We start from the raw sequence: 91,616 nt of genomic DNA, 5'->3' as shown, positions 1-91,616 counted from the left end.
GGGCGTGTCAACTTGGGGTGGGCCAATGACACCGCCGACGCGATCAACAACGGGCAGGGGCTGGATGTGACCTGCGAGGAAAGCGAGGGGTGCCGTCGCCGGTAATCACGGAGATCGGCGACGCCTCAGCAGGCGAGACGACCGGCGGGGTTTCCCGCCGGTTGTTTTTTTCCCGCGTTTCAGGCTTTCGTACCGCCGGCCCAGACGAGCGGCCAATTCGTTTCCTGCCCATCACGCAGCTCCGACAAACCCGAATCCGCGATCCACGCCGCGAGTTCCGATCTGCTCGATCCCTGACCTCCGATGAACTTTCGAAAATACGCCCGAACGAACGCGAGCGATCCCGGCGGCCGCAGAAAGAGCCGGACGAAATTCGTGATCGCCGCGTCGCTCGCGTCCCGATCCACTTCGAGCACCATCACGTGAGCGCCGGGCTTCGCCACCCGCGCCATCTCGCGAACGCCCCTCGCCGGATCAGGCCAGTGCTTGATCGAAGCTGTGCTGACAACCTCGTCGAACGACGCATCGGCAAACGGCAGTTTCATCGCGTCGCCGATTTGAAAAGTCAGGTTGGGCATGCCCACGCCGTCACGCCTGGCCCGTGCGATCATGTGTTCCGACAAGTCCACGCCCGTCACGCGCACATCGGGTTTCGCGAGCGCGATACGCCGCGTGGCGTGACCGGGGCCGCAGCCCACGTCGAGAATCGAGGTGCCGGGACGCGCCTCCGGAAGAAAACGGCCGAGCATGTCGTCGTAGACGACGCCGATGCGGTCGGCCACGGTTCGGTTGTAGAGCCACGCGAAGAGCGTCGAGTACGCGCCCCGCATCTGAAAGAAGTTCATGTGCTTGGCCACGGCGTACCCCTCCGATATGTCAGTACCAATACACCACGAGTTGCAGATGGCCGTAGGAGTGGCCCGCGCTGTCGGAAACACCGTTGCGCGTCTCCTGCGTCCGATGCGTTGACGCGAAGATGAACGCGACCGCGTTGACGGGCTGAAAATACAGACCGAATTCGCCCTCGTGCACGATCGGGTTGATCGCCAGCGTGTGCTCGCTTTCGACCCACGGCAGACCCTGGATGCGCCCGTTACGCAGCACGTATTGGCTCTGAAGTCGCGAAAAAAAGTAGAGTTGGAATAATTCGATGCCGTCCGCCTCGAAGCGATGCGGGATCTTGCGGTCCGGCACGTATTGCCCGGGTTCCAATCGACGCACCCAGTTCTCCTTGATCCAACCCATCCGGATCGAAACGCCGACGGACTGCGCGGTGAAGAGCGTGCCGACCGCCGTTTCGGCATAAAGCTGCGCATCGCCGAGTTGCACGGGCATACCGATCTCGCGCGGATGCTGGAGATTGAAGATCAAACGGCTGGGACGCAGGTACGCATTGATCCCGACCCCGTCGGAGATCTGGTGATCCCATCCGCGCGGATTGGGCGCGTCGGTATTTTCGTGGATCAGCTTCTGGCACTGCTCCGCACCCGAATACCGCCCCGTGCCGCCGATCTGAAGTTCTGTGTCGACGCGCCCCAGCGGACCACGGATCTGGAACAGCGCACCCAGATACGCCCAGCCCGCGTAGGGCCGGTCGTCGGGATCGACGGTATCGCGATCCAGATCGCGGGGCGTGTACATCTCCTGCCCGAGCGACACGCCGAAAAACGGCCGACCGGGCCCCTCCGGGGTGTCGAGCAGCGTGAGCAGCCACGAGCGTAGGGTGGTGTCCTCTCCGGCGCGCCAGCGTCCCATCAAGGACTCGCGGCCGAAATCGAGCGGCCACACCGCGGAGGTCCGAATTCCGCTGGTGTAGCCCCAGTCGCCGCCCGCCGCGTTGAGAATGAACCAGTCGTTGTCGAAATTGATGCGCACCTCGGCGTCGGGGTCCGGCGGGCGATTTTTCCGGAGGTTTTCCAGCGATTCGGCGGCGATCCGATCGCGTTCGAGCTCCCGGCGATGCAGTTCGCGCAGCACGTCGAGTTCATTGCGGAAGTATTGGTCGAGGTTGCCCGCACGTTCCACGGGGCCACCGGACGAGCCGTCTGAGGGTGTTTGCTCGTCCGAGAGTGTTTGCCCGGCGTACGCGAGCACAAGCGTCATCGCCAGTGCGAACGCGGACGCGAGGCGCATGTTGCTTGCGCGGATCGCTCCTGTCCCGTGCAGAACCCACTCCCGGCATGAAAGATGTGGCGCGGAAATGATGCGCGGTCCCCGCACGCGCGTCAAACGGATCGGTTCATCCGGGGCCGATTCGGCGATTGTGGCGCTCGATCGCGCAGGGAACGCCCGGGACGGCTTGACGGACGATATATGCGCTGATATGTATATACACGATCATGCTACTCAACCCGTTCGAAACCCTGGCCGATCCCACCCGCCGCCTCATCCTCGAGGCGTTGCTCGGTGGCGAAAAGCCGGTCGGAGAGATCGTCCTGCGGGCCGGAATCCACCAGTCCGGCGTGTCGCGGCACCTGCGCATCCTGCACGAAGCCGGGTTCGTCACGGTTCGGCCGGACGGCCAGCGACGCCACTACGCGCTGCGGCCCGAGCCTTTCCGTGAACTCGACGCGTGGCTCGCGGAATACCGGCGGTTGTGGGAAGAGCGTCTGGACCGCTTCGGCGTAGCGCTCGGAAATCGACAAAAGACCGGATCAACGAAGAAGGAGAGGTCGAAATGACGGACAACGACACGGCCGCGACCATGGGAACGCCCCAGGAGAAGATCGTCGTCGAGCGGACTTATCGCGCGCGGGTCGAGGATCTGTGGGAGCTTTGGGCAACGAAGGACGGATTCGAATCTTGGTGGGGTCCTGTCGGCTTCCGCGTCGAGGTCCACGCCCTCGAGGCGCGGGTGGGCGGGGCGCTCGAATACGACATGATCGCCGACGCGCCCGACATGATCGAGGCGATGAAACGCATGGGCCAGCCGGTGTCCCATGCCACGCACGGGCGATACGCGGAGTTCCGGCCATTCGAACGGCTGACGCTTGTACACGCCATCGACTTCATCCCGGGCATTGAACCCTACGACAGCACCATCGAAGTGGACTTTCAGGCGATAGGCGACCGCGCGCGAATGGTGGTCACGCTGCATCCTCACCGCGACCCGCACTGGACGCGGATGTCGGCCGAAGGTTTCCGCAGCCAGCTCACGAAGCTCGACACGAGGTTTGGTTGGACGTAGCGATAGTCGCGTTCCATCGTCCTTTTCCACTGTAACGGTCGCCTGGACGAACTCATCCCGCTTGGCCGGGAATTCCCCTGTGCTATAGTGTCGCGGCTCGCGTGGGCTTTTGACATTGACGATTCGGGAATCGGAGGGCGCCATGGCGTTACGATCGGCCGGGGCTTGGGCCGTCGTCTCCTCGATGTTCGTCGTGCTGCTGTTCGCCGTGTCGTGCGGCGATGACGAATACGATTTGGATGACCAGTTCGATGATTCGCTCGCGAAGGTGCGCACCGACATGTCGTTCTTCCGCGATGCGCACGGCCGCTACGTCTACCTCAACGGCGTGAACCTGTCGGGCAGCAACAAGGTGCCCACCGAGTTCGATCCCGTCTCATACATCGGCAAGCCGTTTCGCCTCGACGAGGCCGACCATCACCTGCGCATGCTGCAAAAACTCGGGTTCAACTCGGTGCGTCTGCTGGTCATGTGGGAAGGCATCGAACACGAGGGCCGCGGGATCTACGACGAGGAATACCTCGACTACATGGAGAAGGTCGTCGCCAAGGCAAACGAGTACGGCATCTACGTGATGCTCGACATGCACCAGGACATGTTCTCGCGCCACCTGTTCACGTTTTTCGACGACGGCACCGAGGCGAGTGGTCTTTTCGATCCCGTCGAGGCCGAACGCGCCGCACCCTACGGTTACAACAACCGCGTGGGCGGCGACGGAGCGCCGAAGTGGGTCGTCGAGACCTGCCTGCCGGAGAAGTTCGTCGGCGGACCTGAGTGGGGCTTGCCGGTGAACGTCGCCTCGCACCCGCGCAACACGTCGGACGTGCTGCCGTGGACGTCGTGGTTCCTCAACATGGGGCTGTCGCTCGACATCAACCGCTGCTTCGCCGCGTTCTTCGCGGGCGACGCGGTGTGGCCGACGTATTCGATCGACGGCATCAACGTGAAGGATTACCTGCAGGAAGCGTACGCCGATGCCTACGCGCAGGTGGCGATGCGCGTGAAGGATTACCCGAACGTGCTCGGCTACGAGACGATGAACGAACCCGGCGGCGTGTATATTCTTCTCACGCTCTATGCCCTGATCTATCAGGACGCGGGCAAGCTCGGCGTGGACACCTTCGACCCGGATCGCTCCGAGGAAATCCTCGACGACTATCTCGACCAGCTCGTCGAAAAGGGGATCTCGCGCGAGGCGCTGGAACTGTGGCGCGAGGAGATTCTGGTCAACGACCTGCTGCCGACGAGCGTGGACGAGATGAACGAGCGAGGGTTCGGACCGAAGGTCGCCGGTTCCGCGCCGTCGCCGGATTTCGCCGCCGCGCTCGCGCTCAACAGCAACTTCAACCGCAACTACCTTCAGCCATTCCACGAGCGCGTCGGGCATCGTCTGCTCGAAGAGGACGCAGACGCGATCATCTTCTTCGAAGAGGTGCTGGGGCTGCCCGACAAGGGCATCGCCGGCCAATGGGCTGAACCGATGACCGCGCCGGAGGGCATCGAACAGTACGCCTTCGTGCCGCACAAATACGTGGACATCTACCCGAACATCGGCTTCGGCCAGCCGCCGCGCGACTTCACGGTGGAAGAGCGCCGCCACCGCGACTACCTGCCGGACATGGAGGCGGCGTTCGACACGGCGACCTTCAGCCTCGGCAACCCGCCCGCGTTCATGGGCGAGTTCGGCGTGTACTACAACTTCGGCGGTATCGAGAAATCCATGGCGAACGACTACATCGTGTCGTCGTACATCCTCGACCCGTATTACGAGGCGTTCGAGAAGATGCTCGTGGGCCGGATGCTGTGGTGCTACTCGCCGGAGAACACCGCCGAGAACGGCGAGGGCTGGAACAAGGAAGACTTCTCGATTCTCGGTCCCGACGGGCAGCCCCGTTCGTGGCAGGCGTATTCGCGCACGGTGCCGCGCGCGACGAGCGGGCGAATCCAATCGATGCACTTTTATTCGCCGATGCACTACTTCGAGCCGCGAGAAGGCGAGCAGACGCCGTGGCTCGAATTCGAGATGGAGATGAGCAGCAAGGAGACCGATGCGCCGACGGAGATCTTCGTGCCGCCGATGCAATACGCGGACGGGTTTTACGTCTGGCTTTCGGACGGGCACGCGGCTTACGACCCGCACCGGTTCATCCTCTACTGGTATCCCGCGAAGGACGATCCCGCATGGACGCACACCATCCGCATCCGCCCACCCTATCCGAATTCGACGGCGGAAGGCTGGGATTATCTGTTCCGCGGCGATGAAGTGATCGAAGGGGGCGAGCGATGACGCGCGGCATTGGGATTCTGGCGGCACTGGCGATGGTGATTTGCGCATCCGGCGCGGCGGCCGAGGACGGCGGCGGCATTGTCACCGCCGAGATCGTGCCGATGTTCGACGTGCAGTTTCAAACGTACCTTTACCTCGCCAACGACCGCGACTTCGACCGCACCGAACCGGTTTATTCCGACAACGCCCAGACGTCGGGATACGTGCTGACGACGCTGCGCCCGGGGCTGACGTGGGCGCCGGTGGATCAGATCACGGTGCGCTATCAGCTCGAGGTCGGCGACAACATCTGGAGCCGCAACAATCTGGATGGGCAGGACCCGCTTGCGCCCGAAACCGCCGTGGTGCGCCACAAGGAAGTGTGGGCCGAGGTGCGTACGCGAAACGAGTTCTTCGGGGTGCGTTCCGGTTTCCAGTACTTCTACGACCCCACGCACCTCGTTCTCGATCGGCACATGGGCGTCGCCTCCGCGTTTCTCGCGTGGTCGCCGAGCGGACGCGTGACGCTCGCCGCGGGGCAGGTTCCCGACACGGTGTACGAAGGGCTCGACGCGACCGGCGAAGACCGGCGGATGTCCGACAACAACTTCGAGCAGGACGACTATGTGGTGGCGCTTTGGTCGCGGCACGGAGCCGACGAGTGGAGTTTTTCGCCGGGCGTGTTCGCGCGGTGGGACAAGACGGAGATCAATCGTCCGCGCGTCGTCGTGAGCCCCGTGTTTCACGTCGAAGGCTGCGCGGGCTCGCCGCAGGTCTGCCTCGACTTCGACGCGGTCGGTCAGTGGGGACAGCATGAACACGCCGGGCTCGACAACCGCGACGTGAACATCCTCGCGGCCGCCGCGCAGGCCGGGGTCGCCGTGAACCTCTGGCCGCTGGGGCTCGACACGAGCGTGCTCGCGTTCACCGCCGACGACGGCGACAAGTACGACCAGTACGACACGGGCTTCGTGTATTCTGGCTGGTCGAAGAGCGCCACGATGATCCTGACGCTTAACTCGCTTCACGATCAGTACAACAACGTCGACGAAACGGTCGCGGCGCAGGGCGCGGGGCTTGTCGTGGCGGACGAGGAGATTTCCGTCAACGTCACCGATTATGTTCGCCTGTTTGCGATCGTCGGTGCGGGATCGACGCTCGACGGCACGAACACCGATGGCGAAAAATTCCTCGGCACCGAGGGGCACCTGGGCGTCGAGTGCTCCGTGTACGAAGACCTCGCGACGTTTCACCTGTCGGGAGGCGGGCTGCTGCCCGGGCGCGCCGCCGCGATGCTTCGCAACGAGATCGACCGCGAGGCGACGGACCCGCTGGGCGTGATCCAGTCGTCGGTGACCGTGCAGTTCTGAGGACATGTGCGGTTTGGTGGCGGGTTTGATAGACTGAAACGCCCCCCGTTGGGAGCCGCCCTATGGAAGTCCGTCATCCGGTTTTCACGCGAATCACGATGGACCCCGAGAAGTGCCTCGGCAAACCCTGCATTCGAGGATTGCGAATCCCCGTTGCGTCCGTCATGCGATACCTGTCTTCGGGTATGACACCCGAGGAGGTCTTGACGGAGTGGCCGGAACTCGAGGCCGAGGACATCCGCGACGCGCTGGCGTTCGCGGCATCGACGCTGGATGATCGGTTTTTCCCGTTGGAGCCCGCCAGCGGAGAATGAAGTTTCTCTTGAACATGAACATGCCGACTCGGATAGCGCCCGCGCTGGAGGCGCGCGGATATCCGGTGCGCCATGTACGGGATATCGGACTTGCCAGAGCCACCGATCGAACGATTCTCGAAACGGCGAGGAGTGCGGGTGAGACGATCGTGACGATGGATTTGGACTATGGACAATTGCTCGCATTTTCGGGCGACGCGAAACCATCCGTCCTAATTCTCCGGATTCCACGCGTTTCACCCGACCGACTGTTATCGCGCCTCATGGAAGCGATCCCAAAGGTTGCCGAATCATTGGACGGCGGCGCGATCGTCATTGTCGAGGAAAACACTTGTCGCGTGCGCACACTGCCGTTCGCAAGAGAATCGGGCTGATTGAGATATGGCCCAAGTCGTTCTCCAGGATGTCGTCAAGAGATTCGGCGCGACGCGCGTCATCGAGCGGACGTCGCTGGACATCGCCGACCGCGAGTTCCTGGTGCTGGTCGGGCCGTCTGGGTGCGGCAAGAGCACGCTGCTGCGCATGATCGCCGGGCTCGAGGACGTGACCGAGGGGACGGTCGCGATCGGCGGGCGCGTGGTGAACGACCTGCCCGCCAAGGACCGCGACATCGCGATGGTCTTTCAGAACTACGCGCTCTATCCGCACATGAACGTGTATCAGAATATGTCTTTCGGTCTGCGGATGATGCACCGGCCCAAGGACGAGATCGACGCGCGCGTGCGCGAGGCGGCGCGGATTCTGGAACTCGAAACCCTGCTCGAACGCAAGCCCGCGCAGCTTTCCGGCGGCCAGCGCCAGCGCGTGGCGATGGGTCGCGCGATCGTGCGCAAGCCCAAGGTTTTTTTGTTCGACGAACCGCTCTCGAATCTCGACGCCAAGCTGCGCGTGCAGATGCGTCAGGAGATCAAGAAACTGCACGAGCGGTTGCAGGCGACGATCATCTACGTCACGCACGACCAGGTCGAGGCGATGACGCTCGCGACGCGCATCGCGATCGTCAATCAGGGCGTGATTCAGCAGGTCGCCGCGCCGGAACACATGTACGCGCACCCCGCCAACAAGTTCGTCGCGGGATTCATCGGCAGCCCGGGGATGAACTTTGTGGATGTGACGCTGCGCATCGCCGATGGCGCGTGCGTCGCCGGTGCGGGGAGTTTTTCGCTGACGATTCCGGCCCCTCACGAGGAATCGTGGAACGGGCGGCGCGCGACGCTCGGGATCCGGCCGGAACACATCGCGATGGCGGCGGCCAACGGAATGCAAGCGCCGGTGCGAGTACGCGTGGAGCTGGTCGAACCGCTCGGGGCGACGCACCTCGTCACCGCCCGCGCGGGCGAGCACGCGCTCGCGTTTCTCACGCCGTCAGGCGGTCAGGTCGCGCCGCATACCGAGATCGACATCCACCTGAACACGTCCGAGATCAAACTGTTCGACGCCGAAACCGGCGCCGGATTCCGGATTTGAGGAGAATGCCATGAAACGCCTGATGGTCGCCCTTTCGATCGCATGTTTCGCGATCGCCGCGCTCGCCTGCCAAACCACGACGACGCCCGTCGCCACGCCGACACCGACGGCGGATTCCGCACCGGGTGCGGACGCCAAGCCCGCGGGCGGCGGAGAACTCGTGATCTTCTCGTGGTGGACGGCCGGCGGCGAGGCGGACGGCCTCAACGAGCTCATCAAATTCTTCGAGGTGAAGAATCCGGGCGTGAAGGTCGTGAACGCGGCGGTGGCCGGCGGCGCGGGCACGAACGCCAAGGCGGTGCTCAAGACGCGCATGCTCGGCGGCGACGCCCCCGGGACGTTTCAGGTGCACGGCGGTTCGGAACTGCTCGAAGGCTGGGTGAAGCCGGGTCACATGGCGCCGATCACGAAGATCTTCGACGACAACGGCTGGCGACCGCATTTCCCGGCGCAGCTTCTCGACATGGTCAGCGCGAACGGCGAGATCTACGCCGTGCCATCGAACGTGCACCGCGGAAACGCGCTTTGGTACAACAAGGCGATTTTCGACGCGAACGGCCTGAAGCCGCCGACGACCATCGACGAGTGGATGGCCGTGTGCAAGACGCTCAAGGAAAAGGGCGTCACGCCGCTCTCGCTCGCGTCGCGCAACAAGTGGGAGGTGCTGCACCTGTTCGAAAACCTGCTCGTCGCGGCGGGCGGCGCGGATTTCTACAAGGACCTCTTCGCGGGCAAGGTCGCGTGGACCGATGAACGCGTGAAAAAGGCGCTCACGATTCTCAAGGATCTGTTGCCCTACGCGAACGACAACCACGCCACCATGACCTGGGATCAGGCGAGCGGGATGGTGCAGGAGGGCAAGGCGGCGATGAACGTGATGGGCGACTGGGCGAAGGGCTACTTTGAGGCACACCAGTGGGTCGCCGACAAGGACTACGGCGCGGTGGCGACTCCCGGCACCGTCGGCACGTTCTTCGTCGTCACCGACACCTTCGGCATGCCCGCCAAGGCGCCCAATCCGGCCGCGACGCTCGCGCTGCTGCAGGTCATCGGCTCCGTCGAGGGGCAGGCCGCCTTCAACCCCAAGAAGGGGTCGATTCCGGCGCGTACCGACGTCCCGATGGACGCCTTCGATCCGATTGCCCGGGCGATCGCATCCGATTTCGGCAAGGACGTGCTCGTCCCCAGCGCCGCGCACGGGTCCGCCGTGGCCGAGTCGTTCGTCATCAGCCTGAACGACCAGCTCTCGGTGTTCATCCAGGACAAGGACGTGGAAAAATCGGCCGCGGCGCTCGAAGCCGAGGCGAAGGATCTCGGTGTTCGAGCCCCGTGATTTGCGGTGCACGCGAGGTGCGTTCACGCATGGTTCGGCAATTGACGATCGCGGGAGAATCCGACTACTCTTCCGCGATTTCGTCGTTCGCACTCCCAACCCATTGACATAGACCGGCTGTTTTCATGGCTCGATTCTCCGATCGGATCGTCGGCGCCCGCCGCGTGGTGTACGTCCTCGTCGCACTCGTCACGATCGCCTGCGCGTTCTTCGCCGGCAGCCTCGAAACCGACATGAACGTCACGTCGATCCTGCCCGCGGACGACCCCGAGGTCGCGTATTTCCGCGAGACATCCGACCGGTTCGGTTCGAGCTTCATCAACATGGTCGCGCTCGAATCGGACGACATCTTCACCGCCGAATCGCTGACGACGCTTCGTGCGATCACCGACGCGCTCGGCCAGGTCGAGGGCGTGCGTTTCGCGATGAGCGTCGCGAACCTGCTCGACATGCAACCCGACGGCGAGGGTTCGATCAGCGTGCGTCCGTATCTGCCCAAGGGACCGGTTCCCACCGATCCGGCTGATCTGACGCGAATCCGCGATACGGTGCTCGGCAACCCGATGATCGCGGGCAATCTGGTGTCTCCCGACGCCAAAGCCGCGCTCATCACGGTGAAGCTCGCGCCCGATGCCGACCGCAAGACCATCGGCGGACGACTCAAGACCGCCGCGCGCGCCGCCGCGCCCGACGCGACGCTGTACTTCGGCGGCGTCGAGATGATCGTCGATTACCTGGCCGGGCTCATCGCTTCGCCGCGCATGATCGTCTGCATGATCGCGACGTTCGGCGTCTTCATCGCTTTGCTGTTTTGGGTGCTGGGCTCGGCCCGCGCGCTCGCGTCGGCCCTCGCGGTCGTCGGCCTTTCCGTCGTCTGGACACTCGGCGTTCTTTCGGCCATGGAACGCACGCTCTCGCTGTTCACCTCGATGCTGCCGCTTCTCGTCATCGTCGCCGCGACGCCCTACCCCATCATCTACCTGGTGACGTTCGGGCGCGCAAAGGGCGCGGGGGCGGATCGCGCGGCCGACGCGCTCGCACGGTGCGCCAAGCCGATTTTCGTCGGATGCGCCTCGGTGGCCGCGGCAGCGCTTGCGTCTCTGCTCACGCCGTGGGCGATCTTCCGAGACCTCGGCCTCGGCGTGGCGATCGGAGCGTTCGCGTCGGGTATCCTGGCTCTGACGCTGCTCCCCGCGCTCGCGGCGGGCGCGAAGACCGCCGGTCGGTCGATCTTCGATCGACGAGGCGTCGGCGGCGGGCCCGCGCGCGCGGCGAAGACGAACCCGTCGGCGGCGGTGGTCGCGGTCCTCGTCGCCCTGTTCGCGCTCTCGGCCCTCGCCTCGTTCATGCCGCGCGACGTGAATCCCATGGCGACGTTTCCGGCGGACGGAGAGCCCCGCGTCACCGAGGACCTGATGCAGCGCGGCTTCGGCGGATCGCAATTGTTCATGATCGACTTTCGCTCGACCGATGTGCGCCACCCCGCCGTGCTGGAGCAGTTGACGCTCGCGACCAAACGCCTGCGCGCGATCGCGAACGTGAATTATCCGCAGTCGATCGCCGACGTGTTGCGCATGATCAACACGAATTTGAACAACGAACCCGGGACGCCCGATTCGATGGGCAAGATCAACAATCTCTGGTTCATGCTCGAAGGCCAACCGCAGGTCGATCTGCTGATCGATCCGAAGTTCACCGACGCCATCGTGCAGGCCCGCATCGGCGACATTCGCTCCTCGGTGGTCGCCCCGGCGGTGGACGCGATCGAGGGCGTTGCGCGCAATGTCGAAACACGGCTCGTCTCGGTGACGATCGCCGACCAGCCCCAAACGCAACGTGCCGCCTGGGCGCGCGTGCTGGGCGAGAGGGCAGCCGTGCTCGCCGCGCTCGATCTTCGGCACTATCTCCAGCTGGAAGTCGACGAAGAGGGTCTCGCCACCGAACTCGCCGCACTGCGTGCGGCGGCGCCCGCGCTCGCGGCAAAAGAACTCGCGGACCTGCGCGACCGCTATCGGAGGTTCCTGACCAGTGCGGAAGCCGACGTGACGCTGCCGACGGATTTCGATCCGGCCTCGCTCGTCGAAGCTCTGGCGTCGCTCGAAACGCCGACCGAGGTGTCGATCGCCGCGACCATGGCGAAGAATCTTCCCCCGGCGGTTCTCGCGGCCGACCCCGAGGGACCGAAGTACGCCGCGTCGACGCTGCTCGGCATCCGCGAATTGTCCGTGAAGCGCGCGCGGCACGCCGCCGCCATGCTCGCGATCGCCGGTCGCCTCGAGCGAACGCACCAGATGGCGATTCTGAACAACACGGCGCTGCGTGCCGATTTGCAATCGAGCCTGTGGACGATCAACTCCGACGTGGCGAACACCACACCGGAGCGATTCGAGAAAATCTCGGGCGGACCCACCGAACCCGGCGCGGTCACCGCCGTCGAAGCCCGTGCGACCGGCTGGCCGTTCGTGAACACGATGATGAACCGGGCGTTGCCGGGGATGTTCGCCCGGGCGGGCCTGGCGGCGCTCGTGATCGCGCTCGTCGGCGCGGCGCTCGCCGCGGGCTCGTGGCGAGGCGCGCTCGCCGCGGCAGGGGGAATCGGTGCGGCGTGCGCGGCGATGACCGCCTTCGGCATCGCGCTCGACACCATCACCTGGGCGGCGCTGCTGGTCGCCATCGGCGTGTCGGTTCCCATCGCCGCCTGGCGGCAGGGCGGGACCGGCGCATCCGCCATCGCGCTGCCCGTCGCGGCCGGGTTTGCATTTTTACTGGCCGCGCCTCTCGCCATGCAGGCGTATCTTGGGGTATTCATGGCGGCGTCCGCCATCGGCGCGGCGATTGTTTCGATCGTTCTTCATGCCGGCGCGAATGAAACTTCCGACCGGGTGTGATGTGGAATTCACGGGAATTTTTACGGGGGATGTGATGCGTAAAGTGGTTCTGCTGGCAATCGCGGCGCTGCTGGTGCTGCCGACGTTCGCGCGGGCGGAGGATGCGGCCGAAATCCTCGCGAAGACCGACGCGAATCTGAACAACTTCAGCAATCTGCACATGACCTCGACGATGACGGTCAAGGCCTCCGACGGCACGGCCAAGGTCCGCGAGATCAAGGTCTGGCTGCAGGGCGACAGCCGCATGGTGAAATTCGCCAAACCGGCGAGCGACGTGGGCATCGCGCTGCTCTCGACCGACTCCAAGACGAACTTCGTTTACCTGCCGGAATACAAAAAAGTCCGTCGCGTCGCCTCGCACGTGCGCAATCAGACCTTCATGGGCACCGACTTTTCGCAGGAAGACATGGCGATCCTGCGTTATGCGGATGAGTTCACGCCGAAGGTCGAGAGCGAAACGGCCACGCACTGGATTCTCGAGCTGACGCGCAAACCCGGGGCGGACATCAGCTACGCCAAGCTCCAGCTCACGGTGAAGAAAGAGAATCACACGATCGACAAGATCGTGTACCACGACAACAGCGGCGTGGCGCAGAAGACCGAGGAGCGCGCGAACTACTCGAAGCACCAAAGCAAGAAGGGCGAGTACTGGACGATGTCGAAGATCACGATGACCGACATCAAGACCGGCCATCAGACGGTGCTCGAAAACAGCGGGCTCCAGATCGATTTGACCCTCGAACCCGACTTCTTCTCCGAACGCAATCTGAAACGCCCGGTCCAGTGACATGACGCGCATCGCGATTCTGTTGGCCGTGCTGGCGATGCTCGGCGCGGCGTCCGTCCACGCGGACGAGACCTACACGCTGCGCGGCTACGCCGAGTTCGACCAGCGCGCCACGCTCGAGGGCGAGAGCCGATGGCTCTACAACGAAATGACGTTCGGCATGACCGTGCAGGGCATGCCCTCGCCCAAGGTGCGCCTGCTGGGCAGTTTTCAGATCGACGCGATCGGCTTTGACGAGCGGCTCGAGGATGACCGTACCTTTTACATCGGCGATCAGCAGGACCGCGTCATCACCGACCCCGTGCGGTTGGAACTCGACGAAGCGTACCTGATGGTGACGGGGCTCGGCCTGCGCAACCTCGACATCAAGCTCGGCAAGCAGCGCATCGCGTGGGGTACGGGCGACCAGTTCAACCCCACCGACAACCTCAATCCCGACGACTTCCACGACCCGCTGCAGTTCGGCAAGAAAACGCCGACGCCCTCGGTGCTCGCGCAGTACTACGCGGGGCCGGTGACGATCTCCGCGGTGTTCCTGCCCCTGTTCTACCCCGCTCTGCTGCCGCAAACCGACATCCGCCCGATTTTCGAAAAGCAGTTCGACACGATGGCCTCGGAGTTTGAAATCGACACCGGCGACGCGCGGCTCGACGCCGTTTTCGATGAGCTGATGCTCAGCGCCATTCAGGATGCGAGCCTCGGCGAGATCACCGTGTCATCGAAAATCCCGAACCGTACAACGGCGCACTCCAGCGCGGCGGCGAAGATCTCGGGCACGGCGGGGTTCGTGGACATGTCGGCGAGCTATGCCTACGTGTACGACGACTTCGGCGTGCCGCGGTACATCACGATGGAGGTCTCGCCGCTCACGACGGGCCTGAAGCTCATCGACGAGGTCGATCTTCACGTCGAGCAGGAGTTTCCCCGCGAGCACGTCGTCGGCGCGGATTTCGCCATGAGCGTGCCCGGCATCGACATCGGCTTCTGGGGCGAGGGCGCGTATTTCATCCCGGTGGACCGATTCGACACTGAGTACTTTCTCGACGCGCACGCCGACATCAACGCGGTGCTCTCGTCGATCGCGGGCGAGGATTTTCGCGACGGCATGGTGATCGCGCGGGACGAGCCGCTCGCCGAGAACTTCGTCAAGGCGGTCAGCGGTGTCGACTACACGTTTCCCGGCGCGTGGTACATCAACGCGCAATACATCCGCGGGCTGCCGACCGACAACACGGCGGATCTCGTCTCCGATTACGCCTTCGCCGGCGTCGACAAACCGTTGTTCAACGACACGGTGAAGACGCGCGTGTTCGGCGGGGTGTGCCTCGAGGACGAGAGCTGGGTGCTATATCCGCAGGTGTTCTTCTACCCCGCGGATTCGGTGGAGTTTCAGCTCGGGACGTTTTTCGTCTTCGGCGACGTGGACACCAAATTCGGCGCGTTCGGCGACCACATCGCCTTTGCGCGCGCCAAAGCCTACTTCTGAATCGACTCCTCGATCGCCGCGAGAATGTCGACGAGCGTCTGAACGAGACCGCGCAGTCCCGCCGGGTGCGGATCGCTGAAAACCTGCCCGATATCGAATCCGATCCAGTCGGGCAGAATGGGTGCGTCCAGCACACCCAACGCCACCAGCAGGTCGTTGAGCATCGCCGGCGAGAGCCGCTCGGTGGTGAGCGGGCTCGGATCGGCGCTCGATCCTTCCCACAACGCGAGACTCAGGTTGTGGAACAGTCCCGCCAGCGCGTCGGCGGTTTCGGCGCGGATTTCGAGTTCGCCGAGAAATACTCGATCGCTCCCGCGCGTGTAGCGCCCGTCGTCGTTGTCGTCGGCAAACCAGATCGCGTCATTCGACTGATCGTCGGTCTCGGTCGTGAGTTCATTGAACATGCGGTAGAGGCGATCGAACGCGGTACCGAGTTCCACGCCCGCCTGCCGCATGCGCGCCGCGCCGTCCTCTTCCATCATCAGAAAATCGTCGAAGTACGGATCGTCGAGCAGCGATCCGAGCAGGCCGCGCAGGCCCGCAACCGTGCCCGCGGGATCCTCGGCGAAGTCGAATGACGGCAGCGTGAGCGTGCCGAGGTTGAGGTCGAGGTTGTGCGTCGCAACGATGTCGAGCACGCCGAGCACCAGCGACGTGAGCGCGCCGAAGAAGTCGAGATCGGCGCGGTCGAACTCGCCCCCGAGCACGAGCAGATCGCTACCGCCGAGCGTCCACGGATAACGACCGAGGTCGAAACGCAGCGGGCGGACGGGCTCCAATCGTTCGAACGCCTCGTCGCTCGCGCGAAAATCCGCGACGGCCGAGGTTTCCAGGATGCTCTGCAGGTGATCGCCCACGGCGACCGACGGGCCCTCGTTCACCTGCTGCCCGTCTTCGAAGAGCGGGGCGAGCGGGACGATGCTGTCCACGAGGTTTACCATCGCCGTCAGGTTGGCCATGACGAGGCCGTAATCGGCATCGCGGTTGTACAGGTCGCTTGCCTGCGCGTAGCGGAAATACTTCGCCGCGCCCACGCCGTCGCCGATCTCGAGCGCCGCCTTACCCTTGGCGATCGCCTCGTCGGCCGTGGTCTCGTCCTCGTCCTCTTCCGGATTGCAGGCCGTGACGAGCCCGGCGAGCACGAACATCGCCGCCACACACCAAACCCAACGTCGCTTCACCGCGATTCCCTCCGCGTCCAAACCGTCAGACGCCCAGCAGCTTGTTCACCGACTTGAAGATGTTGCGGAATTTCAGCCCGTGCTTGAGTGAACCCTGAAACGACATGTCGCGGTTCAGATACGCGGTCGTTGCGTTCACGCGATTGCCGAACACGCCCGCGCAGGTCCGCTCGTCCATGCCGATCACCATCTCCGGCGCGTCGAGCTTGCCGTCGCCGCAAGTGAATTTCCCCGAATCCACCTTCAGCCAGAAATCCTTGCCGCCCTCGATGAGGAACTGGAACGTGACACGGTCGTCCGCCGTCTGCTTGCGGATCTTCTCGTCTCCGTTGCACAGCTCGCACACCAGCGTCATGTATGCCGGAATGTCCACGAACGAGAGCGCCTCGTCCACGATCCGGCTCACGATTCGCGCTTTCTCCATCGGGTCCGCCATTGTCGCCCCCTCCCCTGTTCAGATGCCAATGGCCGTTCGATACGCGTCGTGCACCGCCTCGCGGATGTTCCTCGCGCGTTTCTTGCCGCAGTCGCCGATCTTGTGGACCTCGCCCACGCGAGCGCGCAACACCGCCACGTCCACATCGCAGCGCGGCACAACCCCGGTGGCGACGACGATGTCGTCATAGGGAATGTCCAACACCGTGCCGTCATCCGCGAGCGTTGTCACCACGCCGGTCGACACGCGCGTGACCTTCGTGCGCTTGTGAACCGTGACGAGCGGGTGATTCTCGATCAGCGGCACGACCTCCTTGCGCACGAGCGCCTCGATGTCCGCCGCGAGATTCTTGAGCATCTCGACGATCGTCACGCGCTTGCCCATGTGCGCCAGCGCCTCCGCGACCTCGATGCCCACCGCGCCGCCGCCGATCAGCACCACGCGCTCGCCGACGGGATACGCCCGGCCGAGCAGCACGTCGTCGTAGATGTAGTGGTCGTGATCGTAGAGTCCCGCGATGGGCGGCAGCACGGGCACGGAACCCGTCGCGAGCAGCACGACATCGGGCCGCCATTCGTCGATCGTTTCGAGCGAAAACGGCGCGCCGGTGCGCACCTCAATCCCCAGTTCACGCACCATCTGCTCGTGGAAGCGGATCAGGTTTCGGATTTCGGCCTTCATCGGCGCGGCGGCGGCCTCGTGGAGTTGCCCGCCGATCTCGGCGCGCTTTTCGACCACCAGAGCGTCGTGTCCGCGCAGGCGACACACGCGCGCGGCCTCAAGGCCCGCCGGTCCCGCGCCGACGACCAGCACGCGCTTTTTCGTCGCGGCCCGTTCGAGATCCTCGTCGTCCCGAACGATGTCGGGGTTGATCGCGCAATCAACGCGCTGCTCGATCAGAATCCGGTCCACGCAGTTGTTGCACGAGATGCAGACGCGAATCGACTCGGGTTTCCCCGACTCGAGCTTGCGCGCGATGGACGGATCGGCGATCAGGGCGCGGCCCATGGCCACCAGATCCGCCTTGCCCGAACGCAGCACCTCTTCCGCGTATTCCACGGTGTTGATGCGCCCGACGACGATGACCGGCGTCTTTTTCAACGCCTGCTTCACCGTCCACGCCGCGTCGACGAAGCACCCCTTGGGGTAGTTCATGTACGGCACGGTGGGAAAGCCGGGGGAATCGAAGGTGCCGCCCGTGATGTGGATGAAGTCCACACCCTCGGCTTCGAGCATCGCGGCGACGGCCGCTGCGTCGTCGGGCGCCACACCGCCCTCGCGGTAATCGTTGCCGTTCATGCGGAAACACACGAGGAAATCGTCGCCGCAGCGAGCGCGGATCGCCCGCATCACCTCGACGTGCATGCGGCCGCGATTTTCGATCGACTGCGCGCCGTACTCGTCCTCGCGCAGGTTGGTGAGCTTCGACAGGAACTGGTTGAGCAGGTATCCGTGCCCGGCGTGGATCTCGCACCCGGCGAATCCCGCCTTTTGCGCGCGCTCGGCGGCGGCGGCGTAGCCGGTCACGAGTTCATGGATCTCGTCGTTCGTCAGTTCCTCGGGCACCTCCCCCGACAGCTCAAACATGACCGGCGAAGGCGCCTGCGGGGTTTCGCCCGTCATGAATGACGACGACTGCAACCCCGCGTGGTAGATCTGCAGCAGCGGCAGCGCGCCGTGTTTGACGATGCGCTCGACGATCGGCACGAACTCGGGGATGCGCTCATCGGAGTCGATACTCAGCATCGTCTCCGTGCCCGCGCCGCGTTTCACGAAATACGCGGCCTCGACGATGATCATCCCCGTGCCGCCACGGGCGCGCAGCTCGTAGTAGTCGTAGGATTCCGGATTGATGTTTCCTTCGTCGTCGCCGAAATTCGTGTCCATCGCGGGCATCACGATGCGGTTGCGCAAGATGTGGCCCTTGACGGTCAGGGGCCGCAGTAGCATCGAAGTGGAATCCGTGGTCACGCGCCGCCTCAGATCCGGCCCGATTCCTTGAGCCACGTAAACGTGTCGCGCACGGTTTCGATGACCGGACGGGGGTTGAATCCCAGCTCGTTTTTCGCCTTGTCGTGACGCACGTTTCTGTTCGCGCGCAGCGCGCCGAGCGACTCGGGGGTGAAAAGCGGCGTCTTCTTCGCGATCTGCGCGTACCAGAGCGCAAATGGCGCGACGCCGCGCGCGAGCCACATCGGCGTCACCATTGTCGGCATCTTCCGGCCCGTCACCTGGCCGATCATCTGCGAGAGTTCGAGCACCGAGTGATAGAAGCCCGAGAGCAGGTACGCCTCGCCGGGCCGACCGCGCGTCTCGGCCGCGAGCGCACCCGCCACCACGTCGCGCACGTCCACCCAGGTGAATCCGCCGTCCACCGCGGCGGGCATGCGTCCGTGATAGAAGTCGAGAAACACTTCGCCCATGCGCGAGGGCCGGTAGTCGTGCGGCCCGATTACCCCGGCGGGGTTGACGATCGTCGCGTCCAGCCCCTTCTGCACGCCCTTGCGGATCTCCGCGATCCCCAGCGCCTTGGTGAGGTCGTAGGCGTAACCGCCCTCCTTCACCAGCGAGCGCGTCTCGTCGAGCGGCTGGTCGAAGGGAAACTGCTCGAAGGCGTGAATCGAGCTGAAATGCACGAGCTTGCGGACCTTGTTGGCGAGGCACGCCTCGACGATGTTGCGCACGCCGTCGACATTCACCGCGTGAACGAGCCCGCCCTCGGGTCCGACAATTGAGATGCGCGCCGCGAGGTGATAGACGACCTCCGCGTCGGCCGCGGCCTTCGAAAGGCTCGCCGGTTCGCGGATATCGCCACGCACCTTCTCGACCGCGAGGCCGTCGAGCCCCTCGTCCACGTCGTGAATGAGCACACGAACCGACCGCCCCTGCTCGAGCAGACTGCGTACCAGATTCGCGCCGATATGACCGCTCGCCCCCGTGACCAGTACCGTCATCACCCACCCATATGTATTCGGAATGAACGAGAAGTGACGCGCGACGGGCGGAAACGGCTCCCGCACGCGGTCGAATGGCGCACTTTATCGTTCGGCCACGGGTCGGGCAAGAGCGAAACCGGCAACATTGCGGGCCGGATTCGGACGCGGCAAACTGGGCGCATGACGAAACGGTTTGGGTTCAAGCTCGCGGTTTTCGCGGCGCTCGCGGCGATTTATGCCGTGGCCGCCCTAGTGCCGGGCGTGCGCGAGTTTTTTTCCATCGAGTCGGTCCGCGCGCAATACGACACGCTTTACGCGTGGGCGCACGAGCCGTGGGGGCCGGTTGCGTTCGTCGCCGTCTCGCTCGCCATCATCTTCCTGCAACTTCCCGGCCTGATCATGGTGATCGTCGGCGCGTTGGTGTATTCGCCCCTTGCGGCTTTCACTTTGGCCACGCTGACGTCCATCGCCGGAACCACCGGGACGTTTTTTCTCTTTCGATATCTGCTCAACGAGTGGGCGCAGCCGCGGCTTGCGAGCAGTTTTCTCGCGCCTCATGTCAATCGATTCGAGCGCCACGGCGTGTGGTGGATGATCGGCCTGCGCATCGCGTTCGCCCTGTCGTCGCCGCTCAACTGGATCATCGGCGCGACGAAAATCCGAACCGGTGCCTATTTCGTGGGCAACGCGGTGGGGCTCGCGATCGTCATCGGCGCTGTTCAGGCCATCGTCGTGATGATGAAGTCGTGGACCGGCGACTCGCCGATCGTCTCGCGCGGCGCGATCGCGGCCCTCGTCGCGGGGCTCGCCCTCTTCGTCGCGGCGGCCGTGTGGTTCAGGCGCCGGTTCGCGGCGCGCTCGACCCAACTGACCATCACCCCCCCGCGCAATCCTCGCCCACCTGCGCGTCCGAGTAGTAGTGCGTGAGGATTTCGCTGTAGAGGTAGCCGCAGGTCGCCATGGCCTGCGCGCCGCGCTGACTCATCCCCACGCCGTGGCCGGCGCGCCCGTAGCAGCACGACCCGTCGCCGGGCGTGCAAGGCGCTTGATTGACGGGATACCAGTCGTCGCAGTTGCCGGTGCAGTTCGCGTTTTCCAGGCAGGATACGGAGACGAGATAATCCAGCGTGCTGCCCCACACGTCCTGCACGTTCTCGGTGCGTCCGCCGCTCGACGCGTGAAACACGGCGAGCACGATGTCGTCGTCGTAGGCGAGCACCTGTCCGGCGGTGTCGTCCGCGGCCGCGTCGGTGACGTCGTAGCGCTCGTCGCCGTACACTTGGCAAAGGGTCGTGTCGCAGATCGGCCCTTTGCCGTCGAGCACCCAGCGTAGGGCGTAGGTGCGCGCGGCGATGGCTTGCGCCTTGATGGCTTCATAGGGAAACGACGTGCCGATCTCCTGCGGCAGCACGCCCTTCACGTAGTCCTCGAAGTCGAGTTCCTGCACGATGCCCTGCGCGACGCGCTCCACCAGAATCGTCTCGGGTACGGTCAGTTCCTCCGGCAGACAGCCGACATTTTCGCCGCCCAAGTCGTCGTCGTCATCGCCGCCGCCGTCGGACACGCACGCGATCGTCATCGCCGCGAAGGACATTAACGCCGCCAGCCCCAGCCACAACCCGGTTTTCATCCCCATCACTCCTTCTCATAGACCACATAAATCGCTGGCAAAAGGCCCGTGGGCGACACGCCCAAAATCCGCGCCAGAGCCGCGCACGCGGAAAAAACCCCGATCTTGAGAGCGCCGATCGCGCCCTGTTTTTTCCACTCGTCCAGATACCGGCGCGGCCCGTAGCCGAAGTCGTTCGTCACCTCGCGAACGCGCGCGCCGTGCGGTCGGAGTTCCGCGAGCGTCGTCCCCCACCAGCCCGTATTCGGGTTGGCAAATTCCTCGAAGCTCCAGTTCCGGTCATAGCGGCCCATCGCCCGGCACAGCCGCCAGATCCACCGCGCGGGCAGATAGTGCGCCCAGGGAATCGGCAGCCGAATCACGTGATACTCGACCGGCCAGTGCCGGTTCTGGCTTTCGAGCACCACGAAACGCCCGCCGACCTTCAGCCGATCGTAGCACTCGCGCACGAGAGCGCCGCGCAGCGCCGGATCCACATGCTCCATCATGGCCGACATGAGCACGACGTCAAAGGTCTCGGTCGTGAACGCCGGCGAGGTCGCGCACGCGACATCCCACCGGTCGAAACCGAAGTGCCGCTTTTTTTCGCGGCAAACCTCGATCATGCCTTCGTCGGGATCGAAACTGACGAGGCGCGCCACGCACCCGTGCGCGAGGATCGCCTCGGACAAATGTCCCGCGCTGCATCCCGGTTCGAGCACCGACACGGGCCGCCCGAGTTTTTCCAGATGCGCGAAAAGCGGTTCGAGTTTTCCCGCGCGCTCGGACCGATACCGCAGATAGCGCGGCATGCGCGCGACGCCTTTGCGCGCGACGAGCAATTCCACGATGCGCTCGGAATAATCGGTGAGAAATTCGCGGCCGTTCACCGTCACGACGCCGCCGGCAGGGGAAGTCCTGTAGGTCCACTCCGGTTCGTTCGGCGCGGTCATCACGGCCTTAAAAGACGCTTTTTACGCCGATGAGGTGATAGGTGAAGTTGGCGACGATGGTGATCTCTTCGTCGGGCCAGTCATCGGGGAAGGGTCCGAAACCGGCGGCGTCGCGCACGGCCTGAACGGCCGCGTTGTCGAGCAACGGGAAGCCGCTCCCGCGCACGCGTTTGACCTCTTTGAGTTGCCCGGAACGCAAAATCGTGAATGTCAGTGTGAGGGTGCCCTGCTGCCCCGTCATCTGCGCTTCCTGGGGATACACCCACGCCCACTCGATTTTTTCCTTGATGCCCGAAAAGTAGCCGACGTATTTGAAGTTCTTGGTGTTGAGGTTGATGGCCTTGCCGGCCTCGCCGACGTTCGGATTGTAAGGCGACAGGTTGCCCCCGCCGCCGCCCTCGCCGCTTTTCGCGACGCCCTCGTAGCCGACCGAGTGAACGAGATCCGCGACGGATTTCGGCTTGGCCGCGCCGTCCTCACCCGCCGTCCCCGCGCGGGCGCCCTCCCCCGTTTCGGCCTTCTTGGTCATGCTCTCACCGACATCGGGGACGGCGTATTTTTTCGCGGCTCCGCGGGGAGCGCGCTGCCCCGACGCTCCGGGGCGCTTCGCGCCCACGTCGGACTGGTTGTCGTTGATGGGAATGTCGGCCCGGTGCGTCTCCTTTTCCGCCGTGTTCGATTCGCGGGCGAGCCGTTTCGCGGCGGATGGGGGCGACTGATTCGACGGCACCGGCGCGGTCATCACCTCGCCCTGCGTCGGCGGCAGATCGATCTGCGCGAGATCCATCCAGACCGTCTTGTCGGGAGCCGCGGGCGGCGGCGTTGCCGGCACGAAAAACACCGCGACGACGATCGCCAGATGAACGAGCACCGACAGCAGCACGGCCCAGAAAACGAGCTTGCGCTGCTTGAGCGTTCGGATGTCGTCCTGCCAGCGATCGCTCATCGGTCCATTCCCATCGCGCCCCGAGACGTATCGCGGTTGGACCGTCGCAAGGGCCGCGATGTTTCAAACAATCAGTTTACCACGAAAAAAGCCCCGGATTCACCGGGGCTTTTTGCGGTCGATCGGACGCGCGTCACTTCGAACAGTTGCAGCCGCCCAGTTCGTTGGAGTTGTCCTCCGCGGACTTGAGGTCGTCGCCCGGCCGGTCGCTGTCATCGCCATCGTCGTCGTCCGCGTCGTCGTCGGTGGCGTCGTCGTCGGTATCGTCATCGGTGGCGTCGTCATCCGCGTCATCGTCGGCATCGTCGTCCGTGGCGTCGTCGTCCGCGTCGTCATCGGTCGCGTCGTCATCGGTATCATCGTCGGTGGCGTCGTCGTCCGTCGCGTCGTCATCGGCGGTGTCATCATCCGCCGTGTCGTCATCGGCGGTGTCGTCATCGGCGGTGTCGTCATCGGCGGTGTCGTCGTCCTGCGCGAACGCGGGAGCGCTCCAAATCACGCCAAGCAGCAGCGCGAGCGCGAACGACCCCAACAAGACGTGCGTTTTCATCATCGAAAGCTCCCTCACAAAAAAATGGCCGCGAGCCTCCCCGCGCAGATGCGTCTATTAGCGGATTTCCCGAAAAAAAGCAAAGACCGGCCGATCGATTGTCGCCGACCATCCCTTCGGGTCCCGCGCGCCGGTCGAACCCCTCGTCCTCGAACTCGAAACGTGCCACATTCCATCCGTTCCGACGAAGTGCATTCATTCGATCCGAGGCGAATAACGCGGGGCGGCGCGTGGACCTGTACGTTCGTAACTCCTTGATCGCTTTACTGTTTTTGTGGACCGGAGCGTGCGTCACGCAGGGCGACGCCAATCCGGAGGCGTTCGACTCCGCCCCCGGCACGAGCCCGGGTGTCGCCGTGGTCAACGGAGTCGCCATCCCCGACGCGGCGTTCGACGAAGCCGCGCGTCGACTCGCCGAAGACCGGCGCGAACCGATCTCGGAGGCCGACCGCGCCCAAGTGGTCGACCGGCTGATCGACGAGGAATTGCTCGTCCAATACGGACTTGACCAAGGCTTCGCCCGCGACGACCGGCGCGTGCGTTCGGCGATCGTGGCATCGGTGATGGAGCGGGAAAAATCGTTTCCCTGTTTCGGGGACTGCACCGGGGACGAATTGCGAGAGTTCTACGAAGACCGTCCGGAACTTTTTCGCGCGACCGCGAGAGTTGCAATTCGCACGATGTGGTTTTCCGATCATCGCCCGGAGACGCAGACGCGCGCCCGCGAAGCCCTCGCCGAATTGCGCGCGGGCTCGAAACCGGAGGAGATCGCCGCGCGTCTGGCCGACGACGATGCCGCTCCCCCGCCGAACGCGCCGATGCCGCCGGACAAGCTTGCCGACTACATTGGGATCACGGCCGCGCGTGTTGCCGAATCGATGCCGGAAGGGAGCTGGAGCGACCCCATCGCCGTCGCGGGCGGTGTGCGATTGATCTTTGTTGCCTCCCGCGAGGCGGGAAAGGTCAATCCCTTCGAGCAGGTTGAGGACCAGATTCGGTTCGAGGCGCAGCGATTCGCTCACGAGCGCGCGGTGCAAAAACTGATCGCCGACTTGCGGGCGAAGGCGAACATCGAGGTGGCCCGAGACACTTCGAAAGGCGACGCCAAATGAAATCTCACGCCGGTCTCGGTTTCTTCCTCGCGCTCTTGGTCGCGGCCTGCGGCGGATATCAGGAATTCGGCGATGCCGCGAATCGGCCCGTCGGCGCCCAGACGCTCGCCGCCCGCTCGCGCACGCAGGACGCCGCGCGGCTGGCGCTCTCAGCGGGCGCGCCGGACGCCGAACCTTTCGCGGGAGATGGCAAAACGATACTTTTCGGCGACCTGCATGTGCACACGACGTTTTCGATGGACGCCTTCGCGCTGGCGCTCCCCGCCATGCAGGGCGACGGCGTTCACCCCCCGTCCGACGCGTGCGACTTCGCGCGCTACTGCTCCGATCTGGATTTTTTTTCGATCAACGATCACGCCGAGAGCCTGACGAAGCCGCTGTGGGACGAAACGGTGCGCTCGATTCGCCAGTGCAACGCCATCGCGCAGGACCCGGCGAATCCCGATCTCGTCGCGTTTCTGGGATGGGAGTGGTCGCAAATCGGCCTGACGCCCGCCACGCATTACGGCCACCGCAACGTCGTGCTGCGCGATCTGGACGACGCGCACATTCCCACGCGTCCGATCAACGCACGCAACGTGGTGACCGCCGCCTCGATGGCGACCAAGACGCCGCTGCGCGAGCAACTCCGCCTACTCGTCGCCGATCTCGAATCGATCCCCTATCTGGTCGATATCGCGTACCTTCAGGCGCAGGTCAGCGAGGCGCCGATCTGCGCCGAGGGCGTGCCCGTGCGCGACCTGCCCGCCGACTGCATGGAAACCGCAACGACCCCCAAGGTGCTGTTCGAAAAGCTCGATGACTGGGGCTTCGAGTCGATCGTCATTCCGCACGGCCTCACGTGGGGCATCCACACGCCGTACGGCCCGGCGTGGGACAAGCAGCTCACGTCCGCGATGCACGATCCCGACCGCCAGATCCTGCTCGAGATCTTTTCGGGACATGGAAACGCCGAGGAATATCGCGACTGGACGGGGGTGAATTACCCTCCCGATGGAACGCCCGAGTGCCCGCCCTCGACGCCCGGCTATACGCCGTGCTGCCGCCGCGCGGGCGAGATCATCCGGTCGCGGTGCGATGATCCCGCGTCGGCGGACTGCGATGCCCGCGTGGCCGAGGCGATCCGCATCTACCTCGACGCCGGCGTTTACGGCGCGGCGACGGTGCCGGGCGCGACGGCGAAGGACTGGGGGGATTGCGGTCAGTGCCGCGACTGTTTCGCGCCGCCGTTCCTGCACGTGCCGGACAACTCTGCGCAGCGGCTCCTCGCACTCGGCGCGTTCGCACCCGGGGCCGACGCTCAGCGTTTTCGTTTCGGCTTCATCGGGTCGAGCGACAATCACTCAGCGCGGCCGGGCACGGGCTACAAGGAAACCGATCGTCTGTCGATGAGCGATTCGCGCGGCCCACGCACGGATCTGATCCGCGACCGTGCATTCCCCTCCATCGCGCCCGAGGCGCGTTCGTATTCGCTGGAAGACATGAAGAAAAAGAACCCCGGCATCTCGACGCTCCCGAGTTGGGATCTCGAGCGGCAGGCGAGTTTTTTCATGACGGGCGGACTCGTCGCGGTGCATTCCGAGGGCCGTGACCGCGAGTCGATCTGGAACGCCCTTCGCCGTCGCGAGGTCTACGGCACGAGCGGCGATCGCATCTTGCTGTGGTTCGATCTGGTGAACGGCGAATCGGCCGCGCCCATGGGCTCGGAGGTCCAACTTGCGGCGACCCCGCGTTTTCGCGTGCGCGCCGCGGGCGCGTTCGAGCAAAAACCGGGCTGCCCGGAGGACTCGCTGCGCGGCATCGGGGCAGAGCGACTCGACGAACTGTGCCGGGGCGAGTGTTATAACCCCGGTGACCGACGGCGCGCCATCACGCGCATCGAGGTCGTCCGCATTCGGCCGCAAATGAGCGCGGGTGAGCCCGTAACGGAATTGATCGAGGACCCCTGGAAGACGCTGCGCTGTCCAGGCGAGATCGACGGGTGCGCGGTCGAATTCGACGATCCCGAATTTGTCGCCGCGAGCCGCGAAACCGCCTACTACGTGCGCGCGATTCAGGAACCCACTCCCGCCGTCAACGCGGGTGGCATGCGGTGCACGTTCAACGAGGCCGGCGAATGCGTGTCGGTGGATCCGTGCTACGGCGATTCGCGGACCGACGCGAACGACGATTGCCTGACGAGCATCGAGGAGCGCGCGTGGTCGTCGCCGATCTGGGTATCACCCGCGCCGTGACGCGCATTCACGATTGCGGCAGGCTCGCCACGCTCTCGCCGCGCTCGAACACGACTTGCGCGCGGCCCACGAGCAGCGGATCGACCGGGCCGATCTGATCGGGGTCTTTTTTCGCGTACGGCAGGCTGTGCAGCAGATAACGCATGGCGTTCAGTCGCGCGCGCTTTTTGCAATCGGACTTGATGACGATCCACGGCGCGTCGGCGGTGTCGGTGTGGAAGAACATCGCCTCCTTGGCGCGGGTGTATTCGTCCCACTTGTCGAGCGACGCCTTGTCGATCTCCGAGAGCTTCCACTGTTTGAGCGGGTGGACCTTGCGTTCGTTGAACCGGCGGCGCTGCTCGCGTCGGCTCACCGAAAACCAGAATTTGAACAGGTGGATGCCCTGACGCACGAGCATGCGCTCAAACTCGGGCGCCTGGCGCATGAACTCCTGATACTCGGCGTCGGTGCAAAATCCCATGACGCGCTCGACACCCGCGCGGTTGTACCAGGAGCGGTCGAACAGCACGATCTCGCCCGCCGTGGGCAGGTGCTCGACATAGCGCTGAAAATACCACTGGCCGCGTTCGGCGTCGGTGGGTTTTTCGAGCGCGACGACCCGCGCGCCGCGCGGGTTCACGTGTTCCATGAATCGCCGGATCGTGCCGCCCTTGCCCGCCGCGTCGCGACCCTCGAAGAGCACAACGACCCGCTGGCCCGTTTCCTTGACCCATGCCTGCAACTTCAGCAGTTCCACCTGCAATCGGTATTTCTGCCGTTCGTAATTGGTGCGCGAAAGCAAATATTTGTAGGGATAGCCGCCGGTCCGCCGATCCTCCGCGAGTTCGGTGTCGATCGCCCGACGCTCGAGCTTGGCGAGCCCGCGTTGCTGGTCGAGCGCCGAACGCAGCACACGCACCGCGTCCACCGGTCCCACCCCCACGAGAAGGTCGCGGATCGCACCCGCGGTCACCTCGTCGGCGCCCGCACCGTCTTCTTCGGCGGTGAACTGGGCAATGGCCGCGGGAGTCAACGACGGAGGCACATCTCCCTTCTCGACGGGCCGCGCGATCGCTCGAGAACGGACCGAACGGGAACGGGGAGTGGCGGGTTTCTTCGCGGAATCGGATCGGGAGGTCATTCGTAGCTCCGTAGCGCGGTGCGCTTCGGTGGTATTAAACCCCGAAAAGCGCCGGTCGCAAGGGATCTTTTTGCGTTTTTTCCTCGCTTCCCGCGACCGGATCTGATACGCTTTCCCCATTCCGACAAGTTGGAGGACCCGACATGCAGGGCGATCTCGCGCGACGCGTGGTCGATGCCTATGGCGGTTCATCGCGGTGGGAGACCGCCGTGCGCCTGAGGGCGGTGGTCAGCGCGAGCGGACTCGCGTTCCGACTCAAGCGCCGCGCACTGTTTGTGCAGACGGTTTTCGAGATGGACGTGCACCGTCCGCGGGTCCGCATCGCGCCGATCAATCGGCTCGGCCAAATCGGCGTGCTGGACGGCCAGGACGTGCGGGTCGAGGACGCCGACGGTCGGGTCGTCGCGTCGCGCCCGAATGCGCGACGGCACTTTCCGGGAGGACGGCGCATCTTCTGGTGGGACGACCTCGACATGACGTATTTCGCGGGCTATGCAACCTGGAACTATTGCACGTTGCCGTCGCTAATTCTCGATCACCCGACCCGGTTCGAACAGTTCGGCGACGATCTGCTGCAGGCGCGGTTTCCCGCGACGATTCCCACGCACTGCCCCGAACAGGTGTTCCGGTTCGACCGCTTCGGCCAATTGATCCAGCACGACTACACGGCGCTCGTCATCGGCAAGTGGGCGCGCGCCGCGAACGTGGTGGTGGAGCATGGCAAAAACGAACAGGGCATCGCCTACACGCGGCGGCGACGGGTCACACCACGCCGCGGCGACGGCACGCCGCGCAAGAGCCCGATTCTGATCGACCTGACCATCCAGGACTTCGAACTCATCTCGTGAGTGCCGCGTTGGGCGGGCGTTTCCGCACGCGTCGCCCTGTGGTATCTCTGCCGCAACCCTTCGCGCTGCGCGGTGCGCCGCGGGAGACGTGTCGATGAAATTCGCGGTGTACTCGCTGGGCTCGATCTTGTTGGTCTTCCTGATGACCGCATGCGGCAGCGACGATTCGGCGGATTCGGGCGGATCGAACGACGACGCCGACGATGACACCGATGACGGCCTTGCGGACGATGACGCGGACGACGACGCGGACGACGACGCGGACGACGACGCGGACGACGACACCTGGGCGCCGTTGCCCGACGATGACGCGGTGGACGACGATTCGTTCGCCGACGACTACGTCGGGGCCTGGCCCCAATCGAATGTCGAGCCGCGCGACTACGACGAATCCATCGACGCCGGGCCGCTGCGCGAAAAAGCCGCGGACTACGACGACTGGCACGTGGCCTGGCACCAGCCCGATCACGGCGGCACCGTGGGCGTCACGTTCACCGACGAAACCCGCACCTCGCTCGCCGGGTACCGCGACTGGGGCGACAGCAGCGAGTGGACCGGGCTCTACCTCGGCAGCCAGGCGACGCGCTGGTACGTGACGGGAGACGACGACGCCAAGGCCAACGCTCTGCGCACCGTGGCCGCGCTCGACGGCTATCTGCGCGTCACGCAGACCCCCGGCTTTCTCGCGCGCTACTGGGGCAGCCAGTCGTCGGCGCTCTATCAGGGCGACGATTGGTGCGATGCGAATAGCGGATGCCGCCGCGTCGAGAGTGGGCCGTTCGCCGGGGATTTCTGGTGGGGCGAAACCAGCCGCGACATGTACAGCGGTTGGTTTTTCGGCATGTCGCTCGCCTACGATCTGCTCGACGATGACGACGCGCGCGCGACGATCCGCGAGGACGTGATCGACATCCTCGACACGCTGATCGCCCAGCGCTGGACGATCCTCGACGAGGAAGGCGAGCCGACGGACTACGCTCCCGACGTGCTGCCGCCGTTCCGCATCTCGTGGCTCACGGTCGGGTATCACATCACCGGCGAGGAACGGTTCAAGGTCGAGTTGCAAAAGTGGCTTCGCAACCGCAGCCGCGGCGCGCTGCGCGCGAGCACCATCAGCTTTTTCAACCGCTACATGGACTATTTCGGCAACTGCCTGTCGCACGAGACCTGGTACAACCTGCTTCGTCTCGGCAAGGTCTATTTCAGCCCCGACGACTACGCATTTCTCCTCGACGTCTTCAACACGCAGGTCCACTCGTTCACGCGGCTTTCGCACAATCCGTGGTTCAACGCGGTGTTCATGGGGCAAGGCGGTTACGATCCCGCGCGCGACGATCCCTATCGGACGCAGCTCGTCGAAGATCTCACGGACTTTTGGGACGCGCCCCACGCGCGATACTTTTTGGAGCCGCGCGATCCCTCCACGTATGATCTCGATCCCGTGTCGGTGTTGCTGCACGACCTGGTCACGACGATCCCGTTGCTCGGCGAGTTGCTCGGCAACGTGTCGCCACAGGCGAAGGACCCCTTCCCCGTTCGCGAACAGTGCCCGGCGGATTTCATGTTTCAGTGGAGCCCGTTCACGATCGACGCGTGCGGCGAGGACGCTCCCGAAAAGGTCGATCCCGGCGTGGACTACCTGATTCCCTACTGGCTCGCGAGCTACCACAAGTTTCTCGCGAAGGACGAGTAATGACCCGCGAAGCGAAACCGACGCCCCCGCGTATGGTCGAGGCCGGCCGCGTCGTCGAGTTCGGCCACTTCCGCGAAGAGTTTCGCGATCTCAACATCAGCGACGCGGATATCTTCGGCATCGGCGCGCTCGGGCGGCTCGTCAATCCGTTTCGGCTCAAGGAGTGGCAGCACTTCGCGATCTTCAATGACGAGGTGCTGCTCACCTTCGTCATCGTGAACACGCACTACCTTTCGAATTCGTTCTGCTACGTCGTGGATCGGCGCACCGGCGAAATGACCGAGCACCACCGCGAGGCGCCGCCGTGGACGGCGCGCGTGGCGAAGGGCATCCACGACGACCACTGCGAGTTTCGCGTGCGCGGATACGACATCGACGTGAAAAATCGCCTCGATGAAAAACGACACGACGCGCGCATCGCTATCGCACCGGGAAAGAAGACGCCGGGGATCGACGCGGCGATCACGATGCACGCCGATCCCGATCAACATCCGCCGCTCGTGGTGGTACTGCGTCTCGCGGACAACCGTCCCGCGTATTCGCACAAAATGGCGTGCCCCGTGTCGGGCCGCGTGTGCGTCGGCGAGCGCGAATACGCATTCGATCCGCGAAATTCCCTCGCGCTGATCGACGTGCACAAGGCGTACTATCCCTACCGCATGACATGGTCGTGGGCTTCCGGGGCGGGATTCGCGCCGGACGGCCGGGTCATCGGCTTCAACCTCACGCACAACTGCGTGAAGGACGACGGGGAAAACAACGAGAACGCGATCTGGATCGGCGATCGTCTCACCGTGCTGCCCGCCGCGCGGTTTACGTTTAATGAGCACGATCTGCGCAAACCGTGGCGAGTCGCCACCACGGACGGTCGGTGCGACGTGGAGTTCTTCCCCTCGGGCGAGCGGCGCGGGCGCATCAACCTCGGCGTCGTCGCGTCCGACTACCACCAGCCCTTCGGCGTCTTTCGCGGCCACGCGATTGACGACGACGGCAAGACTCATCATTTTCACGACGTGTTTGGCGTGACGGAACGTCATCACGCTCGGTTCTGACCTTCCCGATTCACCATCGCGGAGCAACATGGCGCTGACCGGAGAAATCGCGGCGCTCGCGACGGCCTCGTGCTGGGTCGTCACCGCCATGTCATTCGAGACCGCGGGCCGACGCATCGGCTCGCTCGCGGTCAATATCCTTCGCCTGATGATCGCGTTCGTCCTGCTCGCGGCGGTCGGTCTCGCGACGCGCGGACATATGGTCCCGACCGATTTCGGCGCGCACGAATGGGCGTGGCTCGGGCTTTCCGGCCTCGTCGGTTTCACCTTCGGCGACCTCACGCTCTTTCGCGCGCTGGTGTTGATCGGCTCGCGGCTCTCGACGCTCCTGATGGCGCTGGTGCCGCCAATGGCGGCGCTGATCGGGCTCGCCGCGCTCGGCGAAACGCTCAGTGTCTTCGACATGACCGGCATGGCGCTCACGCTGGCCGGGGTCGCCATCGCGGTGCTCGAGCGCCCCGACGAAACGGCAAAACGCTCGCGTCGCGACACGGTGGTCGGCGTTGCGCTCGGCGTGTGCGGCGCGGTAGGTCAGGCCGTCGGGCTGATCCTGAGTAAATACGGCATGGGCGATCGCGATCCCTTCGCGTCGACCCAAATCCGAGTCATCGCGGGCATCGCGGGATTCTCGCTGCTCTATCTCATCATCGGTTGGTGGCCGAAGGTCATCGCCGGCGTGCGCGACGTGGCCGCGATGAAGGCGCTCGGCGTGGGGTCATTCTTCGGCCCGTTTCTCGGCGTGTCGCTTTCGCTCGTGGCCGTGCAGCACACGCAGACCGGCGTCGCCGCGACCATCATGGCCATGACGCCGATCCTGATTCTCGTGCCCACGGTGGCGCTGGGACGTGAGCGCGTGACGTGGCGCGCGTTCGCCGGGGCGTTCCTCGCGATCGCGGGCGTGGCGATTTTGCTGCTCTTCTGACGTCAGGGAATCAGCGCTTCGATATCCTCGGCGACGCACTCGCTCGGCGCGGTGATCGGGTTGCACCTCGACGGCGTGCCGCCCGGAATGTCGATCACGTAGTTGTACTCGTCGCCGAGAATCGGAAAGTCCGTGCTGATGTAGTGCGCTCCGCTGCCCAGCGCCAGATCGAACTGCGTGTAGTCCTCGTTGATCGCTTCGTCGCAACAAGAATCGGCGCGGGTGCGAATCAGGAATCCGTCCTCGGCCGCTTCCGTAATGGCGGCGGAGTCCGACTCGGGATCGTTCTTCACGAGCACGGCGGCGTGGCCGTCCGCCGGTTCGGAATCGATGAACATCAGCGCGCCTTCGAGACCGGGATGGTCCGCGAGGTACTCGTCGCGGAAACTCCCGCCGGCGTTCAGGTGAAACAGGACGCGGTTTCGCGTTTCGCCGAGCGTCGGCCAGCCGTCCGTCAGGATCGCGTCGCGAAGCGTCGCCGCATCGCCGCGCACCTCGTCGGGCGTGAGGATCCGCTCCTCGGGCCACACCGACCGAACCTCGTCTTCGATTTCGCCGTGGCGGCCCGGCCATTTCACGTAGTCGATGTCGTCCTTGGGCTCGACGAAGATCATGAGCAGGTGGTGGCCCGGGTGCGCGTCGGACCAGTTCTTGATGATCGTCAGGCACTCCGTGAACAGCTCGCAAGTCGTCTGGCGGTCGATGATCGGCACGTGGAAGACGCGGAGGCCGTCTTCCTTGTAATGCACGTCGAGTTCCACTTGACGCACCCCCGCATCCAGTTGCTGGTCCAGCGGAAAGTGCGTGTAGCGGTATTCCGGAATCGTGATCGGCCCCTGCTGGATGTGGTAGCTGTTGTGCGAGCCTTTCGCCTGGATCATGTTCACGCGCAGCACGTCGTCGTTGGGATAGTCCGGCGACACCGGCTCATCGTCGTCGGGCAGCGGCGGCCAGGTGTCGTCGTCGCCCGTATCGTCATCCACATCGTCGTCGCCCGCGTCGTCGTCGTCGGAATCGTCGTCAGAATCGTCGTCAGACCCTGAGCTCGTCGAAGGGTCGTCGTCCCCGGCGCATCCGCAGATTCCGACGAGAAGGATCAAAACGAGAATCGAAACAAATCGACCGAATAGGGGGCGGAATCCCATGAGCGCCTCGCGTGACGGTTGGGTGTCGTGCGTGTGACGCGAGAATGGCGAAGCCGGAAAACGAAGTCAACGCGCGGTGGGTGAAAAAACGACCCGGCACGCTGTCATCCTGAACACCCGGCACGCTGTCATCCTGAACACCCGGCACGCTGTCATCCTGAACACCCGGCACGCTGTCATCCTGAACACCCGGCGCGCTGTCATCCTGAACGAAGTGAAGGATCTAGTCCCGCCGATGCGGTCCCGGCGACGATTCGATGTCCGTGCCGCAAGCGACAGCGCGCGGGCTTTGCGCGTGGCGCGGCTGCAACTTCCCGAAGGCTGCGACTGACGCATCGACTGGGGACAATTCGGTATGATGTCCCCGGAACTCCCCGGAACTCCCCGGAACTCCCGATGTCCCCGGAACTCCCGGAACTCCTCCGGAACTCCTGGAACTCCCCGGAACTCCCGACTGACGCATCGACTGGGGACAATTCGGTATGATGTCCCCGGAACTCCATATGATGTCCCCGGAACTCCAATTCGGTATGATGTCCCCGGAACTCCCCCGGAACTCCCAATTCGGTATGATGTCCCCGGAACTCCCCCGGAACTCCCCCAATTCGGTATGATGTCCCCGGAACTCCCCCGGAACTCCCCGGAACTCCCGGCCAGGCAGTGGTCACGATCGCGTACCTCGTCGCGTGGTCGCTCGAGCGCTACCCGCTGATTGACGGGCTCGGGTATCTGGGAGCCGTTCACATTCCCACTCTATATTGCTTCATTAATTCGACGTCTTGGGCCCTTAAAGACTTGGATTATAACGAGAATTGGGGTCCCGCGCTTTTTCGGTTTCGGTTCGAAGAGCGGATGAAGAGAGCGGCGGAAAATTCCCAACGCAATCCCGCTTCACATCTATTTTTCGACGAATTTGGAATCGTCCGATATCATCCGACGCTGTGGACACTCACAGCCATTTCCCTCGGGTCGCTGTTCATGGCGCAGGCTTATGAGGACCTGGAGATTTCATATCTTATCTGGGCGTGCGCAACTTCTCTGCTTTTTGCGATGGGTTTTCGGGAGCACTTCCTCTATCGGGTCTCCACCATCCGCGAACTATCTCCCGTTCACGTGGAGATCCAGAACTTACGACGCAGAGGTCGCGTTCGCTTGAACAAGATCCTCTTGCCGATCGGCATTTCGCTTTTGCTAACGATCATGATGGCTCGGCAGTGGTGGAAAAGCTCTCTATTGCTGCTCGTTTTTGGATTTTATGGCCTGGTCGCCATCGGACATCACTGGGTCACAAACGAAAGCCGGGAGGACAAGCACCGACGGCTTGTCGCCCGAGCACGTCAGCGGGGCGGATCGAAGTGTCAGCGGTTCCGGCGTTGGTGGGCCACTGATTGGGGCGTCGCAAGACCTTGGATCTGGCTTCCGTGCGTGGTCGTGTTTGGAGCGGTACCGATCATCGCGGACATTGCCCGGTCGAGGCCGGGGATCGACGTATTCGATGTTTTCTTTCTACTTGAAGCGGTATTGTTCGCATTTCTCGGTCTGAACTTCTTCCCTGCCGCGCGGTGGAAGATGATCACCGCGCGTGAGGCGCGGGGCGAATGACCGTGGATGTCGAAAAGGCCGCTGCCAAGAAGGTGACCGTTGAGGACCTGCGGGAGTTTCGTCGGATCCTGTTGCCGAGGGTTTTCGTCGGTCAGATTCTCATCGATGCCGTGCTGGTCGTTCTTTTTGCGACGACAATTCATACTAATTATACCTGGATTGTCACAGCTTTCTTTAGCAACTCCCCGATCCTCGCTCTATTTTTGATAAAGCGTTTGAGTTGGCTGGAGAACGTGATTGCGACCACCGCTGCGCAGCAGAAGGATGCCGAAAGGCGTCGTCTCGAATTGTTTCGAGTGAGAATCGCTGATGCGGCGCTACGCGGATTCATCTGGCGGACTTTCTGCGACGACGTGGGGGTCGTGCGCAAGTCGGTCGCAGCACGGGCCATTTTCATTTTTTCGACGAGTTCGCTTCTCCTGTTATGGTCCATGGGTGCGAGGACATCCACATTGTGCTTCGTGCCTTTTTTTGCCGCAACGACTTGGGCGATGGTCGCATGGGGGCGGGAACAGTCGTTGATGACGCTGGCCAAAACAGTCGAGCTTTTCCCTTCTCACCTTGAGATCCAGCTTCTTCGCAGTCGGAGACGTGACCGGATCGGTGAGTACGCGCCGTCGATCGTACTCGCGATTTTGGCTTACGCGATCATTGCAATTGTCTGTCGTGAATACCTGGTGATAACGATCATGATGTGCGTTCCGTTAATCTTGTCTCTCCTCGCTCACTGGGAGAGCGGAGAAACCGAAATGGAGCGGCGGGCTAGACGGATCAGACTTGCGCGAGGCGTCGCAACGTCGCCGATTCGCCGCGCATGGCGATGGTGGACAACGGACTGGGGAATCGTCAGGCCAGTCGTGATCTTCGCAGCCTGCATCGCTTACATCCTGATGGCCATTTTAACGTGGTTCGTTTTTCAACAAGGGTTCCGATTTGAGCAGCATTGCGGCACTATTTGCGTTTTATGGATGTCCTTCGCACTTCTCTGTATGTTCCCTGCCGCGCGGTGGAAGATGATCGCCGCTCGCGAGGCACGGGGCGGTCCGGCGCAGCCTGCGATGACAGAGCCGCGACCGTAAGGGAGCGGGCGGACTGACAATACGCCAGCGCTCGGAAGCAAAAAACAACGGGTTTGAAGCCGATCGCATCGGGTTCGAGGATGCTCGCCAATTCTGCGACTAACCGCTCCCTGACGGTCGCGGCTCTGACGGATCGGCGCCCGCTAATTCTCCCCCCGCCTGACGACGCGTCCGCTGCGCGGTTCGGGGTGATAGCCTGCGGGCGAAACCGCCGCGTGCCCGTTGACGAACACGTATTCCACGCCGGTCGGAAACACGTCGGGCTCGGCCGCCGTGCTGTTCGTGTCGACCGTCTCCGCGTCAAAGAGCACCAGATCGGCCCACCAGCCGCGCCGGATCTCGCCGCGTCGACCGATGCCGAGTTGCTTCGCGGGAAGCGACGTCGATTTACGGACCGCCTCTTCGAGCGTCAGGCGTTTTTCCTCGCGCACGTATTTGCCGAACAGTTTCGGATAGCAGTCGTAGAACAGGTGGCTGGGTTTGCCCTGCCCGATCAGGATCGAGTCGGTCACGATCGACACGTTGGGGTCGGCGATGCTGGCGTAGACGCTGCGTTCCGTGAACTCGTCGCCCGGCCACGTGGGCGTCTCGAAAACCAGCACCTTGCCGTCTTCTTCGAGCAGCATGTCGCACACGGCGTCGAAGGGATGTTGCCCGCGCAGTTTGCCGATCTCGACGAAATGCTTGCCGATGTATTTCGAGTTTTTTCCCGCCGGCACCGACATCAGGTGCACCGACTGGAAACCCATCACCTGGAAAAAGTTCATCGACCACGTGTCGCCGTCGCGGTGCGGCCACACCGATTTTCCGTTCACGATCGACGCGTGGATCTTCTGGCGCTGCGCGGGATCGCGCAAACGATTCGTGATCTCCTCGCGCGTGCCTTCGAGCGCCCATGGCGGGAAAAACGCGAGTGCGTGCGTGAACCCCGCGCCGGTCGGCATGGCGTCCATGCCCATCGGCAAGCTGCGGCGGATTTCGTCGCCCATGTATTGGAGTTTTTCGCGCATCGCGAGATCCAGCGGCACGGGAATCTTGACGTGCTTGTAGATCGCCGCTCCCACGCGCGCGATGGAGTTCACGACACGATCCACGTACAGGTTGACGTGGGGAACCCAGAACAGGTGCGAGAGCTGCACCTTCACGCCCGAGCGGCGGCTGATCGCCATGAGCTCGTCGATGGCCTGCGGCAGTGTGTTGGAATAGCTGCGGATGTGGCTGGTGAACACGCCGTCCGCGGCCGAAACCTGCTTACCCAGCGCGACCAGTTCGTCCTCGTCGGCCGAGAGCCCCGGGAAATACTGGAGCCCGGTACTCATGCCCACGCACCCCGCGTCGAGGCACTCCCTGAGCAGATCACCCATCTCCTTCATCTGGTCGGGGTTCGCGAGCGAGCGATCCAGACCCATCGCCGCCAGACGGATGATGCCGTGCGGCGCGAGCATGGCGTAGTTCATCACCATACCCTTGCGCTCGATGTGATCCAGGTACTCGCCCATGGTCGACCAGTGAATCTGGCCTTCCTGCGAGCGCCCCAGAAACATCTCGACGTAGGCCATGAACTGCTCGCGGAATCGGGGCCGGATGGGCGCGAGGCCCATGCCGCAGTTGCCGCCCACGAACGTGGTGATGCCCTGGCGCAGCAGGGGTTCGAGCGTTTCGGCGTGCGTGTCGAAGTGAACGACGGTGTCGGCGTGGCTGTGCACGTCAATGAAGCCGGGGCACAGCACCTTGCCGCGCGCGTCGATGCGGCGGCCCGCCGTCGCGTCGTCGAGCTGGCCTATGTCGGCGATGCGCCCGCCGGCGAGGGCGATGTCGGCGCGGTAGGGCATGCGACCGGTGCCGTCGTAAACGGTCGCGCCTTCGAGGAGGGTGTCGAAATTCATGTCCATCTCCCGTGGGCGAAATTCCGTCGGGATTTGCGGGAGCGGACGAGCGTTCGCGCGGGAACGAAGACTTCGGTCAAGGCGACTGCGCGACGCATGGGATGGGCTCGTTTCGCGCCGGAAAGGCCGAGCGGCAGGCGGAGATTAAGGCGAATCGCGGGAGAAGGACAAGGCGTGCGAATGGCAAAACCGGCGGTTACGCCAAGTTATCACACGTCGTCGAAATCGATTCCCAGCGCCTTGATGCGTCGGTGCAGGTGCGTGCGTTCGACGCCGATCGCCTCGGCGGTCTTGCTGATGTTGCCGTCGAACTCCTGAAGTTTTTTGAGCAGGAACGCGCGCTCGAAGTCGGCCTTCGCCTCCTTCCACGAGTCGCGCATCAGGATGTCCTCGGCGTCGGGTTCGTCCGCGTTCCGGTCGAGCTTGAGCGTCAAGCGCACGTTCTCGGGACGCACCACGTTGCCCGCGGTCATGATCATCAGGCGCTCGACGATGTTCTTGAGTTCGCGCACATTGCCCGGCCACGGGTAGCGGCACATGAGCGCGACGGCGTCGGGGTCGATCGATTTGCGCGCCATGCCCGACGTGACGGCGTACTGGTCGAGGAAAAACTCGATGAGCGGCGGGATGTCGCCCTGGCGTTCGCGCAGCGGCGGCACGTGCAGCGGCAGCACGTTGAGTCGGAAATAGAGGTCCTCGCGGAAGCGCCCGTCGCGGATCATCGCCTCGAGATCCTTGTTGGTCGCGGCGATCACGCGCACGTCCACCGACACCGACTCGGTGCCGCCCACGCGCTCGAATTTTTGCTCCTGCAAAATGCGCAGTACCTTGGCCTGCGTGCGCAGGCTCATGTCGGCGATCTCGTCGAGAAAGATCGTTCCGCCGTCGGCAACGTCGAACTTGCCCTTCTTGCGCCCCGCCGCGCCGGTGAACGCGCCCTTTTCGTGGCCGAAGAGTTCGGACTCGATCAGGTCCTCGGGGATCGCCGCGCAGTTGACCTCGATGAAGGGCTTGTCGCGCCGGGGCGAGAGCATGTGGATCTGGCGCGCGACGAGTTCCTTGCCGGTGCCGTTTTCGCCGGTGATGAGCACGCGGCTCTCGGTGGGCGCGGCAAGGCGGACCTGTTCCTTGAGAAGCTGCATCGGCGCGCTCTCGCCGACGATCTCGTAACGTCGCTCGATGGCATTGCGCAAAAGCTCGTTCTCGACGCGCAGGCGCTGAAGGTCGAGCACATGCTGAGCGGTGATGAGCACCTGATCGAGGGAGAGCGGCTTCTCGATGAAGTCGTAAGCTCCCATGCGGATCGCCTTGACCGCCGTCTCCACCGTGCCGTGGCCGCTGATCATGATGACGGGAAGGTCGGGGCGAAGCTCCTTGATTCGCGGCAGGGCTTCGAGGCCGTCCATGCCGGGCATCCAGATGTCGAGCAGCACGAGATCGGGGTGAACGTCCTCGACGATGCGCAGCGCCGCGCGGGCGCTGTCGGCCAGGCTGACGCGGTAACCCTCGTCCTCGAAAATGCCCGCAAGCGTTTCGCGGATGCCCGGTTCGTCGTCCACCACGAGGATGTGTCCGCGCACGCGTCAGGCTCCCTGCGCCGAGACGGCGAGCGACAGGGGAAACGCCAGCACCACGCGGGTGCCGCGCCCGTCGCGGTCGCGCAGTTCGATGCGCGCGTCGTGGTCGGTCATGATGCGGTGCACGATGGCGAGCCCCAGTCCGGTTCCCATCTTTTTCGTCGAAAAGTACGGCTCGAACAAGCGTTGCCGGTACGCGGCGGGCAGCCCGGCGCCGTTGTCGTCCACGAAGACGAACACCTCCTCGGTCTCGGTGTCCAGGCGCGTGGTGATCTCGACGCACCCCGCGCCGACCGACGGGTCGATGGCGTTGTCGAAGAGGTTGATGAAGACGCGCTGGATCTGCGAGCGATCGACCAGCAGCATCGGCACGTCGGGCGCGGGCGCGAACTCGAACCGAATCTCGGGGTGCGCCTCGGAATACATCACGAGCGTCTCAGCGATGATGTCATTGAGCTGATGTGGTTGCGGGAGCACCTCGGCGAGCCGCGCGAAGTCGGAAAACTCACGGACGAGGCGCTTCATCTCGGCGACCTGGCGGATGATCATCGCCGTCGAATCGAAAAACGCCTTGTCGGTTTCCTCGTCGAAGCGCGACGCGTAGCGTTTTCGCAGGCGCTGGGCGGCGAGTTGGATGGGTGTGAGCGGGTTCTTGATCTCGTGGGCGATGCGCCGCGCGATTTCGCGCCACTCAGCCACGCGCTTGGCGCGGATCAGTTCGGACAAATCGTCGAGCACCATCACCACCGACAGCGCCTCGCCGGTGTGCGTGGAACGCACTACCGACAGACGCACGATGAGCGTGCGCTGTTCGTCGCCGATCTGGATTTCGACCTCGCGCTCGACGTGGCTTCCGGCCCGGCCCGCGATCTGTTCGCGTACGCTGCCGCGCAGGTCCTCGATCTGCACGCGGCCGAGCAACTCGCCGAAGGCGTCGTCGTAGAACCGGCCCACGGCATTGCCGGCGAGGCCCAGGATCTCGCGGGCGCGGGTGTTGATCGTGGCGATGCGGCCATCCACGCCGAAGCTCAGGACGCCGGCGGAGATGTTCGAGAGCACGGTCTCGATGTACTGGCGGCGGCGATCGGCCTCGAGGTTCGCGGCGCGCAGCTCTTCGTTGGCGGCGGCGGCGATCTCGCGCGACTGTTTCAGGTCGCCGATCATGCGGTTGAACGACGCGATGAGCCGGTTCATCTCGTCGTTGCCCGCGGGCTCGATGCGCACGTCCAGGTCGCCGGCGGCGACGTGCTCGGTAGCCTCGGCGAGCCGCGAGATCGGCACCGCGATACCCCGCGCCAGAAAAAATCCGAACCACGTCGCCGCGAAAAAAATGAATAGGGTGATAAGGGCGAAAAACACGAAGTAGCTGCTCATGACCGGGCCTTTGAGCAGCACGAGGCGGCGGTAGTCCTCGTAGGTCTTGCGGATCGCGGTCATCTTTTTCAGGACGCGGGTGGGTACCTTGTAGGTGACGACGACCGCGCCCACGGAGCGCCCGTCGCCGAAAATCGGGGTCACGCCGCGCACCGTCTCTCCCTGCTCGGTCTGGAAGATGTCGGCGTTCGTCTCGCCCGCGAGCGCCTTGAGCATGAACTCCTCGACGCCCGACGGCGGGCGGCGCAGTTCGTTCCACGGCTCGTCGGGGGCGGTGGTGGCGATCGGGCGATCGTCGCCCGCCCGGTACACCTCGATGCCGTCCACGTTGTATTCGGTCTTTTTCGCGGCCAGCCAGCTCGCGAGTTCCTCCGCGACGAAGATGTCGCGCGGCGGCGCGGCGGCGGCGGACTCGGCAGGCTTCGTCCCTTCCGACGGAGCGGAGGCGACGAGGTGCTCGCCCTCCCGGATCTCGCGGGCGACATGTTTGGCGAAGAACTTCGATGAGGTCTTGTAGGTGGAGTAATAAGTCTGCGCGACCTCGAGGGTCTCGCGCAGGCTCATTTCGATCTGCACCGAAAACCAGTTGTTGATGGAGCGGGTGACGAAACTCGCCGCGACGAAAAACATCATCACCGTCGGCAGCAGCGCGAAGCCCGTGAACGCGACGATCAGCTTGGTGCGCAGCCGCGAGCCGAGGATGCCCGCGCGGCGCTCGAACAGCAGCTTCGCCACGTTGCGCAGCACGAGAAAAAGCATCACGCAGATGAGGATGACGTTGAGGTTGATGAGAGCGAAGAAGACGACGTTGTTCGAGAAGTTGTAGACCGACGGCAACGGCAGCGCCCATTTTTCGAGCGCGAAGAGTCCCGCGATCAGCACCGCGAGCGCGCCCACCCACCACATCTCCGCCTTCACGCGGCGCGCGCTCTCGCGGGGATCGGGCGACGCGTTGGGATCGCGCGGCCCGTTAGGGTCGGACGAGACGTTGGAGTCGGACGAGACGTTGGGGTCACGAGGCGTCTTCACTTCGCCTCCGGGACCGGCGTCGTCGCCGGCGGCGCGGCGGGCGCGGGCGCAACAGGCAGATCCACGCGCGTCCACGCGGTCTTGAACTCGAAGATCGGCGCGAAGAAGAAGACGTACGAGAGATCAAAGGGGAAATCGGGCAGCGAAATTCGCTCCATCTCGGCGCGAACGTTCGCGTAAAGCGGGCCCGACGCGGGCAGCGCGCCGACCGTTGCGATCGGCAGCGCATCGAACACGAGCATGCGCTCGCGAGCTTCGTGCGCGGCCTTGAAGGTCAACGTCGTCCCCGATTCGCCAAGAAGCACCGTGTAAATCTGACGCAGGCTGTCGTAATGCAGCGTGCGGCGCACGGCGAACTCGGCGACGCGCTCATCCGTCCAGCCCGGCACGTCCCGCAGGATGCGGACCGCGAACGTGAACGTGGTCGGCACTCCAGCGTCAATCGCCTGCGTCATTTCGGGCGTGAAAACGTCGGAAAGCCGAAAGCTCAGGCGATACGCGCCGTCCTCCACCACGCACGCCGCGACCTCGATCCGCGCCCGTTCCGTCGCGAGGACCGGGGTCGCCGCGCACAGCGCGATCACCAGGGCGGCGCCAAGCCGGCGCGCCGCGCGCGTATGGCGGGGCTCGGGATTCATCGGGCGGGATTGTGCATCGCGCCCCCGCGGGATTCAAGGAGCGACGACGAGCGACGAGTGGATCGCGGGCGGGGGGATCGGCCGATATTTCGGGTCGCGGACGGCGTATCGATCACTTGCAAATTTGCATTTCAAATGCATAATTACACATCGGAGGTTGCGCCATGACCCGACGATACCGCCCGCGCGCGATCGAAGGTCTCGTGAAAAAAGCCGCCCGGGAATTTCCCGCCGTGGTTCTCACGGGGCCGCGGCAGTCGGGCAAAACCACGCTTTTGCGGCATCTGTTCGCGCAAAGCCACGAGTACGTCTCGCTCGAACCGCCGGACGTGAGGGCTTCGGCCTCGGTCGATCCGCGCGGCTTTCTGGAGATGCATCCGGCGCCGGTGATTTTCGACGAGGTGCAGTACGCGCCGGGACTGCTCCCCTACATCAAGGAGAGAATCGACGCGAAGCGCGACCGGCGGGGGCAATATCTTCTGACCGGTTCGCAAAACCTTCTGCTGATGGAACGGGTGACCGAATCGCTGGCCGGCCGCGCCGCGATCCTTCGTCTGTTGCCCTTTTCCCGCAAAGAGGCCGTGGGGTTTTCCGATGCGCCGCCGCCGTGGGAAACGCGCCGACCGGCGACGGAGCGCCCCGCCGTTTCCAGTCGGACTCTCTGGAACGGATTTTTACGCGGCGGCTACCCGGAACTCGTCACCGACCCGAAACGGGATGCCGCCCTGTGGCACGCGGGTTATGTGCAGACCTATCTCGAGCGCGACGTGCGTGGGCTGCGACAGGTCGGCGACCTCGGCCTGTTTCAGAATTTTCTGCGCTCGCTGGCCGCGCGAAGCGGAAGCCTTCTGAACATCGCGGACATCGCGCGCGACATTGGCGTGGCCGTCAACACGGCCAAGGCATGGCTGTCGGTTTTGGAAACGTCGTCCCAGGTGTTCGTCGTGCGTCCCTGGTTCGCCAACATCAACAAGCGGCTGGTGAAAACGCCGAAGGTCTATTTCGCCGACGTCGGAACATTGTGCTGGCTGGTCGGGCTTCGCGACATCCGGCACGCGGCCGAAGGACCGATGGGCGGCGCGATATTCGAGACGGCGGTTTTTCTGGAGATCATGAAAAGTCTCGTGCATCGCGGAATGGACGGACGGATCCACTTTTGGCGAACATCCGCGGGCGCGGAGGTGGATTTTCTGGTCGAGTCGGCGGGGCGGCTCGTCCCCATCGAGGTCAAGCTCTCGTCCACGCCGCGACCCGAAATGGCGGCGGGAATCCGTTCGTTTCACTCCGACCTGAAAGACCGCGCCGCGCCGGGGTTCGTCGTGTACCCGGGTTCCGTACGCCTGCCGCTCGCGCCGGACATCACGGCCGTTCCATTCGTCGAATTGTGACGCCTCGAGGAGTTGATTTGATTTCCGCGCGGGACAGGCGTACAGGTTTTTTATCGGTGGAGATCAGGGTCATGACACGTCGAGCGTTATTCGCGGCCTTTGTCGTTTTCGCGCTTCTGCTCGTGGGCTGTCCCGAGCCGAAGAAGATGAGCTACATCGACAACGGCGTCATCAAGATCGGCGTCGACCTGAACATGGGCGGCGCGATCACCTACCTTGCCGATTACCGAAATCATGACATCAATCTCGTCAACTCCGCGGACCAGGGCCGGGAAATTCAGCCGTCTTACTACTCCGGGCCGCAGCCATACGGCGATCCGCACCCGGGTTGGCCCGACTGGCCGTGGAACCCGATCGGCGCGGGCGACTGCTACGGCAACAGGTCGGAAGTCCTCGAAAAGTTCAACGACGGCACGACGATCTACGTGAAGTCCATCCCGCTGCAATGGGCGCTCGACAACGTGCCCTGCGAATGCGTATTCGAGCAATGGATCGAACTCGACGGCAATGCGGCCCGGGTGCACTACAAGCTGACCAACAACCGCGCCGATCACACCGACTACGGCGCGCGCCATCAGGAACTGCCGGCCGTTTACACCACGGATCGCTTCCATCGGCTCTTCTCGTACAACGGGAACGCGCCGTTTAGCGGCGGGCCGGTCGAGGAGATCGCGAATTCCGGACCACCGTGGGCCTACTTCGGCGCGACCGAAAAGTGGGCCGCGTTGGTGCAGGACAACGGCTGGGGCCTCGGCGTATACAACCCCGACGCCGAGCAGTTCGTCGGTGGGTTCCACGGCACGCCCGGCAGCGGCGACCCGACGGCGTCATCCACAGGATACCTCTCGCCTCTTCGCACGGAAAACATCCGCTGGAATACCGTGTACGAGTACGACGCCTTCCTCATCCTCGGCTACGTCGAGGACATCCGCGCGTGGGTGTACGAAAATCGACCGTGAGGATGCGTAAATCGCTCACCGTGAGGTCTGTTGGCGGTTGGATTTGACAGGGTTTCTTCCGATCCCTATATTTGGATCGCGATGGGAGGCAAGTTGGCGACAAAATCGACGCGAAAAAGGAAGAAAGTCCGGGCTGCCACATCGAATTCAGAGTATTCGCTGTGGACGATGCCGCTGTCGCAGTGTCGCTTCGAGCCGGCTCCCGAGATTCGCGATTCCGATCCTAGGGTTCAGCGGTTTCTCGCGGACTTACGGCCCGTCAAGGAAGACGCGGTTTCGCGATCATTCCTGACTCCGGTCACATCGGACATTCTGAAACTGCCAACCCAGAGCCCAGATGCGGGCAAGCGGCGTTGGGGCCGTTAGGCTTTCATCGATTCAACTCCACGAACGATCCGCTAGTCGCATTGGGCAGCGGAAAGCAGCCCGTCTATCTACGCCACTATCTGGCCGATCTCAACGTCCAATCCGTTCTGGAGGAGCCGAATTACTTTGACCGGGATTATCTTTCGGAATTTTCCTCGTTTTATGGTGTGAGCTCGCATGGATACATCAATCGCTGCCGACGGTGCCGTTTTTTCAGCTACATTGTCGACCGAAAGGAAATGGAAGCGGCGCTCGGTGGAGATGCGGACGCGCTCGGACGAATGCGGGAGCATTATCGCGGGTTCGTCGTCCTCAGACCCATTCCCACTGCGCCGCTGGGCCGGACCGTGCTGTCCTGGTATCCCGATCCCGCCGCGCTCACGACTCCGCGAGTCACCAAGCCGTCGAGAGTCTACGAATGTCTCGTCGCGGGATTGACTCTCGGTGTGAAGGGGATCGCGTGGCAGCAACAGGACACCGGCGTCAGTGCATGCGCCACGGTCGCGCTTTGGTCGATGCTCCATTCCTCAGCGTTCGACGCGCATCACGCGATTCCGACCACGGCAGACATCACACGTTACGCGCATCGCACGGCGTCGCTCGGGTCGCGCGTGTTTCCGTCGGACGGGCTGACGGTCGAACAGGCTGGAGAGGCGATCAAGGAGTCCGGGCTGGAGCCCGAGATTGTGGCGGGGGACTATCAACGTGGCAATCTTCGCGGATTCACCCGCGACAAATTCTCCGCCTGTGTGGCGACACTGATTCGCTCCGGTTATCCTGTCCTGATCGGCGGTCGCGTGGGGAATTCCTCCGATAAATATCACGCGGTTTGCGCCGTGGGATTCCGGGAGTGTTCGCCGCCGGTGCCGACCGCCGGTTCCGTGAATCTGCAGGACAGCGGCATTCGCCATCTCTATCTCCACGACGACAATCTGGGGCCAAGTGTGCGGTTCGAGATTCGCACGGACCCATCGGGAAGGTTCGTGCGCCTCAAGGCGTCGGCACCGTCGCCGCTTCATCGGATGTCGCTTCCCGCGGATCCAACATCCAGGTATCCGGAACTCATTCCGTCGTATCTGATTGCCGCGGTCCACGAAAATCTTCGAACGAGATTGAGTTACTTTCTCAAGAACTCCCGAGACCTCGCAAGAGACCTGCTCAAAGCGTACGCGGGGGCGGTTCGTCGTGGCTTGTTGACCGACCCCAAAGGCGGTTTGACCGTATGCACCCGGTTCGCGAAGGTCGGCGACTACGTCGGTGCCGACCTGGAAATCCCATTCGGTCCCACGTCGCCGACGTTGGGGCGGGTCCGTTTGGAACTGGCCGAACGCGTGCCGCCCATGAGCCTATATGTCGGGGTGGTGCGCATTGGCCGTGGAGCGAAACCGCTGATGGAAGTCCTTTTCGATACGACCGACGCCAATGCGAATCATCGACCTTTCTGCAATTTACAGTTCGATCCGACCATGGGTGCTCTGATCGATCTTCTGCAGCGGAACGGCACCATCAATCTGGGCATTACGGTCAAAGCTTACTGAATCTTCAGCTGCTTACGGACGCAAAGGCGAACCCGCGCCCGTCGTCCTCTGGCGACGGGGCGGGGGCGGGATGCGTTGGTGAGATGGTGGGGCGGGAGGGCGCCGAGGATTGTGGGCGGGGTTGCTGCGTCGGCCGCGCGGCACCCGGGTCCTCGCGAAGAGGAGCGCGGCCGGTTCGTCTTCTTCGCCCGTCGTGACGCGTTTTCCGGCGGGCTTGTCAAAACATAAGTCCGCCCCATTGATCGGTCAAATAGATTAAATAAGATAAATCCATCGATCAAAACGAACGTTCAGGGTTCCTCGGCGGGACGTGCCCCCATCGACTAGATATCGGATATCAACATCGTTTTTTCTTGACCGACGAGCGCCGGTGACCGAATATGGCCGGGGAGGCCGTTCGCCGATGACGCCAGGAATCCGGGCAGTTTTCGCCGCCGCCATCGCGGTGTCCCTGTTTGGCGTCGCGTGCGATTCGGGCGAAACCAAGACCGTGTACGTCGACCGTGACGGCGACGACACGGATGACGACACCGACGACGACCTCGCGGACGACGAAGCGCATCGGCCCTTGCCTGACGGGTTCTCGGGCGCGACCCCCGGGCTCACGATCGTCCAGTTGACGAAGGATCATGACGGCTGGGGCCGGGCTGACTGCACCGATTGCCACGGCGACTTCCACGAGGCGGGATACCGCTCGCCGATCTGCGCGACCTGCCACGGGCGCAACGGCGCCGCGGGCCGGTGGATGGATCACGACACCGACGGCTGCGCGGACTGTCATTACGCCCGGCACGCCGGTTCGGGTTTTCGCAGCCCGGACGACTGTGTGGTCTGCCACAAGTTCCTGACCTTTCCCGAGTGCATGAAGACCGAGGCGGTGGACGCCGTGGTGATCGGCGCGGGAGGCGGCGGGCTCGCGGCGGCGGTGACGCTCGCGCAGTCCGGCGTTCAGACCGTGCTCATCGAGAAGCACTACAAGGTCGGCGGGTACATGGGCCGGTTCGAACGGAGCAGTTACCGCTTCGAGCAGTCGCTGCACGGCTTCGACGGGCTCGACGAGAACCGGCAGGGGATGAACATCGAGCTGCTGCGCCGGCTCGGCGTGTGGAACCGCGTCTTGCCCGTGCGCGGAGAATCGATCATCCGCCTCCAATACCCCAAGTTCACGTTTGACGTGCCCGCCAATGTCGAAACCTTCCGGGCCGACCTGAAAGAGATGTATCCCGACGAGGCAGAAGGCATCGATCAGCTCTTCATGGAGATGTACGAACTCGACATCGTCTTCAAGGCGATGATCCGCATGGAGTACGAAGGCGAGACGCCGGAGCTGCTGGCGATCCTCGCCGCGCACGCCGGCGCGGTCGCCCGCATGGCGGGGTACATGTCGATGACGCTCGGCGAATTCCTCGACGGTTTCATCCACGACGCGCGGCTTCGGACCGTGTGGACGTCGCTTGCGATGCTCGCCGGCGCGCCGCCGGACGAGGAGTCGGCGATGTTCTTCAACGTCATGTGGATGGGTTACCACATCGGCGGGTGGTGGAACTTCGAGGGAGGCTCGGGCGCGCTCGCCGACGCCCTCGCCGATGTTTTCGTCGAAAACGGCGGCATCCTGCGTCTCGACACGCTCGCCACGCAGATCGAGACCGAAGCGAATCGCGTGGTGCAGGTTCGCACGAAGGATGACGTTTGCTACCGGCCTCAGATCGTCATTGCGAATGCAAACGTCCTGTCGCTGGTGGACGAACTCGCGCCGGAGGCCCCTTGGCCGGACGACTACGTGGACGACATCCACGGCATGACGGTGGGGCTGTCCGCGGTGCAGGTGTGGCTGGGGGTCGATACCGACTTGTCACCGCTGTTCGACGGCGTCGCCGAAATTTCGGTTTCGAAGACGTGGGATGCCGTCGAGGGGTTTTCGTATGCGACGGACGGTGTGCCGGAAAAGGTGAACATGGCGATCGTCAACTATTCGATGCTCGACCGCACGGCCGCCCCGGCCGGCAAGAACGTCATCGCCATCACGACGCGGCTTCCGTGGGACTGGCGAAACCGATGGGGCCTGCCGACGAGTTACGCCGAGTACCTCAAAATCCGTCGCGAGATCGCCGAGATTCTGGTGGATCGCGCCGACGAGATCGTGCCGGGACTTCGCGACCACATCGAGGTGGTGGACGTCGGCACGCCGCACACGATGCGGGGTTTCACGCTCAATCCCCGAGGATCGATCTTCGGTTGGCACACGACGCCCGACCAGAGCCTCTTCGAACGCCTGCCGGCCGAAACGCCGCTCGAGAACCTGTACCTCGCGAGCGCGTGGACCTTTCCCGGCGGTGGCCAGTCCGCCGTGCTGCATTCCGGGTATACCGCCGCGCAGACCGCGCTGGGGCTGCTTCCGTAGTTTTTGCTCGTTCTCGAATCCGACCGTTCCGATACGCGAAGAAGATCCCGAGCGTACCGACGCCTTGACCGGACGGTCGGACGTGGAGGTGGCCGATGACGGCGAGCAACGACGGCGATTTCTGTAAGACCGCCACAGGGAACGGCCCGTTTCGCCGAACTTCTTCGAGATCGACCTCGAAGAAGTTCGAGAGGTTATTACAACATTTTCCGCCGCCTCTGTCGGAAATAGGGCGATTCGATCATAATGCTTTCACTCGTCTCCGTCGCCGAATTCGCCACGGGGCGATCGGAGCACCGGCGCGAGACCGGGAACTTTGCAGATGAGGTTGAGGACCAGGGCCGTTGGAGGATGTGATGGGTGACGCGCAGATCGGGCCGACGCTCGACTTGATCAATCTCGACGATATGATGGAGCGCTTCGGCGACGACCGCGCGTTCATCGACGAATTGCTCGAGAGCTACTTCCAGGAAGCCGCGCCGAACATGGATTCGCTCGCGGAGGCGGTCGCCTCCGGCGACGCGGAACGGGTCTGTTACGTCGCGCACGCCCTCAAGGGCATGAGCGGCAACATGGGGTTCGGTCAGGTCCAGGATGCGTTCTACCGCATGGAGACCAAGGGCAAGAGCGGGAAACTCGATGGCGCCGAGGCGCTGCTCGGGGAGCTCCAGGAGCTTCATCGCCGACTCGAAGCCGACTACCAAAAGATCCTCGGTCGATAGTCCCGCGCGCCGGACGACGCCATGACCGAGGTCGCCCGGGTGCGCGTCGTCATTCCCTACCACAACGCCTCGGCGACCATCGGCGCGACGCTCGCGACGATCCTCGCGCACTCCCCGCCGGGCACGCAGATCGTCGCCGTGGACGACGGCTCGACGGACGATTCGGCGTCCATCGTCGCCCGCCACGAAGGCGTGATCGCCCTGTCCAACGAACGCCGCAGCGGGGCCGCCGTTTCGCGCAACCGGGGCGCCGGGGATACCGAGGCACCGGTGCTGATGTTCCTCGATGCCGACGTCGAGGTGTTGCCGGACACGATCGAACGTGCGGTCGCCACTCTGGAGCGCCCCGACGGTCCCGACGCGTGCTTCGGCGCTTACACGCCGTTACCGGGGGATGGTCACTTCGCGAGCGTTTACAAAAACCTCGTTCACCATCACACGCACGTCACGTCGAGCCGACACGCGCACAGTTTCTGGTGCGGCTGCGGCGCAATCCGCACCCAGGTTTTTCGCGAGTCCGGAGGATTCGACGAGAGCTACCGGGCGAGTTCCGTGGAAGACATTGAACTAGGATACCGGCTGACGTCGGCGGGACGACGCATCGAGCTGGACCCCGACATGCAGGTGCGCCACCTCAAGGCGTACACGTTCGCCAGCCTCGTCCGTTCCGATTTTTGGGATCGCGCCGTGCCTTGGACGCTGCTCATGGCCCGGCGAAACGTGTTCTATTCGGACCTCAACCTGCGCGCGACGAACATCGCCGCCGCGATCCTGCTCGTGCTCGTGTTCCCGCTCTCGCTTGCCGCCTTGTGGGTGCTGTTGCCGCAAAACGCGTGGTTTGGCCCGGCAGTCGCCGCCGTCGCCTATCTTTCGCTCAACGCGTCGCTTTGGCGATGTGCGCTGCGTCACCTGGGGTTCGTCCGACTCGTCGGCTTCGTCTTCATGCATTCGTTCGCGTACGTCTACTCTGTGATCGGCTTCGGCGTCGGAGTCGCGCTCTACCTTTACGAGCGCATTCTGGGCCGCCCCGTACGATGACGTACGAAACGGAAAAATCCTTGCCTTGACCCGGCGAACGCGGCATGATCCGGCGGCTTGTCGGGCGGGGGCATGCCGACGCGTCGGTTTGCGCGCCTCATGACGCCCGGATTTCGGCCACGAAGGAGAGACATCGTGAATCGCGGTCTATGGTCATGGGTGGTGATCTTTGCGCTCGCGCTCGCGAGCTACGGCATCTGGCAGGCGGCAACGGACGATTCGGCCGAGGGCGCGGTGCGCGCCGAATCGTATGTGATGAATGATGGACCCGTGCCCGCGGAGCGTCCTGCGCCCGAGCTGGGCGACCTTCCCGCCCGCGAGATCGAGCGTGAACGTCTCGAGCGCGCCCGCGCGGGCGCGGCGGAATCGAGCGACGAGCGTCGCTACGAGATCGGCGTGATCGTCGATGTGGACGCGTCGAAACCGCTCGATTGGACGGAAGTGCCGAGCGCGACCCGGGCATCACGCTGGGTCGCGTCGATCCGCAGCGAAGGCGCGGTGTTTGTGCGTCCTCACTTCGCGGTGTCGCCGCGCACTCTCGGCTACGCGGTGCGCGCGTGGGGCAACGACGACCGGCAGATGCAGGACGTCGTTGACCGCCGCCAGAGCCCATCGGAACCCGGCGCGTGGGGTGCGTTGACCTTCGGCGACACGACCACCATCGAGGTCGTTTCCGCGCACATGCCCGCCGACCTTCGCGTCGATCGCATGGTGCATGGCGATGTCGACTTCCGCATCGAACCCAAAGAGCAGGACTGCCACCTCGACCCGACCTGCTACGACGAATACGCCGACGTCCAGAGCGCCCTCGCCCTCATCACGGTGGGGTCGGGCTTCGGTCAGTGGTTGTGCACGGGCAACCTGCTCGCGGACACGGCGCAAACCGGCCAACCGTGGCTGCTCACCGCGAATCACTGCATGGGCGATCAGGGCGAGGCCGAGAGTCTGGTGGCGTACTTCCGCTATGAAACCTCCGTCTGCAACGGCGCGGTGCCGGCGCTGCAAACGACGCCCGCGACCAGCGGCTCCGACTTCAAGGCGTCGAACGCGCAGTCCGATTACGCGCTGGTGCTGCTGCACGAACAGCCGCCCGCCGGCTCCGTGGCGCTGGGATGGACGACCGAGCCTCTCGCGACGGACGAACTCATCAGCGTCGTGCATCATCCGGCCGGATCGTGGAAACGCATCGCGTTCGGATTCGAGGACGGCGACTGGGGCAACAAGTGGAACGTGGGCTACACCGAGGCCAACACCGAACAGGGTTCGTCGGGCTCGGCGCTGCTCAATTCCGACAAGTTCGTCGTGGGGCAGCTTTCGACCGGCACGTCGTACTGCTGGTGGCGGCAGGGCACCGACCAGTTCGGCAAATTCAGCCGCGATTACGACCTCGGCGCGAGTGAATTCCTGAACAACGGCGAACCCTCGACCACGACCACCACGACCATCCCGCCCGACGACGATACCGATGACGACGCGGATGACGACGACGACTGGTTCCCCGACGACGATCAGTCGGACGACGATGACACCGCGCCGACCGATGACGACGCATCCGGCGATGACGATGACGACGACGACGACGATGGCGGGTGCGGCTGTTGAAGCGCCGAGGGATCATCGCGATCACGCTCGCCGCGGTGATTTGCGCCGCAACGTGGACTTTCGGGCATGGCTTGAATGCGACGCTGCGGATAGATCCCGAACGCATCGAAGACGCCCGCGCGCGCTTCGAAATCGAACGCGCGGCGCGTGCCGACAAGATGTACGTGACCGGCGCGCACATCGACATCGACGAACGCACGCCCTGGACGCGCGAGGGCGGCGAGTGGACGGCCGTCGTCGTGTCCGACGGCGCGCGGTTTCTGCGCGTGCTGGTGCGGGCGACGGGAGCGGTCGATGGCGAACTGACGATCGAAGGCGAGGACGGCGAGTCGCACGCGATCGAGGCCGGGCGTTTCGCCGAGACGACCGAAGCTTGGTCGCCCGCGACACCAGGCGAAGCCGCTTTGCTGCGCTGGCGCGGTGCGGATTCGCCGCCGCTGCGCGTGGTGCGCGTCGCGCACGGATTCGAGGATCTGTTCGCCTACGTGCGCGGCCCCGCGAAGGAAGCGAGCTGTTATATCGACGCCGTGTGCGAGGACGACTGGGCAAGTGTTCGTCGCGGCGTGGCTTATTACGAGTTCGAGGCGCAGGGTTTCTCGGCCGTGTGCACGGGTTCGCTCATCGGCGACGCGAAGAACACCGGCATTCCGTGGTTTCTGACCGCGCATCACTGCGTCGGCAATCAGGCGACGGCTTCGACTGTGCAGGCGTACTGGAACTACGAGACGCAGTCCTGCAACGGCCCGCTCATCCCGAGTTCGCAGCTCAAAGACAATGTCGGCGCCGATTACATGACCGGCACCGGCGAGTACAAGTCCGACTTCGCGCTGCTGCGTTTCGACCACGACCCGCCGTCCGTGGCCGAGTACCTCGACTGGTCGACCGACACGTTGGCCGGCGATGAACAACTCACCGTGATCCACCACCCCGGCGGGGCGTTCAAGCGCATCTCGCACGGCGTGCTCGAAGGCGACGATTCGAGCTGGTGGTTCGTGCGCTATACGGAGAGTTCGACGGAAGGCGGCTCGTCGGGCGCGCCGTTGTTCAACGCGAACAAGCAGGTCGTCGGACAACTGTTCGGCGGCTACGCGTCGTGTTCCGACATGAACGAGATCGATGAATACGGCAAGCTCAGCCGCTCGTATGCGGACGGGTTGGCGAACTACATCGGGCCCGACGCCGACGACAACCCGCAACCCGAGGACCCCGCCGATCCGCCCGCCATTCTCGATGACGACGATGACGACGACGGCGGCGACACGCTGAAGGCTGAGAACGACGACGACGGCGGCTGTTGCGGGTGTTGAGCGGGCGAGGGGGTTGGTGCTTGAGGTCTGACGTGACGGGCGTGGCGACAAAGACCACCGGCGAACTGTGTGGGAACGCGAATGACGCCGGTTTGTCATCCTGAGCGAAGCGAAGGATCTTGCGGCGCGCTCCGACCAGATCCTTCGCTGCGCTCAGGATGACTCGCGTGTTTTGACCAACGACCAACGACCAACGACCTGACATGAGGTCCCAGATGCTTTCCCGATTCCTACTTCTGGCGATGTCCCTCTTCATGGCGTTTCCCGCGATGGCGGACGAATTCGTCTCGGCGCCGATGCGCGTCGCTCCCGCGAAAGTGATCGCCACCCCCACCTCGGATTACGCCCCCCTCGCGGAAGCGCGGCGACCCGTGCTTCGGGAGCATCGCGTCAGTGACGCGGCGCTCGCGCGCGGCGTCGCGAAGCTCGGCGAAGGCGTCTGGGCGCGCGGCGGCAAACGCACCCCCGCGGGCATTCACGCCGATGCGCCGACTCTCCATGCCGGCGACTGGACACGGATCGCGCGCGCCGACGGGCTCGTTTCGTGGATGGCGCAAATCTCGTCGCCGGGTGCGGAGTACCTGCGCACGCACTTCACGCGATCGGTCCGGCGCGGAGAAATTTGGGTGATCGGCGCGGATGGCGTGGCCCGCATGGTGCGGACGACGCGCACGGCCACGACAGCCGACTTCTGGGGGCCGATCGTCCCCGGCGACCGGATGACGATCGAGGTCGTGACGCCCGGCGACGCGCCCCCGGCAAACCTGATCGATAAGATTTCGCACATCCTGCCGCTTCAGGACCTCGCGACCGAGGAGGATTGCTACTCGGACCCCACCTGCTTCACCGACGGCAACGCGGTAAAAAAGGGCGTGGGCTGGATTTGGCTCGCCGATCCGTGGGGCACTTTTATCTGCACGGGCAGCCTGCTCTCCGATGTCTCGGGGTCGCTGGCCCCGTACTTCCTCACGGCGAACCACTGCATGAACACGCAGCAGGAAGCCGACGCCATCATCGTCGTGTGGAATTACCATACGAGTTCGTGCGACGGGTCGGTTCCCAATCCGGTGACCCTGCCGAACTCGGCGGGCTCCGAGATGCTCGCGCACAGCTCGCAGTCCGATTTCGCCCTCTTTCTGCTCGACGAGGACCCACCTGCGGGACCGACCTATCTGGGCTGGACCACCGACGCGCTCGCGTCGGGCGAGGACATCACCGTCGTCCATCATCCGGACGGCGCGTGGAAGCGCATCACCTTCGGCGATCAGGTCGGAGGCGACACGAACTTCTGGGAAGTCCGCTACACGGACGGATCGACCGAGGGCGGTTCATCGGGCTCGCCGCTCTTCAACGACGACATGCTGGTCGTGGGCCAGCTTTACGGCGGCAGCGCGTGGTGCACCAACATGAACGGCACGGACGAGTTCGGAAAGTTCAGCCGCTCTTGGGATCTCGGCATCGAACCCTGGTTGAACTCCTCAACGACCACCACGACGACTCCCACGACCACGACCACCACGACCGCGCCGACGACAACAACTACGTCACCAACGACGACGACCACGATCCCCGGCGATGACGACACCGACGACGACGCCGACGACGACTGGTATCCGGATGACGACGCATCGCATGACGACGCCACCGACGATGACGTCGCGGACGATGACGCCGAGGACGACGACGCGGATGGCGACGCAACGGGCGGCGATGACGACGACAACACGGGCGGCTGTAGCTGCTGACGGCGGTCTGCGTTTCGTGAAAATGCTCATGGCATTGGCGACGCCCGTCGGCTAGCGTGACGTCCTTCTCAACCCGGGGAAAGCGCATGGAAGACGATCGACGAAAAGACGTGCTCGCCGAGGCCAAACGTCTCATGAACGCGGGCGACAGCCGCAAAGCCGCCGAGTTCATCATCAACGCGGCTTCGCCGATCGACGCCGCCGGTCTGTTTCTCGATCTCGTGAAAGATTGGTACTGGAAGGAAAAAGACCTTCCGATGGTGATTCTCGCCTCACAGGCGGGTATCCACTTCTGTCTGCAAAAGGCGATGGACGAATCCGATGCCGAAACCGCCCGCGCCCTGCGACAAAAAGCCATGTCGCTCTCCTACAACCTCGCGAGCTTCGCTTGGCCCGCGTGGGACGACGCGCTGATCGTCACGACCGACACGACGAACCACATCGCCCTCGACGCCGCGTACCTGCACGTGCGTCTCGCGATGGAACTGGGGGTCGATGCCGAAAAGATGTCCGCGGCGCAGTGGGTCGTGGGCGCGGCATATTTGGCGATGGAAGAGTATGAACCTGCGGGCAAGGCGTTCGAACTCGCCCGCAACGCGGCGTTCGAAGCGGGGTCCGCCGCGTTCGAGGACATGAACGCGGGCTATATGGCGATCGCCGCGATTCTTTCCGGCGACGAACGCGCTCGCGGACGTTTCGATGAAGCGTGCGCGCGGTTGCGGGAGCGGGGCGACGAGGATTCGACGTTTTTCGCCGACCAGCTCACGGGCGTGCTGACGTTTTTCGAGCGGTCCCCCGCTTGATTGACCAGTCCGGTTTTGACGGGTTTGGCTGCGGTGGTTGACCGTGGGTCATGACTTTCATCGACCGCGTCATTCGGGCGGCATGCGCCGCCAAGAAATCACAAGGAGAAACTTTCCCAGCAATATCAGCCGGTTACGCGTTGGTTCCCGCGCGTTCGCTCGGAGCGCGCCGAAATTTTCGTTGACAACGGCTGCGCCTGTAATTATTGATAGCGCCATTGAATGTCCATGCGGTTGGACCAGGGGCGAAGAACCATTAGCCCAAGGAGGGTTACGATGAGTATGCTACGGTACGGTTCCTGGCTCCTCGCGATGTTCGCGCTGCTGGCCTTTGCGGGCTGCACGAGCGAAGACGCCGAGGACGCCGAAGACGCGCTCGAAGACGCCCTGGGTTTCGAAATCGAGTTCGATTCTGACGAACTCGGCATCGAGGTCCCGGACGGCTGGCACTTCCTGTTCGCCGTCGAGCTCAAGGGCGACAAGGTCGATCTCGTCGAGGACGACTTCGCCGTCGACCTGACGCTGCTCGACGAGATCGAGGGAATCGATCTGTCCGAAATCAACGACATGATTGCCTTCGCCCGCGTGGACGATCTGGCCGGCTTCGGCAAGCGCCTGCGTTACGCGAACAAGCTCATCATCCAGGACAACGTCCTGAAGCTCGACACCGAGACGATCGAGAAGCTCGGCGACTCGATCGGCGAGTCGGGCGAAGGCTGGTACGCGATCTTCTACGCCGACAACCCCAACGGTTACATCCACGGGACCGTCGAGTGCAGCGGCGAGCCGATCTCCGGCGCGCTCGCGGTCATCACGGCGGGCGGTTTCTTCACCTACTCCGCGGACGACGGCTCCTTCGCGCTGCCGACGCTCGACGGCGTCCCCGGCGCGGTGACCGTCTCCAACGACGAGTGCGCGTGCGCGGCGGCCGCTCCGGTCACCGACACGGCGACCAATCCGAACCCGAAGGATGCCGAGGGCACGCCGGAAAGCGATCAGTTCGAGGACGGCACCAACGCGGTCAACGCGGGCGTTTGCGAGTGCTGCCCGCCGGTTCCGGCCGACGACGATGACGACGACACTGCCGACGACGACACCGCCGATGACGATACCGCCGACGATGACACAGCGGACGACGACACCGCCGACGACGACACTGCCGACGATGACACAGCGGACGACGACACCGCCGACGATGACACCGCCGACGATGACGCGGATGACGACGCGGATGACGATGCGGACGATGACGCGGACGACGATGCCGACGACGACGACATGGGCGTGATCGACTTCGAGGACGGTTCGCTGGCCGGTTGGCAAGTGACCGGCGACTGCCAGATCTACGGCACGAGCGGCGACGCCTACGGCGAAGTGTTCCCCGGCGGCAGCGAATCCATGTACCTGTATCTTTCCTCGGGCGCGCTGCAGGGCACGGTGGCGAGCTGCACCATGACCTACACCACGCCGGTTCCCTCGGGCGCGACGCAGCTCGAACTCTCGTACAACTTCCTGAGCCAGGAATACGAGGAGTGGGTCGGCAGCGTTTACAACGACATTCTCACCGTCATCGTGCAGGGTGCGCCGTCGTACCTGGTCAACCGCACGGTGAACAACATCGCGCTCGATGACGACTGGGATGCGATCCTCGCGGCCGACGCGGCGGCGACGATCGCGCAGGTCGGCGTGTCGACCGACGCGGTGTACAACCCGACGAGCGCCGCCCCGCACAGCAACGGCCCGGGCAAGCTCGACGGTAAACTGAAGTGGGGATCGGACGACGAAACCACGCCGCGCGGCGTGCCCGCCGACACCAACGTCGGCCAGACCGCAACCGTGGATCTGCCCGCCGACATGAGCACGATCACGATCATCGTGACGATCTCCGACGTGGGCGACAAGATCTACGACTCGGTCGGCGCGATCGACTGGTTCGCGTTCAAGTAATCGCACAAGTATCGGACTCGACGACGGGCGCGGTTTCGACCGCGCCCGTTCTTTTTCGCGCTGGACACCCTCGCGCGTAGCGACAAGAATGCCTCGTTTCGCGTGGGGGTGCGTTGCATGACACGTTCGATTGCGGCCGCGCTGGTGATGCTCGCGGTCTTTGCGTCAACGGGATTCGCCGCGGATTTCGATCCGTACCTGCACCAGAAGGCGAACGACTACGAGACGTTCCTGCGCGAGTGGCACTCCACCGGCCTCGGCGGCGTCAGCGACATCATGTTCACCGACGGCACGCGGCAGGAGATCTACCGGACCGTCGGCTCGGGCGACAGCGGCGACTGGACGGGCTTTTACCTCACGACGCAGGCCCTGCGTTACATGGTCACGGGCGAGGCGCTCGCGCGCGCGGAGATCCTGCGCATCGCCCACTACCTGCACATCCTGCACGACATCACGGGTCATCCGGGCTACATCGCGCGCTACGCCGGCATCGACGAAGCGCCGTGGAATGTCGAGTCGATGGGCGGCGACAACCGCTACGACGGCACCGGCGAATACGCGGATGATTTCTGGCTCGGCCACAACGTGCGTGACAAGTACATCACGTGGTTTTGGGGCCTGACGTGGGCCTACGACGCGCTGCGCGACGACCCCGAGGACGATGCGGCGGCGATGCGCCAGACGATCCGCGAGGATTTCGTCGAAATGGTCGAGGCGCTCGACGCCCAGAACTGGATCATCATCGACCCCTGGGGCGACACGTACTCCGCCGCCGAGATCCTGCCCGACATCCGCCTCGAGATTCTCGTGCAGGCCGCGCACGTGACAGGCGACGCCGACATCGCACAGCTTCGCGACGATGAGTACGAGCGCAACAAGACCTACATGTGGCTCTCGACCTTTTCGTGGTTCAACAAGTACTTCGACTACTACGCGTTCATCAACAACCACCCCGTGTGGCAGGCGATCTTTCGTCTGTGGCCCGACCGCGAGCGCGGCGAGCACCTGCGGCGCATCTGGGAGGTGAACGTCCGCTACAACGTCGTCAACACGCACGCCGCGTTTTTCGACGCCGTGTGGTACGCGCAGTGCGTTCGATTCGGCGGCTGCGACGAGGATGAGATCGACGCGGTGCGCGACGACGTGATCCACGGTCTGACCGTGATGAACGAAGCGCCCAATTACCGGCGCGCGGTCGAGTGTCCGGTTCTGCCGCTCGATCCCTTCTCGGTGTGGGCCGATGAACTTCTCACGGCGAATCCCTGGATCGAGCAGCTCACGGGGTTCGACATCGACCCGCAAACCGCCGAGGCGCATCAGGTCGAGAACCGCTGCTGGGAATCGCACCTGTGGGAACGCAGTCCCTACCACGTCGAATGCACGGGCGAGGAAAATCCGGCGGAGACGGGCCCGGGTCTCGACTACCTCATCGCGTACTGGTTCGGCGTGTATTACGGACTGCTGCCGGGCGACGGGCCTTACGGCGACGACGACCTGATCGAACCTACGGACGACGACACGGACGACGACGCGGACGATGACGCGTCCGATGACGATGCCGATGACGACGCGACGGATGACGACACGACGGCCGACGATGACGCCAACGACGATGACACGACGGATGACGATGCCGCGACGGACGACGACACGGCGCCCGCTCCTTCCGCGGGTGGCGATGACGATGGTGACGACGGCTGCGGGTGTTGACCGCGCGCGCACGAGGCGACTAGGATTCGCGCAATTCGAGGGGCGGAATTTCCGATGAAGCGAATCGCGATCGTGGCGATGGTGTTTGCGTGCGTCGCTTGGGCGGGTGCGGCGAACGCGGCCAAGAATTACACCGGCTGGAAGGCCGAGGTCGAGAAGAAACTCGCGACGGGCGATTTCGCCGGTGCGATGACGCAGCTCAAGGCCGTGGAAGCCGGCGGCGACGCGCTCGACGCCGACTACTGGTTTCTGCTCGGCAAGGCCGAGTCGTCGATGGGCAACATCGACAAGGCCCTCGCCAATCTCGACAAGGCGCTCGCCCTCGAACCGAAATTCGCGGAGGCGCTCGGCCACAAGTCGATCGTGCTCCTGCAAAAAGGTCAGCCCAAGGACGCGGAGACCGTCGCCACGCAGGCCATTTCGGCCGAAGCGAGCGGCGAGCTCTATTACGCGCGCGGGGCGATCCGCATGGCGCAGGGGCGATTCGACGACGCCATCGCCGACCTCGACGCGGCGATCGGCATGGAGCCGAAGAACACCGAGTATTTCATCGCGCGCGGCGAGGTGCGCCTGCGTCTTGGGCGATTCGCCGAGGCCGAGCGCGACTATCAGAAGGCCATCGAACTCGATCCGAACAGCGCCAAGGCGTATCTGGGCCGGGGTGGGGTCTATCTCATGCAGGAGCGTTCGGGCGAAGCGCGGACCGATCTCGACCGCTGCGTCATGCTCGCGCCGAAATTCTCGTCCTGCTACATCCGCCGGGGTAAGTTATTTCAACTTCAAGGAGACTTGGACCGCGCGGTGAGCGATTTCGCCAAGGGAACCGAATACGCGCCGGCGAGCGAGGAAGCGTGGTTCGAGAGGACCATGGCCGAGCTTCAGGATAACCGTTTCGCCGACGCGGAGACCTCGGCGCGAGCGCTGCTGAAGGTGCGCGATGGAGCGAAGAGCCGCAAGGTATTGGGGATGGTCCTGACCGCGCGCGGCAAGAAGGACGAGGCGGTGGCGGAGTTCGGCAAAGCCATCGCGATGGAGCCGAAAGACTACGAATCGCTGTACATGCGCGGCAATGCCTATGCCCTGCAGGACGACCTCGACGCCGCGCTCGCCGACTTCAACAAGGCCATCGAGGTCGAAAAGCGCTACATCGAGCCGTACATCGCCAAGGCGTCGGTCTTCATGGCGCGAAAGGACCCGGAAAAAGCGCTCGCCGTTTATGCCGAAGCCATCGCGGTGTCGCCGAAAAATCCGAATCTCTATGAGATGCGTTCCAAGGTTTACGAGGCCATGGGGCGGCTCGACGAAAGCTACGCCGATCTGAAAAAATCGAAGGAACTCGCCGCCCAGTGGCGAAATCAGCAGTAGAAACCCCGGTTCCGAACCCTCCTTTCGCAAGGTCCACGACGTACCGTTTGGAAGATTTTTTACAAAAACTCCAGACGAAGTCCATTTCCATGTAGACAATCCTGATCCAGATCATATAATCCGGCGCCATGAGAACCGTTCCGTACCAGACGGTCGTGGATGCGGTCGCCGAGCTGTGCGTCCGGGCGTGTTACGAGCTGCCCGAGGACGTGGAAAGTGCGCTCAAGGCGGCCCGTGAGCGCGAGGAATCGCCCGTCGCGCGCCAGATTTTCGACGAGATTCTGCAGAACGCGAAGATCGCCCGGGGCGGCGAATTGCCCCTGTGCCAGGACACCGGCGTAGCCGTTTTCCTGGTGAAACTGGGCGACGCCGTGCGCGTCGAGGGCGGCCTCGTGACCGACGCGATCAACGACGGCATGCGTCGCGGATACGAGCAGGGATACCTGCGAAAGAGCCTCGTGAAAGACCCGCTGCGAAGGGTCAACACGAAGGACAATACGCCCGCCATGATCCACGTGGAACTCGTCGCGGGCGACACGATCACGATCGCGATGGCGGCAAAGGGCGGCGGCAGCGAGAACATGAGCATGTGCCGCGTGCTGCCCCCGTCCGCGGGAGTCGAAGGCGTCAAGAAATTCGTCGTGGACTGGGTCGACCAGGCCGGCGGCAACCCCTGCCCGCCGATCATCGTCGGCGTCGGCATCGGCGGCAACTTCGAGAAGTGTGCGTTTCTGGCGAAAAAGGCCGTTTTTCGTCACGTCGGAGAGCCGAATCCCGATCCGTTCTATGCGGACCTCGAGCGTGAGTTACTCGACCGCGTCAACGCGCTCGGGGTAGGGCCCATGGGACTCGGCGGAACGCAGACCGCGCTCGCGGTGCACATCGAGACGATGCCGTGCCATATCGCCAGTCTGCCCGTGGCCGTGAACATCCAGTGCCATTCGGCGCGGCACAAGGAGGTCGTCCTATGACCGGCGACCGCGACACTTCGACCGGCGACCGCGTGATTCGTCTGACGACTCCCCTCACCGATGAAGCCACGCGCGACCTGCGCGTCGGCGACCGGGTGCTTCTGTCGGGCGTCATCTACACCGCGCGCGACGCGGCTCATGCTCGGCTCGTCGCCGCGATCGAAAAGGGCGAACCCCTGCCCTTCGACGTCGACGGTCAGGTCATCTATTTCGTCGGGCCCACTCCCGCGCGCGAGGGTTATGCGATCGGGTCGGCGGGACCGACCACCGCGTACCGCATGGATGCCTACTCGCCCACGCTGATCGTACTGGGCCTGCGCGGAATGATCGGCAAGGGCGCGCGCGCGGCCGCCGTGCGCGAGGCCATGCAAAAACACGGGTGCGTGTATTTCGGTGCGACGGGCGGCGCGGGAGCGTTGATCTCCCAGCGCATCACGGCGGCCGAGGTGATCGCGTTCGAGGACCTGGGCGCGGAGGCGGTGCGCAAGCTGACTGTCGACGAGTTCCCGGTCGTGGTGGTGCACGACGCGGCGGGCGGAGACCTGTATCAGGACGGCCGCGCGCGCTGGAAAAAAACGGCTTCGTGACGAGTGGCGCCCGTGTGGGGCGCCGGTAATTTCGGGTCGCCGCGCCCGGCCTAGACCGGCCGCGGCCGTGAAGGAGAACGGGATATGTCAGAAGCGCCAGGCGCGGGCGAGAGCCCGACCGTCGAAGCCGCCGCGGTCGCCGCGGCCGTGCCGCAAAAAGACGACTCCGAGTGTGCGGCGGGCACGGGCAAGAAGAAGGCTCCCCCGACGATCACGATCATCAACGAGTACTGCAAGGGCTGCGACCTGTGCGTGGTTGCGTGTCCCAAGGACGTGCTCGCGATGAAGTCGGGCAAGGTGATCGTGGTCAAGGGTGAGCTTTGCAACGGCTGCATGCTGTGCGAGCTGCGCTGCCCCGACTTCGCGATTCTGATCGGGGAGGTGGCGTGATGCAGGCATTCGACAACAGCCGAGGCATCGGCGCACGGAAGGCGAATTTCACGCCGGGCCTGAAGCTCATGAGCGGCAACGACGCGATCGCCGAGGGCGCGCTCTACGCGGGCTGCCGGTTCTACGCCGGGTATCCTATCACGCCGTCATCGGAGGTCGCCGAGACGCTTGCCAAGCGACTGCCCGAGCTCGGCGGCTACTTCCTGCAGATGGAAGACGAGATCGCCAGCATGGCGGCGATTCTCGGCGCGTCGCTCGCCGGCGCGAAGGTCATGACCGCCACCAGCGGCCCGGGCTTCTCGCTCAAGCAGGAGAACATCGGTTATGGATGCATCGCCGAAATTCCGTGCGTGATCGTCAACGTCATGCGCGGCGGCCCTTCGACCGGTGTGCCGACCAAGCCCTCGCAGGGCGACGTGATGCAGGCGCGCTGGGGCACCCACGGCGACCATCCGATCGTCGTGTTCACGCCCGACTCCATCGAAGAGCTGTTCTGGGAGACCGTGCGCGCGTTCAACATCGCCGAACGCTACCGTACCCCGGTGATCCTCCTGGCCGACGAGATCATCGGCCACATGCGCGAACGGCTCTTCCTGCCCAAACCCGCCACGGTCAACGTGCAGAACCGCCGCCGTCCCCGCCGCGATGCGGGCGACTACTCGGCGTACCAGGTGCCGCGCTCGCTCGTGCCGGTCATTCCCGACTACGGCGAGGGCTACCGCTTCCACGTCACCGGCCTCGCGCACGACGAAACCGGCTTCCCGACCAACGACCCGGCGGTGATCGAGGATCAAATCCTTCGACTGCATCGCAAGATCGACATGGGCTTCAACGACATCGTGAAGTGGGAGGCCTACGACCTGGAGGACGCCGAGATCGTGCTCGTGTCTTATGGCTCCTCCGCCCGCGCGGCTCGCGCGGCGGTCACGCGCCTGCGCGCCTCGGGCAAAAAGGTCGGCCTCTTCCGCCTCAAGACGATGTGGCCGTTCCCCGAGCAGCAGATCCGCAAGCTGGCGAAACAGGCCAAGGCGATCGTGGTTCCCGAGATGAACATGGGACAGATCGTGCTCGAGGTCGAACGGCTCGCGGGGGGCGCGTGCCCCGTGATCGCGGTCAACCGCGTCGACACCGAGATGCTCTCGCCCAAGCAGATCATCAAGGCGGTCAAGGAACTCTAGGTCGGACGAACAACACAGGAACACCCGCGCGCCGGCGCGCGCGATGGAGAGTCGGGGATGACGTTCAATTATCAACAGTACCTGCGCAACGACAACCTGCCGCACATCTGGTGCCCGGGCTGTTCGCACGGCATCGTGACCAAGGGCATTTTGCGCGCGGTGGATTCGCTCGGTTGGCAAAAGGACGACATGTGCTTCGTGTCGGGCATCGGCTGCGCGAGCCGGCTGCCGGGCTACATCGACGCGAACACGCTGCACACCACGCACGGTCGCGCGCTGGCATTCGCCACGGGCGTGAAGATGGTGAAGTCGAACATGCACGTCGTGATCGTGTCGGGCGACGGCGACTCGCTGGCCATCGGCGGGAACCATTTCCTGCACTCGTGCCGGCGCAACATCGACATGACGCTGATTATCTTCAACAACAACATCTACGGCATGACCGGCGGGCAGACCTCGCCGACCACGCCCTTCGGCGCGACCACGACGACGCAGCCCTACGGCAACATCGAGAATTCGATCGACGCCGTGAATCTCGCCATGGCGGCTGGGGCGACCTTCGTCGCGCGCACGACGGCCTACCACGTGACGCAGATGGACAAGATCTTCGCCCAGGCGCTGGCGCACAAGGGCTTCTCGGTCGTCGACGTGATGTGCGACTGCTGGACCGCGTACGGGCGGCGCAATTCGTTCAAGAGCCAGGTGGACATGCTCGAGCGCTACAAGGACAACACGGTGCGTCTCGAGAAGTGGAACAAGATGAGCGAGGAGGAGCGCGCGGGCAAAACCCCCATCGGCGTGTTCCTCGACGTCCAGCGTCCCGAATACTGCGAAGAGCAGCACAAGGTCATCGAACGCGCGATGTCCGCGCCGTCCGAACACTGACGTCCCCCCGGCGGGATTTTTTATCGGAGTCCTGAAATGGCGATCATTGGGAACGGCGAAGTGGGAATCCGGCTCGCGGGCACCGGCGGGCAGGGCATGATTCTGGCGGGCATCATTTTGGCCGAGGCGGCGATCATGTACGACGCGAAAAACGCCGTGCAGTCGCAAAGCTACGGCCCCGAGGCGCGCGGCGGCTCGTCCAAGGCGGAGGTCATCATCGCCGAGGGCGAGATCGACTATCCCAAGGTCGAGGAACCGCACGTGCTGCTGGCCATGAGCCAGGAGTCGATGGACAAGTACGCCGACGATTTGCAGAAGAACGGCATCCTCATCGTCGACAGCTTCTTCGTGAAGAACGTCCCCGCGGGACCGTGGCACAAGTTCGAAATCCCCTTCACGCAGATCGCCCGCGAGGAGCTGGGCCGCGTGGTGGTCGCGAACATGGTCGCCATCGGCGCGCTGGTCGGACTGACCGAGGTCGTGACGCGCACCGCGCTCGAACAGGCCGCGCTGCGCCACGTGCCCAAGGCCACGACCGAGCTGAATCGCCGCGCCCTCGCGGTGGGGTATCGCGAGGCCACCGCGGCGCTCGTCGACCATCCGATGCTGTAAGCGGTAGCGCCCGCATGTGGCACAGGCGCCCCGCCTGTGCCATTTCCGTCTTCGGCGTCCCGCGCGACCCGGTGACAAACGCGGCGCGCGTCGCCACAATGCGGCGCGACATGCCCGTCTCCCGAAAGCTCCTCCTCACGTTCATTGTCGTGCTCGCGGCGGCGTGTTCGCGCCACCCCGCCCAGCCCACGTCCCCTGCCCCGTCGCCAACACCCCAGGTGGAAGCGCTCGGTCCGTCCCCCTGCCCGCCCGATATGGCGTACGTTCCCGGCGGCGCGGTCGAGGTCGTTTACGAGGGCGAGCGCTGGGGTGGACGCAAGGTCGAAACCGTGACGGTCGTGCCGTTTTGCGTCGATCGTTGGGAGGCTTCGCATCCCGACGCCACCGAGTCGTCCCAAAGCCCGTGGACGCAGGAGACGGCGCGGCCCGATCCGCCGAAGCCACTGTCCCGCGAGGGCGTTTTGCCGCTCACGCAGATCTCGCAGGAAAACGCCCGCATCGCGTGCCGAAAGGTGGACAAGCGCCTGCCCACGCTCGCCGAGTGGCAGGCGGCGTTTTCGGGCGCGACGGCGCGGAGTTGGCCGTGGGGCGACGACTGGGCCGAACACGGCTGCCATGCGACGTCCACCTTCGGCGTCAAACCTACCGGGGCTTGCTGCTTCCCTGTCGTCGGCGGGCGTTCCGACGAGTTCGTGTGCGACATGGTCGGCAACGTCTCGGAGTGGATCGACGAGCCTTGGGATGAAGAGTGTTATGGGGAATTGCGCGTCATGATCGCGGGCGGCGCGGCGCACCTCACGCCGACCGCGAAGAACGCGCAGAAACCTGATGACAAGAAGCCCGGTTGCTGGCTCGCGTCGCGTTACGGACTCGACCGCACCTCGCTGCATCAGCACTTCGCACCGACGCCGCACGTGGACGACGGATTCCGGTGCGCAAAGGATCTGCCGCCCACCGGCTAGCACGCGCACTTTGGCCCGTCCGAGCCGCAAACGAAGTCCCGAGTGCATCCGAGGGACGAAGTGCGCGGGTTGTCCGGAAGGATTGATGAGCCGCAACGCCCGCGCGCTGTCGCTTGCGGCACGGACATCGCAACATCGCAACACGCGCGCGCTCCTCTCCTCGCCCGTCAAGATTTTCTTGTTCGCCCGTGACAACGGGTGTAAACTGACTTGGTTATTTGCGGTTGAATTTTCCCCGGGGCGGCGAGGTCGATGATGCGATACCTTCTGGCGCTATGCGTGCTCGCGCTCGTCATGACGGGCACGGCGGGGTGCGACTGCGGCGACGACGATGATGACGCCGACCGCGTGCCCGCGGACGACGATGCGGACGACGACACAGCGGATGACGATGTGTCAGATGACGACACCTCCGACGACGACACCTCCGACGACGACACCTCCGACGACGACACCTCCGACGATGATACCTCCGACGATGATACGTCCGACGACGACGCGGACGACGATAGCGATGACGATTCCGACGACGATTCGGATGATGATTCCGATGACGACGCGGATGATGATGTGGACGACGATGCCGATGACGACGCGGATGACGACTCCGGCAACCTGAACGAACCCACGTGCGAGATCGACACGCCGTCGGGCAACTACGCCGGTCCGTGGGCGCCCGGCGACATCGATCCGCTCGCCGTCACGATCACCTGCGTCGACGACATCGATCCCACGCCGACAATTCACTTCACGACGGACGGCTCCGCGCCGCAGGTCGGCGGCGGCTCGACGACGAGCGTGGACAGCCCGGCGGTCGTGACGATCGAGCGCTCAACAACGCTGCGCTGGTTCGCCACCGACGATGCCGAAAACGAGAGTGCGTCCGGCACGCGCAACTACGGCATCTGGCTTTGGGACGATTTCGAGGACTACGACGCGGGCGACGAGCTGGGCGCGCCGTGGTTCGTGGCGGGCGACCCCTGGGGCGGAACGATCCCGACGGTCGAAACGCGCGCCGATCCACCGGGCGGCATGTTCCTCGAGATGATCGACGACAACGACAGCCCCGACGGCGCGCACGACACCTACGCCCTCGCGACCGCGGAGGACCCCATCCACTGGCCCAACGACGTGCTGATCCGTTTCGAGTGGGGCCTCGCCGGAGGCGACGGATCGCGCTTTTTCACGTATGCCGCGACCGGCGCGGTGGTGTACTGGCAGGTGATCCTCGACATGAAGGACGGCGACGTGCTGGCGTGGGACAACGTGCCCGGCACGTGGATCGACTGCGCCGACGTGGACGAAGACGAGTGGTACGAGTTCGAGATCGCGTTCAACCACTCCGCCGACACGTACGACGTCGCGATCGACGGCGCGGCGACGCCGTGCACGGGTTTGCAGGTCCTCTCGGTCGTGTCGGGCCTCGATGAGGGCGTCAGCGTGGCGACGTTCGGCGATGCGGGCGTGACCGGCACGCTGTTGTTCGACAACGTGCAGATCTCGCCGCCCTGAGCGCCCGCGCGCGCTCAGTTCGCCGATGCCGACTCGATCCGCACGGCGCGCTCGCGATGCCGCGCCGCCGTGACGGGGAACCCGCGCCGCTCGTAGATTTCCGCGAGCCGGCGGTGCGCATTCGCGTCGCGGGAGAAGTCGTAAAGCAGGATCGACCACCCCGCGCGCGCGTCGGGTTCGCGGTCACGCAGCCACAGGAGATCGGGCACGTACTGCCCCGTCGTGAAGCTCAGGCTGACGGCCAGCCAGTCGGGCACTTCGCCCGTGCTCTCTTCATCGGGATTCGACACACCGAAATACGACACGAGCGGCTGGTAACGCACTCCATACGCCTCCGGCGGAGCGACGCCGAACCAGCCGAGAACGACCCGCGGCGCGCCGACGCGCTCCATCGTCCGGCGCAGTGCGGGCAGATCCTGTCCCCAGTCCACGTTGGAATCGGAAACGTAACGCGCGGCGCGGGCCGGGCCGCCCGCGGCGACGGTCACGAAGCTCAGTTCTCGCGGATGAACGGCCATCAGTTCGACGAGATTCGCCGAGATCATGAACGCGATCAGAAACGCCGGAACGCGGCGCAGGCCGACGTGTTCCGCGACCGCGTCCACCGCGCGGGCCAGCGTGACGCCGACGCCGATGAAGATCGCCGGGTAGATCGGCAGCAGGTAACGCACGCCGATGTTCACCTTCGACATCACGGCGAAAAGGCCAAAGACCACCGCGGGCAGGGCAAACGCGGCGAGGTCGGGCGGCGCGTTCCGCGCGAGCGCGGAATCGTCCGGCGGATGACGCCGCGCCGTCCGCGCGTAGATCGCGAGCGCCGCGAGCACGGCCACCGTCGTTCCCGCCGGCGACTTGAGCAGCCACACGGCCGGGAAATACCCGCGCCAGCCGAACTTCGAGATTTCCCCGAACAGATACGCTCCGTGCCCGTCGTTCATGCGCGAAAGCATCATGCGAAAGCTGTCCGCGAGGTCGTGCCCGGGCACGAATGTGGCGTATAGGCCGATCACGGCGAACGCCCCGATCCCGGCGACCAGTGCCGCAACGGCGACGGCGGCGACACCGCGCACGCGTCCGGCGAAGAGCGTTTCGTAGGGTCCACGCTTCGCGACGGCGTCCAGCACGACGACGAGGGCGAGGCCACCGAGCCAGGGCAGCGCGGCGAATTTGGCGAGGAACGCCGCCGCGCTCGCGACGACGAACGCGGCGAACAGGGCGCGCGAGCCGCTCCCGCGAAAAGCCGTGAGTGCCGCGGACGCAAATACGCACATCGCCGTGTACGGCATGTCGATCGTGGCGAGGGCGCCGTTCGAGATCCACACGGGACTCGTCAGAAAGAGCGCGAGCACGATCACCTGCGCGCGAAGGTCCGCGACGCGCCGCGCGACGGCGGCCGCGGCGATCATCGCGAGCGCCGCGAAGACCCAGTTCACGGCTCGCGCGCGCGTTAGCAGCGCATCGGGATTGTCGACGGACTTCGCGAAGAACGCGCCGATGGCGGCATGGTTCGCGCAAAGCGTTTCGGAGGCGAACGCGGCGCACCTCGACGAATCGAACGGCATGCGCAGCGACGTGGAGAAGAGCGGCAAGGCGAACAGGTGCCGCGCGAGGGGCGGATGCACGTCGCGAAAACCCGTGTCGCCGTCGCGCAGCTCGGCAACGCCGACGGCGGGGCCGACGAGCTCGTCCATCACCGGCGACGTGTCGCGCACCGACGCGGACATCAGCGCGACGAGGATGATCGCGGCAAGCGCGGAGACGACGAGGTGCGCGGATTTCACCGCGCGGCCTCCGGAAGAGCCCTCACCCCCGGCCCCTCTCCCATCGGATGGGAGAGGGGTACCCCGAGCTTGTCGAGGGGCGGGGTGAGGGATTCCCCATCCGGCGTCGGACTCGGAACCTGGCTGGGCGTCGGACCCGGCGGCGACGCGGCGGCTTCTTTCACGGCGAATGCACGAGCGCGCCACTCATAGAGCAGCGGTTTGTTCTTCTTGATGCCGAGGTGAAAGTCGTACACCCAGCCCGAACCGTCGGGTGCGCGCTCCGCGGCCCAGACCTCGACCCCCGCGCCGATGCCCGCGAAGAGCGGATCGAGATGCGCCTCGTGGATGATGCCCTGAAACGCGAAGCCGCGGCCCGCGCGCTTGTTCGGTTCGCGGATCGCCTCGAGTTCCTTCATCATCGGCATCCGCCAATCGCCGCCGCACGCCGTGAGCCCATCCACGAACGCCCTCGCCTCGTGCGCGTCGACCGGTTCGTCGGGCCCGAGATACCACGCCAGACCCGTGCGCGTGTCGAAGATCGCGCCGCAGCCCCGTTTCGAAAATCGCGCGGGCTTCACCTCGCCCGCGGCGGCGATCGAAACGCACGCGATCGTCGCGAGACCCAGCACCGCGAGCAACGGCGCGCGCCTCATGGCGTCACTCCGAGTTCACGAAGGGAGCGTCGGCGTGGGCGCGTCAGCCGCGCACGCCCTTGACCTTGGCCTTGCCGTCCTCGATGGCGATCTTGAATTTGACCTTGCCGCCCAGCTTGCCCTCGAGCGCGGGCACCTGCTTTTCGAGCGACTGGCGGAATTTGTCGAGCGAGACCTTCCCCGCTTCCTGCGTCTTGCCGCGCGCATCGACGTACTCGCGATAAAGCTTTTCCACGTTCGACGCGGCCAAGGGATGATCGTCGGCTTCCAGCGCCCGCGCGAGGTCGCGCACGGCCTTCGTGTCCGCCGGCGGCGCGGCGTCGGGATCGGGCTTGTGTTCCACCTTGAATCGGTGCGGCGCGTAGCGGCCCTGTTCGATTTCAAGCAGCGTGCGGTCCCACAATCGCTGATACGAATTGAACGAGGCCTGAAGGCTCTGAAACCGAAATCGCTGCGCGGTATTGGGGATGTGCGAGTTGTGGAGCTTGCCGATCACGCGCTGCAGCTCGGTGCGCATCTTCTGCGGCTCGATCCGCACCTCGCCGGCGAAGTACAATTCGTATTCGTGCCGAATCTCCTTGATCTGTTTTTCGATCACGTCGAGCGCCTGACTGATATTGACGGTCATCTTCGCGCGCTCCTGATGGGCCCGGTGCTGACGGATTCCCTCGCATTTTTAGCCGCCGATTCCGCCGGTGTAAAGCAGATTCACCGCCCGGCCCGCACCGCGAGGGGAACTTCAGCGTTCGATCTGCAAGCCTGTCACCCCGTTCGGTCGACTCGTCATCGGATTCGAGAAATGCAGGACACACGGAGCTGCGGCGCAGCGGTCCAGCGGCCACCGCGCGCGCATGGGCGGCGAATCCGGCACGCCGCGTGTCGCGAAGATCGCCTTGCCGTCGCCGCCGATCAGCCGCGCGACGGTTCCCGAAGCCGCGTCGATGTCGAAACTCACGCTCGACGCGGCGGGCAGCGGCGGCGAGATCCACGCGTCGCCCTGCGCGGCCCAACCGGGCGGCGGCGTGTCGCCGAACTCGACCGACGCGATCACCTCGACCGGGACGAGCGCGAGGCGCGGACGCATGACGAGGGTGCCCGTGAGCGGCTCGGGCGCGTCGATGGGCCCCGCCACGCGGTACCGGCGCAGAATTCGGCTCGAAAACGGATCGAAGGGCGGCTCGACATCGACGAGGATCTTCGCGAAGGCGTTCGCGTCGATCCTCCGGGCCAGCGCACGCGGCGGCATGCGCCCCGCCTTTTCGGCCTCGGCGATGAACATGCCCTTGGCCAGCACCTCGCGACCGGCGAGCCATGCGTAGTAAGGGTGATCCATCACGTACAGGTCGCCCGGCTCGGCGCGAAGGCGCTCGATGAAGGCATCTCCGCGCGCACGCCGTTCGGCGCTCGGGATCTGCCCGGTGGGACTCTGCCACGTCACAACCATCTGCGCGGCGAGCAGCGCGGCGGCGAGCATCGTCGGTCGCATCGACGCGGCCGTCAGGACGAGGGCCAGCGCGATCGGAATGAAGTTGTTGAGATAGTGCCCCTGCTTGATCCACGGCAGCAGCGAGGCGGGTAGCGCCGCCAGAAGAAACAGCGCCCAGGTGAACCGCGCGCCGCACGGAGCGTCAGCCGAATCGCCCCGCCCCCGGTTCGCGACGGTCGCCGCGACGCACGCCAGCGCGAGGCATCCCACCGCGCGCGCGAGGCCCCACGGTTCGAGCAGACGTTCGAGATGCACGGGATGCGAGCGCGGGGCAACGAGCGTGAAGAAGACAAACTGTCCGTCGCTGGCCGCGTTTAGCCACGCGCCGATCACCAGCGTCGCCGCGCCGATCCCCGCGCCGAGGGCCACGCCGCGCCGGGGGGCGCGCAGGAAGACCGCCAGACACGCGGTCGCGGCGAAGAACACGGCGACCTGCTTGGTGAAGATCGCCGCGACCAGCAGTGCCGCGGCGAGCACGAGGCGCCGCGTCGTCACGTCCCGGTCGATGAGCACGAACGCCCCTGCCACGAACGCGAGGAAGAGCATGTCCACGCGGGCGAGATCGAACCACCACCCCGACGCGGCGTAAAAAGCGCAAAACGCACCCGTGCAGGCGATGCCCCACCACCATCCCGCGCGACGGCGCCCCAGGTGCGCAATCATCGCGATGAGCACGAGCGTTGAAAGGATCGACACGGCACGGCACGCCGCGAGCGATTTGCCCAACAGGTTGTCCAGCAGGGCGATCGCGCCCGCCCCTGCGATGTAGAAGAAGGGCGTGTAGAGCACGGGGACGTGCGTCGCGTCGGTGTCGGGATCGGGATAGATGGGTCGGCCGTCCAATACTCGCAGCGACGCGAGAAAAACGTCGCCCTCCTGGAACTCGATCTCGTAAGGATACGCAACGCGCGAGGCCGCGACGACAACAAACACGACCGCCGCGCATGCGCCCAGCAGCGCAGCCGCGATCATGAGCCCCTTAGTCGTTCTGTCCGTCTCGCCCATGTCGTCCGCCCGGGTTCGGTCGATCCTAACGCGCCACGCGTTCGACCGCGAGCGTTTTGTGAAATCTCGCCGCGCGCGCCGAAATCCGACATCTAATAACCAACATCGCGTTCGTCATTGTCCGATTGGGCGGTTTGGCATAAAATCCGCTCACTGATGACCGCGACACGGGGGTGAAACCCGGCGCGGCGGTGCGCGATTGCGATGGAGAGCGTTCTTCGTTTCGAACGAGGAGGATGCGATGGCGAATCTGACGAAAACGGCGGCCGGCGGCACGATCGGCTTTTTGGGCGGGATTCTCGTCGAGCACGGCATCGAGGCGGTTTTCGGCGTCGATTTCGTGAACGGCGTGTGCGAGATCGCCGGCGCGGTACTCGGCATGGCGATGGTCAACCGCGATCTGGTCGAGGCGGCGTACCGGCAGATTCGGTTGTCCACCGGCAAGGAGCCAGCCCAAATCAGCGTCGCGGAATGGGACACTTTCAAGAAGGATAATCCCGCCACCGCCCGTTATCTGGAACAGGCCCTGAAGATCTGATCCGAGATTCGCACACACGGGGCGCGGCGGATGTCGCGCCCTTTTTGCGCCGCCGTGAAGGCGGCGAGGACCGGGATGGCCGATCCGTGGCCCATCGAGCGCGTGTTCGAGGATGCCCTCAAGTCGCTGCGTCTCGGGCGTCTGCATCGACGGCTGCGCCTGTTCGGCGACTGGCCGCGCATCGTCGGCGAATCGAACGCGCGCATGTGCCGGCCGTGTTCCCTGCGCGGCGGCACGCTGCTCGTGGAATGCGAGGATTCGACCTGGGCCGACAAGCTGAAGTATTTGGAAGAGCCGTTCGTGGACCGCATCGCCGAGATGCTCGGCCCGGGCATCGTGCGCCGAATCCGCTTCGTCGTCGGGTCGCGTCGCGCGCCGCGGCGGGCCGTCATCGAGCGTGTTCCTCTGACCGTGGAGGACGAGGCGCGGCTCGCCCGGGTGCTCGATCGCCCAGGTCTCGCCGACAAACCCGAACTGCGAGAGGACCTGCGTTCGCTGTATGAGCACCTCGTTGCCAGGCGAAGCCGTGCAAACCGACGCTGAGGAACGGGCCGGAGCCCCCTTGGCGCCCGCGCCGATGACGGTGAACGTTTCCACGGAACGTCCCCCCGACGGCATTTCGATTGCCGTGGCCCTCGTCATCGCCGTCGTCGCCCTGTGGACATTCAGATTCGCGCCCGACAGCCATTTTCAAGACGAGATGGACATCGTGCGCGCCAACGCCGCGCGCTTTCTCGCCGACTGGTTTCCGCATTACAGCGAAACGGCGATGATGATCGCCGCCCCGGCCCTCGCCACCTCGGGCACCTTCCTGCCGGGCGTGTGGATCTACCACGTGTTCGCGATCCTCGTGTTCGGCCCCGATCCTTCGGCGCAGTTCGGCCTCGCGGTGCTGCTGCACGTGCTGTGCGCGTGGAGCGTCGGTTCGCTCGCCGCCGCCATGTACCGCGACCGGCGGGCGGCATGGGCGGGGCTCGTCTTCGCGCTCTTCCCCGCGCTCGGCGACATCCACGGCGCGCTCGCGAACGGCCCGGCACTGCTCGCCATGTTCTGGGCGCTGCAGGCCGGTTTCATGTACCGCCGTTTTGTCGTGCTGGGGGGATCGGCGCGTCTGATCGGCGCGGCCCTGCTGGGCTTCCTCGCCGTCTCGTGCGACGGTATCGGCATCTTCGCCTTCGCGCTCATGGCCGCCGTCGAGATCGTCTGCCGCCGCGACGGCCCGCCCCTGCGGATGCTCGGCCGGGCCGGCGCGCTCGCGATCGTCGCCATTCCCGCCGTCTCATTCAACCTCGCCCTCGCCCTTTCGCGCCTGCCCACCAACGGATGGGAGGCCGCCGTCACGCCGGGATTCGGCCAGTTCGTACGCGCCTACCTGTATGCCTTCAAGGGCACCGTGGCGCCGGATCTCGATGGCGCGTGGACCTCGCTGGTCGCCGTGGTGTTGGGGAGCTGCGTGTACATCGCCGGGGTGTACCGGTCGCTCGAAGACCCCAGGCGCCTCGCGAACCTGGGCCTGTTCGCCGTGGCCGTGGCCATGTCGGCGGCCGAGTTCGCCGATCCCGCGCAGCCCATGCCGACGCTCGCCGTGGCCTATCTCGCCCCGGCGGTCTGCGCCGCGCTGATTTTCGGCGACGTCTTTCGGGCCATCAACTCGCGCGTGACGCTCGCCGCCGTGCTCATCGCCATGACCGTCTTCTGGTCCATCGTCGACACGCACCGCTCGCGCGTGCCGGTCGAACGCGGGCGGCGCATCGCGGCGATCGGCGACGAACTGGCGCGCCATTACGGCGACATGAAGGACGAGACGGATATCTACCTCGTGGATGACGGCATCGACCGCACGGTGCTGCTCGCCGGGCACCTGGACTTCGTCTATCGTTACGACCTCACGCACCAGACGCGCTGGTCGCTCGTGATCGGCGGAATGATGTTTCCGGACGAGCCGGGCGCGATCGTCGGAAAGCTCGGGGCCGTGACGCGGCTCGAGGTGACGGACGCGATGATGTTCATCGGCTGGGCCGACGCGCACGAGCGTCTCGTGGACATGACGCCGGCGATCCGTGAGCGTCTTCGCATCGCGGAAAAGGTGATGGACGCGAGCGGGTACCGGATCGAGCCATTCCCGATCGGCGGTGAGAGCGCCGTGGCCGGGTGGGTGCCGCGCGTGGCCGCGCAGTCCGCGCCGGTCGGTTCGCCGCACGCGTGGTTCCTCGAAGCGCCGATCATCCGCCTACACTCGACGATCGGCCGCTTCGGGCCGGAGGAGTGAGCGCCGCGCCGGCGTGAAATTTTCGCAACGGATTGACGGCGAGAGTTAACGCACGGGGATTTCAGCGGAATTTCCGCGCGCGAATGTCGGCCACGCAATTGACGCTTCGCGGCGCGTCGCCCATAATCCGCCCGCGTCTTTGACCGTTTTTTGCGAAGGAATTTTTCTCGGGATGCGAGAGGTGGCCCCGTGACCGGACAGGGCAGCCGGGCGTTTTTGTTCGGCTTTTTTCAGGACCTGCTGATCCTGGCGGCCATCGCCGGGGCCTGCTACATCCGGTTCCTCATCGAGCCCTTCCCGATGTCGATCGCCCAGGACGCCGGGCCCGTCCTGCTGCTTTTCGCCGTCATCAAATTCACCTTCCACTACTTCAATCTCTACGAAATCACGTTGCATCTTTCCCTGCGCGAGTTCGTGCTGCGCCTGCTCATCACGCACGCGGTCGCGCTGATCGTTCTGACCCTCATTTACTTCTTGTTCGAGGATCTCGTGATCGGGCGCGGCATTTTAGCGCTCACAATCTCCCTGACGATGGTGCTGACCACCGCATACCGCCTCTTATGGGGCGTGTTCTCCACCGACGTGCGTTTTGCGAAGATCGTGCTGGTGCTCGGCGACGGCCGGAACGCCGAGGTGGTGCTCGACGAAATCGCGGGTTACCGCAACTCGGGCTACCGCGTCGCGGGGATCGTGAGCAACAAACGGGAGCTGCTCGGCCGCGAATTCAAGCACGGCGCGCACGTGCTGGGCGGCACGGACGAACTGGTCGCCATCTGCCGGTCGCGCGACGTCGACCAGATCATCGTGGCGCTCGACGAGGCGCGCGGTAACCTGCCCTTCGACCTGCTGCTCGAGGCGAAGGTCATGGGCGTGCGGATCGTCGAGAGCACGCTCTTCCACGAACAGTTTCGCGGCAAGATCGTCATCGAGGGTCTGCGCGCGAGCTGGTTCATATTTTCGGAGGGCTTCGTCGTCAGCCGCATGACGCAGGTCGCCAAACGCGTCTTCGATGTCGTCACATCGCTCGGCCTGCTCGTCGGCACCGCGCCGATCTGCGCCGTCGTCACCTTCCTGATCCGCGTCACGAGCCCGGGGCCGATCTTCTACCGCCAGGAGCGCGTGGGGCTGCGCGGAGCGACGTTCCAACTCCTCAAGTTCCGTTCGATGCGCACCGATTCCGAGGTCGACGGCCCGCAGTTCGCGCAGGAAAACGACCCGCGCGTCACGGGCATCGGGCGCGTGATCCGGCGGTTTCGCATCGACGAAGTCCCGCAGATCATCAACGTGCTGCGCGGCGAAATGAGCTTCGTCGGCCCGCGCCCCGAGCGCCCGTTCTTCGTTCAGCAGCTCGCGCGGACCATTCCGTTTTATTCGCAGCGCCACGTGGTCAAGCCGGGCATCACGGGTTGGGCACAGGTGCGTTTCCCGTATGGGGCCAGCCTCGAGGACTCGAAGGAAAAACTCCAGCTCGACCTGTACTACATCAAGAACATGTCGATGGGCTTCGACATCAAGATTCTGTTCGAGACCGTCGGCGTGGTGCTGGGGAAGATGAAGGTCCACTGAGCGGGCGGCCGGTGATCGCGCTCGGCGCGCCTCAGGTCCCGCCGCCGTCGTACTTCATGACCCATTCACGCTGTCTCTTTTTCGATATGAACAGTTGCAGGTGTTTGGGAATCACCCCCGCCGCCGTGCGCGCGAAATTGCTGAAGCGATAGGTTGTCGTCATGCCGACCTTGATGGGGAAGTGCAGCAGGTCGTACACGCCCTTGCGGTCCATCGCGCGGTCGAAGCGCAGGTAGATCGTGCCGATGTCCTTGGGCAGGTGCGCGTCGGACCCTGCCGTGACGTTCTTCTCGAACACCTCCGAGAGCATGTACGCCTTGAAGTTGCGGTGGTCGCGCATATGGCCGTTGATGACCTCGATCAGGTCCACATGGCGGAACATGTGCGGGTCGAAGAGCGCGGCCTTGCGTTCGCGCCCGTGGTTCACGTTTTTGTACGAAGGGCCGAACGGATGCGGAAGGCACACGAGCGCGCCGGACTCCTTGGCCGCGGGAATCAGGTGCGTGAACGACCGGTCGAGCTTGGTGAAGAACCGCGCGCGTTTGTAGGGCTCGACCTCCCGGCTGTAGAACCTCTCCAGCTTTGCCGGGTCTTCGAAGTAGGCCAGAAACTCCAGCTTCTCGCGCGAACCGACTTCGAGCGCGGGCACGCACAGGACCTCGCCCCGTTCGATCAGCCCCATGGCGCCGCGGATTTCGTTGTGATCGCACACGGCAATCCCAACGCCGGTTTCGCGGCAACGCTCGGTAATGGCGTCGAGCGTGCATTTGGGCGCGTCGGAAAAATTGGTGTGGATGTGCATGTCCACGGAAAGAGCCGTGGGACCGACGGGCGCATGGCGGCGTTCGACAAACGGCTCCGGAGGTTTTGGACCGGCGGGATGCGAGGAGTGTGGACACATGGCCGGACTCCGATCGCCGCGACGGCGGCACGCCTCACGCTTTCTTGCGCTCCACCAGGCGCGTCGAGACGTCGCCGTACGACACGACGTCGGAGACCTTGGCCGCCACGGGGACCAACTTGTCGTCGATCAGTACCTTGGCGAGCCCGGGTTTGAATCCGAAGATCTCCTGCTTGATCTCGACGAGGCCGAGTTTTTTCGCGCCGGGCACATCTCCGATCCACTTGGCTTCGTCGTCCCATTCCTTCTGATTCGCCACTCGGATCGTGTACGTCGAGACGTCCTTGTACGGGATGCCCTCGATTTTGATGACGTCGCCGGGATTCGCGGCGCCGTAAACGCCGGCGCGCAGGTTGTACGCGAATCCGACGAAGTCCTCGTAAAACACGCCGGTTGGGATCTTCTTGCGCTTGCGCGATTTGCGCTTGCCGTTGATCTCGATCGTCACGTACCAGTAGCCGCGCCGGTAGTCGAACTGCTGCAGCGACCGGTACTTGCGGTCGGGGCGTTCGGATTCGCGCGAAAACGACAGGGGAACGAGGCGTGTCTTGCCGCCGCCCGTGTCCATAATGCGCAGGCGCGTCTTCATCGTCTGGCGCTTCGTCTTCGACGCCCAGCTCACCATGCCCGTGGCCTTGGCCTCGAGCTCGGAAATGATCTCCTCGCCGATGCCCTGCTTGAGCGTCACCTCGACCGTCGCGGCTTTGATGAGGCCCATGAAGTTGACCACGTAAACGAGCTTCTCGCCGATGAACGGCCGGAAGCGTGCGTCGATCTGGTCCGGCGACACCGCGTGACGCAGCTTGAGCGTTTTGCCCTGCACTCCCCCCGCGTCGCCCGGGGTGGGTGATGGAGCGGGCGAGGGCGTCGGGTCCGCCGGGCGCACGCTCACGAAGGGTTGCAGGAACGAGGGCACGATCGTCGCGGCGAGCATCGTCGCCAGACCATCGCCCACCACGCGCCGACGACCGAACAGCGGACGGCGCACTTCGTTCTTCGGACTTTCGTCCATGAATACTCCCTTGCGGACCGTAAGGACCCATTATTGGCGCGGCCCAGGGAGTGTCAATCAGAATGCGGATGAGTTCAGGTTAGATGACGAAACGCGCTCCGCGCCGTCACGGTGATTTCGCGGCGACGTCGAGATCGACGCGCGTGGCCGACGAGGTCTCGATGGACTTGAGCAGGCGGGGCGCCTCGTCGCCGTACGGAAAGATCTTGATGGAGTGGCGCAGGAGTTCGGCGGCCTCGGTGAGTTTGCCCTCGCGGATGCGAATCTTGGCGAGCGCGTTGAATTTTTTGTGCTCGTGGTCGGGGCTCATCTCGATGGCTTTTTCCAGAAGGTCCTCGGCCTGGTCGATTTTGCCCGCGCGCAGATACACGAGACCGAGCCCTTCGTAGGGGCACGAATAGGTCTCGCCGCCGCTCGCCAGGGCCTCGTTGAAATACTTCTCGGCCTTGGAGTTGTCGCCGCGCGTGTAATGAATCACGCCAAGTTCCGCCAGGGCAAACGCGTTGCCCGGATCGACGCGCAGGACCTGCGCGTACGTCCGTTCCGCGTCATCCGCGCGTTTCAGACCGTTGAGCGCATTCGCCTTGCCGAGCAGCGCGAGAAGATGCCGGCGATCCTGCGAAAGGATTCACTCGTAATACGGCAGCGCTTTTTCGTGTTCGCGTTTGTTGCTGTTCGCCCACGCCCCGGCGAGGCACGCCATGTGGTAGAAAAACCGGTTCAGTTCGTTGGCTTCAAAGGGATCATAGGTCTCGATGTTCGAGAGTGCGCGGTGTTCGAACCACGTCCACGCCCTCGTCTGCCATGTGTAGGGTCCGGAGACGAGCTTTTCGACCAGCTCGAGTGCGTCGTCCTCGCGATGCTCGGCGATGGCCAGATGCGCGAGGCCGACGCGGGCGCCGTACGTGGCGTCGAACCGCCGGCTGAACGGTGGCCACGCCTCGTCATTCTGCCAAGTAAAGACGCGCTCCGCCTCGGCCGTGTCGCGAAGGGCCAGCGTAATGAATCCTCGCAGCACGCGGACATCCGGAAGATCGGGATTCGCGGCGAGGGCGCGTTCGGTCAGTTGTTGCGCGCGCTCGTAGTCCCCGTACTGATATGCGCGAATGGAGGCGTTGATCTGCGTTTGCCATTTGAGCGGCTGGTAATCCGCCGATTTGATGTAGGCGTCGTCCGATGCCCGGCGGTGGTCGGTCTTTGTGTAAAGCGCTCCCAGCGACTGGAACGGGCAACCCCAATAATTGGGATTCCCGTTAATCGCCACCCACTTTTCGTACTCGGTGGTCGCCGACTTCAGTTCGCGCTCGGCGTCTTTCCACTGGCCGAGGGCCTGATACGTCTTGCCGAGGAATTCCCTTGCGCGAAACAGGGCCAAGGCGTCGCGCTCGGGATCGAGCATCGTGAGCGCGATCTCGAATTCCTTAACCGCCGTTTCATAGTCCTGCTTTCCGTAAGCGCAGACGGCGATGTCGGAGTGGAGTGATCCGTCGCTGGGGTGCTGCTCGATGGCGCGGCGGAAATGGGGGATGGCTTCGTCGCAGCGGTCGATGCCGCCCTGGGCGAGGTTGCGCGCCAGTTCGGCGTGAATGTCCGCGTCGTCAGTAAACGTCTTGAGCGACTTTTCGAGCAGCTTGATCGCTTCGCGATTCCCCTTCAGGCGCGACTGCCCCTTGGGGTGAAAGTTGTGCTGCCCGGCCAGAAAGCGCGCCATGTCGATCACGCGTTGCGTGTTGGCGGGCTCCAGGTCGATCAGTCGTTGCAGGTAGGGCGCCGCTTCGGCGTAAGTGCCGAAATCCAGGTTGGCGTGTCCCTGGTCCATGAGATGTTTCGCCTGAAGCGCGAGTTCATTCGGATCGTCGGACACGACTCTCTGGGACCCAAGGGGAACCAACCCGTTTTCATCGACACCACATCCCGAGGCGGCGAACAGAATACACGCGCACGCCAACGGAATCCGCAGCCACCCGAACGACATCCCGTCGACACGACGGCACGAGCGCGACGCCAACCGCCGCGCGAGCCGGCGTGTCGCCGTTTCTGGATTGTAAATCGGCATGACTGAGAGTCAGTGTATGAGATCGACATCGTATAATTCAGTAATCGAGATTACAATTATGCCTCAAAGGGGAACTTTCCGGCTACGTGCGGCCAGCGTCGTCGAAATGACGGTCCGGGGCAACCCACGCTCACGGGGCGTGAGGAACGGACAATACTGGGCCGCAAAACCCCGGGGTCTGATCGAGCACCGCGAAGACGTTTCGCGCCATGACCGCGTGGCCCTTGCCGGTGCAGTGATCGTCGTCGAACAGGAAGTCGCCGATCGGCTCAAGACCCTGAAATGTGCTCAGATGATCGACAAATTCGAGGTCGTGCCGTTCGGCGACAGTGCGAAGCAGCCCGTTCGCCAGCGGGTAATCCATCGGGTAATTCCCGATCACGAGCCTCACATCCCGTTCGCGGCACAGCGCCACGATGGATTCCAGATCGTCCTCGATCCAGCGGCCGGCCTTCCGTTCCCAATCCTGCTGATTCCGGAAGATCTCGAGATAGTCGTGGTAGAACTTCAACTCGCGGATATCGGGGTGATCGTCACCGACCTGCTCCAGCGCACGCACGATGTCGTCCGCGGAGACCTCGCTCTGGAGCGGGAGCGCCTTGGCCAGAAGGTAGTAGTGATAGTAGTCGAAGGGGTCGGAATGTAGGGCGCCGAGGCAGAAACCGACGGCGAGGTCGGGCCGGCGCATCTGCACGGTCATCAACCGCTCGCAAAGGTCCAGCAGCGCGTAGGACCGGCAGTTCCCGCTGTAGTCGGAATCCGGAAACGACGATGCGGACCGATCGAGCCACCGGGAGGCGTCGTCGTAACGGCCGAGGTCCGCGGCGATCTGGATCATGGAGCACAGCGCCGCTTCCGTCTCGCGGTCGGTCCGTCCTCGGTTCAACACCTCTTCCCCGGCCGCCAGCGCGCGTACGCTCCCGAGCGCGAGGTGGTCGCGCCACATCCCCTCGATCGCCGGGCTCGACGAGCCTCCGCCGATTCGGCCCTCGCGCAGGTCGTCCATCAGGCGCTCGCCGGCTCGGGAGCGTGTGTAGAGCGGCATGGCCGTCGACATCAGTCGGTGCCCGACGCCATTGATCCACAGCGTTCGGAGCATCTTCACGGTCCGCAAATGGCCGAGCCGGCTTCGCGAAGCCGACACGGCGCTCGGATCGGCCCAGTATTGGTAATCCCACGGGCTGAAGAGATTCGCGGAACCCGTCAGTAGCAGGACGATGTCGGGCCGGTGCTTGTCCAGCATCGCGGGGAGGTTTCTGCGGATCGCGAGCGTGTTGGACTCGCACGCGCCCCCGTTGATGACGCGGAACGAACGCCCGGGGCATCGCTCCGACAGCTCGCGAAACAGATGTGATGGATAGGACTCGTCGCCGGGCGCACGCCCACCCCAGGTGAACGAATCACCCACAGCAAGGATGACCATCGGATCGGTTCCGTCGCCGGAGGTCACACTCGCGTGGATGGCGGTCGGCGAGGTGAAGATGATCCGATTGATGATCAGATTCGCGCCGCACAGCGCCAGTTCGACGAGCACGAAAAGAATCAACAGCGTCGCCAGACTGATGAGGAGCTTGTAACGCAGACCGACGTTTCGCGCCCGGCGACGTAGGTCCTCGTGGGTCTGGTTGATCGGCATGGCCGAACAATAGAGTCGAATGTTTTGCCGGGCAACCGACGTGCTGTGGCGCTGCCCGAAACACTACGAGGGATCAAGACGAGGGGGGGGCCGAGGGTCCGGCCACGATGTTTTTGAGCAGGCGAAGCGCCAGATCGTAGAGATTCCGACCGAGAACCGCGTCGAGCGCGTCGCAAAAACGATCGATCTCCTCGGCGGTGACGATGAGGGCGGGGTTGACGAACAGATTGTCCTCGCGCCCACCGGTGTAAATTAGGATGTCGTGACGTTTGAACAGTTCCGAGACGATCACCGCCGGTCCGAGGCCGAGTAGAAACTGGTCCGCGTGCGGTACCGCGGAAAGAAGCCGAGTGCCGAACAGCTCGGCGCTGGGCCGAAGCTCCAGAATCCCCATGAGACCCACGTTGCGGACCTGCCGGATCACTTTGGGATACCGGACATGCAACGCGCGCATCCGCTCGCCCAAACGCTCTCCCAGCCTGCGCGACCGCTCGACGAGTCCCTCGTCGGCGAGAATGTTCAGGGCTTCGACCGCCGTCGCGCATTCCTCGCCCATGCCGCCATAAGTGGACGTGTGGATCGTGCATCCGCGAAGGGACCCATAGGTCTTTTCGAAGATGTCCTCGCGGACGATATAACCGGCGATCGACGCCTTGCCGCCCCCCAGCGTCTTGGAGAACGTGACGATGTCCGGAATCAGGCCGGAGTGCTGGAAGCCGAACATCCGGCCGGTGCGTCCGAACCCCGTGAAGACCTCGTCCACAATCAACACGATTCCTTCGCGCCGGCACAACTCCCCGAGTTCGTCGAGGTAGCCGTCCGGCGGAGTCAGCACGAGGTCCCCCTTAATCGCCTCGATGATCATGGCCGCGATGTCGTGTCCCTCGGGCCCACGACGCTGCACGATCGCCGCCCTCACCGAGTCGATATTCCCGAACGGCACCTCGATCCCGCAGTCGGAAACGGGGAACAGTTCCCGGTAGCAGCCGCTCTTCGAACCCGACACCGCCAGCGTGCCGAGTGTTTTTCCGTGATAGCCCAGGTCGGTGTGGAGAATTTTCGTTCTCATCTTTGTTTTTCCTGCGCCTTGATACAAAAGGGCGATTTTCAACGCGCCCTCGTTGGCTTCCGCCCCGCTGTTGCAAAAGAACGAATACCGGAGTCGGCCGGGAAACAGCGTCGCGAGATTCCGCGCGAGCACGGCCTGATGGGGCGAAATGAAGGTCTTCCATAGCTCGAGGCGCAGCTCTTCGTTGTACCGGCGGCGAGCGGCCATGATGCGGGGATGGTTGTGGCCGAGGTTTAGGACGTTGAGCCCGCCCGAAAAATCGAGAATTCGTCGTCCGTCCGCGGTGTCGAGATGCATGCCCTGGGCGCGGACGACCCGGATCTGATCGAGGCCGAGAACGCGCAGAAACGTCCGGATGCCCGGGTTGACGAACCGCTGGTAAAGATCCGCGACCTGGGCCGGGGTGAGTCGATCGACCTCCTCGCTCGTGGTGAGCGGGCCGTCAGACGTCATGGATGTCCTCGTTGTGACTGTCGTGGATGTCTTCGTTATGATTGTTTCGAACACTGCATGTCGAGCACATCGGAATCGCGTCGATGTCGGCGCGAATCCTCCGACGCAACTGGCGAAAGCTCTCGCCGTTCCATGCGTCCCGGATTCCGCCCGACCCGTTCGCGCCGACCCGTCCCATGGGCCACTCCTGTCGAAGGTCGCTGACGCACGGCAGCACCAGCCCCGAGTAACGCACCAGCGCCTCCTCCCAGGGCAGGCGGCACGCACGGTCGCGCAGGACATCGGACATGTCGAGCCGAAACTCGGGATTTATCGGCAGGATCGCGTCGCCGATGCCCCGTCGGCCGTCGCGCAGTTCATCCAGATGGGAGATGTCGACGCGCTGGATGCTGAGGCGATCGACGCCGAGTCGTGCGGCGAGTTCCCGGATGTGGGGGATTTCGTGCTCGTTGTCTTTCATGACGATGAATTGCAGGTCGATCATGGGGAACGGCGTATGCAATCGACGGCGGACTTCCAGGAGATTCGTCAGATTCCCGAGGACCCGCTCGAAATGATCCACGCCGTGATTGCGTCGATAGCTTTCCGGCGTCGCCCCGTCGAGGGAGACGATGAGATAGTCGAGTCCCGACCGCACGAGCCGCTCGGCCTTTTCCGCGTTCAGCAGCGACAGCGTCGAACTGACGGCGACGATCAGGTGTCGCGCTTTGGCATACTCGATCATCCGAAAGATGTCGGGATTTTGCAGCGGAGCGCCGTAATGCCAGAGACGAACGGTCAGAAGGGACTCGCCGATTTCGTCGATCACGGACTGGTAGGTCTCGAACGGCAGCAGCTTATTTCCGTCGATCCGTCCGTCGTCGCGAAAGATTGCGGCGAATCGCTGGCACTTCAGGCAGAGCTGGTCGCAGGAGCCGGATGGCTCGACATGCAGGTGAATCGGTAATCCGCGCACGCGCTCGAGGCGCAGCCACCAGGAAATTTTCACCTTCAGGAAGTTGACGACGCGGCGCCAATTCATCGCCAGGCGGAAAAAGCGACTCCGAAAGAGAAGGAGTTCCCGCATTCGGTATTGTCGGCGCAGCAGATTCACGTCGGGTTTTCCTTCGATCGGGCGCGCCGGACCTCGCGCCGCGTGTCGTCGGGCGGCGGGAAATCGCGTTCTCGCGCATCGGGCCATTATCACGATTGAACTAAACGGGGAAAGCGCGCGGGAAACAAATCGGGCGATTCGACGAATCGAACCGCCGCCGCGAGTTCTCGGCCGGGCCCGTCCGCGTTGCACTCGCGGGGAGGCGTGCTTATAATTCTCTTCCTCGACGACTTGAGCCGCGCGGCGAGGAGCCGGCGCGGATTTTTTGGAGATTTTCGATGAGCAAGGCGAAGGTGGCGATTCTGCGGACATCGCCGCGCACGGTTCTGGAGGACTACCACCGGCTGATGAATCTGGCCGGTTATCAGGACGTGATCGCGAAGGACGCGGACACCGGTCTGAAGATCAACATCTCGTGGCACTTCTTCTACCCCAGCAGCTCGACGGTGCCGTGGCAGCTCGACGGCGTGATCCGCGCGATGAAGGCCGACGGGTACGACCCGAACCTGATCCACGGCTGTCACAACCGCACCGTCGTCATCGACGCGCACTTCGGCGAGCGCGAGAACAAGCAGCTCAACGTCGTCGAGGCGCACGGCCTGCGAAACGTGCACCTTTACGAAGGCGAGGAGTGGATCGACGTGCGCGAGGCCGTCGGCGATCTCGCGAAAAAATTCCTGTGCCTCAACGACGTCTATCCCAAGGGCTTCATGATCCCGAAGCGCTTCATCGGCGAGAACATCATCCACCTGCCGACCGTGAAGACGCACGTCTTCACCACGACGACCGGCGCGATGAAAAACGCCTTCGGCGGCCTGCTCAACGAGCACCGGCACTGGACGCACCCGGTCATCCACGAGACGCTCGTCGACCTGCTGATGATCCAGAAGAAGATCCACCGGGGAATCTTCGCGGTCATGGACGGCACCTTCGCGGGCGACGGCCCCGGACCGCGCTGCATGATTCCGCACGTCAAGAACGTGATCCTCGCTTCGGCGGATCAAACGGCGATCGACGCGACGGCCGCGCGGCTGATGGGCTTCGACCCGATGGGTATCAAGTTCATCAAGCTCTCGCACGACGCGGGCCTGGGCGTCGGCGATCCGCGCGAGATCGAAATCGTGGGCGACGCGGACGCGGGAGCGGAAAACTGGCAGTTCGAAGGGCCGATGAAGAACATCACCTTCGCGGCGAAGATGCAGCACAAGATCTACTGGGGCGGGCTCAAGGACGCCATCGAGTGGTCGCTCAAGACGTGGGCCGCGCCGTGGGCGTATCTCGCCAGCGTGCTGTACCACGACCTGTACTGGTATCCGCGCTTCGGCCAGATGCGCGTGTACAACGTTCTCCAGTCGGACTGGGGCCGGCTCTTCCACAACTGGGAGAAGCTGAAGTCCGATGAGAAGGGTTGGACCGAGGTCGGCGCAGCGCCGCCGGGGCTGTTGCGCACGACCGGGCAATTGCTCAAGATCGGGGCGCGGCTGCTCAAGGACACGATCATGCAGGCGCCCGAGGTGCTCGCGCGTCGGCGGCGGCGCGTGGTGCCCGGACCCCGGTGAGACACGAGAAGATTCCGCCCGTGACTTGTTGAGGCATGACGATGACGCGATCAAAGCTGCTGATGATGCGATCGAATCTGATGTGGTGGGCGAGCTTGCTGGCATTGGTCGCCGCGTCGGCGGCGATGGCCTTGGCCTGCGGCGGCGGTGACGACGATGATGACGACGATGACGGCGGCGACACCGGAGGCAAAGGCATCTGCTCGTTCAAGAGCTGCGTCGTGACCTGCACCTACGAACCGCTGGAACCCGAATACAACGAGCCGGTGACGATCCCCCACGAAGTCGGCGACGGCGAGATCGTGGCCTCCGAGGGCAACTGCACCCGCGACGATCTCTACAAGGTCTTCCAGGGCCACATTTGGGAGGGCGACTACACGAACGCCTGCCCGGATCTGGATGAAGGTTTCGAGAGCGTGGACCCGGGAACGGGCATCGACTTCGAGTGTGAAAGCGTCGATTTCGAGGCGGTCGAGTAGGCGCGCGGCACCCTAATAATCGGACGTGTCCACTCGACGGCGTAGCTCCGCATCCGAAAACATCTCGTCCGCCGCCTCGAACAGGTTGGGGGCCGGCGTGGCGGCGCTCCGGACGATTGGGCCGAAGCGCGCGAGATCCATCACCCACATCGCGTAGAGCATCTGAAAAAACCGCGCGCGCTGCATGCCGCACATCGCGAGCACCTCGGGCGCGGTGCGATGGTTGTCCACGCAGGCGAGGATGCGAATCGCCGGCGGGGGCAATCCGCGCGGCCGCTCGGGGATGCCGACCAGCGACCGTTTCAGCCGATTGCGCTTGCTGAAAATCATGCCGAGCCGGTCGCGCGAATAGTGACGGCGCACGCCCTCGAAGATGAGCGGGCCGACGGGCAACGCGAGAGCCACGTCGGGCTTCTTCTCCTTTTTCGAGGCGCGAAACGCGTATTCGCCGCGCCGCCACTCCCACGCGAAGAGCGAGAGCACGAGGTCCTCGCCGACCTGCGCCCACATCTCCCACGCGTCGGCCGGCGCGAGGAATCCTCGCCGCGCCAGCTCCGCCGGCAACGCGCTCGGTGACTTCGCCGCGGCCGCGATCACCGCCCACGCATCTTCAGCCATCCGACGTGGTTCCACCAGTCGCCCGCGCATCCCTTCGGCGAGACCCGTGGTGGCGCGAAGCCCTACGACGTTGCCCTCGCGTATCGACAACTCGACGCGCTCGTCATCCCGCGTAATCGTCGCCACCCCCGCGCGCCCGCCCTGCGCGATCTCGTGGAGCACGCGAGCGAGGGGCGTCGCCGAGAATGTTCCCGCGAGCGACTGCGTCCGCTGGGGAGCGGTCTGCGTCTCGTCGCCCGCGTCGTCTTCCTCCGCGTAGAACTCCGCGGGCCGCGCGAGCCAGGACTCGACGCGCTTGCGCAGCTCAGACGCGCTCGCGGGCCAGCGGATCCAGTCTTGCGGACCCTTGCCGCCGTCGGCGCGGTCGGCGTAGTGCTCGGCCTGCCGCGGCGACGCAAGGCACAACACCGGCGCGCGGAACTCGGGAAGCTGCCGCCGGAGTTTGTCGCAGAACTCGACCGCCGTGCCGTCGGCGAGCGTGAAGTCGGCGAGGATGAGATCGGGGGATTCGTGCTCGGCAATCTCGAGACCGGCGCGGATGGAGTGCACCACCGTCGCCAGATGTCCGGCGGGCGCAATCGTCGTTTTCAAGCGCTCGGCGATGTCCTCATCGCCCGCGAGAATCAGAATCTGTTTCATCACGACCGACGTTCCGCGCAAGAGGCGCGGGAGGTTCGCGTTGCGATCGGGCCGAGATTTACGTGGGGCGCTGATCCGCCATCGTCAGAACATCGAAGATGTCCTCGAGTTCCGCGACGGTCCGGCGCGACCGTTCGGCCTCGTCCTGCGTGCGCATCACGGGGAGCGTCGTCCCGCAGTTCACGCACTCCAGCGCCATCAGATCACATTGCCGGGAACGGATAAAGACCGAGGGGCCGACGCAAACCGGGCAGCAGCCCGAAAGCAGGGACATGTGGCCTCCCGTGCGGATGATGGGCGGATACTACAGGATGTATTGGGGCGGATCAACCACCACTATTTGCGGTAGTTTCGAGCGGCCCTCACCCCTGCCCCTCTCCCGCCATGACGGGAGAGGGGTGGCGTGCGCAGCGAGCCGGGGTGAGGGTTCCAAACCTCACTCCACCGCGCCCGCCAGGTGCGTCGCCAGCACCGCCAGCGCGTCGCGGTCGATCATCGGCCGCGCGAGATCGGGCACCTCCACGAACGGCGCGTCGATGCGTGCGCGGGCCCGGTGCACGTACTGTTCGGCGAGTTGCCGCCGGGCGAGGTGGTGATTCGCCGCGGCCAGCAGTCGCGCCGAGCCGCCGGGCAGCTTCGCGTCGAGAATCGCCCGCGTCTTTTTGTCGCTCTCCAGTTTCGTCAAGGACGTCGCCAGCTCGGCGTCGATCAGCGCGGGCGGCATCATGTTCACGAACACGTATCCGAACGGCATGAGCAGCGTTTCGCGCGCCGCGCGGTAGATCTCCCCCGCCTCGTTCATCGGCATCTCCTCGGGCAGGGTCACGACATTGAGCAGCGTGCGCGCCGGGTCGAGGAGCATCTTGTGCACTTCCTGCGTCTGATAGCGAATCGGACCGTAGCGGAACGTGTCGAGGATGATCTGCGGCACCTTGAGAAAGCTGATGCCGTGGCCCGTCGCGGGCGCGTCGATGACGAGAAAATCCCATTCGGGCCGCCGCGCGTCGCGCGCGTTGCGGTCGTTTTGCAGCTTCCAGATCTTGCCGAGCGTGATGAGCTCGCGCCAGCCCGGCGCGGCCTGCGTGAGATAGCGGATCACGTCGGTTTCGAGAAACTTTCGCGCCGCCCACTCCACCTTCATATTCAGCGTCAGGTATTCCTTGAGCGCGAGATAAGGGTCGAGACGCAGCGCGAAAAGGCCGTCCTCGATGCGTGCGATTTCGTAAACCGGCAGCGGTTTTTTGAAGATCTGGCAGAGGTTTTCGGTGACGCCGACCTCGACCAGCAGCGTGCGCAGCCCGCGCTCGCGCGCCGCCACCGCGAGCGCCGACGCGATGGTCGTCTTGCCGACCCCGCCCTTGCCCGTGATGAAAACGACCCGCCGCGCAAAAAGAGGCTTGTGCATGGGGCGCTCACATTAGGCAGACGCGCCGCGCGAGACAAGGGGAACGGCGTGATTGCCCGCGCCTTCGTTTGCGGCACTGACATCTCAACACGCGCATGGACATCGCAACACGCGCGAGATCCGTCTGTCGGTCCATCCGTCCGTGCCTCAAACGGAGTCCCGAGGGCATCCGAGGGACGAAAGTGCGTGGGCGTTCGCCCCCGTTACAGGCTCGCGCGTTTGGCCGAGATGATCGCGGGATTCTTCTTGAGCGCGGCGATGACCTCGTCGGGCACCGGGGGCCTGCGTCTGATTTCCGGGTTTATGCGCATCGGGATTCCCAATAATCCTCGAAACGGCTGGAGAGCATGTTACAGCGCAGGGCGATGATGGCGTTGGCGCCTCGGAGGGACCATTCCATACCGG

At 64.4% G+C, this 91,616-nt stretch carries 78 protein-coding genes; 48 read left to right on the top strand and 30 right to left on the bottom strand.

The annotated features are described in order from the left end of the window. Positions 1-179: 179 nt before the first annotated feature. Both IT350_04705 and IT350_04700 read right to left on the bottom strand, forming a co-directional pair. Positions 180-857, bottom strand: a complete 678-nt coding sequence (locus IT350_04705; protein ID MCC6157331.1) for a class I SAM-dependent methyltransferase — start codon at positions 855-857, stop codon at positions 180-182. A gap of 19 nt (positions 858-876) precedes the next feature. After that, a complete protein-coding gene (locus tag IT350_04700) occupies positions 877-2,133 on the bottom strand; it encodes a lipid A deacylase LpxR family protein (GenBank protein ID MCC6157330.1) in 1,257 nt (418 codons plus the stop codon). Between the two features lie 206 nt (positions 2,134-2,339). Here IT350_04700 and IT350_04695 point away from each other — a divergent pair, with 206 nt between their 5' ends. The 11 genes from IT350_04695 (at position 2,340) to IT350_04645 (ending at position 15,098) form a co-directional block, all read left to right on the top strand. Then, positions 2,340-2,681 carry a winged helix-turn-helix transcriptional regulator gene (locus tag IT350_04695; GenBank protein ID MCC6157329.1) on the top strand — a complete coding sequence of 114 codons (342 nt, stop codon included), beginning with the start codon at positions 2,340-2,342 and terminating at the stop codon, positions 2,679-2,681. A gap of 23 nt (positions 2,682-2,704) precedes the next feature. Then, the gene (locus IT350_04690) at positions 2,705-3,187 is read left to right on the top strand and encodes an SRPBCC domain-containing protein (protein MCC6157328.1); all 483 of its coding nucleotides are present in this window, start codon (positions 2,705-2,707) and stop codon (positions 3,185-3,187) included. 142 nt (positions 3,188-3,329) lie between these two features. Beyond that, positions 3,330-5,474 carry a cellulase family glycosylhydrolase gene (locus tag IT350_04685; GenBank protein MCC6157327.1) on the top strand — a complete coding sequence of 715 codons (2,145 nt, stop codon included), beginning with the start codon at positions 3,330-3,332 and terminating at the stop codon, positions 5,472-5,474. Continuing rightward, on the top strand, positions 5,471-6,823 hold the full coding sequence (locus IT350_04680) for a hypothetical protein (protein MCC6157326.1): 1,353 nt from the start codon (positions 5,471-5,473) through the stop codon (positions 6,821-6,823). The genes IT350_04685 and IT350_04680 overlap by 4 nt, the downstream gene beginning before the upstream one ends. 62 nt (positions 6,824-6,885) lie before the next feature. Next, positions 6,886-7,137, top strand: a complete 252-nt coding sequence (locus tag IT350_04675; GenBank protein ID MCC6157325.1) for a DUF433 domain-containing protein — start codon at positions 6,886-6,888, stop codon at positions 7,135-7,137. Further along, complete coding sequence (locus tag IT350_04670) at positions 7,134-7,511, top strand: DUF5615 family PIN-like protein (GenBank protein MCC6157324.1); 378 nt, start codon at positions 7,134-7,136, stop codon at positions 7,509-7,511. The genes IT350_04675 and IT350_04670 overlap by 4 nt, the downstream gene beginning before the upstream one ends. Before the next feature lie 7 nt (positions 7,512-7,518). Further along, positions 7,519-8,604 (top strand): sn-glycerol-3-phosphate ABC transporter ATP-binding protein UgpC, encoded by a 1,086-nt coding sequence (ugpC, locus tag IT350_04665; GenBank protein ID MCC6157323.1) that lies wholly within the window; start codon positions 7,519-7,521, stop codon positions 8,602-8,604. Between the two features lie 22 nt (positions 8,605-8,626). Then, positions 8,627-9,937, top strand: a complete 1,311-nt coding sequence (locus IT350_04660) for an extracellular solute-binding protein (protein MCC6157322.1) — start codon at positions 8,627-8,629, stop codon at positions 9,935-9,937. 125 nt (positions 9,938-10,062) lie between these two features. Next, the gene (locus tag IT350_04655) at positions 10,063-12,825 is read left to right on the top strand and encodes an MMPL family transporter (protein MCC6157321.1); all 2,763 of its coding nucleotides are present in this window, start codon (positions 10,063-10,065) and stop codon (positions 12,823-12,825) included. A 34-nt stretch (positions 12,826-12,859) separates the two neighbouring features. Beyond that, positions 12,860-13,612: an outer membrane lipoprotein-sorting protein gene (locus IT350_04650; GenBank protein ID MCC6157320.1), complete on the top strand. Its 753-nt coding sequence runs from the start codon at positions 12,860-12,862 to the stop codon at positions 13,610-13,612. A 1-nt stretch (position 13,613) separates the two neighbouring features. Next, complete coding sequence (locus IT350_04645) at positions 13,614-15,098, top strand: hypothetical protein (protein ID MCC6157319.1); 1,485 nt, start codon at positions 13,614-13,616, stop codon at positions 15,096-15,098. Here IT350_04645 and IT350_04640 read toward each other — a convergent pair. From IT350_04640 to IT350_04625, 4 genes are read right to left on the bottom strand one after another with little or no spacing between them, the layout of a single operon-like run. Continuing rightward, positions 15,089-16,279 carry a hypothetical protein gene (locus tag IT350_04640; GenBank protein ID MCC6157318.1) on the bottom strand — a complete coding sequence of 397 codons (1,191 nt, stop codon included), beginning with the start codon at positions 16,277-16,279 and terminating at the stop codon, positions 15,089-15,091. The two genes, IT350_04645 and IT350_04640, sit on opposite strands and share 10 nt — an antisense overlap. Positions 16,280-16,304: 25 nt before the next feature. After that, a complete protein-coding gene (locus IT350_04635) occupies positions 16,305-16,703 on the bottom strand; it encodes an SCP2 sterol-binding domain-containing protein (protein MCC6157317.1) in 399 nt (132 codons plus the stop codon). Positions 16,704-16,733: 30 nt separating this feature from the next. After that, positions 16,734-18,665: an FAD-dependent oxidoreductase gene (locus tag IT350_04630; protein ID MCC6157316.1), complete on the bottom strand. Its 1,932-nt coding sequence runs from the start codon at positions 18,663-18,665 to the stop codon at positions 16,734-16,736. A 29-nt stretch (positions 18,666-18,694) separates the two neighbouring features. After that, a complete protein-coding gene (locus tag IT350_04625; protein MCC6157315.1) occupies positions 18,695-19,669 on the bottom strand; it encodes an SDR family oxidoreductase in 975 nt (324 codons plus the stop codon). 162 nt (positions 19,670-19,831) lie between these two features. On the opposite strand from IT350_04625, the gene IT350_04620 reads away from it, so the two are divergent. Beyond that, entirely contained in the window at positions 19,832-20,578 is a 747-nt protein-coding gene (locus IT350_04620; protein MCC6157314.1) for a TVP38/TMEM64 family protein, read from the top strand. Here the strand turns inward: IT350_04620 and IT350_04615 are convergent. From IT350_04615 to IT350_04600, 4 genes are all read right to left on the bottom strand, one after another. After that, a complete protein-coding gene (locus tag IT350_04615) occupies positions 20,526-21,281 on the bottom strand; it encodes a SpoIID/LytB domain-containing protein (GenBank protein ID MCC6157313.1) in 756 nt (251 codons plus the stop codon). The genes IT350_04620 and IT350_04615 overlap by 53 nt on opposite strands. A gap of 5 nt (positions 21,282-21,286) precedes the next feature. Beyond that, positions 21,287-22,213, bottom strand: a complete 927-nt coding sequence (locus IT350_04610) for a class I SAM-dependent methyltransferase (GenBank protein MCC6157312.1) — start codon at positions 22,211-22,213, stop codon at positions 21,287-21,289. Between the two features lie 7 nt (positions 22,214-22,220). Beyond that, the gene (locus tag IT350_04605; protein ID MCC6157311.1) at positions 22,221-23,159 is read right to left on the bottom strand and encodes an energy transducer TonB; all 939 of its coding nucleotides are present in this window, start codon (positions 23,157-23,159) and stop codon (positions 22,221-22,223) included. 133 nt (positions 23,160-23,292) lie between these two features. Next, a complete protein-coding gene (locus tag IT350_04600) occupies positions 23,293-23,712 on the bottom strand; it encodes a hypothetical protein (GenBank protein MCC6157310.1) in 420 nt (139 codons plus the stop codon). 227 nt (positions 23,713-23,939) lie between these two features. Between IT350_04600 and IT350_04595 the strand changes: the two genes are divergently transcribed. Together IT350_04595 and IT350_04590 are read left to right on the top strand one after the other, a co-directional pair. Next, positions 23,940-24,821, top strand: a complete 882-nt coding sequence (locus IT350_04595) for a peptidyl-prolyl cis-trans isomerase (protein ID MCC6157309.1) — start codon at positions 23,940-23,942, stop codon at positions 24,819-24,821. Beyond that, on the top strand, positions 24,818-27,055 hold the full coding sequence (locus IT350_04590; protein ID MCC6157308.1) for a DUF3604 domain-containing protein: 2,238 nt from the start codon (positions 24,818-24,820) through the stop codon (positions 27,053-27,055). The genes IT350_04595 and IT350_04590 overlap by 4 nt, the downstream gene beginning before the upstream one ends. A gap of 7 nt (positions 27,056-27,062) precedes the next feature. On the opposite strand, the gene ppk2 is transcribed toward IT350_04590, so the two are convergent. Continuing rightward, positions 27,063-28,178 (bottom strand): polyphosphate kinase 2, encoded by a 1,116-nt coding sequence (ppk2, locus tag IT350_04585; protein ID MCC6157307.1) that lies wholly within the window; start codon positions 28,176-28,178, stop codon positions 27,063-27,065. A 143-nt stretch (positions 28,179-28,321) separates the two neighbouring features. Between ppk2 and IT350_04580 the strand changes: the two genes are divergently transcribed. The 4 genes from IT350_04580 to IT350_04565 all read left to right on the top strand — a co-directional run bounded on the left by IT350_04580 (position 28,322) and on the right by IT350_04565 (position 32,693). After that, on the top strand, positions 28,322-29,026 hold the full coding sequence (locus tag IT350_04580; protein MCC6157306.1) for a hypothetical protein: 705 nt from the start codon (positions 28,322-28,324) through the stop codon (positions 29,024-29,026). 94 nt (positions 29,027-29,120) lie between these two features. Beyond that, complete coding sequence (locus tag IT350_04575; protein MCC6157305.1) at positions 29,121-30,719, top strand: hypothetical protein; 1,599 nt, start codon at positions 29,121-29,123, stop codon at positions 30,717-30,719. Then, positions 30,719-31,771, top strand: a complete 1,053-nt coding sequence (locus IT350_04570; GenBank protein MCC6157304.1) for a DUF2804 domain-containing protein — start codon at positions 30,719-30,721, stop codon at positions 31,769-31,771. The genes IT350_04575 and IT350_04570 overlap by 1 nt, the downstream gene beginning before the upstream one ends. A 28-nt stretch (positions 31,772-31,799) precedes the next feature. Further along, a complete protein-coding gene (locus IT350_04565; protein MCC6157303.1) occupies positions 31,800-32,693 on the top strand; it encodes a DMT family transporter in 894 nt (297 codons plus the stop codon). A gap of 2 nt (positions 32,694-32,695) precedes the next feature. On the opposite strand, the gene IT350_04560 is transcribed toward IT350_04565, so the two are convergent. Continuing rightward, positions 32,696-33,838 (bottom strand): hypothetical protein, encoded by a 1,143-nt coding sequence (locus IT350_04560; GenBank protein ID MCC6157302.1) that lies wholly within the window; start codon positions 33,836-33,838, stop codon positions 32,696-32,698. Positions 33,839-33,914: 76 nt separating this feature from the next. Here IT350_04560 and IT350_04555 point away from each other — a divergent pair, with 76 nt between their 5' ends. The 3 genes from IT350_04555 (at position 33,915) to IT350_04545 (ending at position 36,519) form a co-directional block, all read left to right on the top strand. After that, the gene (locus IT350_04555) at positions 33,915-34,169 is read left to right on the top strand and encodes a hypothetical protein (GenBank protein MCC6157301.1); all 255 of its coding nucleotides are present in this window, start codon (positions 33,915-33,917) and stop codon (positions 34,167-34,169) included. Positions 34,170-34,690: 521 nt separating this feature from the next. After that, complete coding sequence (locus IT350_04550; GenBank protein ID MCC6157300.1) at positions 34,691-35,440, top strand: hypothetical protein; 750 nt, start codon at positions 34,691-34,693, stop codon at positions 35,438-35,440. Continuing rightward, entirely contained in the window at positions 35,437-36,519 is a 1,083-nt protein-coding gene (locus IT350_04545; GenBank protein ID MCC6157299.1) for a hypothetical protein, read from the top strand. Before IT350_04550 ends, IT350_04545 begins: the two co-directional genes overlap by 4 nt. A gap of 143 nt (positions 36,520-36,662) precedes the next feature. Here IT350_04545 and IT350_04540 read toward each other — a convergent pair whose 3' ends face one another. From IT350_04540 to IT350_04525, 4 genes are all read right to left on the bottom strand, one after another. After that, positions 36,663-38,405, bottom strand: a complete 1,743-nt coding sequence (locus tag IT350_04540) for an amidohydrolase family protein (GenBank protein MCC6157298.1) — start codon at positions 38,403-38,405, stop codon at positions 36,663-36,665. A gap of 209 nt (positions 38,406-38,614) precedes the next feature. Beyond that, positions 38,615-39,985 (bottom strand): sigma-54-dependent Fis family transcriptional regulator, encoded by a 1,371-nt coding sequence (locus IT350_04535; GenBank protein MCC6157297.1) that lies wholly within the window; start codon positions 39,983-39,985, stop codon positions 38,615-38,617. A 3-nt stretch (positions 39,986-39,988) separates the two neighbouring features. Beyond that, the gene (locus tag IT350_04530; GenBank protein ID MCC6157296.1) at positions 39,989-42,385 is read right to left on the bottom strand and encodes a HAMP domain-containing protein; all 2,397 of its coding nucleotides are present in this window, start codon (positions 42,383-42,385) and stop codon (positions 39,989-39,991) included. Then, complete coding sequence (locus IT350_04525; protein MCC6157295.1) at positions 42,382-43,023, bottom strand: DUF4390 domain-containing protein; 642 nt, start codon at positions 43,021-43,023, stop codon at positions 42,382-42,384. Before IT350_04525 ends, IT350_04530 begins: the two co-directional genes overlap by 4 nt. Positions 43,024-43,187: 164 nt before the next feature. Here IT350_04525 and IT350_04520 point away from each other — a divergent pair, with 164 nt between their 5' ends. The 21 genes from IT350_04520 (at position 43,188) to IT350_04420 (ending at position 69,011) form a co-directional block, all read left to right on the top strand. Further along, entirely contained in the window at positions 43,188-44,411 is a 1,224-nt protein-coding gene (locus tag IT350_04520; GenBank protein ID MCC6157294.1) for an ATP-binding protein, read from the top strand. Positions 44,412-44,482: 71 nt separating this feature from the next. Beyond that, positions 44,483-45,370, top strand: coding sequence for a hypothetical protein (locus IT350_04515; GenBank protein ID MCC6157293.1), 888 nt, complete (start codon positions 44,483-44,485; stop codon positions 45,368-45,370). A 407-nt stretch (positions 45,371-45,777) separates the two neighbouring features. Further along, complete coding sequence (locus IT350_04510) at positions 45,778-47,274, top strand: hypothetical protein (protein ID MCC6157292.1); 1,497 nt, start codon at positions 45,778-45,780, stop codon at positions 47,272-47,274. A 403-nt stretch (positions 47,275-47,677) separates the two neighbouring features. Further along, entirely contained in the window at positions 47,678-49,675 is a 1,998-nt protein-coding gene (locus IT350_04505) for an FAD-dependent oxidoreductase (GenBank protein MCC6157291.1), read from the top strand. A gap of 356 nt (positions 49,676-50,031) precedes the next feature. After that, positions 50,032-50,397: an Hpt domain-containing protein gene (locus IT350_04500; protein ID MCC6157290.1), complete on the top strand. Its 366-nt coding sequence runs from the start codon at positions 50,032-50,034 to the stop codon at positions 50,395-50,397. 21 nt (positions 50,398-50,418) lie between these two features. Beyond that, on the top strand, positions 50,419-51,435 hold the full coding sequence (locus tag IT350_04495; protein MCC6157289.1) for a glycosyltransferase: 1,017 nt from the start codon (positions 50,419-50,421) through the stop codon (positions 51,433-51,435). A 135-nt stretch (positions 51,436-51,570) separates the two neighbouring features. Beyond that, the gene (locus IT350_04490; protein ID MCC6157288.1) at positions 51,571-53,037 is read left to right on the top strand and encodes a trypsin-like peptidase domain-containing protein; all 1,467 of its coding nucleotides are present in this window, start codon (positions 51,571-51,573) and stop codon (positions 53,035-53,037) included. Then, a complete protein-coding gene (locus IT350_04485) occupies positions 53,034-54,344 on the top strand; it encodes a trypsin-like peptidase domain-containing protein (GenBank protein ID MCC6157287.1) in 1,311 nt (436 codons plus the stop codon). The genes IT350_04490 and IT350_04485 overlap by 4 nt, the downstream gene beginning before the upstream one ends. Positions 54,345-54,559: 215 nt before the next feature. After that, a complete protein-coding gene (locus tag IT350_04480; GenBank protein ID MCC6157286.1) occupies positions 54,560-56,089 on the top strand; it encodes a trypsin-like peptidase domain-containing protein in 1,530 nt (509 codons plus the stop codon). An 86-nt stretch (positions 56,090-56,175) separates the two neighbouring features. Continuing rightward, positions 56,176-56,892 carry a hypothetical protein gene (locus IT350_04475; protein MCC6157285.1) on the top strand — a complete coding sequence of 239 codons (717 nt, stop codon included), beginning with the start codon at positions 56,176-56,178 and terminating at the stop codon, positions 56,890-56,892. A 276-nt stretch (positions 56,893-57,168) separates the two neighbouring features. Then, a complete protein-coding gene (locus tag IT350_04470; GenBank protein ID MCC6157284.1) occupies positions 57,169-58,839 on the top strand; it encodes a choice-of-anchor L domain-containing protein in 1,671 nt (556 codons plus the stop codon). 117 nt (positions 58,840-58,956) lie between these two features. Beyond that, entirely contained in the window at positions 58,957-60,549 is a 1,593-nt protein-coding gene (locus IT350_04465) for a hypothetical protein (protein ID MCC6157283.1), read from the top strand. Positions 60,550-60,603: 54 nt separating this feature from the next. Continuing rightward, entirely contained in the window at positions 60,604-61,914 is a 1,311-nt protein-coding gene (locus tag IT350_04460; protein ID MCC6157282.1) for a tetratricopeptide repeat protein, read from the top strand. A gap of 128 nt (positions 61,915-62,042) precedes the next feature. Next, entirely contained in the window at positions 62,043-62,885 is an 843-nt protein-coding gene (locus IT350_04455; GenBank protein ID MCC6157281.1) for a fumarate hydratase, read from the top strand. Continuing rightward, on the top strand, positions 62,882-63,472 hold the full coding sequence (locus tag IT350_04450; protein MCC6157280.1) for a Fe-S-containing hydro-lyase: 591 nt from the start codon (positions 62,882-62,884) through the stop codon (positions 63,470-63,472). Before IT350_04455 ends, IT350_04450 begins: the two co-directional genes overlap by 4 nt. Positions 63,473-63,556: 84 nt before the next feature. Continuing rightward, positions 63,557-63,862, top strand: coding sequence for a 4Fe-4S binding protein (locus tag IT350_04445; protein ID MCC6157279.1), 306 nt, complete (start codon positions 63,557-63,559; stop codon positions 63,860-63,862). After that, positions 63,862-65,040 (top strand): 2-oxoacid:acceptor oxidoreductase subunit alpha, encoded by a 1,179-nt coding sequence (locus IT350_04440; GenBank protein MCC6157278.1) that lies wholly within the window; start codon positions 63,862-63,864, stop codon positions 65,038-65,040. The genes IT350_04445 and IT350_04440 overlap by 1 nt, the downstream gene beginning before the upstream one ends. Before the next feature lie 57 nt (positions 65,041-65,097). Next, the gene (locus tag IT350_04435; GenBank protein MCC6157277.1) at positions 65,098-65,925 is read left to right on the top strand and encodes a 2-oxoacid:ferredoxin oxidoreductase subunit beta; all 828 of its coding nucleotides are present in this window, start codon (positions 65,098-65,100) and stop codon (positions 65,923-65,925) included. Between the two features lie 36 nt (positions 65,926-65,961). Beyond that, positions 65,962-66,537 carry a 2-oxoacid:acceptor oxidoreductase family protein gene (locus IT350_04430; protein MCC6157276.1) on the top strand — a complete coding sequence of 192 codons (576 nt, stop codon included), beginning with the start codon at positions 65,962-65,964 and terminating at the stop codon, positions 66,535-66,537. A 110-nt stretch (positions 66,538-66,647) separates the two neighbouring features. Further along, entirely contained in the window at positions 66,648-67,499 is an 852-nt protein-coding gene (locus IT350_04425; protein MCC6157275.1) for an SUMF1/EgtB/PvdO family nonheme iron enzyme, read from the top strand. A 255-nt stretch (positions 67,500-67,754) separates the two neighbouring features. After that, a complete protein-coding gene (locus IT350_04420) occupies positions 67,755-69,011 on the top strand; it encodes a chitobiase/beta-hexosaminidase C-terminal domain-containing protein (GenBank protein ID MCC6157274.1) in 1,257 nt (418 codons plus the stop codon). A 14-nt stretch (positions 69,012-69,025) separates the two neighbouring features. Here IT350_04420 and IT350_04415 read toward each other — a convergent pair whose 3' ends face one another. The 4 genes from IT350_04415 to IT350_04400 form a co-directional block, all read right to left on the bottom strand. After that, positions 69,026-70,792 (bottom strand): hypothetical protein, encoded by a 1,767-nt coding sequence (locus tag IT350_04415; protein ID MCC6157273.1) that lies wholly within the window; start codon positions 70,790-70,792, stop codon positions 69,026-69,028. Next, the gene (locus IT350_04410) at positions 70,789-71,427 is read right to left on the bottom strand and encodes a hypothetical protein (GenBank protein MCC6157272.1); all 639 of its coding nucleotides are present in this window, start codon (positions 71,425-71,427) and stop codon (positions 70,789-70,791) included. The genes IT350_04415 and IT350_04410 overlap by 4 nt, the downstream gene beginning before the upstream one ends. A 43-nt stretch (positions 71,428-71,470) precedes the next feature. Further along, on the bottom strand, positions 71,471-72,055 hold the full coding sequence (locus tag IT350_04405; protein ID MCC6157271.1) for a hypothetical protein: 585 nt from the start codon (positions 72,053-72,055) through the stop codon (positions 71,471-71,473). A 111-nt stretch (positions 72,056-72,166) separates the two neighbouring features. Then, on the bottom strand, positions 72,167-73,918 hold the full coding sequence (locus tag IT350_04400; protein ID MCC6157270.1) for a DUF2029 domain-containing protein: 1,752 nt from the start codon (positions 73,916-73,918) through the stop codon (positions 72,167-72,169). Between the two features lie 241 nt (positions 73,919-74,159). On the opposite strand from IT350_04400, the gene IT350_04395 reads away from it, so the two are divergent. The 4 genes from IT350_04395 to IT350_04380 all read left to right on the top strand — a co-directional run bounded on the left by IT350_04395 (position 74,160) and on the right by IT350_04380 (position 78,291). Continuing rightward, positions 74,160-74,456 (top strand): hypothetical protein, encoded by a 297-nt coding sequence (locus IT350_04395; protein MCC6157269.1) that lies wholly within the window; start codon positions 74,160-74,162, stop codon positions 74,454-74,456. Positions 74,457-74,531: 75 nt separating this feature from the next. Then, the gene (locus tag IT350_04390; GenBank protein MCC6157268.1) at positions 74,532-74,999 is read left to right on the top strand and encodes a DUF721 domain-containing protein; all 468 of its coding nucleotides are present in this window, start codon (positions 74,532-74,534) and stop codon (positions 74,997-74,999) included. A 19-nt stretch (positions 75,000-75,018) separates the two neighbouring features. Next, positions 75,019-76,725 carry a hypothetical protein gene (locus tag IT350_04385; GenBank protein MCC6157267.1) on the top strand — a complete coding sequence of 569 codons (1,707 nt, stop codon included), beginning with the start codon at positions 75,019-75,021 and terminating at the stop codon, positions 76,723-76,725. Between the two features lie 189 nt (positions 76,726-76,914). Beyond that, positions 76,915-78,291: a TIGR03013 family PEP-CTERM/XrtA system glycosyltransferase gene (locus IT350_04380; GenBank protein ID MCC6157266.1), complete on the top strand. Its 1,377-nt coding sequence runs from the start codon at positions 76,915-76,917 to the stop codon at positions 78,289-78,291. 31 nt (positions 78,292-78,322) lie between these two features. Here IT350_04380 and IT350_04375 read toward each other — a convergent pair whose 3' ends face one another. The 7 genes from IT350_04375 to IT350_04345 all read right to left on the bottom strand — a co-directional run bounded on the left by IT350_04375 (position 78,323) and on the right by IT350_04345 (position 86,511). Further along, a complete protein-coding gene (locus IT350_04375; protein ID MCC6157265.1) occupies positions 78,323-79,192 on the bottom strand; it encodes a PHP domain-containing protein in 870 nt (289 codons plus the stop codon). 34 nt (positions 79,193-79,226) lie between these two features. After that, positions 79,227-80,204, bottom strand: coding sequence for a DUF3108 domain-containing protein (locus tag IT350_04370; GenBank protein ID MCC6157264.1), 978 nt, complete (start codon positions 80,202-80,204; stop codon positions 79,227-79,229). A gap of 106 nt (positions 80,205-80,310) precedes the next feature. Beyond that, positions 80,311-80,682, bottom strand: coding sequence for a tetratricopeptide repeat protein (locus tag IT350_04365; protein ID MCC6157263.1), 372 nt, complete (start codon positions 80,680-80,682; stop codon positions 80,311-80,313). A 150-nt stretch (positions 80,683-80,832) separates the two neighbouring features. Then, a complete protein-coding gene (locus IT350_04360) occupies positions 80,833-82,023 on the bottom strand; it encodes a tetratricopeptide repeat protein (protein MCC6157262.1) in 1,191 nt (396 codons plus the stop codon). 367 nt (positions 82,024-82,390) lie between these two features. Further along, on the bottom strand, positions 82,391-83,896 hold the full coding sequence (locus tag IT350_04355) for a hypothetical protein (GenBank protein ID MCC6157261.1): 1,506 nt from the start codon (positions 83,894-83,896) through the stop codon (positions 82,391-82,393). 73 nt (positions 83,897-83,969) lie between these two features. Beyond that, the gene (locus IT350_04350; GenBank protein MCC6157260.1) at positions 83,970-85,418 is read right to left on the bottom strand and encodes an aspartate aminotransferase family protein; all 1,449 of its coding nucleotides are present in this window, start codon (positions 85,416-85,418) and stop codon (positions 83,970-83,972) included. Then, the gene (locus IT350_04345) at positions 85,408-86,511 is read right to left on the bottom strand and encodes an SPASM domain-containing protein (GenBank protein MCC6157259.1); all 1,104 of its coding nucleotides are present in this window, start codon (positions 86,509-86,511) and stop codon (positions 85,408-85,410) included. Before IT350_04345 ends, IT350_04350 begins: the two co-directional genes overlap by 11 nt. Positions 86,512-86,789: 278 nt before the next feature. Here IT350_04345 and IT350_04340 point away from each other — a divergent pair, with 278 nt between their 5' ends. Further along, a complete protein-coding gene (locus tag IT350_04340; GenBank protein MCC6157258.1) occupies positions 86,790-88,070 on the top strand; it encodes a DUF362 domain-containing protein in 1,281 nt (426 codons plus the stop codon). Between the two features lie 41 nt (positions 88,071-88,111). Continuing rightward, entirely contained in the window at positions 88,112-88,549 is a 438-nt protein-coding gene (locus IT350_04335) for a hypothetical protein (protein MCC6157257.1), read from the top strand. Positions 88,550-88,561: 12 nt separating this feature from the next. On the opposite strand, the gene IT350_04330 is transcribed toward IT350_04335, so the two are convergent. The 3 genes from IT350_04330 to IT350_04320 all read right to left on the bottom strand — a co-directional run bounded on the left by IT350_04330 (position 88,562) and on the right by IT350_04320 (position 91,211). After that, positions 88,562-89,806 (bottom strand): DUF4388 domain-containing protein, encoded by a 1,245-nt coding sequence (locus IT350_04330; GenBank protein ID MCC6157256.1) that lies wholly within the window; start codon positions 89,804-89,806, stop codon positions 88,562-88,564. Between the two features lie 58 nt (positions 89,807-89,864). Further along, a complete protein-coding gene (locus IT350_04325) occupies positions 89,865-90,080 on the bottom strand; it encodes a hypothetical protein (protein MCC6157255.1) in 216 nt (71 codons plus the stop codon). A 162-nt stretch (positions 90,081-90,242) separates the two neighbouring features. Then, positions 90,243-91,211, bottom strand: coding sequence for an ArsA family ATPase (locus tag IT350_04320; protein MCC6157254.1), 969 nt, complete (start codon positions 91,209-91,211; stop codon positions 90,243-90,245). Positions 91,212-91,616 lie beyond the last annotated feature (405 nt).

The sequence above is a fragment of the Deltaproteobacteria bacterium genome (genome assembly GCA_020845895.1).
In the GTDB taxonomy this organism is placed as follows: domain Bacteria; phylum Lernaellota; class Lernaellaia; order JACKCT01; family JACKCT01; genus JADLEX01.
This window is presented reverse-complemented; position numbering and strand designations above follow the sequence as displayed.

Coding starts and splice junctions, on each gene's coding strand:
- IT350_04700 (MCC6157330.1), bottom strand. CDS start 2,133: ATGCGCCTCGCGTCCGCGTTCGCACTGGCGATGACGCTTGTGCTCGCG.
- IT350_04695 (MCC6157329.1), top strand. CDS start 2,340: ATGCTACTCAACCCGTTCGAAACCCTGGCCGATCCCACCCGCCGCCTC.
- IT350_04690 (MCC6157328.1), top strand. CDS start 2,705: ATGGGAACGCCCCAGGAGAAGATCGTCGTCGAGCGGACTTATCGCGCG.
- IT350_04685 (MCC6157327.1), top strand. CDS start 3,330: ATGGCGTTACGATCGGCCGGGGCTTGGGCCGTCGTCTCCTCGATGTTC.
- IT350_04680 (MCC6157326.1), top strand. CDS start 5,471: ATGACGCGCGGCATTGGGATTCTGGCGGCACTGGCGATGGTGATTTGC.
- IT350_04675 (MCC6157325.1), top strand. CDS start 6,886: ATGGAAGTCCGTCATCCGGTTTTCACGCGAATCACGATGGACCCCGAG.
- IT350_04670 (MCC6157324.1), top strand. CDS start 7,134: ATGAAGTTTCTCTTGAACATGAACATGCCGACTCGGATAGCGCCCGCG.
- ugpC (MCC6157323.1), top strand. CDS start 7,519: ATGGCCCAAGTCGTTCTCCAGGATGTCGTCAAGAGATTCGGCGCGACG.
- IT350_04660 (MCC6157322.1), top strand. CDS start 8,627: ATGGTCGCCCTTTCGATCGCATGTTTCGCGATCGCCGCGCTCGCCTGC.
- IT350_04655 (MCC6157321.1), top strand. CDS start 10,063: ATGGCTCGATTCTCCGATCGGATCGTCGGCGCCCGCCGCGTGGTGTAC.
- IT350_04650 (MCC6157320.1), top strand. CDS start 12,860: ATGCGTAAAGTGGTTCTGCTGGCAATCGCGGCGCTGCTGGTGCTGCCG.
- IT350_04645 (MCC6157319.1), top strand. CDS start 13,614: ATGACGCGCATCGCGATTCTGTTGGCCGTGCTGGCGATGCTCGGCGCG.
- IT350_04635 (MCC6157317.1), bottom strand. CDS start 16,703: ATGGAGAAAGCGCGAATCGTGAGCCGGATCGTGGACGAGGCGCTCTCG.
- IT350_04630 (MCC6157316.1), bottom strand. CDS start 18,665: ATGCTACTGCGGCCCCTGACCGTCAAGGGCCACATCTTGCGCAACCGC.
- IT350_04625 (MCC6157315.1), bottom strand. CDS start 19,669: ATGACGGTACTGGTCACGGGGGCGAGCGGTCATATCGGCGCGAATCTG.
- IT350_04620 (MCC6157314.1), top strand. CDS start 19,832: ATGACGAAACGGTTTGGGTTCAAGCTCGCGGTTTTCGCGGCGCTCGCG.
- IT350_04615 (MCC6157313.1), bottom strand. CDS start 21,281: ATGAAAACCGGGTTGTGGCTGGGGCTGGCGGCGTTAATGTCCTTCGCG.
- IT350_04610 (MCC6157312.1), bottom strand. CDS start 22,213: ATGACCGCGCCGAACGAACCGGAGTGGACCTACAGGACTTCCCCTGCC.
- IT350_04605 (MCC6157311.1), bottom strand. CDS start 23,159: ATGAGCGATCGCTGGCAGGACGACATCCGAACGCTCAAGCAGCGCAAG.
- IT350_04600 (MCC6157310.1), bottom strand. CDS start 23,712: ATGATGAAAACGCACGTCTTGTTGGGGTCGTTCGCGCTCGCGCTGCTG.
- IT350_04590 (MCC6157308.1), top strand. CDS start 24,818: ATGAAATCTCACGCCGGTCTCGGTTTCTTCCTCGCGCTCTTGGTCGCG.
- ppk2 (MCC6157307.1), bottom strand. CDS start 28,178: ATGACCTCCCGATCCGATTCCGCGAAGAAACCCGCCACTCCCCGTTCC.
- IT350_04580 (MCC6157306.1), top strand. CDS start 28,322: ATGCAGGGCGATCTCGCGCGACGCGTGGTCGATGCCTATGGCGGTTCA.
- IT350_04575 (MCC6157305.1), top strand. CDS start 29,121: ATGAAATTCGCGGTGTACTCGCTGGGCTCGATCTTGTTGGTCTTCCTG.
- IT350_04570 (MCC6157304.1), top strand. CDS start 30,719: ATGACCCGCGAAGCGAAACCGACGCCCCCGCGTATGGTCGAGGCCGGC.
- IT350_04565 (MCC6157303.1), top strand. CDS start 31,800: ATGGCGCTGACCGGAGAAATCGCGGCGCTCGCGACGGCCTCGTGCTGG.
- IT350_04560 (MCC6157302.1), bottom strand. CDS start 33,838: ATGGGATTCCGCCCCCTATTCGGTCGATTTGTTTCGATTCTCGTTTTG.
- IT350_04550 (MCC6157300.1), top strand. CDS start 34,691: ATGAAGAGAGCGGCGGAAAATTCCCAACGCAATCCCGCTTCACATCTA.
- IT350_04545 (MCC6157299.1), top strand. CDS start 35,437: ATGACCGTGGATGTCGAAAAGGCCGCTGCCAAGAAGGTGACCGTTGAG.
- IT350_04540 (MCC6157298.1), bottom strand. CDS start 38,405: ATGAATTTCGACACCCTCCTCGAAGGCGCGACCGTTTACGACGGCACC.
- IT350_04525 (MCC6157295.1), bottom strand. CDS start 43,023: ATGAATCCCGAGCCCCGCCATACGCGCGCGGCGCGCCGGCTTGGCGCC.
- IT350_04520 (MCC6157294.1), top strand. CDS start 43,188: ATGACCCGACGATACCGCCCGCGCGCGATCGAAGGTCTCGTGAAAAAA.
- IT350_04515 (MCC6157293.1), top strand. CDS start 44,483: ATGACACGTCGAGCGTTATTCGCGGCCTTTGTCGTTTTCGCGCTTCTG.
- IT350_04505 (MCC6157291.1), top strand. CDS start 47,678: ATGACGCCAGGAATCCGGGCAGTTTTCGCCGCCGCCATCGCGGTGTCC.
- IT350_04500 (MCC6157290.1), top strand. CDS start 50,032: ATGGGTGACGCGCAGATCGGGCCGACGCTCGACTTGATCAATCTCGAC.
- IT350_04495 (MCC6157289.1), top strand. CDS start 50,419: ATGACCGAGGTCGCCCGGGTGCGCGTCGTCATTCCCTACCACAACGCC.
- IT350_04480 (MCC6157286.1), top strand. CDS start 54,560: ATGCTTTCCCGATTCCTACTTCTGGCGATGTCCCTCTTCATGGCGTTT.
- IT350_04475 (MCC6157285.1), top strand. CDS start 56,176: ATGGAAGACGATCGACGAAAAGACGTGCTCGCCGAGGCCAAACGTCTC.
- IT350_04470 (MCC6157284.1), top strand. CDS start 57,169: ATGAGTATGCTACGGTACGGTTCCTGGCTCCTCGCGATGTTCGCGCTG.
- IT350_04465 (MCC6157283.1), top strand. CDS start 58,957: ATGACACGTTCGATTGCGGCCGCGCTGGTGATGCTCGCGGTCTTTGCG.
- IT350_04460 (MCC6157282.1), top strand. CDS start 60,604: ATGAAGCGAATCGCGATCGTGGCGATGGTGTTTGCGTGCGTCGCTTGG.
- IT350_04455 (MCC6157281.1), top strand. CDS start 62,043: ATGAGAACCGTTCCGTACCAGACGGTCGTGGATGCGGTCGCCGAGCTG.
- IT350_04450 (MCC6157280.1), top strand. CDS start 62,882: ATGACCGGCGACCGCGACACTTCGACCGGCGACCGCGTGATTCGTCTG.
- IT350_04445 (MCC6157279.1), top strand. CDS start 63,557: ATGTCAGAAGCGCCAGGCGCGGGCGAGAGCCCGACCGTCGAAGCCGCC.
- IT350_04440 (MCC6157278.1), top strand. CDS start 63,862: ATGCAGGCATTCGACAACAGCCGAGGCATCGGCGCACGGAAGGCGAAT.
- IT350_04435 (MCC6157277.1), top strand. CDS start 65,098: ATGACGTTCAATTATCAACAGTACCTGCGCAACGACAACCTGCCGCAC.
- IT350_04430 (MCC6157276.1), top strand. CDS start 65,962: ATGGCGATCATTGGGAACGGCGAAGTGGGAATCCGGCTCGCGGGCACC.
- IT350_04425 (MCC6157275.1), top strand. CDS start 66,648: ATGCCCGTCTCCCGAAAGCTCCTCCTCACGTTCATTGTCGTGCTCGCG.
- IT350_04420 (MCC6157274.1), top strand. CDS start 67,755: ATGCGATACCTTCTGGCGCTATGCGTGCTCGCGCTCGTCATGACGGGC.
- IT350_04410 (MCC6157272.1), bottom strand. CDS start 71,427: ATGAGGCGCGCGCCGTTGCTCGCGGTGCTGGGTCTCGCGACGATCGCG.
- IT350_04405 (MCC6157271.1), bottom strand. CDS start 72,055: ATGACCGTCAATATCAGTCAGGCGCTCGACGTGATCGAAAAACAGATC.
- IT350_04400 (MCC6157270.1), bottom strand. CDS start 73,918: ATGGGCGAGACGGACAGAACGACTAAGGGGCTCATGATCGCGGCTGCG.
- IT350_04395 (MCC6157269.1), top strand. CDS start 74,160: ATGGCGAATCTGACGAAAACGGCGGCCGGCGGCACGATCGGCTTTTTG.
- IT350_04390 (MCC6157268.1), top strand. CDS start 74,532: ATGGCCGATCCGTGGCCCATCGAGCGCGTGTTCGAGGATGCCCTCAAG.
- IT350_04375 (MCC6157265.1), bottom strand. CDS start 79,192: ATGTGTCCACACTCCTCGCATCCCGCCGGTCCAAAACCTCCGGAGCCG.
- IT350_04370 (MCC6157264.1), bottom strand. CDS start 80,204: ATGGACGAAAGTCCGAAGAACGAAGTGCGCCGTCCGCTGTTCGGTCGT.
- IT350_04360 (MCC6157262.1), bottom strand. CDS start 82,023: ATGGACCAGGGACACGCCAACCTGGATTTCGGCACTTACGCCGAAGCG.
- IT350_04355 (MCC6157261.1), bottom strand. CDS start 83,896: ATGCCGATCAACCAGACCCACGAGGACCTACGTCGCCGGGCGCGAAAC.
- IT350_04350 (MCC6157260.1), bottom strand. CDS start 85,418: ATGACGTCTGACGGCCCGCTCACCACGAGCGAGGAGGTCGATCGACTC.
- IT350_04340 (MCC6157258.1), top strand. CDS start 86,790: ATGAGCAAGGCGAAGGTGGCGATTCTGCGGACATCGCCGCGCACGGTT.
- IT350_04335 (MCC6157257.1), top strand. CDS start 88,112: ATGACGCGATCAAAGCTGCTGATGATGCGATCGAATCTGATGTGGTGG.
- IT350_04330 (MCC6157256.1), bottom strand. CDS start 89,806: ATGAAACAGATTCTGATTCTCGCGGGCGATGAGGACATCGCCGAGCGC.
- IT350_04325 (MCC6157255.1), bottom strand. CDS start 90,080: ATGTCCCTGCTTTCGGGCTGCTGCCCGGTTTGCGTCGGCCCCTCGGTC.
- IT350_04320 (MCC6157254.1), bottom strand. CDS start 91,211: ATGCACAAGCCTCTTTTTGCGCGGCGGGTCGTTTTCATCACGGGCAAG.